Here is a 114,336-nt window from a genome sequence, read left to right as displayed (position 1 = left end):
GCCGGCAAGAAGATCATGGCGGCTGCGTCGGAAACGCTGAAGGAAGTCCGGCTTGAACTGGGCGGCAAGGCGCCGTTCATGGTCATGGAAGACGCCGATCTGGACAAGGCCGCAGATGCTGCGGTGGCGTCGCGTTTCGGCAATGCCGGTCAGGTCTGCACCTGCAACGAGCGCACCTACATCCATGAGGCCGTTTACGACAAATTCGTCCAGAAGGTCCGTGAGAAGATCGACGCTCTGAAGGTCGGCCTGCCGACGGACCTGTCCACGGATATGGGTCCGAAGGTGAGCGAGGACGAACTCAACAAGGTGCATGAGATGGTCGAGCATGCCGTCCGGCAGGGCGCGCGTCTGGCCATCGGTGGCAGGCGTCTGACAGGCGGTGTTTACGACAAGGGCTATTTCTATGCCCCGACGCTCCTGACGGACGTCACGCAGGACATGGACATCGTGCACAACGAGGTGTTCGGTCCGGTCATGTCGCTGATCCGCGTGAAGGATTTCGATCAGGCGATCGCCTGGGCCAATGACTGCCGCTACGGCCTGTCAGCCTATCTCTTCACCAATGATCTGGGCCGGATCCTGCGCATGACCCGCGATCTGGAATTCGGCGAGGTCTATGTGAACCGTCCGGGTGGTGAGGCGCCGCAGGGCTTCCATCACGGCTACAAGGAAAGTGGCCTGGGTGGCGAGGACGGACAGCATGGCATGGAAGCCTACGTCCAGACCAAGACCATCTATCTCAACGCATAACTGTCTGACGGGCGGCGGCCTTTCCGTCGCCCGCCTTCTCTGAAAGGACCGGAACCATGGTAAAAGTCGCTGCACTGGCCACTGACGGCCTCGAAGAAATCGAACTGACGGGTCCGCAGGAAGCGCTGGAAAAAGCCGGTGCGACCGTCACGGTTATTTCCCTCAAGGCAGGGGAATTCCAGGCCGTGAACAAGGACATCTATCCCTCCAACAAGATCCGGGCCGATCTGGCAATTGCCGATGCGAAGGCCGAGGATTATGACGCACTGCTGCTTCCGGGCGGTCTGGCGTCTCCGGATGCGCTGCGGATGAACAAGGATGTCGTGGCGTTCGTCAGGGCCTTCGTGAAGGCGAACAAGCCGATTGCCGCCATCTGCCACGGGGCTCAGACGCTGATCGAAGTGAACGAACTCAAGGGCCGGACCGTGACGTCCTGGCCGGCCATCCGGACGGATCTGGAAAATGCAGGAGCGGCCTGGGTGGATAATGAAGTCGTCGTTGACGGGCCTTATGTTTTTTCCCGCTGCCCGGATGATATCCCGGCCTTCAACAAGGCGATCATCAAGCATTTCAAGCTCGCCTGAGATTTCTGTCAGGTCATGAAAAAGGAGGCTGTCCCGGTTGGGGAAGCCTCCTTTTTTTGTAACTCAACGAAGTTCAGATCGTGCCATCTACGGCCCTGCGTCCCAAGGCGGGATCGTCCGTGAAGAAGCCGTCGATCCCCATGTCCAGATAGCGGCGCAGTTCCGCGACCATACCCTTGGGATTGCGGGCGGCATCCCCGGCGGTATTCCGAAGCTGGGCGGGAAGAAAATGGTTTTCCGGCCGCGCCGTGTAGGAATGAACCAGCAGTCCGGCCTTGTGCGCATCCGTCACAAGGCTGGACGGCTCAAGCCACGCACCCTTGCTGTCCCGGGGGATCAGGTCCGTGTTGGAAGGACCGATTGCGTCGGCATAGCGGCGGATGTCCTTCAGACCGTCAGGCGTCATGAGATCGCCGAAGGTCGTGGTTTTACCCGCTGCCAGAAGATCGGGCGGGACCTCCCTGCGCTCGCCCATGAGCAGCATCAGACGTGCCTGAGGGTTGATGGACAGGACGTCCGCCCGGATACGCCCCAGATTGCCGGTCTCGAAGGACTGGACTTCCAGCGGGGCCTGCCGCGTGTACTCGTGTGCTGCGATGGTCTGGAGAAACGCGGCTTCGGGGTTCAGGCCGAGGCTGTTGAAATAGGTGGAATGCTTGATTTCCGGCACGAGGCCGAAAACCTTGCCCGTCGCAGCCGACTGGGCGGCGACCTGTTCGATGACTTCCTCGAAAGTCGGGATTTCGAAATGGTCGTCATAGCGGGTGTTGTGCGCACGGATCGTGGGGAGACGCTCGCGGGCGCGAAGGGTCTTGAGTTCGGCAAGTGTGAAGTCCGTGGTGAACCAGCCGGTTTCGATCCGTCCGTCGATCTTGAGGGAGCGGTGACGGGACGCGAATTCCGGACGCTCCGAAACATCCGTCGTCCCGACAATGTTGCTTTCGTGGCGGACGACCAGATACCCGTCGCGGGTCATGACGAGATCAGGCTCGATGAAATCCGCGCCATCCATCATGGCGCGGGCATAAGAGGCCAGCGTGTGCTCCGGACGCAGGGCCGAGGCTCCGCGATGGGCGAACACGAGGGGCTTCGGCGCCAGTGAGGGCGCGGCTTTTGCCCGCAGGTGCAGGGCGGGAAGCCCGGCTGCGAGCAGGCCGAGGCTCTGGCGACGTGTCAGCATGGGGCAGTATTCCTTACAGGGCCGCGCTGAGGCTCAGGAAGAACATGCGCGGCGCGATGGGGTAGGCCGAGAACTGACCCGAGGTCTGGGTCGCGTTGATCGTGGACCATCCCTTCGTGTTTGTCAGGTTGGTGATGTTGCCCTGGACCTTCAGGGACGCCAGATGCGGGATGTTGCGGAAGGTGTAGCCCGCGTTGAGGTTGAATTGCGCGTAGGGTGCGGCCCACATGTCGTTGGTGTAGGTCGCATAGCGCTTGCCGATCACATCACCGGTGAACTGGCCGTAGGCATTGCCCCAGTTGGTGGTGAAGACGAACTTCTCTGACCAGTCCGGCATGCCGACGACGTTCTTGCCAGCCGTGTGGATGACGCTCGAACCCGTGCTGTAGTTATCGTTGTACGTGGACTTGTTGTAGGACAGCGCGTTGTACAGCGAGAAATGCGGGCCGAAATGGGTGGTGAAGGAGAAATCCATACCATCCGTCGTAACCGAACCCACGTTCGCAAGCGTAGTTGCCGAGCCGATGATGGACGACAGGGTCTGCGTCGTTGCAACGGCCAGCAGGCGGTTCGAGAAGTGAACGTGATAGTACTCGACCTGACCTTCAATCGCCGTCAGCGGACCAAGGTGGATCTGGCGGTGTTCACGCAGGCCGGTCTCATACGTCCATGAGGTTTCGGGCTTGCCGTTCTTCTTGAACTCTTCGAAAGCGGCCTGACTGGTTGCGCCCCACGGGGTGGCGTTGCCATAGCCCGCATCCTGGAAGGAGCGCATGTTTTCTTGGATGTTGGCGAACCACTGCTCATGCTTCGTGATGTCCCAGACTGCACCGAAAGCGGGGAGGAACGGCCTGGCAGCATCGATCTCGCCACCCGGTGCCGTCACCGCATAGGACGGGGACAGCGAGCCCGGCTTTGCGGCGACCGGCAGGGTGCCGTTCGTGTAGACCAGTTCGGACTTGAAGCCCGCCATCAGCGAGAAATTCTTGGAGATCTGCCAGTTGTCCTGCAGATTCGTGACGAACGTGTTGGTGTAGAAATTGTTGGTGTACTGGTCGATCAGGGCGTTCTGCTGGCGCTCGTAAGGCGTGGTCGGGTTGTTGGCGTCCAGCGGATACCAGCGACGCGCCTGCGTGTTGTTGTTACGCTCATACCAGCCGCCAAGCTCGATCGAGTGCTTGCCTAGGTGGTAGCGCAGGGTGGACATCAGGCCACCGCGGTTGTCCCAGTATTCGGTCGTCCGCGTAGCATAGCCCGATCCACCGAAGACGGTGTTCAGATCCTGACCGGGGAAATAGGCGGCGAACAGCGTCGGCAGGCCGGCTGCCGAGATCGGACCGGCAACGACACCTTCACCCAGATCGTGGTGATAATAGATGCTGTTGTCCCAGTGCAGGTTTTCGCTGAAATCATGCGTCCACTTGGAATAGGCGAGGAAGTCCTCGCGCTGGGCGGCTGAGTAATAGTTGCGATAGTTCAGGCCGACCGCATTGGCGTTGGCCTTGGCATAATTGAAATCAGGATAGGTGAACGGGCGGACATAGATGCCGTAACCCTGTGGCAGCGTGATGCTGTCCTCGTTCGGCTCGACCTTCTGGGACCAGTCAAAGAACGTCGAGAAATGGTCATGTTCGCTGTTGTGCACGAACTTCGCGTTGACCTGATAGCCGCCCTGATGGCCGGCGAAGTCCCAGGCGCGGGCATCCTGACGGGAGAAGGAGACATAGGCAGAGTTGCCGTGGCCGAACTCACCCGTATCGAGGCGGGCGAAGGTGCGGAACGTGGACCAGCTTCCGAAAACCTGTTCGATCTGCGCACCGCGCTTCTTCAGCGGGTCCTGCGTCGTGAACTGGAGCGTTCCGCCGAGGTTGGACGTGGACGCCGTACCCAGCGCACCTGCGCCCGAAGAAACCGATGCCGAACCGATGTTCTCGCTGATAGCCGCGCGCTGCGGGGACAGGCCGTTATAGTTGCCATAAGCCTGATCGCCGAGCGGAATGCCGTCGAGCGTGTAGCCGAGTTGGTTCTGGTTGAAGCCGTGGACGTAGAGCGAGGAGTTCTGCTCGTTGTTGCCCCATGGATCGGCATTGTTGAACACCACGCCCGGCAGCATTTCCAGTGCCTTGACCGGGTTCACGCCCGGAAGAATGCGCTGGATCTGCACATGGCTCAGCCCCTGTTCGGAGCGGGTACGGCGGGCGGTGATGACGAGCTGTTCACTGCCGCCTTCGACCGCCGCTGCCCTGGCCTTGTGTCTGGCATCATGTCTGGGGGCTATGGTTTTTTTCGTCCCTGTCGTTGCCGCATCGGCAGGATGGGGAAGAGCGGCAGCCAGCGCAAATGGCGAGCAGAAAACTGTCAGAAGCAGGCGGGAACGCAGCAGGTGACGCGGCATTGAAAGTCTTTCCGGAACGAGAGGGTATCGAACGCGCGGACCCTAATCTTTCCGTAAAGAACTGCGTGTGAAGCTCCTGTGAACGTGGCGTGACGGAATGATGACAGCCGTCAGGCGGTCTGCCATCCCAGACCGACAATGGCGACGCGGCGTCCCAGCGGCGTGTCCTGAAGGACGATGACTTCCCGCTCTTCCAGATAGTTCAACTGCCGCCGCGCACGTCCAAGAGAGTGGGTGCCATAAGCGCGGGCCAGAGCCTCATCGCCCGGGCAGGTTTCGCCGTCGAGCGCCGTGCGGGCCAGCAGCAGGAAAACGCCCTGTACGTCCTCGGGCAGGGTCGCGGCGATGGCCTGGGCCTGTTTCCAGTCCTCGCTTTCGGAACGCTCCCGGTCCAGCCCGGCGCGGATGGTGGCCAGCATCCGGTGGAAAGGCCCCAGTTCCAGTACATTGCGCGACAGGCCCTGAATCCGGGCCCGGAGCTGAAAGTCCTGATACAGGGTGGCCAGCGGTTTGTAGTCCGAACCTTCCCCCGTCACGACTTCGGTCACCAGTGACCAGAGCTGGTCTGGATCGGCCTCGATGCTGACGGCGGCAGGAGCAGGTTCCTCGGCCTCCCGTTCGGCGCCATAGGCATCAAGCTGCGCCAGAAGATCCGGCGGTGGCGGGCGGGATTCCCGGCGCGCGCGGGGGGTGAATTCGTGGACGGGTTCGAGAATGATGTCCCGAAGGTCTTCAGCCGAGACCGGTTCGAGCGGAACAAGGACCGGTCCGGTGGCATGGCTTGCGGTCGTCACCGGGCCGATCGCAACAAGTTTCGGGCGTCGGCTCAGGGCCGGGCCGAGCGCCATGAACTGGCCGCGCGCCAGATCACGGAAAGCCTCCGCGGCCCGGCGTTCCATGCCCAGAAGATCGGCGGCGCGGGCCATGTCGATATCAAGGAAGGTCCGGCCCATCAGGAAGTTGGAGGCCTCGGCCGCGACGTTCTTGGCCAGTTTGGCGAGGCGCTGCGTGGCGATGACACCGGCCAGACCGCGCTTTCGGCCACGGCACATGAGGTTCGTCATGGCCCCGAGTGACAGGCGCCGGGCTTCATCGGACGTGTCCCCTCCCGCGACAGGAGCGAAAAGCTGGGCTTCGTCCACGACAACCAGAACGGGATACCAGTGCGCGCGGGGGGCCTCGAACATGCCGTTGAGAAATGCGCCAGCCGCCCGAAGCTGCATTTCGGCTTCGACCTGTTCGAGGTTCAGCACGACGGATGCGCGATGGGCGCGCACGCGTTCACCGGCTGCGCGCAGGCTGGCTTCGGACTGGTCTTCAACGTCGATCACCAGATGACCGTAATGGTCAGCCAGAGTGACGAAATCGCCTTCCGGATCGATCATGACCTGCTGGACAAGGGTGGCCGTCTGCTCCAGCAGGCGCCGCAGGAGATGCGATTTTCCCGAGCCGGAATTGCCCTGAACCAGCAGGCGCGTGGCCAGGAGTTCCGGCAGATCAATGCAGGTGTCGGAGCCGTCGCGGCCCTGTCCGAGAACGATGGATGTCATGGCGTCAGGCGATAGCGGAATTGGACGATTCTAGCCACCCAAGGACGCCATTTGCCGCAGCATGGGCCGTGGAAAAACACCCCTGAAGCAGATAGCCGCCTGTGGGCGCCTCCCAGTCCAGCATTTCGCCGGCTACGAAAACGCCGGGGCGGGATTTCAGCATGAACCGCCCGTCTACGGCATCCTGCCGCACGCCGCCCGCTGTGGAGATGGCGCGATCAAGCGCATCCATGCCGATCAGAGGCAGGGGGAGGGCCTTGATGCTCTGGGCAAGCTGGAGCGGGGACGCGTCTTTCGGGGTGGCGAACCGCAGAAGTTCGCGGGACGCAGCATCCAGCGCCAGCGCCTTGCGCAGACGGTTGCTCTGGCTCTCGCGCTCGCGCTGGGCCAGCAGGCGTTTGAGGATATCGTCGGCTGAAAGGGTCGGGCGCAGGTCCAGCATGAGAACAGCCCGCCCGTCGCGCCGGATCGTCTCCCGCAGATCCGCCGAAAGCGCATAAAGCGCCGAGCCCTCCAGCCCGCGCGCCGTGACAGTCAGATCGCCGCGGGCCTGTCGCGTGCCGAAGGACAGACCGACGGAATGAAGCACGCTGCCTTCATGACGTTGCGTGAAACCGGCAGGCCAGTCGGGAAGGAAGCCGCAGTTCGACGGGGCGAAGGGCGCGGTTTCGCTGGTCAGAAGCTGCGCCCACTGGCCGTCTGAGCCCAGACGGGACCAGCTTGCGCCGCCCAACGTCAGCAGGGTCGCATCCGCCTGAAAGGATTTCTGACCCTCGACCGTTTCAAACAGCAGGCTTTCATCATTCCAGCCCACAAAGTTATGGCGGGTGTGGATTTCAACGCCCTGCCCGGCCAGTCGTTGGAGCCAGGCGCGCAGAAGGGGAGAGGCTTTCATGGCCGTGGGGAAAACCCTTCCTGACGAGCCGGAAAAGCAGGCCTGCCCAAGTCCTTCAGCCCACTCCGTCAAGGCAGAGGGTGGAAACGCCCGGAGAGCCGGTTCCAGCCAGTGTCGCGCTGTCCCGTAGCGGGTTACAAACCGGTCCAGTGGTTCGGAATGGGTCAGATTCAGTCCGCTGCGCCCGGCCATGAGGAGTTTGCGCCCCACGCTGGGCATCTGCTCGAAAACCTGCACCCTGCATCCCCGCGCGGACAGGATCTCCGCAGCGAATAGCCCTGCGGGACCGGCTCCGATAATGGCAATGGACGGGGAAGGGGACGCAGCATTCATAAGCGCCTGATTGCCATGTGGAGCAGGCTTTGTCAGTCTCCGCGCCCGCAGTTCTGGCGGGAAAGGGAAGTGACATGCAGGTTTTTGAGACAATCGGGGCATTTCGCGCTGCGCGGACGGCTTATCCGACCCTCGGTTTTGTTCCGACCATGGGGTTTCTGCATGAAGGTCATCTCGGACTGGTCCGGCGTGCAAAGGCCGAAAATGGCGCGGTGGCCGTTAGTATTTTCGTCAATCCCACACAGTTCGGCCCGAACGAGGATTATGCGTCTTACCCGCGCGATCCCGAGCGTGATCTGGCGCTTCTGAAAGAAGCCGGGGCTGATCTCGTGTTTCTGCCGACGCCGGATGTGCTCTATCCGCCCGGCTTTGCCACCCGGATCAATGTGGGCGGGGTTGCGGATGAACTTGAAGGCCAGTCCCGCCCCGGACATTTTTCCGGTGTCGCGACGGTCGTCACCAAACTGTTCAACATCGTCCAGCCGCAGCGCGTCTATTTCGGGCAGAAGGATGCCCAGCAATGCGCGGTGGTGCGGCGCTTTGTGGCGGATCTGAACATCCCGGTTGAAATCGTGGTCTGCGACATTGCGCGGGAAGTGGATGGCCTCGCCCGTTCCAGCCGGAATGTGCGTCTGACGGCGGAAGACCGTCAGAAAGCTCCGGCCCTGTTTCAGGCTTTGCAGGAGGCCGCATGGCTGTTCCGCAATGGCGAGCGCGATGCGGATGTTCTGGAAAACGCCCTGCGGACTGCCCTGACCAACGCAGGGCTTCCGGACATCGACTATGCCACGGTCGTGAACGCGGACACCTTCCGCCGTGAACAGGCCTGTCCGGACCCTGCGCTGGCGCTTCTGGCCGTGCGGGCAGGGGACGTCCGGCTGATCGACAATATGCTGCTTTGAGGTCGCCCCCCTTCGTGCGGTATAAGCATGAACTGCTGACGTACGGAGGATTTCAGACATGCAGGAAACCATCATGCGGCGCGTGGCCCAGGGTCAGGGTCGCGAACCCGCCGATCTGGTCATCCGGAACGTCCGGCTGTTCGATCTGGTCACGGGTGATCTGATCCCGACGGATATCGCCATCTGCGGCGACAGGATCGTCGGGACCTACGGCGAATACGAGGGGCGGCAGACGATTGATGGCGCAGGCCGGATTGCCGTGCCAGGCTTCATCGACACCCATCTTCATGTTGAATCATCGCTGGTCACACCCTTCGAGTTTGATCGTTGCGTCCTGCCGCATGGTGTGACGACGGCCATCTGTGATCCGCATGAAATGGCCAATGTGCTGGGGCGTTCGGCGTTCGATTACTTTCTGTCCGCAGCCGAGCGGACCATCATGGATCTGCGCGTCAATCTCTCAAGCTGCGTGCCGGCTACGTCCATGGAGACATCGGGCGCGGTCCTGAACGTGGACGATCTGCTGGCCTATCGGGACCATCCGAAGGTCATTGGGCTGGCGGAGTTCATGAATATTCCGGGCGTTCTGAACGGTGATCCGGGCTGTGTGGACAAGCTGGCGGCCTTTGCGGACGGTCATATTGACGGTCATGCGCCTCTCATGCGCGGCAAGCCCCTGAACGGCTATCTGGCCGCCGGTATTTCCACCGATCATGAAGCCACGACCGCGAAAGAGGCGCTTGAAAAAGTCCGCAAGGGCATGACGGTCCTGATCCGTGAAGGATCGGTCTGCAAGGATCTCCAGGCACTGGTGCCGCTGCTGACGGTCTCTACGTCCCCGTTCTTCGCGTTCTGTACAGACGACCGCAATCCGCTTGAAATCGCTCACGAAGGCCATCTGGATTTTCTGATCCGTCGGGCCATCGAACTCGGGGTCGAGCCGCTGGCCGCCTACCGGGCCGCGTCCCTGTCCGCCGCGACAGCGTTTGGCCTGAAAGATCGTGGACAGATCGCACCGGGGAAACGCGCCGATATCGTCCTGCTCGATGATCTGGAGCGCTGTGAGGTTTCTGACGTGGTTTCAGCAGGTCGTCTGGTGGATGACGCGCTGTTTGCCAGCCGCGAGATCGTGCAGCCTGTCGGGCTGGAAAGCGTGAAGCTGCCACGCCCTGTCACCGTGCAGGACATGCGTGTTGAAGGCAGTGGCAGCAACCGGCCCGTCATGGGGCTCATTCCGGGCCAGATCATCACGGATTTCCTGCATCTGGATCTGCCTGAAAAAGAGAGCAGCGTTTTGCCTGATCCCGGGCAGGATGTCGCCAAGGTCTGTGTCGTGGCGCGGCATGGTCACAATGACAATATCGGCCGGGGTTTTGTCCGGGGTTTCGGCCTGAAGGCGGGGGCTCTGGCCTCATCCGTCGGACATGACAGTCATAATATCTGTGTTGTCGGAACCAGTGATGCCGACATGGTCTGTGCGGTGAATCATCTGGAAAAAACCGGTGGCGGCTTCGTGGCGGTCCGTGATGGACAGGTTCTGGCCGAACTGCGTCTCCCGGTCGCCGGCCTGATGAGCGATGCCCCTTACGAGGATGTGCGCGATGACCTCATCATCCTGCGCAAGGCGGCGAAGGATATGGGCGTGGTTCTGGAAGAACCGTTCCTGCAACTGGCCTTTCTTCCGCTGCCCGTCATTCCCCATCTCAAGATCACGGATTTCGGGATGATCGACGTTAAAACCATGAGCCTCGTGTAAAAAAATGGCTGCCCTGAGGGCAGCCATTTTCCAAGGAGAAAGGGTTCTGCCCGTTCAGGCGCTCAGGGCTAGCGCTGACGATCTGAATGCAGAGAATACCATTTTCGGTCGGTTCACACCCAGCCTCAGGATCGCAGAGCCATTGGTCCAGCGCAGGGAAGGATGTTCCTGTTGATGCCAGCCCGGCAGATCAGTACTCAGAGGGGTGTCAGTGGCGCGACTTTCCCGCGCATCCCAGAGTTTCACGTGGAGGGATCGAAGAACCTTTGATTGATAGGTATTTCTCCTAATTTCAGGTTTTTGGTGTGTTGATTGATGGTTCCCTGGCCTGATTTTTGCACTGCATCTGTCGCAGAGCGGAAGGCATTGGCCCTAGATTGCTACGCGGCAGCGTTAATCCTCTCCAGAAACAGGAAGCGGCGCATATTATAGACGATATTGGCCAGTCCGATCCTCATGGTGGCTCGGGTAATGCCCACGGTCCGGACGAACAGTCCCGTTTGCGATTTCTGATCGGCAAAGACATGCTCGACACGCGACCGGATAACGGACTTTCCGGCGTTGGACCGCTGGATATGCCGGGGCATGGGTTTGAGATGCGGCTTCTTGCGATGGATTTTTGAGACAAAGCCTTTCTTTTCCATGAAGTCCTCATTGGCTTTTGAACGGTAGGCTGTGTCTGCCCAAACCGTTGAGGCTGTATTGGTTTTATCAAGCAAGCCCTCTCTTAATCGCGCGCCATCACTGGCGGCGGCATCTGTCGTCTTCCATTTGCGGATCAGCCGAAACTTCCGGTCGATGGAGATGTGCGATTTGTAGCCAAAGAACGGGATGGCCAGATCCGAGGAAGGGATCGTCCCGTCCTCCTGCCGTCTGGCCTTGGTGAACTTCAGCGTCCATCGTGCATGCCTGTCCTTGTGGGACAGCTTTGCCGACTTGTCTTTCCAGCCTTCAGGGATGCGTCCCGCCCGGAGATCGGTCTTCTCGGCATTGGTATTGCGCTGTTTTGGAGCCGCCACGAGTGTGGCGTCCAGGATCTGGCCTGACATCGGCAGATAACCGGCGTTCCGCAAGGTCGCGTCAAACCGGTCAAACAGCCCTTCAATCGCACCCGCCTGGGTCAGACGCTCACGAAACAGCCAGACTGTTTTGGCATCGGGCACCCGATCCGATAGTCCCAGACCGAGGAAACGCATGAAGGACAGGCGGTCATTGATCAGATACTCCGTTCGTTCATCGGAGAGATTGTTCAGCGTCTGGATGACCAGAATTTTGAACATCAATACAGGATCAAAGGGCGGGCGACCGCCTTTGCTCCCATCTGAATACGCCAGAGCTTTTTCCAGATCAGGGCGGAACGCGTCAAAATCCACAGTCCGGGAAAACGCTTCGAGTTGATCACCAAGCCCGCTCAGCCGAGCAAGACGCTCTTCAACATCAAAGAAACCAGGCTGCTTCATCTTCCACCATCCCCAATCAACGCAGGAGAGATGGAATCACACAGAAAAGCCCAAAACCAGAGGGTTTTTCGAACCCTCCACCTGTCCCGGAAGGTGTCAAACCTACCGAAAAACTGGCGGAAAATAGCGATTTTTGAGATTGGTGGTGGACCTGACGCGATTCGAACGCGTGACCTTTGCCTTCGGAGGGCAACGCTCTATCCAGCTGAGCTACAGGTCCATGCGCCCTCAGATAACTGCTTCGGCGACAGATTGCCAGCCCTCTTTTCTGAAAATTCAGGCAGTCGCTCTCTGGTCTGCCCAAGGTTACGGAAAAGTCTGCGTCTGGGCCGTGGCCTGCCATGCGGCGGCGGCAATATCACCTCCGGAGGGGAGGAAGCGCTCTGGCTGCATTAGCCAGGAGACCGCATCCTGTGCTGCGCCTCTGCGATCCCGGCTGAGAAGGTGATGAGCGCCGGGCAGTTCGTCGATCCGGGTTTCGGGGGGGAGTTTCCGGAGCAGGCGGGCCGTGAAAGGTGGCAGGACGAACTGGTCCCTCCCGCCGAAAATGATGAGCAGCGGCATTCGGGCTTTCGGAGCGGCTTTGTAGGCGGCCTGCATCAGGAGGGTCAGGCCGTAGAGCGGGTGGATCGTCGAACTGTGAAGCGTCAGGGGATCGAAATACATCCGGCGCAGGGCCCTGAGATTATCGCTTGCCACACGATGGCCCGGCACGGCCGAACCGTCGAGTTTCCATCGGGGCGCGAGAACATCCATGCCGCCCAGAATGCTCTCCCAGGGCTGGCCGATATCCAGTGCGGCCGGGGCGAGAAGAATCGTGCTGCTGATGTCAGGGGTGTCAGAGGCTGCCAGCAGCAGGGCGATGGCGCCTCCCATGCTTTCCCCCATGACGTGAACGGGTATGTCCGGATAATGGGTGTGCAGCCAGAGCAGCTCTTCGCGCGCATCCTGCACTATGCGCGCCGTGGTGCTCCATCCGCCACGATCCGCTGTCTGACCGAAACCGCGGATGTCGGGGGCTGCAAGGGTAAAGCCCGCTGCCGTGAAGGTCGGGGCTGCGAACTCCCAGGCATCCCGGCTGTCACCGTATCCATGCAGGGCGAGGATGATGCCGCGGGGGTGGGGCGTGAGTGCGGGATACAGTCGCAGCGGAATATGGGCGCCGTCCGACATGTCGAGAGTGAGTGTTGGGGGGATGAGAGCTGTTTCGTGGGCTGTTGGGTGGAGGTTCGGCATATGGGGCGCCGTACAGCCTCCAGGCAGAACCAGCAGTCCCATAAGCCAGACCAGTCCAAAGGAAAGACGGGCGAGGCGGTTTGAAACGGAGGGGAATGGGCCTATCATCGCGCGGATTTTAGAACGTCCGCTTCGTCGGGGCGAGAAGGGAGACATTCGTGCCGCCAGAAAAACCTGATCTGGAAAAGCCTGATTCGGGAAAACCGCATCTGGTACTGATCGACGGGTCCGGCTTCATCTTCCGTGCGTTCCATGCCCTGCCGCCGATGAGCAGCCCCGAGGGCGTTCCGGTCAATGCGGTCTATGGCTTTACGAACATGCTGGCGCGTCTGCTGCGGGACCATGTGGGGACGCATCTGGCTGTGATCTTCGACGCGGGGCGCATGACGTTCCGCAACGAGATCTACCCGCAGTACAAGGCCCATCGCCCCGAGCCCCCTGAGGACCTGCGTCCGCAGTTCGGCCTGATCCGTGATGCCACGGCAGCCTTCAACGTGCCGTCGATCGAGCTTGCCGGCTGGGAAGCGGACGATCTTCTTGCGGCCTATGCAAAGGAAGTCGTGGCGGAAGGCGGATGCTGCACCATCATTTCGTCCGACAAGGATCTGATGCAGCTTGTACGTCCCGGCGTCGAACTGATGGACCCGATGAAGCAGAAGCCGATCCGCGAGGCTGAAGTTGAGGCGAAATTCGGTGTCCGCCCCGATCAGGTCGTGGACGTGCAGGCCCTGATGGGAGATTCGACGGACAATGTTCCTGGCGTGCCGGGGATCGGGCCGAAAGGTGCCGCGCAGCTTGTGAACGAGTACGGCACGCTGGAGCAGATCCTCGAAGCCGCACCGGCCATGAAAGCCTCCAAGCGGCGTGACAACCTGATCGAGCACGCCGAGGCCGCGCGCATGTCCCGCAAACTGGTGCTGCTGGACGATAATGCGCCGATGCCGCAGCCGATCAGCGAACTGGGGTGCCGCGAGCCTGTCCGCGAGACATTGCGGGACTGGCTGGAGGAAATGGGCTTTCATTCCATCATCCAGCGCATGGGGCTGGGTCTGGCCGCAAAGCCGCGCCCGTTCACACGCCAGATCGTCCGGCCCGAGGACAAGGCTGCTGCACGGGACGAAGCTGCGCCCGTCACGATCCCCGATGCGCCTTACGGTCCGTATGAGACCGTGACGGATCTGGACGCGCTGGACCGCTGGATTACGGATGCGCGTGCCGCCGGTGCGGTGGCCGTCGATACCGAGACGGACAGTCTCAATGCCCGGCAGGCCAATATGGTCGGGCTGTCGCTGTCGGTTGCGCCGGGGAAGGCCTGTTACGTGCCGTTTCTGCATGAGACCATGCGGGATCTGCTCGAAGAGGCCCCGGCGGACGAGCCTGCCAGCCGTCAGCTCGACCGTACAGCGGCACTGGAGCGTCTGGCTCCGCTGCTTCGGGATGCATCCGTCCTGAAGGTGTTCCAGAACGCGAAATATGATCTGACCGTCTTTCGTGGTGCAGGCGTTCCCGAAATCACGCCGATCGACGATACGATGCTGATTTCCTACGCCCAGTCCGCCGGTGAGCACGGGCAGGGCATGGATGAGCTTTCGGAGCTGCATCTGGGCCATACGCCCGTGCCCTATGATTCCGTGACGGGGACGGGCCGCAAGCGCATCCCGTTCGCGCAAGTCGCGATTGACGCGGCGACCAACTACGCTGCTGAGGATGCGGACGTGACGCTCCGACTGTGGCAGGTGCTTCGCCCGCAGTTGCGGACCCGTCATGCGCTCGCCCTGTATGAGGAAATCGAGCGTCCGCTGATCCAGATCCTGACGGATATGGAAGATGTCGGCATCAAGGTGGATGCCACCGAACTGCGTCGCATGTCCGCCGATTTTGCCGCGCGTATGGCGACGATCGAGCAGGAGATCCACGAACAGGTGGGGCGGAGCTTTAATGTCGGCTCTCCCAAGCAGCTTGGCGAGATCCTGTTTGATGAAATGGGCCTCCCCGGCGGCAAGCGGACGAAAAGTGGAAGCTGGGGGACGGATTCCGGAGTTCTGGAATCGCTGGCCGAGCAGGGGCATGAGCTGCCGCGCAAGATCCTGGACTGGCGGCAACTGGCCAAGCTGAAATCCACCTATGCGGATGCACTGGTCCAGCAGATGGATCAGGACACGCAGCGGGTTCATACCTCCTTCCAGATGGCTATCACCACGACGGGACGGCTGTCCTCGAACGAGCCGAACCTTCAGAATATCCCCATCCGCACTGAAGAAGGCGCGCGCATCCGCAAGGCGTTCGTGGCGGCTCCCGGCTGCGTTCTGCTGTCCGCGGATTACAGTCAGATCGAGTTGCGTCTTCTGGCGCATGTCGCGAAGATCGAGCCGCTGCTTGAGGCGTTCCGTCTGGAGCAGGATATTCATGCCCGCACGGCGTCCGAAGTGTTCGGGATTCCGCTTGAGGGCATGGACCCGCTGACCCGTCGCCGGGCCAAGGCCATCAACTTTGGCATTATTTACGGCATTTCGGCTTTCGGTCTGGGGCAGCAGCTCCAGATTTCACCGGGTGAGGCGCGGTCCTATATCGACGCCTATTTCGCCCGCTATCCAGGCATCCGCGCCTATATGGAGCGGACCAAGGAGGAGGCGAAGAAGCACGGCTATGTCACGACGCCGTTCGGACGTCGCTGCTATGTGCCGGGTATCACCGAGAAGAACGGTGCCCGCCGTGCCTATGCGGAGCGTCAGGCTATCAACGCCCCGCTTCAGGGCGGTGCTGCGGACATCATCAAGCGCGCCATGGTTCATCTGGCGCGACGCCTGCCCGAAACGGGACTGAAGGCGAAAATGGTTCTTCAGGTGCATGACGAACTGCTCTTCGAAGTCGAGGAGCAGGACGCAAAGGCGCTGGCGGATTTCGTCCGTACGGAAATGGAAGGGGCCGCCAAACTTGATGTGGCCCTTGAGGTAGAAACCGGTATCGGCCCGAGCTGGGCTGACGCACATTAAAGACAGGAAGGTCATGCAGACCAATCACGAACGCCGCAAGAAGGTCGGCAACCGCATCATCTGGGGCGTTCTCGCCGTGGCGGCCGTCCTGGGATATGTCGGCTTCCATCTTGCGTCCAATGGTGGTCCGGGCCTTCTGGTCCAGTCCAACGGCAATGAGGTCGGCGGCAGCTTCCGTCTGGACTCGCTGGGCGAAAGCACCGTTACCGAAGGCGATTTCCACAATACCTGGATGCTCGTCTGGTTTTTCGACGCCAACTGCCCGGCGGAAAAGTGCCAGCCCGTGCTGAAGAGTATGGAGCAGGCGCTGGTCACGCTGCGGCCCGAAGGCATCCGCGTCTCGCCTCTCGCCGTATCGCTCAATCCGTTCGACGAGGCTGATCCGCTCAAGGAATATGTTCTTCCCGTCGCGCCCCATGTCATGCCGTTCACGGCCACGCCGAACATGATCAAGGCCATGACGGCCGAGTATCATGCGCCGCTCCAGAAGGAGGGGGATCATTTCGTTCCCGCGCCGCAGATCGTCATCATGGACCCGAATGCCCGCTATGCTGGCACCATTCCGGCCGACGGAAACGCAGACGCCCTGATCGCGCGTCTGCGTGAACTCGCGAAGCGCTGAATGAGGCGCGGGGCTGCGCTTCTCGCGGCGGGGCTGTCTCTGGGGCTGGGTGCTCTTCAGGCGCACGCTCAGGATACGACCCCGCCTGACTGGAATGGCGTCACGCTTGGCAGTCCCCATCGTGGCGGCACGCTGCATCTGACGGCAGATGGTCCCGGCGGGACGCTGGACCCGCAGATCAATTATGGCACGCAGTACATGCAGGTGTTCGTCAATATGTACGATCCCCTGCTGACCTTCCGCCTCGCACGGGGAACAGCGGGACTGGAGGTCGTGCCGGACCTTGCCGATGCCATGCCGGTCATCAGCCCGGATGGGCTGACATGGCGTCTGCATCTGCGCTCAGGCCTGCATTTTTCCGATGGCGCGCCTGTGCGTGTCGAAGACGTGGTGGCGTCTTTCCGGCGGATCTATCGCGCGGGCAGCCCAACCGCCGCCTCGTTTTATGGTGGCATCGCAGGAGCCACGGAATGTCTGGAAACGCCTGATCGCTGCACGCTTCCCGGTGTCGAGGGGCATCCGGAAACTGGCGAGATCGTCTTTCATCTGACGAAACCGGATGGCGAATTTCTTTACAAGCTCGCCTTTCCGCATGCCGTGATCCTGCCTGCGGCAACACCATCCCATGATCTTGGCAGCGCAACGGTTCCCGGAACCGGTCCCTACCGCATTACGCAGTACGATCCGGGGCACGGCATGGTGCTGGAGCGCAATCCGTACTTCCATGTCTGGAATCCGCAGGCCCAGACGGACGGGTTCGTGGACCGGATCGAATATGATTTCGGGCTGTCGGACGAAGCGCAGGTCACGGCGGTCGAGCAGGGGCGCTATGACTGGATGCTGGACGCCAAGCCTGCGGACCGCCTCGGTGAACTGGGCGCAAAATACACATCACAGGTGCATATCGAGCCGCTTCTGGGTCTCTATTATCTGGCGATGAACACACATGAAAAGCCGTTCACGGATGTCCGCGTCCGCCGGGCCGTCAGCATGGCCGTCAACCGCCATGCCATGACGATCCTGTTCGGTGGGAGTGCGATTTCCGAGCCCCTGTGCCAGATGGTGCCGCATGGCATCCCGGGCGCCGATCTGGGGCTGGACTGCCCGCAGGATCTGGAAGGCGCACGGCGTCTGATTCATGAAGCCGGGGCGGATGGTGCGTCCGTGACGCTGGTCGTCCCCAACCGGGCCATGGAACTCGGGATGGGCACCTATCTGCGCAATGTCCTGCAATCCGCGGGCCTGAACGCGCAGCTTCGTCCGATCACGGCCGGGCTTGCGGAATCCTACGAGCAGAACACCGCCAACCACGTCCAGATCGCGCTCTCCTACTGGTTCGCGGACTATCCGTCCGCCTCAACCTTTCTCGACGACCTCTTCGGCTGCGACAACTATCATCCAAACTCGGCCGTCTCCCCGAATTTCACGGGGTTCTGCGACCAGCATGTTCAGTCCCTGTTCGATCAGGCCAAGGCCCAGACGGATCCTGCCAAAGCGGCTCCGATCTGGCAGGAGGCGGGACATGCCATCATGCAGCAGATGCCCGGCGCCCCCATGATCCAGATGAAAACGGTCGATTTTGTCTCTAAACGGCTCGGGAACTATTATGCGACGCTCCTGAGCCACATGCTGTTTTCACATGTCTGGGTACAGTAGAGAAGTGCCGTGTCGATGACGCCTTACGGCGTCGGCGGAGCAATCCATAACGCTTCATGTGGGTAATCGACGGTAATCCTGAACCGCCCATAAACATTTGCACCCGCTGCTCCGACGACCGTCTGGCTCATCCAGAGGCTCATCCGCTGAGGGCCAAAGTTGACGTCGGGTCTTTCGGTAAACCACACGGGACCGACATGAAAGGGGCCCATGGTGACATCCGGGACCTGGATCAGGCGTGTGCCGGGAATGAGATGGTCGCCGTTCAGGACGACGGGCCATTCCGGGTGGCGGGCATGCCATCGGTTGAAAATGCTTGTGACAATATAGGAGGTAACCCCGGCCCCCTTCACGGTTGATATGTGCTGGGCTGCTTCTCCGGATTGTGTGGGAAGCGCGGTTGCTCCTGTATCGAACAGAAGCTTCAGTGGTTCACCGTCAACCGTCAGAACAATACCAGGAAAGTTACTGAGCCACTCCCCGGCGGCGTTGTGGGCAAAGAGCAGCGGAATGCGTGTCGCATGAGCATCCGGATGCCATGAGGGGCTTTCGACGGTGAGACGCTGTGCAGGGTAATCGATCGTCCAGACGAAGTGCGACAGATATGCTGCCCCAAGGATGCCGTCATATCCAAGATCCGGCAGATCTTTCATGACGATCGCGGAAGCTCCGCACGCTCTTGGCCCTGCCGGAACGGGAAGACGCGTCCCGCCGGAGAAGGTGGGCATTCGAGCCCCATCGAAATTGAAGCCAGGCAGGCGGCATGTGATGGTCCGGGCCCCGAGCCGTCGTATGGCTGACGACTTCATGATGTAGAGGTTACCCATCCCTCCGCCGCCTGTGTCGACGAGAAGCCGTATCGTCTGTCCCGTTGAGGTTTCGGGCGTGGCATAAAAATGCCCTGCTTCAAAAGTTGTGGGGATGGCGCGTCTGTCTGTCTCGGCCTGTGCGGCGCTCATGCTGCATAATGCCAGATAAACAAGCAGTTGCCTGTGACGCGTCATGCAGCTTTCCTTTGTTACGTGCTCGATGATCCTGGGCGCGTCACAACCCGATATCGCTCCGGAAGATCTTGTCCTCCCACTGGATCGCGGATGCCCCTTCATAGGCCAGTTTCCGGGCGTCTTCCGGCGTTGCAGCTTTTGCGCAGACCGTCAGGACGCGGCCGCCATCCGCGACCAGAACGCCGTTGACCAGTTTTGTTCCGGCCTGAAAGACCGAGACGCCCGGAACGGCTTCGGCGCGTTCGATCCCGCTGATCCGGCCACCCTTTTTCGGCGTGTCCGGATAGCCGTTCGCTGCCAGCACCAGCGAGATCGAGTGCTCGTCGGAAAACTCTGCCGCCGCGTGTTCGAGACTGCCCTGCGCCAGTGCTGCGAGGATCGGCAGTAGGTCCGATTGCAGGCGGATCAGCAGGGCCTGTGCTTCCGGATCGCCAAAGCGGACATTGTATTCGATCAGCTTGGGCCCTTCGGTGGTCAGCATCAGCCCGGCGAAGATCACGCCCCGGAATGGTGTGCCGCGACGGACCATTTCGGCCAGCATCGGGCGGACCATGATGTCGAGCGCCTTTTCCTGCATTTCGCGCCCGAAAGCCGGGGGTGGCGAAATCGCCCCCATGCCGCCCGTGTTCGGGCCGGTATCGCCGTCTCCGAGCCGCTTGTGATCGCGTGCTGCCCCGATGAGCACGGCCTTGTCGTCAGAGCAGAACGCAAAGAGCGAGACTTCCTCACCTACGAGGCATTCCTCGATCACGAGCGGCATGCCGAGCCTGCGGATGGCGTCTTCAGCTTCTTCGACGCTCTGGGCCACGACGACGCCCTTGCCCCCGGCCAGACCATCCGCCTTGATGACGATCGGCGCGCCCCGACGACGCACGAACTCGATGGCCGGGGCTTCTTCTTCAAAACGCTCCCAGCGCGCCGTCGGAATGCCGGCCGCATCCGCCACGTCCTTCGTGAACGCCTTGCTGCCTTCCAGCAGGGCCGCAGCCTTCGTCGGACCCGCACACGGAATGCCCGCCTCGGCGCAGGCATCCGCCAGCCCAGCCACCAGCGGCGCTTCCGGACCGGGCACGATCAGGTCGATCTTCTGTTCCTGCGCGAACTGCACCAGCCCCCCGACGTCATCGGCTTTCAGCGGAACGAGCGTTGCGACAGACGCCATGCCCGGATTGCCGGGAGCCGCATAAAGGGCGGTCAGTTCCGGCGAACGCGCAAGACATGTAGCCAGGGCATGTTCACGCCCTCCGGACCCGACCAGCAAAACGCGCATTCCGCTTATCCTTTATTATGCAATCGTGGGCTTCGTTTGACGCCGTGCGTAGCATAGACTGACGCCATGATGGAGAGTGATGGCGCATCGATCCGCGGGAATGTTCCGCAATATTCGGTTTCCGAGATTTCCGGGGCGATCAAACGCACGCTGGAGAGCGGATTCGGCCGCGTGCGCGTGCGTGGCGAGGTCACAGAACTCAAGCGCTATCCCTCCGGGCATGTCTATCTGTCGCTCAAAGATGAAGGCGGCAAGATTGCCGGTGTGATCTGGCGTGGGAGTGTCTCGCGGCTCGGTATGGCGCCGGAGAACGGCAATGAGGTCATCGCGACCGGCCGTGTCTCGGCCTATGGCGAACGCTCCAGCTATCAGCTCGTTATCGACCGTATGGAATTCGCAGGCGAGGGGGCTCTGCTCGCCAATATCGAGCGCCTGCGCCGCAAGCTGCTCGAAGAGGGCCTGTTCGAGCCCGAACGCAAAAAGGCCATTCCGTTCCTGCCCTCTCTGGTGGGCGTCATCACGTCGCGCTCCGGGGCAGTGCTGCACGACATCATCACGACGATCAGCCGTCGCTTCCCGCGGGACGTACTGCTCTGGCCGGTTCCGGTTCAGGGGGAAGGCGCGGCCGCGCAGATTGCCGCTGCCATCGAGGGCATGTCCGTCCGCCGTCCCCGCACGCCGGATGTGCTGATCGTTGCACGTGGTGGCGGGTCTCTTGAAGACCTGATGGCGTTCAATGACGAGCGTGTCCTGCGTGCCGTGGCGAACTGCCCCGTGCCGATTATCTCCGCAGTCGGCCATGAAACCGACACGACGCTGATCGATCTCGTTTCGGACCGTCGCGCGCCGACACCGACTGCGGCCGCTGAAATGACCGTGCCTCTGCGCTCGGAAATGGTCGCGGACATGGCGCATCGCAATGCGCGTCTGACGGGGGCGCTCACCCGCATCATCCAGACGGCCCGCGCGCGACTGGATCAGGCCGCTGCCCGTCTGCCCGACCTGCCGGGACTGCTGGATTCGGCCCGGATGCGTCTGGATGATCGGGGCCAGCGCCTCGATCTGGCCCTCCCATCTTTCGTCATGCGTATCCGCAACCGGCTGGATGCGCCGGGGATGCATCTGCCATCGCCGGAGCTCCTGATCGGACGTAGCCGTGCGCGGTTGCAGGCCCTGCGGCTGCCCGCGCCGGAGCTTCTCGTCAGCCGCGCCCGTGGCCGCCTGACGGCACCCACGACCCGTCTGCCCAGCCCCGAACTCCTGATCGAGCGCCGCCGTGCCGCTTTGCGCGCCGTCTCCGGAGAACTGGACACGGCCTGGCAGCGCTCGCTTCAGACATTCCAGCTCCGGACCGAGCGCCAGCGCCTGTCGCCCGATATTCTCAGAAGCGCCATCCGTCTCCAGCAGGCCCGGCTTCAGGGACTGGGCAGCCATCTTGAGGCTGTCTCTCCCCGTGCCATTCTCAGCCGGGGTTATGTCCTCGTGCAGGATGTAAACGGGCAGCCCGTTACGAGTGCGGAGGCCCGTCCTGTCGCGGATCGCGTCGTTCTGTCTTTCGCCGACGGTGATCGTGGGGCAAGACTGGACAGCCTGTCGCCTCAGGGCGATCTTGGACTGTAAATCTTTCATCCACCCGATCTGTGATCCGGAGTCTGCATGCGTTCGTTCTGGTTGAGTCTCGTTGCCCTGCCGCTGCTTGCAGCCTGTGCCCAGCAGCCGACGGGACCGGCGCGGCCTGAGGGCTCTCCCCCGACGCAGGCCAGAATCCCGCCGCAGGATTTCGCGCCGGGTCTGGCGGAGGAGCCGTCCGAAGACGGTAAGAAGAAGCTGTTCAACGATCCTTCGGCCCCGCTGAATACGCCGCCCTGTGGAACGGCGCTTCAGGAACAGGCGCAGGCTGGCGCGGCGATCTACCCGCAGAGTGTGTCCAGTACCAGTTCCTGCCCGCGCAATGCCTGCTTTCAGCCGCTGACCGGCACCTATATCGCGGCAACGGGCGCCCGGAGCGTCTGCCGTTAAGGCATTCGCCGGACTGGCGCCTCCAAATAAAAAGGCCGGTCGGGATTTCCCGGCCGGCCTTTTTCATGCTCGCGGAATGCGCTGACCGATCAGCGCTTCCACCAGCCCACGCGGCGCTTCGGCGGTGCGATCTCGTCGATATTCACCGGCTGAAGGACATTGCCGTCCTCGGTCGGAGCCTCGGCCGGCTTGGCCTTGGTGGTGCGACGGGTCCGGGTCCGCTTCGGCTTGACGGTTTCCTCGGGCGAGACCTCCACCGGAGCAGCAGGGGCTGCTTCAGCGGCGGGTTCAGCAACGGCTGCCTCTGCTTCGTCAGCCTTGGCCTTCGGTGCACGGCGCGTCCGTGTCCGGCGGGGCTTGGGAGCCTCTTCGGCAACAGGCTCTTCAGCGACCGGTGCCGGGGCGGCCTCGGCCACCGGGGCCTCCGCAACCGTCTCGGCCGGAGCCGCTTCTACGGCTTTGGCGCGGGCCGGACGGCGTCCGCGACCCCGGCGGGGCTTGGGAGCCTCTTCAGCCACCGGTTCTTCCACGACCACGGTCGCATCAACGGCCGGTGTGTGCTCGATCACGATTTCCGTAGGCGCGCTGATCCCGGTCTGAAGGGCCTGGGTGGTCCCTTCGAACTCTGCCTGCTCGATCACATCGAAGATATCGAAGCTTCCACCGAACGGATCGGCTGGTGTCGGGCCCGTGTAGCGATGCTGTACGGGACGCTCCTCGCGCTCCTCACGGCGACGCGGGTTACGGCCTGTGGGGGCCGGTGCGTTCGGACGCGCAGCCGGAGCCGGGCGGCGGGGTGCCACGTCGCGTGCCTCGGACACGGGTTCCGCAGCATCCGTCCCGGTCTCTTCGGCGTCTTTGACAACGCGCTTGAAGCGGGTACGGCGACGGCCCGGGATGATGCCGTTTTCGTCAGCATTTTCCGGCGTGGCAGCCTCGCGGCTTTCGTGGGCCGGGGCATCCAGCTCCTGCTGCGTCTCTGCTGCTGAGACATCCCCGTTCTGCTCCCGACGGCCACCGCGACGGCGACGGCGACGGCGACGACGGCCACCGTTGTTGTCCTCGTCGCCTTCGGAGGCCACGACGTCCTCGATGATTTCCGCATCGACAACCGGCGTTTCCGTGCGCAGGGCCACGGGAGCCTGTTCCTCAATGATTTCGATCGTGCGGACGGTCTCCGGAGCGCGTTCGACCTGACGCTCGGGAGCGGCCGTCTGGGCTTTCAGGCGCTCGATGCGCATGTCAGCCGCGGCGAGGTTCTCTTCCGTGCGGAAAATGACCTGCATGCGGTGATGGCGTTCGATGTCTGCCAGCCAGGAGCGCTTGTGGTTCAGGATGTAGAGCGCGATTTCTGAACCGACATAGACTTCGATCTCGGCCGAACGCTGACGCGCACCTTCCTCGTCGATGGCTCGCAGGACATGCAGGGCCGAGCTTTCCGTTCCACGGATGAAGCCGGTGCCCTGACAGTGCGGGCAGGGCGTGAGCACGGATTCCGCAATGGACGGACGCAGGCGCTGGCGGGACATTTCCAGCAGACCGAAATGGGAGATATGCCCGACCTGGATGCGCGCACGGTCGGAGCGCAGGGCTTCCTTGAGGCGTTTTTCCACCTGTGCGTTGTGGCGGCGGCTTTCCATGTCGATGAAGTCGATCACGACCAGACCGGCCAGATCCCGCAGACGCAACTGGCGACCCACTTCCTCGGCGGCTTCGAGGTTCGTGCGCAGGGCCGTTTCCTCAATGTTGCGCTGGGAGGTGGACTTGCCCGAGTTCACGTCGATGGCGACGAGGGCTTCGGTCTGGTTGATGACCAGATAGCCACCCGATGGCAGACGGGCCGTCGGCGAGAACATCGCGTCCAGATGGCCTTCGACATTGTAGCGTGCGAACAGGCTCTGGCCACGGTTCTGCCAGAGCTTCACCTTGTTGGCGTTGCTGGGCATCAGCAGGCGCATGAACTCGCGCGCACTCTTCCAGGCCGCTTCACCATCCACGAGAATGTCTTCGATGTCCTTGGAATACAGGTCACGGATGACGCGCTTGATGAGGCTTGCTTCCTCATAGACCAGAGTCGGTGCGACCGAAGACAGGGCGTGCGAGCGGATGTCGTCCCAGAGCTGGAGCAGATATTCGCAGTCGCGCGTCACTTCCTGCGCCGGGCGGCCGGCACCGGCAGTGCGGACGATCATCGCCATGGACTTCGGCAGGTCCAGTTCCGCGATAATGTCACGCAGGCGGCGACGGTCGGAATCGGATGTGATCTTGCGTGAGACGCCACCGCCACGCAGGGCGTTCGGCATCAGGACACAGTAGCGGCCGGCAAGGGAGATGTAGGTGGTCAGGGCCGCGCCCTTGTTGCCACGCTCTTCCTTGACGACCTGCACCAGCAGCACCTGACGGCGGCGGATGACTTCCTGGATCTTGTAGTTGCGCAGGAAACGGGCCGTGCGACGCGACGACGCGCTTTCCTCGCCCGTGTCGTGCTCGCCACCAACGGTCTCGGGCGCGCGGCGGTCATGGTTGTCGCCGTCTTCGCTCTCGGCGCCGTCTTCGGAAACCGTTTCGGTGTCGCCATCATCGGAGGACTCACCGCGCTCGGCAATTTCCTCTTCCTGGAGCGCGATGAGCTTCTCGCGGTCTGCGACAGGAATCTGGAAATAGTCGGGGTGGATTTCGCTGAAGGCGAGGAAGCCGTGGCGATTGCCGCCATATTCGACAAAAGCGGCCTGAAGGCTCGGCTCTACGCGAATGACCTTGGCAAGATAGATGTTGCCCTTGAGCTGTTTCTTGGTCGATGTCTCGACGTCGTAATCTTCGACGCGGTCACCATCCATGACCACAACACGCGTTTCTTCCGCGTGTGTGGTGTCGATGAGCATACGCTTGGTCATGGAAAACTGAACTCCACGACGCTCCACGGTGGCTGCCTTGGCCGGGGGGAGCATCAGATTGTGTGGGGTGGAGGGAACGGCGCAGTCCGAACGCACAGCGGCGGGACACGTTGGGTCCCGTTCCGGTGAGGTTGCTGGATGCGAGCACGTTGAGTGACATTCGTCCCCTGGACAGACGGCCGGTCCAGAAGCTGGAGCCGGGTGAAAAACCTGATCCGGACGGGCGTCTGGCCTGTGCCGGAGTACATGATCACCAGTTCGGTCCGGTCAGGACAGGATGCGGAGGGCTAGTCACGCATATGTCAAACGACGGGACGTCGTGGCGGAGACAGGGAAGAGCGGGAGCGGCATGGGAAAAGGCTTGGGCCCATGTCCGATCGGACCGCGCTTTACAGGTCCCTGTCGCACAGGATGACCGAAACCGCCCCTTGTGGCAAGCGCGACGTTTTTCATTTGCCCGTGCGCTGTTTTTCCACGCTTCCGTGCCATGTTCCTGACAGGGTTTTGTGCTGTATGCTCGCCTGGTCATTCACCGTCGGACGCTGGGAACAAGGGATGCTGACGCGACGCACGCTGGTAAGTGGTCTCTCAGGGCTGCCGTTGCTCATTCCCGTTGCGGCGTTCGGGCGTCATCCGCTGCATAAGAAACTGCCTGCACCTGCCGTGCATCGCGGTGCGGCACCGCCGAAGCCCCTGGTCATGCTGGACCCCGGACACGGCGGAAAAGACCCGGGTGCCATCGGGATTTCCGGTACCTATGAAAAGCATATTGCCGAAGCCGCGGCCTCCGAACTGAGACGCCAGCTTCTCGCTTCCGGCCAGTATCGCGTTTCCATGACCCGCTCCGAAGACCGGTTCATCCCGCTGGAAGGGCGTGTTGAATTGGCCCAGCGGCATCAGGCACATCTCTTCATTTCCATGCATGCCGATGCCCTGCATGACAGGGATGTGCGGGGTGCGAGCGTCTATACGCTCTCCAGTGGCGCCTCGGATGCGCAGACCGCGTCCCTGGCGCGGACCGAAAACAGCGCGGACCGCTTTGCGGGGCCGGCCTTTCACGGCATGTCGCCTGATGTGCAGCAGATCCTGGCCAGTCTTGTCTCTGAAGAAACACGTCGTGGCTCCGCCCATATGGCGTCGAGCGTCGTCAATTCGTTCCGCAACAGGATCGGACTGCTGACCCATCCGTCGCGTCATGCGGCGTTCGTGGTGCTGAAATCTTCGGAGATTCCTTCGGTGCTGGTGGAAATGGGGTTCATGTCCAACCGGCTGGACGAGGCGGCGCTGCGGCAGGCCGTGCATCGCACGCAGGTCGCCAGCGCCATGAAAGCAGCCATAGACCGCTATTTCGCGTCCCATGCCGGCATCATGACCGGCTGACCTGATATTTCTGCAATGAAGGCTTTACGGTCATGCGGGTTGCGCATGACGCAAGAATCGGTCATTTAACGCAGCCATGACGTTTCTTTCGATCCTCTCGCTTCGACTTATCGGCCCCTGAACGCCTTTCCAAGGCGGACAGCGCTCCGTTGCGTTCAGGGGATAACAGACCGAAAACCATCCTGAACCAGACGAGACGATCACAATCATGACCTTCCAGCATCCGTCCTTCGGCAAGATCGCCGACGACCGCGTCATCATTTTCGACACCACCCTGCGCGACGGCGAACAGTCCCCCGGCTTTTCGATGAACCTCGAAGAGAAGCTCCGCATGGCCCATGCGTTGAGCAATCTGGGCGTGGACGTGATCGAGGCCGGCTTCCCGGTAGCTTCCGAAGGCGATTTCGAGAGCGTGCGTCGCATTGCCGAGGAAGTCCGCGGGTCGGTGATCTGTGGCCTGGCGCGCAGTGGTGGCAAGCGTGACATCGAATCCTGCGGTGAGGCGCTGAAGAAGGCCGAGCGTCCGCGGATTCACAATTTCATTTCCACATCTCCGCTGCACATGAAGTACAAGCTGCGGATGGAGCCGGAGACGGTTCTGGAGATCATCGCGTCCGGCAACCAGAAGGCCCGTCAGTTTACGGACGACGTGGAATGGTCGGCTGAGGATGGCTCCCGTACCGATCCGGACTTCCTGTGCCGCTGCGTGGAAATGGCGATCCGCAATGGTGCCAACACGATCAATATTCCCGATACGGTCGGCTTTGCCACGCCGGAAGAAATGCGCGCCATCTTCACCATGCTGCGCGAGCGCGTACCGGGTGCGGATCAGGTGATTTTCTCCGCGCATAACCATAACGATCTGGGGCTTGGCGTTGCTAACACGCTGGCGTCTGTCGAGGGTGGCGCACGTCAGATCGAATGCACCATCAACGGCATCGGCGAGCGCGCAGGCAATGCGGCGCTTGAAGAAATCGTGATGGCGCTGCGGACCCGTCATGACCAGTACGGCAAGACGACCGGTATCGAGACCACGAAGCTGCTGGGCATGTCCCGCATGCTGGCCACGATTACGGGTTTCGACGTCCAGCCGAACAAGGCGATCGTCGGCCGCAATGCCTTTGCGCACGAAAGCGGCATCCATCAGGATGGTATCCTGAAGAACGCCGCGACCTATGAAATCATGACGCCGGAGAGTGTGGGCTGGAACAAGACCTCGCTGGTCATGGGCAAGCATTCCGGCCGCGCGGCCTTCCGTGACAAGCTGGCCCAGCTCGGCTACCCGCCACTGGAAGACGAGGCCCTGAACGCCGCATTCGCGCGCTTCAAGGATCTGGCCGACAGCAAGAAGGTCGTGTTCGATGACGACATCCGCGCGCTTGTGGATGACGAGAGCCGCGATCACGAGCGGGTTCATCTGATTTCGCTGGAACTGGCGTCCGGCACGAAGCAGAAATCCCACGCCAAGCTCGAAATCAGCGTCGATGGCGCCATCCAGTATGCGGCCGTCAGCGGCAACGGTCCGGTCGATGCGGCTTTCCGCGCCATTGGCGAGGCATTCCCGCATACGGCTGAACTGGCACTGTTCTCTGTGGCCAATGTCACGGAAGGCACGGATGCCCAGGCCCGTACGACGGTGCGTCTGCAGGAAAACGGCAAGCTCGTGGACGGACAGGGTGCCGATGCCGATACGGTGGTCTCAGCCGTTCGCGCCTATATCCATGCGCTGAACAAGCTTCTGACCAAGCGCGAGCGGACGGAGCCTGAAGCGCTGTCCTGATTTTTCAGGGGCAGGGTCTTTCAGGGAACGGGCATGTGGAGACATTCTGCATGCCCGTTTTTTTTTGACACAGGCAGTAATAACGAAAATATATAGTTTATATAAGAAGTAGACAAACATAACACGATCAGTATGGTTCCCTTTCTGACCGAAACAAGGGATCGTCATGCCGTATTCATGGCTCTACACGCTTTCAGGACTGCTGGTAGGATTCCTGGTCGGAATGACCGGTGTCGGTGGGGGGTCCCTGATGACGCCGCTGCTGATCCTGCTGTTTGGGGTAAAACCCCAGTCCGCGGTAGGGACGGACCTGCTCTATGCCGCCATCACCAAGATCTTTGGTACGGCGCTCAATCGCCATCACGGCGTTGTACGGTGGCGGATCGTATTTTTGCAGATGGCCGGTAGTCTTCCCGCCGGTCTGCTGTGTCTGATCTTCCTGCACCATGTCGGTCCGAGTCCGTTCGTCTCGAAGCTGATTACCGAAGTGCTGGGCGTGGCGCTTCTGCTGACGGTACCAGCCATCCTGTTCAAGCCGCGGCTGCAGAAATGGTCCAGCAGTGCCGGAACCCTGCGCCCGCAGACAGTCGATGTGCTGACGGTTCTTCTGGGTGTCGTGCTGGGAACGCTGGTGACACTGTCATCGGTGGGGGCGGGGGCCATTGGCATGGCGGCGCTGACCGTGCTTTTCCCCCGGGTCAGTACGCGGGAACTGGTGGCGACGGATATCGCTCATGCCGTGCCCCTAGCGCTTCTGGCGGGTGGCGGGCACTGGCTTCAGGGCGCAGTCGATTCCGTTGTGCTGGTGGAACTGCTGATGGGGTCCATTCCGGGCATCCTCCTCGGGACGCTGCTGGCCGGACGCCTGCCAGAGGATGCACAGCGATGGTTCCTGGGCATCCTTCTGGCGATCATTGGTCTCAGAATGATCTGAGACCAATGGTTCGGGAGGGTACGGCTCAGTAGCCGTATCCCCCCTGATAGTTCTGGGCCGGCTGCTGCTGATAGCCCCCCTGCTGGGAGTAGCCGCTGTTGGCCGGATAGCCGTTGGGATATTGCGGCTGCTGACAGTTGGTGTTGGGCGGGCACTGGTACTGCGGCTGCATGTACTGGCCCTGCTGCTGCGGATAGGCGCCCTGCCGGTTGTTGTAATAGCCCTGCTGCTGGCCATTGGTATAACCGCTCTGGTAGCCGGGGCGGTTGGGCGTCGTGACGGCACCCGCGCCAGCACCCAGAACACCGCCTGCCAGAGCGCCGATCGCAGCGCCACGGCCACCGCCAGCAAGGGCGCCGATGGCTGCGCCCGTTCCGCCGCCCAGAAGGCCGCCGCCCAGGGCGCGTGAGCCCGGGTCATAGTTCCCCTCGCAACCTCCCAGAGCCAGGACTGTGGCGAATGCTCCGACCAGCGCCGTACAGCGCAGGGCAGAGTGGGAAAAAACGGTCCTCATAGTCCGAATCCTTGATCGTCTCTAACGGAGTGAGCGCTGCTTATAGCTCAATATCCGTTGCGTGGGCGGTTGGGTGTCGTCGCCGCACCTACTGCCGCACCGGTGCCACCTCCGGCAAGGGCTCCGATGAGCGCGCCGTGTCCGCCGCCAGCCAGCGCACCAATCGCGGCGCCACCGCCTGCACCAATCAGGGCACCGGACCCCGCGCGCGCGCCACTGTCATACGGGCTGCCACAGCCAGTGAGGGCAACGCCACAGAGAGCCAGAGCTGCCAGAAAGCGGGGAGTTGTGAAGGTCTTCATGACAAAACATCCTGTTTGACGTTCCGATCCGCAGTCCAATGAGCGGTGCGGGAGAACGGTTTCACAAATCTAGACACACACAACGTGACAGAAGGGTGGCAGGATCGGGGCGCACGATTATTTTTTTCCATGTCCCCGGAGGGGGCTGTACGCTCCGGCCGTACCGCGCGCATTATATTGTGTCTTCGGCCCTTGCTGAACCTGCGTCGTCTGGTTAAGTCCACCCGCGGGGAACCGCCCCGCAATCACGATCCGCCATCTGTCCCCCGCACAGAGCCGCGCCAGGAGTTTTGGATGTTTTCTCGTCTGCTGGGTCTCATGTCTGCCGACATGGCCATCGACCTCGGCACTGCCAACACGCTCGTTTATGTCAAAGGTCGTGGCATTGTCCTCGATGAGCCCTCCGTTGTGGCGATTGCCGAAGTGCGTGGCAAGAAACAGGTTCTTGCAGTGGGTAACGAAGCCAAGCAGATGGTGGGCCGTACGCCGGGAAACATCACGGCCATCCGCCCGCTGCGCGATGGTGTGATCGCGGATTTCGAAGTCGCGGAAGAAATGATCAAGCATTTCATCCGCAAGGTTCACAACCGCCGCGCCTTCGCCAGCCCGCAGATCATTATCTGCGTGCCCTCGGGTGCTACGGCTGTCGAGCGCCGCGCGATCCAGGAAAGTGCCGAGAGCGCGGGTGCCCGCAAGGTGATGCTGATCGAGGAGCCCATGGCGGCAGCCATCGGCGCGGGCCTTCCGGTCACGGAACCGTCGGGCAGTATGATCGTGGATATCGGTGGCGGCACGACGGAAGTGGCCGTCATTTCCCTTGGCGGCATCGTCTATGCGCGCTCGGCGCGCGTGGGTGGAGACAAGATGGACGAAGCCATCATCTCCTATATCCGCAAGACCTATAACCTTCTGGTCGGTGAAAGCTCGGCAGAGCGCATCAAGATCGAACTCGGCTCGGCCATGATGCCGGATGATCCCGCGAACCCTGACGGCCCGCTGACAGAAATCAAGGGGCGGGACCTCATCAACGGCGTGCCGCGTGAAGTGATCGTCAGTCAGGCCCAGATCGCCGAGAGCCTGGCCGAACCCGTCATGCAGATCGTCGATGCCGTGACGACCGCGCTTGAGAACACGCCGCCCGAACTGGCCGCCGACATCGTGGACAAGGGCATCGTCCTGTCCGGTGGTGGCGCGCTGCTTTATCGTCTGGACGAGGTGCTGCGTCTGTATACGGGTCTGCCCGTGACGGTCGCGGAAAACGCCCTGTCCTGTGTGGCGCTCGGAACGGGGCGCGCGCTGGAGGAAATGCGTCGTCTGCGCAGTGTTCTGAGCAGCATGTACTGAGGACTTGGCTGACGCCGGATGCTGTCCATCCATGCCCGGCAGGTGCTTGCAAAGGCCGTCCTGCCCATCCTGATCCTGCTGGCAGTGGGGCTTGTCCTTCTTGGACTGGTCCGTCGTCCGGCCGTTGACGGGGTGCGCCTGATGGCGACGGATTTCATGGCGCCAGCCTATCATGGACTGGTCTGGCCGCAGGAACGGGCCGCGGTCTGGCTGACGGATCTGCGCGGTGCGACGGATCTGGCAAAGGAAAACGCCCGGCTGCGCGAAGAAAACCGGGCCCTGCGACACTGGTATGATGTCGCTGTGGCGCTCGCGGCGGAAAATGGCCGTCTCAAGAAAAGTCTGCACTGGATCCCGGAGACGGTGCCCCAGTATGTGACCGGCCGTGTGACGCGGGACGATGGGGGGCCGTATTCACGCGCGGTCCTGCTGGATGTCGGAAGCGGCCATGAGGTTCGGATCGGGGATGTGGCTCTGGATGCCGCCGGATTGCTGGGACGCGTGACGGAAGTCGGACCGCATACGGTGCGCGTCCTGATGATAAACGACGATGCGAGCCGCATCCCCGTCACACTGGCCACATCGCATGCGGATGCGATCATGGCGGGGGACGACACCACCGCACCCCGCCTGATCTTCTATCCGCAGGATCACCATCCCGTTGAAGGTGAGCGCGTGGAAACCCGCGGCCAGAGCACGATGCCTGCCGGACTGCCGGTCGGTACGGTCCATTACAGCGCGCCTAACCGGCCGGTCGTGGTGCCGGACGCGGATCTGGACCGGCTGGATATCGTCCGGGTCTTCGATTACGGCGATGACGACTCGCAGGCGCCGGATGCACCGGGCCGTGTGCGGGTGAAGAAGCTGCCCCAGAACCCGCTGACCGGACCGCTGCCGTTTTCATGGCTGCCCAACCTCCCGGACATGCCGGGACGGGGAGGGCAGTAAGCGCCATGGTTGCCGAGAACTCCACGCCGCACCTGCATTCCGCCGTCGAGCCGAAACAGACCTTCCGCCGTGCGCTCGACATGGCGGCACGGGCGGCCATGCCGTCCCTGTTTGTCATGTTCTCCGCGATTCTGCTCTCCGCGCCGTTCGGTATTCCAGGACAGGCGCAGCTTCAGTTCGGGATCGCGATGTGCACGGTCTGGTTCTGGGCGTACAGCCGGCCCCGCTCCATGCCGGCGCTGGCCGTGTTCCTGTGTGGGCTGGTGGTGGAAATCTTCAGCTTCGGACCTCCGGGGACCGTCCTGCTGTCGCTGCTGGTGATTTATGGTGTCTCGCATCACTGGCGCTATGGCCTGTCCCGTCTGGGTTTCATCGCGGGATGGCTGATCTTCAGCATTTTTGCCGCGCTGGCCTCCTTTTTTCAGTGGGCTCTCGTGTGCCTGCATGCCGTTGCGCTACTCTCACCCGTGCCTGGCCTCTTTCAGGCAGCGCTGACAGTCGGTATCTATCCCAGCCTGACCGCGCTGTTTGTCTGGGGACGCCGCACATTCGCCAATCCCGATCAGGCCTGACAGCGTCCTCTGCGTCCCGCACGCAACATGCCGCGCGGAGGGCTGCCTTCTTTTCCGGATCCTGAATTTCTGCCCTGATGTTTTCCCGAAACAACCCTTTCCGGTCGCGGACACGCCAGAAGCGTCACGACGAGCCTGTGCGCTCGGGGCGTGGTGTCTTCACGCGCCGCGCGCTGCTGGTCATGGCCGTGCAGGCCGGGGTTCTGGGCGTACTCGGGCGGCGGCTGTACACGCTTCAGGTCGTGGATGGCGGCCATCTGCGCCAGCTCGCCGAGCGCAACCGGACCAGCAAGCGCCTGCTCGCTCCGGCGCGAGGCACGATCCATGACCGTTTCGGTGTGGCGCTGGCGGACAACAAGGTGAGCTGGCGCGCGCTTCTGATGCCGGAAGAGACGACGGACATCCCAGCCGTCATCGAGCGCTTTTCGCAGATCGTTCCGCTGGACGAACACGACCGTGCGCGGATCGAGCGCGATCTGCGGCACGTTCATAAATACGTCCCTGTCACCCTGCATGAATTCCTGTCCTGGGACGACATGGCCCGGATCGAACTCAATGCACCGTCCCTGCCGGGTGTGCTCGTGGACGTGGGATCGACGCGGCTTTATCCGTTCAAGGATCTGACGGCCCATATCGTGGGCTATGTCGCGCCTCCCAACGAAGAGGACGTGGCGAAGGACACGACGCTCTCGCTGCCGGGAATGCGTGTGGGCCGCGCGGGGATCGAGCAGACGCAGGAGGCCTCGCTGCGGGGTGAGCCGGGGTCCGTGGAGATGGAAGTCAACGCGGTCGGACGCGTTATTGGCGAAATCGACCGTGTGGAAGGCCAGCAGGGCGAGGATGTGCGCCTGACACTGGATTCCGTGCTCCAGCAGCAGGTTCTCAATCGCCTTGAGGACCGCGTTGCAAGTGCCGTGGTCATGGATTGCCGCAATGGCGAGGTGATGGCGATGGTGAGCACGCCGTCCTTCGATCCGTCGCTGTTTGATTCCGGCGTCAGCCACGCCCAGTGGAACGAATGGGCGAATGACCCGCGCACCCCGCTGGTGGACAAGGCGGTGTCCGGTCTCTATCCGCCCGGCTCGACCTTCAAGCCCGCCGTGGCCCTGGCCGCTCTGAAATCCGGTTCCGTCACGGCGCATGACCGCTTCAACTGCCCCGGATATTACGATCTGGGCGGCGTGCGCTTCCATTGCTGGAACCGCTGGGGACATGGCCTCATCAACATGCATGAGGGCCTGAAATATTCCTGCGACGTCTACTTCTATGAAGTGGCGCGCCGCTGCGGCATGGACCCGATCCAGGCCGTGGGCAATGCGATGGGGCTGGGCGTCAAACTCGGGATCGAACTGCCGCATGTGCGGTCCGGCGTCATTCCTACGCCGGAATGGCGACAGCGGCACGGGTTTCACTGGAATGGGGGCGATACGGTCAATGCCGGTATCGGACAGGGCTTCGTGCAGGTCACGCCGCTTGCCCTTGCGACCTATGTCTCGCGCATCGCATCGGGGCGGGACGTGCAGCCCCATTTGTTGCGGGCCACCAACGATCAGCTTTCTTCGCTGGCATCACTGGACGGGGTAGCAAAGGTCGATCTGCCGCCCGACTATCTGGACGTCGTGCGCGGTGGGATGTTCGCGGTTGTCAACGAGCCGCATGGCACGGCTCCGAAAGCCCGGCTGGATCTTCCGGGGGTCCAGATGGCTGGTAAGACAGGTTCTGCACAGGTTCGTCGCGTATCCCGGGCGCTGCGTGAGTCCGGGCACTTCAATTCCATGAACCTGCCCTGGGAATACCGTCCGCACGCGCTGTTCATCTGCTTTGCGCCGTACGACAATCCGAAATATGCGGTTTCCGTCGTCGTGGAGCACGGCAATGCCGGAGCGGATGAGGCGGCCCCGCTGGCCAAATTCATCATGACCGATGCCCTGCTGCGCGATCCAGCCAGCGATGTCCGTCCGCCTGCACCCGTGGCGGCTCCGGCCACAGAGCCTGTCGCAGAGGGTGCACAGCCTGCGAACCCGGCATCCACTCCGGCTCCGCAGCCGGCAGGGCAGGGGCAGCCAGATCCGGGAGCTGCGCAATGAGACGCAACGGCCTGAACACCTTCGGCTTCCTTAAATCGGACCGCCGTCTCCTGCGCGCGGAGCCTGATTTCCGGCCCATGGCGCGGCTGCTTCAGGTCAACTGGCTCTACGTCCTGCTGGTCTGTCTGCTGGCGGGTGTGGGCTATATCGCGCTTTATTCGGCCGGTGGCGGATCAGCGAAGCCGTTCGCCGGGCCGCAGATGGTGCGGTTTGGCTTTGGCCTTGTCATGATGATCGCCGTCTCGCTCGTCAGTCCGCGCATTCTGCGTATGGCATCGGTGCCGGTCTATCTGCTGTCGGTGACGCTGCTCGCTCTCGTGCTGCGGATGGGGCATGTAGGCAAGGGTGCAGAACGCTGGATCAATCTGGCGGGTATGCAGTTCCAGCCTTCCGAATTCGCCAAGATCGGCCTCGTGCTGATGCTGGCGACCTGGTTTCACCGCATCGGCAATGAGCGGATGGGCAATCCCCTGCGCCTGATCCCGCCCGCGCTGCTGACCTTGCTGCCTGTCCTGCTGGTGCTCAAGGAGCCGAATCTCGGAACTGCGACCATCATCGGCGTCATCGGTGCGACGATGTTCTTCGCAGCCGGAATGCGGCTGTGGCAGATCCTGCTGCTCGTGGCGCCGCTGCCCTTCATGGGGAAGCTGATCTACAGCCACCTGCACGACTATCAGAAGGCCCGGATCGACACCTTCCTGCACCCCGAACATGATCCGCTGGGCGCGGGCTACAACATCATCCAGTCCAAGATTGCTCTTGGTTCGGGTGGTATGTGGGGCGAGGGATACCTGCATGGCAGTCAGGGACAGCTGAACTTCCTGCCGGAAAAACAGACGGACTTCATCTTCACCATGATCGGAGAAGAATGGGGCTTCGTCGGCGGGATCGCCGTCATTACGCTGCTCGGAACGCTCGTCATGGGCGGGATGCTCATTGCCATCCGCAGTCGCAACCAGTTCGGGCGGCTGCTGGGTCTCGGCATTGCGATGGATTTCTTCCTGTACTGCGCGGTGAACCTGTCGATGGTCATGGGTGCCATCCCGGTGGGCGGCGTGCCGCTGCCGCTCATTTCCTATGGCGGTTCGGCGATGCTGACGATGATGTTCGGCTTCGGCCTGCTCATGTCGGCCTGGGTGCATCGTAACGAACGCGATCCGGGTCAGGAAGACGATGAGGACTGAGCGCCTGCCTGCTTTTTTTATGCCGAAAGACGGCGGCATGTCGGCGTCCCGGCTGGCGTTCTGGGGACTGGTCTTCGCGGTGGCCCTGTTCCTGAGACATCCGGGCGCGCTGCTGATGGCGCAGTTCTGGGGAGAGGATTCATGGGTCTGGTATCCGCAGGCCTATGAACAGGGTGCGGCAAGCCTGCTCAATCCGGAAACCGGATATCTCCAGACTTTTCCGCGCTTGATCGGCCTTCTGGCGCAGGGATTGCCGTTCCATCTGGCCCCGACCCTTTTTGCGGTCGTAGCCTTTCTGGTGCAGCTCGCGCCGCCCCTGTTCCTGCTGACCGGACGGCTCGATCAGGCATGGCCCGACAGGGCGTCGCGCCTGTTGTTCGCGCTGTTCATGGTCGCGTTGCCCAATTCCTACGAAGTGCAGGTCAATCTCACCAACTCCCAGTGGCACCTCGCCATTCTGGCGTTTCTGGTTCTCCAGAGCACGCCGCCACAGGGCTGGGGGCAGCGCCTGTTTGATGGCGCAGTCCTGCTGCTGTCAGGGCTGACAGGGCCGTTCTGCGTCTTCCTGTTTCCGGTCGCTCTGATCCGTTTTGCGGCGGTCCGGGACCGCTCGCACCTGATACGGCTTGCGCTCGTCAGCCTCTGTGTGGGCCTGCAGGCGATCACCTATCTGCACAAAGCGCATCAGCGGGTCGGCACCGAACTCGGGGCGTCGCTTATCACCGGGATGCGCATCATCGCCCTCAATATCGAGATCGGTCTCCTGTTCGGACAGCATGTGGCTGCGGATGTGGCGGGGTCCGCATTGTGGTGGCAGCATCGCAGTCCGGCGGTCGTGCTCTGTCTTCTGGGGAGCGCCGCCCTGACCTATGCCTGCATGCGTGGTCCCGCAATTTTCCGCGAGGCGCTTCTTGCGTCCGGGCTCACCTTTGCGGCCGCGCTGGCGCATCCTCAGGTGTCCATTGATCAGCCCCAGTGGCATATCATGCAGTATTCCGGCTGGAGCGACCGGTATTACATCTTCGCGATGCTGACCCTGCTCGGGTCATTCTTCATCATTGCGAAGGCCCCGCGCCCTGCGGTGAAGGCCGCCGGAGTTTCAGCGCTCCTTCTCGTCACAGCCGCCTGTGTCCGGGACTGGCACTTTCCGTTCTTTCCGATGTCGGATTTCTATATGAAAGCCGCAGAGTTCGAACGCGCGGCCGCCGGAACCGTCATCACTTACGGAATCCAGCCCTCGCCGATGACCGCACAGATCCGCAAGCGCTAAGAACCGACGTTTCCGTTGCGGAAATCATAAGCGGGAGGCTCATTGTGACTCAGGTCTGGAATACGACGAAGATTAACCGCTCAGCAGATCCGCCAGATCGTTCTGCAGGGTAAAGGGTGGGGCGGTAGCAGCGACAGTTTCCAGAAGTGGTACGCCGCATGCCATCAGAAAATCTGCGATCCGGTCCAGTGTTTCGGGATCGCGTGTCGGATCATCTGCACTGCCCTGCGGCACCCAGATCAGGGTCTCGTACCGGGCCCGTGTCAGCAGGACGCGATAGGTGTTCAGTCGCCACAGCGCCGTTTCCGCCGATTTTACATTGGCCCATTTCGTGCCCGAGAAACGACGTGGCTGCCAGCGATCGCCTGAAGGCGCGCGGATCAGGTCTCCGTCCCAGCAAAGCCCCACGAAATCCAGCTCAAGCCCCTGGATTGCAAACTCCGTCGCATAGGTTTCCAGCGCATCGGAAGCCCGGATATCCCTGTCCGGAACCCAGCGGTTCAGAAACCACTGCGAGACGGCCTTGTCGTCCATATGCGGGACTTCACAGCCAAGCCCCTCGGCGCGAAGACGTTTCGCTTTGGAGCTTGCGACCAGTCCGGATCGGTACGTCAGGCGGGAGCGATAACGCAGCCCGGTCCGCAGATCATCCAGACTGCGTGTGAGCCGAAACGGCAGATCCGTCTGCCCGGCCAGACGTCGTGCCGTCTCGACGTCTCCATTCAATACGGCATTGACCCAGCGGGGTGCTTTTTCTTCGCGCAGGGAGCGGATTGCTACCCCGAGATGCAAAAAGGGCTGTCGGGCCGCCGCAAGTGTTGATGGCAGATGGGTCAGGTCCCCGGTCCCGATCACGTCCGGAGCGGCCTCCACCACCCATGCCGGGTGGCTTAAAAGTGCCTCGCCCCAGCAGGCCAGACCGCCTTCGCCATCATTGATTTCCTGCCCATGCCCGATCAGACACAGAATGGCCGCAAACCCTTCATGCCGTCCCATGATGTCCAGCAGATGCGCAGGCTCGGACTCCGTCAGCTTCACATGCCGCGACGCACTTTTGCGTACGGCCTGAGCCCGCGTCCAGCATCGCTGGGCCTCGTCAATAACCATGATCTGCTCAGGCGGACATTCCGCCGGACGCCTGATATAGTGATCGCGGAACTTCGTCAGGGACTGGATGGTGGACTCCATCCGCTGCTCCACGAGGGGACGTTTCTGCCCACGGCTGACCGTATCGCGTGTCAGGGCTTCGCGCAGCACCGAGACAAGGGTGGGGTTTCCGGTCAGGAACGTCGCACCTGTCCCGGCGTCCCCATCCGTAAAGGCCGCTTTCAGGCCGCATAGCGTCTTACCCGCGCCCGGAATACCCGAGACGAAAACGATGACCTTGCGGTCCTGCATCCGGGCCGTGTCCAGAATGCTGGCGATGCACGCTGAGGTCTGTGTCAGGTTTGTCGCATCGGCACGGGCGGTGTGGATGTCGGCAACGCTATGTGTCGCGTAAATCTGCCGGGCCGCCTCCACAATGCTCGGGACCGGATCGTAGGGAGCATGTTCCCATTGTGCGGGGACCAGCGGATGATCGGTATGAGTCGTCTGTGCCGCCAGCGTGGTCAGGAGCGTTTTCAGTCCCGCTGCATTGACGCGCTGAATCTCTGTGACGCCCAAGGGAAGCAGAAGCGGCGTTGTCTGGGCTCGGGATGGCGCATCCGTGGCGATCAGAATGGGAATGAGCGGGTGAGCCCGGCTTGCAGCATGAAAATCCAGCAGGTCGAGCGCATAGCCCTCCGTCTGGGAGAGGGCTGCGGCATCGAAACTGGATGAGCCAATCTTGAATTCCAGCACATAAATCGCGCCGGGTGAGACCAGAACGGTGTCGATCCGTCCACCAAGCCGCGGGATCGGGAACTCGAACAGAACCTGCCAGTCCTGCGCGTTGGGAATTGTCGGAAGAATATCGCGCAGAAGGGCGATCTGGGCGTCCCAGGCGCGAGCCTGCTGCGGCTCGCCCTGAAAACGGTTCTGCACCACCTTGTGGGACAGGGCGGCGCAGAGCTGTTCCGGTGAGGTGTGAAGGAACGTGGTGACGGATCCGGACCACCACGCTCCCATCGTCTTAGCCCTCGATCTGGCCGAAATCGGCGATCAGGGCCGTCGTCGCGCGGAAGCGGGACAGCAGCTTGAGGCGGTTGGCCCGCACCTCCGGTTCCGGCGCATTGACCGTGACGGCTTCAAAGAACCGGTCCAGCGTCGGGCGCAGGGCCGCAATGGCCTGCATCGCATCGGTGAAGCGCTCTTCCTTGAGGGCCGTTTCGATCGCGGGAACGGCCTGATCCAGCCCAGCGGCCAGAGCGCGTTCCTCGTCCTGCGTATAGAGGACCGGATCGGGCGCGCCGGTATGCGGGCCGTCCTTCTTGTCCTCGATGCGCAGGATGTTGGCGGCTCGCTTGGCAGCAGCGAGCAGGTTGCGCCCGTCTTCCGTCTGGATCATCTCCGACAGTGCCGAGGTCCGGGCCAGAAGCCGGACCAGATCGCCATCCAGACCATCGGTCAGCATGGCCGCGAGCACGTCATGCCGCTCGCCTTCGCTGCGAAGCTGCACGCGCAGACGCTCGGCAATGAAGTCCGGCAGCTTGGCCAGTTCGCCGCCCGTCCGGCCATTCGCGGCCTGTGCGAACAGCGTCGTCAGGTCCAGACGCAGCCCGTTGTCACGGATCGTGCGGATGATGCCGAGTGCCGCACGGCGCAGCGCATACGGATCGCCCGAACCGGTCGGCAGTTCGCCAATGGCAAAGAACCCGGCCAGCAGATCCAACCGGTCCGCGAGTGCTACAGCGACCGAAACCGGTGCTTTGGCCGTATCGTCAGACTGACCGCGCGGTAGATAATGTTCGCCCACGGCGCGGGAGACAGCTTCGTCCTCGCCATCATGCGCCGCGTAATAGCCGCCCATGACGCCCTGAAGTTCCGGGAACTCGCCGACCATGCCGGTCGTGAGATCCGCCTTGGCCAGCAGACCCGCGCGCTCGGCCTGCGCAATCTGCGCGCCATCAAGCCCCATGGCCTGTGCCACGGTGCCGGCAAGCTTCGAGATTCGATCGGCGCGTTCGGCCTGTGTGCCGAGCTTGGCATGGAACGTCACCGCCGCCAGAGCCGGAACGCGGTCAGCCAGTTTGGTCTTGCGATCCAGATCCCAGAAATGCCGCGCATCGGCAAACCGGGCGCGGAGCACGCGCTCATTGCCCGCTGTGGTCAGCTTGCCGCCATCCTTGAACGGCAGATTGCCGATGAAGGCGAAATAGGGCGCGGCCTTGCCGTCCGGGTTCCGGAGCGCGAAATAGCGCTGGTTGATCCGCATGGAGACCTGCATCACTTCCGCAGGCAGATCCATGAACGCAGCGTCGATCTTACCCAGAAGCGGGACCGGATATTCGACCAGCCCGCAGACTTCATCGACCAGCCCGTCATCCTGCACGACCGTGATGCCATGCTGGGCCGCCAGACGCGCAACACCGGTGCGCACCATGTCGCGGCGGCTGTCCATGTCCACAATGACCGAGCGGGTTTCAAGCTCGTCCTGCCACTGCTGGCCCGACAGGATCTCGAACGCGCCCGGAGCGAGGAAGCGATGACCTTCGGAGAGGTTGGACGCCTTCAGACCATGCGCGTCATCCCCGTCACGGGCGAGGGCGAACGGCACGACATGCCCGTCCAGCAGACACGCGATCCGGCGTAGCGGGCGCACCCATGTGAAGTTCGAACCCGCACCCCAGCGCATGGATTTTGGCCAGGGGAACTTCCACAGCAGCTCAGGCACGGCCTCGGCGACGCGGCTTTCCGCGCTCACCGGGTCGAGCGACCTGTTCAGAACCCAGAAGCCGTTTTCCAGCGTCAGATCCGCCGGTGTGACGCCATGCTTGCGCGTGAAGCCTTCCAGTGCCTTTTCCGGAGCTCCCTCGCGTGGGCCACGCTCGGACACGCTGCGGGCCGGGATTTCGGCATCGACGGTCAGGATCGCCGCGATGCGACGGGCGCCGAAGAACGTGCGCAGTTCACGCGGGTTCAGGCCATCCAGTGCTTTCGTCAGCAGCGAACCCAGATCATCGGCCGCGCGGGCCTGCATGCCGGAGGGGATTTCCTCGCTGAACAGTTCGATAAAAAGTTCAGCCATGGGACGTCTCCTCCTCACCGGCGAGCCAGGCATCGCAGGCGGCTTTGGCAAGCGCTCGGACGCGCCCGATATAGGATGCGCGCTCGGACACGGAGATCACGCCCCGCGCATCCAGCAGATTGAACAGATGCGAGGCCTTGAGGCACTGGTCATAGGCGGGCTGGGCTACGCCGGCCTCGGCCAGACGCATGGCCTCCCGCTCGGCATCGTTGAAATGGGTCAGCAGCATCTGCGTGTCGGCGAGTTCGAAATTATGGCGCGAATAGTCCCGCTCGGCGCGCAGGAACACGTCGCCATAGGTCAGGCCCTTGCCGTTGAAATCGAGGTCATAGACGTTCTCGACGCCCTGCACATACATCGCCAGACGCTCGAGCCCGTAGGTCAGCTCCGTGGAGGGCATGACGGTCGGAATGCCGCCAACCTGCTGGAAATAGGTGAACTGCGAGACTTCCATCCCGTCACACCACACTTCCCAGCCCAGTCCCCAGGCGCCAATGGTCGGGTTTTCCCAGTCATCCTCGACGAATCGGATATCGTGCAGCTCGGGGTCGATCCCGATGGCGCGATAGCTGTCGAGCAGAAGCTGCTGGCTGTCTTCCGGCGTCGGCTTGAGCAGCACCTGATACTGGTAATAGTGCTGAAGACGGTTCGGGTTTTCGCCGTAACGGCCATCCGACGGACGGCGGCAGGGCTGCACATACGCAGCGGCCCAGGGCTTGGGACCAAGCGCACGGAGCGTGGTGTGAGGGGAGAGCGTGCCTGCTCCGAGTTCGGTATCGTAGGGCTGCAAAATGGCGCAGCCCTTCTCGGACCAGAATTGATGAAGGCGCAGGATCAGGTCCTGAAAGCAGAGCGGCCGGGTCGCAGACAATTCGATAGGCTCCGGTTGGCAGAAATCGGGCGTCACCTTACAGGCACAGGCCCTGAACCGGAAGGGAGCGTCATTTCGCGATCTTGTGGCCGATCTTGTAGACTGCGTGCGAGTGCATCATATGATTAACGCTCTGCAATTTCTTCATCTGGAAGGATGATGACGATGAACAACGAAGAACGCGATCTGATCGCCCGTTTCGTCGCCCGTGTCGGGGGAGGGCCGCAGGTCACGGGGCCTGGACAGCCGCCGGCCGCCCCTCTGCCGCCCATCGACCCTGAAGCGGACCGCTTCATCGCCGACAACTTCCAGAAATATCCGGAAGCCCGCTATCGCGTCACGCAGATGGCCGTGGTGCAGGAAGCCGCTCTGGCACAGGCGCAGAACCGCATCCGCCAGCTCGAATTCCAGCTCCAGCAGGCCCAGCAGCAGCTCGCGCAGGTGCAGCAGTCGGGCGGTTCCAAACCGGGACTGTTCGGTGGGCTGTTCGGTGGTGGCAACCGTCCGCAGCAGTCGGCACCGCCGCCGGGCTGGGGCGCGCAGGCTGCCCCGCCGCCGAACTTCATGCCACAGCAGCAGTATGCCTATCCCCCGGGCTATCAGCCGGGCATGTTCCAGCGCGGCGGTTCGGGCTTTCTAGGCTCGGCACTGACGACCGCCGCAGGTGTCGCTGGCGGCATGATGGCTGCAAACGCGCTTGAAGGCCTGTTCTCCGATCATCATGGCGGCGGTGATGCCGCTGGTGGCTGGGGCGCGGGTGGCGACACCATTATCAACAACTACGGCAGTGACGCCTCGGCCGCCGATCCCTTTGGTGGCGCTGGAACCGATGCCGGCAGCTTCTCGGATTCCGACTTCGGCGGCGGCGGGGACGCTGGTGGTGGCGGAGATTTTGGCGGCGGTGATGGCGGCGGCGGATTCGACGACATGTTCTGACCCTGTCTTCGCCAGACAGATCTTTGTGCAAACCCGTCCGGTCAGCGTGTCCGGGCGGGTTTTTTGATGTTTGCTAACCTGGCGGCTTATGCTGCGTTCGCTTTCATGACTGTTCCCATTCCCCAGCCGGGAGGCCATAGCCGATGTCCCCATCCGTTCCGAACGCCGATTTCCGTGATCTTGCAGCCTTCGATGCGCTCGAAGACGGAAAGATCACGCCGTTCTCCCTGGATGGAACGCCGGTGGTCCTCATCCGGGACGGGGACAGCGTGCATGCCTTCGCCGGAAAATGTCCGCACAAGGAAGCTCCGCTGGAACAGGGCGCATTCTGTCGGACGGCAAAAGGCAGCGTGCTGGTTTGTCCCTGGCACAAGGCCGTTTTCGATGCGACGGATGGCAGTCTCGTCGAACCGCTGGCGCTTGATCCCCTGCCGCAATATCCCGTCGAGATCCTTGATGGCCGGGTGCTGGTCGGATTGAAACCGATGCAGCGTCAGGCGCCCGAAAAATGGCAGGAGAATGAGAGCGTCCTGCTTCTTGGCGCGGGTGCTGCGGCCGTCAGCGCGGCCGTGACGCTCCGGGCGGAGGGATTTGCGGGCACCATCACGATGGTGAGCGAGGAAAAGGATCTCCCCTATGATCGCACCGCCCTGAGCAAGACCGTTCTCGTCAGCGAATCCGAAAAGGCCCATGCACCGCCGGTCCGGGACGAGGCGTTCTATACCGAACGTGGCATCACGCGCGTCAGTGGGCATGTGGCGGCTTTTGACCCACAGACGCGGACGGCAAAACTGCAGGACGGCACCGAACTGACGGCCGATCATGTCCTGATCGCCACGGGAGCCGTCACCCGAAAGCCCGATATTCCGGGGGTGGACATGCAGGGCGTGTACACGCTGCACCGGGAAGCAGACGCCGAACGCATCGCCGCCATTCTGGACCCCACTCTGGCGGTGACGATCGTGGGCGCAGGCTTCATCGGGCTTGAAGCTGCGTCCTCCCTGCGTCAGCGCGGCGTTGGCGTGACGATCATTTCCGACAGCGAAATCCCGATGGAAAAGCAGTTCGGGCGCGAAATCGGCGTCCGCCTGCGTCAGCTTCACGAAGAAAACGGCGTGGCATTTGTCTCGGACGCATGGGTTACGAAAATCTATTCCGACGATGACAGGGACGGAACCGCTTCGGGTGTGGAACTCGATGACGGGACGCGTCTGCCCGCCGCGTTCGTGCTGCTGGGCGTGGGTGTGACCCCGGCCACGGACTACGTTTCGGGGCTGGAGCGCGACAAAAGCGGCGCGATTGTCGTGACCGGTCAGATGCGTGTGACCAGAGGCGGGGAGGCAGGGATCTATTCCGGCGTGTATGCGGCCGGGGATGCGTCCGCCGTTTTCCATGACGGTGCGCCACGGCGAATCGAGCACTGGCGCCATGCCGAAGTGCAGGGGCGGATCGCGGCCCTTGCGATGATGGGACATGACACACCGAACGTGCCGATGCCCTGGTTCTGGACGCAGCAGTTCGGCAAGAAAATCGAGCTTCTGGGATGGGGCGAGAGCTTCGACAATGTGGCGCTGGAAGGCGATATCCGGGGTTTCAGGTTCCTTGCGACCTATCTCAGGGATGGCAAACCCATCGCACTGGCCGGGGCAGGGCATGCCGCCGATATGGCGCGCGCCGCGGTCGATTTCGACGGTTTCGTGAAGGAAAAGGCCTGAACCAGCCCATGAAGTCGCAGAAAACTTGACATGAGAGGGCCGTCCCGGCTTCCTGCGCCCACCTATCCGCACAGGACGTTGAAGAGGCCCGACATGCATCCATACCGCACCCATGACTGTAGCGCCCTGCGCGAACAGGACGCCGGACAGACCGTTCGCCTCTCCGGCTGGGTGCACAGCAAGCGCGATCATGGCGGGCTGCTGTTCATCGACCTGCGCGACCATTACGGCGTAACGCAGATCGTCATCCCATCCGGCACGGACCTGCTGGAAAAGGCCGAGCGCCTGCGCGTCGAGAGCGTCATTACCGTGACCGGCAAGGTCGTGGTGCGTCACGGATCGCAGCGCAATCCGAACCTGCCGACCGGTGATGTGGAAGTTCTGGCTGAGGCTCTGGAAATCCGCTCCAGCGCCGAAGTTCTGCCGTTCCAGGTGGCGGGCAACGAGAACTACCCCGAAGACCTGCGCCTGAAGTACCGCTACATCGACCTGCGCCGCGACAAGATGCACCAGAACATCCTGCTCCGCAGCAAGGTCATCACGAGCCTGCGTCAGCGCATGATCGCGCAGGGCTTCACGGAATTCCAGACGCCGATCCTGACGGCTTCGTCTCCCGAAGGCGCGCGTGACTTCCTCGTCCCCGCCCGTCTGCATCCGGGGAAGTTCTACGCCCTGCCGCAGGCGCCGCAGCAGTTCAAGCAGCTTGCGATGGTTGCGGGTTTCGACCGCTACTTCCAGATCGCACCCTGCTTCCGCGATGAAGCCTCGCGCGCGGACCGCAGCCCGGGCGAGTTCTATCAGCTCGACTTCGAGATGTCCTTCGTCACGCAGGAAGACGTCTTCACGGTGCTCGAACCCGTCCTCGCAGGCGTGTTCAACGAATTCACGCCCGAAGGCTGGAAGATCACGGACGGCGCCTTCCCGCGCATTCCCTATGCCGATGCCATGCGTGATTACGGCTCCGACAAGCCGGATCTGCGCAACCCGCTGATCATCAAGGACGTCACGGAAGCGTTCCGCGATTCCGGTTTCGGCCTGTTCGCCAAGATCGCAGCCTCTGGCGGCCAGATCCGTGCGATCCCGGCTCCGGGTGCGGGTGATCGTCCGCGCGGCTTCTTTGACAAGCTGAACACCTGGGCGCGTGAAAGCGGAGCTGGTGGTCTGGGCTACATCATTTTCGAAGCAGAAGGCGGCAAGGGCCCGATTGCCAAGAACCTCGAAGCCGAGCGCGTGGAAAGCATCCGTGAAGCCTGCGGCCTGAAGGCCGGTGACGCCGTGTTTTTCGCAGCAGGCAAGGGGGACGAAGTTGCCAAGTTCTCTGGCGTCGTCCGCACCAAGGTCGCAACCGAGCTGGACCTGATCGAGAAGAACGCGTTCCGTTTCTGCTGGGTCGTGGACTTCCCGATGTTCGAGCTGAACGAAGAAACCGGGAAGGTCGACTTCTCGCATAACCCGTTCTCCATGCCGCAGGGTGGGCTTGAGGCGCTGAACACGCAGGACCCGCTGACGATCAACGCCTACCAGTACGACATCGTCTGCAACGGCGTGGAGCTGTCTTCTGGCGCGATCCGGAACCATCTGCCGGAAGTCATGCTGCGTGCCTTCGAAATCGCAGGCTACGGCCCCGAGGTCGTGGAAGAGCGTTTCGGCGGCATGCTGAACGCCTTCCGTTACGGTGCCCCGCCGCATGGTGGTGCAGCGCCGGGTGTGGACCGGATCGTGATGCTGCTGGCCGATGAGCCGAACATCCGTGAAGTCATTCTCTTCCCGCTCAACCAGAGCGGCGAGGACCTGATGATGGAAGCACCGGCTCCGGTCGAGCCGGCCCGTCTGAAGGAGCTGCATCTGGCTCTGGACCTGCCGAAGCCCAAGCCGACCGCCAGCAAGTAAGGCTCTTTCATTCCCCTGTCAGACCGGCGTCTTCAATTCTGGAGACGGCGGTTTTTTTTGCCCGGCACTGAAACACTTCGTCATTCCTGCGTTGTGAGGAAAAGCTCTCCAACAAGCAGGCAGACCCATCATGGCCGAAGACAAGAAAAACGCCTTCCTGACAGACGTGCAGACGCTGCGGGAGAACGCAAAGAAGTCTCTGGACGACGGCGCTGTAACCGCCACCTACAAGGGGGACGTCAAGACCGCGATCGACATCCTTCAGGCCGTTGTTGCGACGGAACTGGTCTGCGTCCTGCGCTACACGATGCACGCCATTTCCGTCGAAGGCCTGACCAGCGAGAGCGTCGGCGCAGAGTTCAACGAACACGCAGCCTCAGAGCGCAAGCACATGCTGGCGGCCGCAAACCGCATCGACCAGCTCGGCGGCGTGCCGAACTTCAATCCCGAAGGTCTGGCTACGCGTTCCGCGACCGAATACGGCAATGGCGGCAATCTCGTTGAGATGGTGAAGCAGGACCTGATCGCCGAGCGCGTCGTGATCGAGCATTATCAGGAACTGATCCGCTATTTCGGCGACAACGATCCCACGACCCGCATCATGCTCGAGGGTTTCCTGGCCGACGAGGAAGACCATGCCACGGATCTGCATGACCTGCTGGTAGCCCATGAAGGCAAGCCGTTCCTGTCATAGGCCTAAAACATCTCTGCATGTACTCAGGGCGCCTTTCCGAACGGGGAAGGCGCCTTTGCGCATTTATGAGCTTACCAATGAACCCGTATGCCAGCCGTGATGGCTGCGCTTCCGCCAGCCGCACCCTGAATGGTGTCCCGATGTCCACCAAAGAAACTGGCTGTGAGATCAACGCCCGGAAGTGATTTCAGCGGATAGGAGAAGGTCGTCGTGACCCCCTTTTCTTCCGTCAGCGGAGACTGGGCAGCCCGCTCCACGTCAAATGGGCCGATCTTAGAGAGGTGCGACAGATCCACAGATGCCCATTCCGGTCTGACCGGGAAAGCCTCTCTCTTCTGGGTGAAAGAAAAGCCGCGAGCCGGTACCAGAATTTCCGCGCCTTTCCTGAAGCTGACAGTCGGGCGCCCTCCGGGCGACTGGGGCAGGACATTCCGGTGAGGTGGCATGAAGTAGGGTGCTGCTTCAGCACGAAGCGGAGATGTCCATAAACCACTCAGGACGATCGCAGCGAGCCGCCAGTCAGGACGGGTCAGGGGACGGGCCACGGCAGTAGGCTCTCGGCGTGGCCGGAGCGAGAAGAACGGTACGGCAATCACGGCTGACCCTCCCAACGAAAACAAAGACTGGGAACGTCGGTAGTCGCGGGGTCTCTCGCCAAGCAAGATGCGCGGAAGTCTCTATGGGTGTGTCAAAAGTACAACTGTCAATAAAACGCTAAGCTTCAGAATGGTGGCGCCGAGATATTTATTAATAATAGTTGCAAATACAACACGCATAAACTTCTGTGTCTTTATGTTACAGATGGCAGGGTTCTCCTGAAATCTGCAATACAAAATCATGCACCGCCCGGATTCCGCCACAGATGCGCCGCATCGGCGTCAACAGCGCAATGGCATCATCTTTCCGTGACAAGGCGTCATGAGAAGGAGAGCATTGATGCTGAAACATCTGTCAGGGATCTTGGCTGTTTCCGCCCTGTTTGCAGGTACGATGGCGATTGCGCCGATGTCGGGAACAGCCCATGCCCAGTTCGTGCCCTATAGCGGCCCCTACCGCCAGCCACCACCGCCACCCCATGTTCTGCCTGAACCCGTTCCGCCCCATCATGGCGACATGCGCTGGATTCCAGGGCACTGGCGATGGAGCGGGAACGGCTATCAGTGGCAGCCGGGCCATCTGACGCGACGGTTCAATCTCCGTCACGCCTGATACAAAGCAGGAGTCGGAGCAGTGCCTCCGGCCCCTTTGTGCAGTCAGACCGTGACGAGAACCGGAACGTGATCGGAGGCCTTTTCCGTCGCGCGCTCGTCCCTGTCGATCACGAAGGACTTCAGCCGTTCGGTCAGCCGTGGTGACAGCAGCGCATGATCGATCCGCAGGCCCGAGTTCCGCTGGAACGCTGCCGCCTGATAATCCCAGAACGTGTAGTGCCGACCCGCAGGATGCAGGGCACGCAGAGCATCCGTCAGTCCCATCCATTCCAGCCTGCGGAAAGCCGCCCGTGTCTCGGGGCGCACCAGCGCGTCATCCGGGGAAAGGGCGCCCGGAGCCAGATCTTCGTCCGTCGGGCAGACATTGAAGTCCCCGATGAACGCAAACGGCTTTTCCGCATCAAGCAGAACCCGCGCCCGGGTTGCCAGCGCATCAAAGAAGGCGAGCTTGGTCGCGTAACCGTCCTCACCGCCGGAATTGCCGTTGGGCAGATACAGATTGCCGATCGTGATGCCGTCGAGTTCCGCCTCAATATAACGGGCGGACGGATGATCGAAGCCCGGAAGCGTATGATGCGGCACCGTGAAAGGCCGCCGCCCGATCAGGGCCACGCCGTTATAGGCCTTCTGCCCTGACGTCGCGACATGCAGCCCGGCTTCGGCGAACACGGCCGGAAACTGGCTGTCCTCGCATTTGATTTCCTGAAGGCACAGCAGGTCACATTCCGGATGGCGCTCCAGCCAGTCCTGAACATGATGGGCGCGGGCGCGAATGGAGTTGATGTTCCAGCTTGCGAAGGTGAACGGCGTGGCACTCATCGGATCAGGCCAGCGAGAAGCTGGTGCCACAGCCACAGGATGACGCTGCATTGGGGTTCGTGACCGTGAAATGCGCGCCCATCAGCTTGTCCACGAATTCCAGTTCAGCGTTCTCCAGCAGGTCGAGGCTGGTCGTATCAACGAAAACCTTCGCACCATCACGCTCGATGACGACGTCATCCGCAGCCTGATCCCGCTCCAGCCGGAACTGGTACTGAAACCCGTTGCATCCGCCGGCCAGAACCGCAACGCGCAGCGCAAGCCCTTCCGGCTCGGGCTGGGCGGCGATGATGTCCTTGATGCGGGCGGCGGCGCTGGCGGAAATGCTGAAAGGCACGGTGTCGGACATGGGCGTGTGTTCCCGGACTCTGAAAAGGCGGCTGGACCCCGTGAGGCCCAGCAAGACGGCTGCGGTCCTGATTATATGGTCAGAGACGCCCGAAGGGCAAAGGCTCCGTGGTTGCACGCACGCCGGGCTGGCGTAGAATGAAACTGTGATCCGGCCGGAAACGGCGCTCTACCGGCCATAAGGCTTCGGGGCAGGGTTCACAGCCAGACGGCTCACACACAGGACATGTCTTGATGGTAGCGATCTACGCGGTACAGGACTCCGGCTCCCGGGGACGGCTCTATCCTGAAGTGGAAAGCCCCGTCCGCTCCCCCTGGCAGAGGGACCGTGACCGTGTGCTGCATTCTGCAGGCTTCCGCACCCTGCAATACAAGACGCAGGTCTTCATCAACCACGAAGGCGATTTCTTCCGCACCCGCCTGACACATTCGCTCGAAGTCGCACAGATCGCGCGCTCCATTGCCCGCAGTCTGGACCTGAACGAGGACCTGACGGAAACCGTCTCGCTCGCCCATGATCTTGGCCACACGCCGTTCGGTCATGCCGGTGAGGATGCGCTTTCTCTCGCCATGAAGGACTGGGGCGGTTTCGACCACAACACCCAGTCCCTGCGTCTCGTGACCGCGCTCGAAGCCCGGTACCACGCCTTCGATGGCCTGAACCTGACCTGGGAAGCGCTCGAAGGGCTGGCCAAGCATAACGGCCCGGTCAAACGCCCGACGCCCTATTTCGTGGACTACGACGCAAGGCATCATCTGGACCTGCAAAGCCATGCCTCGGCCGAAGCACAGGTTGCGGCCATGTCGGACGATATCGCCTATCATGGCCACGATCTTGATGACGGCCTGCGCGCCGGGCTACTGTCTTTCGAGGATATCGAAGACCTGCCGCTGGTCGGCGAAGCCCTGCGCCGGTCCCGCGACATGGAGCGGCAGATCGGGCGTGAGGCGTCCGATCAGGCCCAGCGCGTGCGTCACGAAACCATCCGCGTTGTCATCAACCAGCTCGCCACCGACCTGACGGACCAGACGCGCCGGAACCTTGAAGCGCTTAACCCTCAATCGGCCGATGACATCCGCCATGCCGGATATCCGGTCGTGGCGTTCAGTCCGGAAATGCGCGAGGCCAACAAGGCCATTCGCAAGTTCCTCTATGCCCGCATGTACCGGCACTGGCGCGTCAACCGCATGGCGCGGAAGGCTAAGATCGCGGTCCGGGAAATTTTCGACATTCTCTCCGAAGATCCCGGCCTTCTGCCCGATCCGCTGCGCGGGCGTGCCAAAGCCGCCGATGACGTGCAGCGCAGGCGTCTGGTGGCCGATTATATTGCCGGAATGACCGATCGTTTCGCGATGGAAGAACATCGACGGTTGACGGACCTCTCCGTGCTGGGCTGATAGAGCCTCTGATTTGAAGACGCGTTACAGGAATCGAGCTGAAATGGCCGCTGACACCACGACCCTTACGACTGACTGTCTCTTTGCCCGCACCCGGGTCCAGGTGTGCGACGCTCTGCGATCGGTCGTCCCCGGCCTGCCGGAAGAGGTGGTGCAGCGCGTCGATCTGACCCCCACGCGGGACCCGTCCCATGGTGACATGGCCACGAACGCCGCCATGCTGGCCGCCAAGCCCGCGCGCCGCAAACCCGCCGACATTGCGGCTGAACTGGTCGCGAAGCTCTCCGAACTTCCGGAAGTCGCGAAGGCCGAAGCCGCAGGTCCGGGCTTCGTGAATCTGACGCTCAAGCCTGAAGTCCTGCAGGGCGTGGCAGTTTCCGTCCTCAAGGCTGGCGAACGCTATGGCCGCTCCACGATGGGGCAGGGGACGCGCGTGAACGTGGAATACGTCTCCGCCAACCCGACCGGCCCGATGCATGTCGGTCATTGCCGTGGCGCAGTGGTCGGGGACGCGCTGGCCAACCTGCTCGAAGCCGCAGGCAGCCCGGTGACGCGCGAATACTATATCAACGACGCCGGAACACAGGTCGTCGCCCTGACCTGGGCCACATACTGGCGCTATCTTCAGGCCATCGGCACGGAGATTTCCGCGGATGATTTCAGCCCGCTGACCCCGAACGGCCTGCAATATCAGGGCGAATACCTGGTCCCGGTCGCCGAGAGCATCGCTGACAAGCACGGTCGCACACTCGCCAACGCTGACGGTGGCCCGGCCGATCCGTCCGTCTGGTTCGAGACCGTGCGCCGTGAAGCCCTCACGCAGATGATGGCGGCCATTCGCGAGGATCTGGAAGCGCTCGGCATTTCGCATGAAGTCTTCGCCAGCGAAGCCGAAACTCTGGCCAGTGGCCGCGTGGATGCCGCGATCGCAAAGCTCGACAGCAAGGGCCTGCTCTATGAAGGCGTGCTGGAGCCGCCCAAGGGCAAGATGCCGGAAGACTGGGAAGCCCGCCCGCAGACACTCTTCCGCTCTACCGAGTTCGGCGACGATCAGGACCGTGCCCTGCGCAAGTCCGACGGCACCAACACCTATTTCGCCAACGACATCGGCTATCACGCCCAGAAGGCCGAGAATGCCGATGTCCTGATTGACGTCCTCGGCGCCGATCACGGCGGGTACGTCTCCCGCATGCGGGCAGCCATTTCCGCCCTCACGGATGGCAAGACCGGCTTTGAAGTGGTGATGTGCCAGATCGTGCGTGTCGTGAAGAACGGCGAGCCCGTGAAGATGTCCAAGCGCGCCGGCACATTCGTCACCCTGCGTGACCTGCTGGACGAGGTCGGCCGTGACGCCGTGCGCTTCACGATGCTGACCCGCAAGGCCGATGCACAGATGGAGTTCGATCTGGACGCTGTTGTCGCCCAGACGCGCGACAATCCCGTGTTCTACGTCCAGTACGCCCATGCCCGCTGCCGCTCGGTCCTGCGTTCGGCCGAAACGATGTTCGGCGCGGACGCCGTGACGCCGGAAGCCCTGTGCGGTGCTGACCTGACCAACCTGTCTTCGGACGTCGAACTGGCCGTCCTGCGCCGTCTGGCCGCGTTCCCGCGCAGTGTCGAAGCCGCGGCAACGGCCCGTGAGCCGCATCGGATCGCGACCTATTGCATTGATCTGGCCTCCGACTTCCACGCCCTGTGGAACCGGGGCCGCGAAGACACCACCCTGCGCTTCCTGCATGAGAACGACCGCGCAACCAGCCTGGCCAAGCTGGCGCTGGTTTCGGCCATTGCGGGAACGCTGCGCTGTGCCCTCACCATTCTCGGCGTCGTGCCGGTAGAGGAAATGCGATGACCCCGGAAAACGATCAGGACCGCAACCGCCCCGATCCGGGCGATTACGCCCAGGCACCGAAGCAGTCCTCCGGCCCACGCCCGCAGGCCCGTTTCGACCGCGAGCGCCTGAGCAACGATTACGACGACGAGCCTCCGCCACGCCGTCGTCCGGCTGCGACCGGCAATGCCGCAGGGACAGGCCGTCTGGCGTCCCTGCTGGGTAATGATCCTGCCACGCGCAAGCTGGTCGGCGGTGCGGTCGGTATCGGCGTCGTGCTGCTTCTGGCGGTCGGCGGCTGGTCCCTGACCGGCGGCCATCATGGCGGTATTCCCATCATCGGGCCGCCGCCAGGCCCCGTGAAGGACCGCCCGGCCGATCCGGGCGGGATGCAGATCATGGGTGGTGACGACGGCGATACCGACATGACCGGCAACGGCGAGGCGCATCTCGCCCCCGGACCGGAACAGCCCGACACGAAAGCGCTGGCCCGTCAGTACGGCGTCCCTCCCGGGACACCTGCGCCGGAAACGCCTAAAACGGATGCTCCGGCTCAGGGCGCAACACCGGACAACGCTCCGTCAGCCCAGACGCCTGCCATTCCGCCGGAAGCGGCGGCCCCTGCCGATACGGGACAGTTGTCACCGGGCACGGCTCTGCCCGCCACGCTTCCGGAAAAGCCGCAGGATCAGGCCGCGCCGCCCGCAGAAGCTCCGAAGGCCACGCCTCCAAAGGACGTTCCCAGGGAAGCGCCAAAGAAAGAAGAACCGCCCGTTCATCACGCCGTGCGACCGGCCGAAAAGCCGCTTCCCGCGCCCGTGCCGCAGCCCGACACTGTCGGACCGCCAAAAGCCGCTTCTCCCGCCGCGCCTAAGGCAGAAACGTCTGGCAGTGGTGCGCATGAGGTCCAGCTTGGCGCGTTGGACAGTGAGGCCGCCGCCCGCAAGGAATGGGACAGCCTGCGCCATCAGGCACCGGCCCTGTTCGCAGGTCACACGCCGTTGTTCGAAAAAACCACGCGCGGCGACCATACCTTCGTGCGGCTGCGGATCGGTGGCTTTGCGGATCTCAAATCCGCGCGGGCTTACTGTGTGAAGCTGCACGCGCAGTCCGTCGCCTGTACGCCGGCCCAGTTCTGAGAGCTGGCGTTTGAGCGAGACACTCCATCTGACGCTTGACGGGTTTGAGGGGCCGCTGGACCTGCTCCTCGACCTGGCCCGCAGGCAGAAGGTGGATCTGGCGAAAATCTCCATCCTGCAACTGGTGGAGCAGTATCTGGCCGTTGTGGAAAAGGCCCGTGCGGAAGCGCGGAGCCTGCGCCTGGAACTGGCGGCGGACTGGCTGGTCATGGCAGCCTGGCTCGCCTGGCTGAAATCCAAGCTGCTTCTTCCCGCCGAAAACGAAGATCCGGACGCCGAAGATGCGATCGAACTGCTTCAGGAACGCCTGATCGAACTCGAACGGATGCGCGCAGCCGCCCGATGGCTGGCCGAACAGCCCCGTCTGGGCATCGACGTATTCCGGCGCGGGGAGGGGGAAGACCATACCGAAATCGACCGCTCCGGCCTGCGCGTGGATATGCCCGCACTGATTACGGCCTATCTGTCCGCCCGCCGTCGCACGGGGCGCAGACGGGTCTATGCTCCCCGTGCCCGCCGTTACTGGAGCGTGCAGGACGCGCTGTCCCGCCTCAAACGCCTGCTTGGAACCGACAGGGTGGTCGGCTGGCAGACCCTGACCTCCCTTCTGCCGGGCCCGGATGAACTGGACGGGGAGGAGGGGCCGTATGGTCGCAATGCCGCTCTGGCAGGAACGCTTCTTGCAGGGCTCGAAATGGCGAAGGGTGGGGCGCTCGAACTGCGCCAGCCGGAAGCGTTCGGTGAAATCGAATGGCGGGCCGCTGCATCATGACCGACCCTGCCATGCTCGACCGCGCCTGCCTTCTGGTCGAAGCGCTGGTCTTCGCCAGCCCCGAACCCGTCAGGCCTGCTGCCATCGCCGAGCTTCTGAAAGCACAGTCCGTACCGGTCTCGATCGATGACGCGCTCGCAGCCGTGCAGACGCGTTACGCCGATCATGCCGTCGAAATGGTGCTGGTCGCAGGCGGCTGGCAGTTCCGGACCCGCCCGGAATTCGCATCTGCCCTGACGAAGGTTGTGGAAAAGCCCCGCCGCCTGAGTCGGGGGGCGATGGAAACACTCGCCATCATCGCCTATCACCAGCCCTGCACCCGAGCGGAAATCGAGGCCATTCGCGGCGTCTCGCTCGGGCAGGCCATTCTTGACGCCCTGCTGGAAGACAGCCTGATCGCCCCCAAGGGCCGCAAGGAAGTCCCGGGCCGTCCGGTTCTGTGGGGCACCACGGCGAATTTTCTGGAAAGTTTCGGCCTGCCGGATCTCAGAGGGCTGCCCAGAAAGGAGGATTTCCTTCTGGACCGCGCGCCCACCGAGGCTCCTGCCGAAACCCCGGACGACGCAAACGATGCTTCTGCCGTAGGCGGAACGGAGCAGACAGGCTAGGAATGACGCATGTTTGACTTCAGCTTCTCGGAAATCGCGCTGTTCGTGATGGTGGCGATGGTCTTCATCCGCCCGAAGGACCTGCCGGTCGCCATCCGCACCCTGTCGAACGGACTGAAGGCCATGCGGCGCATGGCGGCAGAGTTCCAGTCCCATGTGGACGAGATGGTTCGCGAAGCCGACCTCTCCGAAGCGCGCGACCAGTTCCGGGACCTGAAGAACTTCAATCTGCGCGATCGTGTCACGAAAGCCATCGACGGCGACAATTCCATCCGTCGCAGTCTGGAACTGGACGGCACCGCCAAATCATCCGCCGCCGATCTTCCGAAAGTTCCTCCCGCGCCACCGCTTCCACCGCCGCCCCTGACGGATCTGGAAACGGTGCCTTACAACGCACGACCCCATTTCGAACCGGCCGCGGACCTGCCTGTGGAGCCGGAGCCCGAGCCTAATGAAGACGTCTCGGATGCCCCCGAGATTCTTCCCCCCAGTACGGCAAGACGGCTCCTGCATGAGCGCTCCCGCTGGCGGGCGCCCGACATCCTGCCGCCTGTCCGCGCCATTCATGCCGGCCGGCGCGTGACCATTGCGAGCGGAAAGGACGGCGAATGACCGAGACCGACAGCATCAACGATACGCCGATGCCGCTCCTCGAACATCTCGTGGAACTGCGGCGGAGGTTGATCTGGTCCATCGTGACCTTCGTGATCGCGTTTGCCATCTGCTACCACTATTCGGGCGAGATTTACCGCTTTCTGGCGGCCCCGCTCGGCAACATCATGCGCAAGAACGGCGAGCAGCCGCATCTGATCTACACCGCGCTGTATGAGGCCTTCTTCACCTATATTCGCGTGGCCGTTTTCGGTGCGACCTGCCTGTCCTTTCCCATGATCGCCATACAGGCTTGGATCTTCATCGCCCCGGGCCTGTATCGCAGCGAAAAGCGTGCCTTCGCGCCGTTCCTGATCGCAACACCCATCATGTTCCTGATCGGCGCCGCACTCGCCTATTACGTGGTTTTCCCCTACGCGTGGCAGTTCTTCCTGTCGTTCCAGACACCGCAGAATACCAATGGCGGCATGCAGATCGAGCTTCAGGCGAAGGTCTCAGAATATCTGACGCTGGTCACGAAAATGATCCTGGCCTTCGGGGTCTGTTTCGAGCTGCCCGTCGTGCTGACCCTGCTGGTGCGCGTCGGCCTGCTGAGTGTGGCGCAGCTCAAACGCTTCCGCCGCTATGCCGTCGTCGCCTCCTTCGCCGTGGCCGCCGTGATCGCCCCTCCCGATGCGATTACGATGCTGAGCCTCGCCATTCCCCTCGTCGCCCTGTACGAGGTATCCATCCTCACGGCCCGGTTCGTCGAACCGAAACCCATGGCCGCTGATGAAGACTGATGACCAGACCTGCCGGAGCCCTGAACCATGCATGACCTGAAAGCCCTGCGCGCCGACCCGGCCGCTTTTGACGCTGCTCTCGCACGTCGGGGCCTGTCACCCGTGGGACAGCAGCTTGTCAGTGAAGATGAAGAACGCCGCGCCGCACTTGCCGCGTTGCAGGAGGCGCAGGGTGCGCGCAAGGCGCTGGCCAAGGAAATCGGCCTGCTCAAGCGCCAGAAGCTCGATACCGCCGAGATCGAAGCAAAGGCCGTGGCTCTGCGCGACCAGATCGCGGGTCTGGAAGAGCGTGCCAACACGATCCAGACCCGCATCGACGACGTGCTCAAGGCCCTGCCGAACCGTCTTGATGCATCCGTGCCGGACGGAAAGAGCGAAGACGAGAACGTCGTCGTCCATGTCCGTGGCGAGAAGCGCGAATTTGCGTTCGAGGCAAAGCAGCATTTTGAACTCGGCGAAGCGCTGGGTCTGATGGACTTCCCGACCGCCGCCAAGCTGTCCGGCACGCGTTTCGTCGTCCTGCGTGGTGCGCTCGCGCGTCTGGAACGTGCGCTCGGCCAGTTCATGCTCGACACCCACACGACCAAGTTCGGCTACAGCGAAACCAGCGTGCCGCTTCTGGTCAATGACGAGGCCATGTACGGCACGGACAAGCTGCCAAAATTCGCCGAGGACTCGTTCCGGACCGAAGATGGCCGCTGGCTGATCCCGACCGCCGAAGTCCCGCTGACGGCCTCCGTCATGGGCGACATCCTGCCCGCCGACGCCCTGCCGATCCGCATGACCGCGCTGTCGCAGTGCTTCCGGTCCGAGGCCGGGTCGGCCGGTCGCGACGTGCGCGGCATGCTGCGCCAGCACCAGTTCACCAAATGCGAACTGGTTTCCGTCGTGAAGCCGGAGGACAGCGAGGCCGAGCATGAACGCATGACGCAGGCTGCCGAGACGGTTCTGGAGCGTCTGGGTATCACCTTCCGCCGGATGCTGCTCTGCGCGGGCGATACGGGCTTCGGTGCGGCAAAGACGTTCGATCTGGAAGCCTGGCTTCCGGGCCAGAAGGCCTGGCGCGAGATTTCCTCGTGCTCCAACACACGCGATTTTCAGGCACGCCGCATGAATGCGCGCTATCGTGCAGAGAATGGACCGGCCTTCGTCAACACACTCAACGGGTCCGGTCTTGCTGTCGGCCGCACCATGATCGCTGTTATGGAAACATATCAGAACGAAGACGGCAGCATCGATATCCCCGAGGTTCTGCGTCCCTATATGGGCGGGCTGAACCGCATCGGCTGAGGAATGCCAGGCATGATCACGATCCGCAGTTTCGCCCTTGCCCTGCTGGCCGCAGGGTCCGTTTTTGCCTCAGGCCCCGCGCAGGCGGACAGCATGAGGACACTGCATGGTCAGGCGCTGTACCGCGAGCGTATGGCCGTCCCCCCGGGCGCCGTCCTGAGCGTCTGGATCGAGGATACGGGCGCCACGCATGGCGCGCCCCTCGTCATGGCCGAGCAGCGTGAAGAGATCCATCATGCCGTGCCCATTCCCTATACGCTGACCTATCCGGCCCTCCCGCCGGGAGGACATTACGTTCTGAACGCGGAAATCACCGTTGAGGGACGTCGGCTGTTTGCCACGCCCGACGGAGGTGTACCTCTCGATCATCCCCGGCTTCTGCTGCGTCATGTAGCCGGGACAGCCGTCAAGGCGCCTTACGGGGCATGGCGGATCCAGAGTGTGGGCAGCCTCCATTTTGACAATACCGCCGAAGCACCGGGCCTGACCCTGCAACAGGATGGCACCGTGTACGGCACGGATGGCTGCAACCGTCTGATGGGGCATTTTACGCTTGAGGCCCAGGCCCTCCGCTTCCTCCCCTTTGCCATGACCCGCAAGGCCTGCCTTCCGCCCCTGATGGCGCAGCAACAGCAGATCGGGGCTTTCCTGCCAGCCGTAACCTCATGGTCGCGTGATGGTGAAAATCATCTCGTTCTGCATGCTGGCGGTGCCGCTGGCACGATGGTGCTCGTGCCGCAGGATGCACAATAATCGCAGACCGGTTTTCCAAAAAACTTTCAGTCTTTTACATCTTTTCGAGGATAGGGGGTATCCTGCCTCTTCCCCCCCAATAGACAACGGGACTAACCTGATTCAGCTATCGCTGTATTTCAGAATGCATTGATCAGACAAAACTTCTCCCGTCACATCGGGAGAACTCTGACCGGCAGAGAGTTTTGTCACATGGCATGGCGCGCCAGTGTTATCAGGCCGGAGGCTTATTGATGAAAACGACGATCCAGCTTGGGCTGGGACAGAAATGGACTTCTCCACCACTCGCAGGCGCGGAAGTGGGTGAAGTAAGGGAAATCATTACTCTGGGGGCAGGCAGGGTTGCTTTCAGGGTAGAGGGCCAGTCGCTTGCGCCGACGCATGTTTCCGAGGCGGCGTTCAGGGCATGGATCAGAGAGACGGAGGCGAGATTGACCAAAGACGCCATTCCCCCTGCGCAGCTTTCTCCCGGACTTGAACTTGGGCGCCGCATCCGGCTTCTTCGGGAAATGGCGGGCCTGAGTCAGCAGCAGCTCGCCGAAAAAGTCGGTATCTCGCGTTCGGCCGTGGCGTTCTGGGAAACGGGCCGCTCAGGTCATGTCGGCAAGCATCTGGGCAGTCTTGCGCAGGTTCTGGGCGTCGAACCGGAAGTCCTGCTGACGGGGATGGCCTACAAGGCCATTCAGGAGACCCTGACCCCGGACGAAAACACGATGCTCACCCTCTACAGGCAGCTCGATCCGCTCATCAAACTTCAGGCCCAGAAATGGATCGAACGGCGTGTGCGTCATCACACCACGAGTGAAGCCCAGGGCGAGAAAACACGGGCTCAGTCTAAAATTGCCTGAAATCCGGGCCTGTCTTCTGTCAGGCCCGGAACCCCGTCAGGAGGGGCGCCTCCGGCTGCTCCCCGGACGCTTTCCACCTTTCGCAGGGTAGGACTTGCCTCCGGGCTTTTTCGGTCCTGGAAAGGGCTGTCTGCTTCCGGGCCTGTCCGCGGGGCCGCGACCGGCACGTCCCCCCGGACGCCCCCCGACGCGCTGCTGCTTCTGACTCTCACGCATCCGGCTCTGGGTCCGCAGGACCTGTTCGATCCAGTCATTGAGAATGGACGTGTTGATTTCCGCGTCCTGCCGGGCCGGATAGGCGTCCGGGAAGCGCAGCGCCAGCCACCGCCAGGCCACCAGCCGCTTGTGCCGTTTCTCGGCCCGCTCCAGCTCCTCGCGCCCGGCCTGTTCCGGATGCGGCAGACGCCCCGTACCCGGCGGCGGCACCGGACGTCCGGCAGCATGATCGGCAGCCCACTGGACAAGCCGCTGGATCCCGTTGTCCCGCTCATCAATCGGACACATGGCATAGGTCCAGCGTGTCGAGAGATCGAGGTTTTCCACACCCTCCAGAGCGGCGGCGATTTCCAGCGCCTGCTCCATGTCGGCGAGGCGGTAGTTCGGGTCATCCGCCCGCAGGACGGCGTGTTTGATACGGGTCAGCACACCGTAGAGACTGTCACTGCCGATCTCTTCAGCCACGGCGCGGACGATGTCGGAGTCCGGCTGCACAAGAGGGCGCAGTTCCTTGATCTCTTCGGGAGGCGCGCTCAGCATTTTCCGGACAAAGGTCGGGCTGCCCGCGCCTGCGAGCACGCAGACCAGCCCGCTTTCATGCTTGCCGTAACGTCCCGCGCGGCCGCCGATTTGCTTGATTTCCTGCGAGACCAGATCGCGTGTCTGCCGTCCGTCGAACTTGCGCAGCGCACTGAACACGACACGGCGGATCGACAGGTTCAGCCCCATGCCGATCGCGTCCGTCGCGATGAGGATATCGGCTTCCCCGTTATTGAAGCGAGCGGCCTCGGCACGCCGGACTTCCGGGCTCAGCGCACCATAGACCACGGCGACACGACGCCCGCGCGCCATGAGTTCAGCCCGCAGGTCCAGCACTTCGCGGCGGGAGAAGGCGATGACGGCATCGCTTGGCTTCAGCTCATCGAGATGGAGCGTCTCGCCGGCCTTGAGCGGGCTTTTGCGTTCGAGATGGATCTCGTCCACCGGGTCGTCGCAAAGCTCGGCAATGCGTTTGACCAGCGGGATGCAGTCCGGCGCTCCAAGAATGAAGACATGCCGGGCCGGGACACCCATGATGGCAGCCGTCCAGGCGGCCCCACGGTCCGGATCGGCCAGCATCTGCGCTTCGTCGATGATCGCCACATCCACCGGGTTATGGAACGGGCACATCTCGACCGTCGCCGCCAGATGACGCGCACCCGGCATCTCGATCCGCTCTTCACCGGTGGAGAGCGATGCCGGAACGCCACGTGAGAGCAGGGACTCGCGGAACTCATGGGCCAGCAGCCGTAGCGGCGCGAGCGCGAGACCGCTCTCGGCATTCGCCAGTGCGTTGAGCGCGGTATAGGATTTTCCGGAGTTCGTCGGCCCCGTCACGAGCGTAATGCGCCGCTTAAGCGCCCGTGCCGTGCGGAAATGTGCGGCAAACCGGTCAAGGGCGGCGACACGGGCAATGGCGGCGTTACCGGCCTTGTTGCCCAGATCCAGAACTTCCGGCCGGTCTTTGGTTCCGCTGCGCCATTGCGGCAGGAAGGTCCGGAGCCGCTTGAGTTCCGAGGGATCGAAGAAGAACAGCTCGATTCCGTCCGGCCGGGTTTCACGGCGGGCAATGGGAATCCGGTTTTCGGCAATCCAGCGCAGGGCTTCGCGGCGCGAACAGTGCAGGACATTTGGCAGCTCATCGAAGCTGACCAGTCCTTCTTCCCACTGGCGTAGCCGCTCAAGCTCACGCGCCCTACGTTCTTCCGCACGAGCCTGAATGTCGGCCTGCTCACGGGCACGGCGTTCTTCGGCAATCCGAAGATCATCCTCGAAGCCGAGATCGACGCTGCCGAATGCGGCCGCGATGCTCTGGGAGAGTTTTTCAAGCTGGCCGCTCGACAGGATCACGCCCGTATCGGCGAGATCGGCCCGGACATCTTCCAGCACGGCGCGCGGAGAATCGCCCATCTCCTGCCAGCGCGTCATCAGGACATCATCAAGAGTCCGGCGCAGGGCAGGCATGTCGGCGCGCGGGTCATGGGTACGGGCCGCTGCTTCTTGCGTGTCAGGCTTGCCGATCCAGACCTCGCCAGCCCGGCGGCAGACATTCATGAGCTGGGACGCCCATGTCTTGCGGCGCACGACGCACAGGGCCTCGATCAGCCCGTCATGGGACAGGCTCGCCTCAGGTCCTTCAAGTCTGCGTGCAACCTGACGCAGCAGGGCAGGGCGTTCGCGCGGCGTAATGTCGAGCGAGGTTCCGAATTCGGCCTCGGCCCGCTGAAGGGCGCGTTCGGCCGGAGAGAGCGTGTCGGAAAGAGTGGCGTCCGGCATGGAGTCGTCTGTCATAAGAGTCTTGTGCGTCATTCCGGCATGCGCTTCAACGCGCATGGGTTTCCCGAGCGGCAACGATTGGGCTAAAAGACCCGACCATTATCAGGTCCGTGACCTGTTGTCCGTTCCGAACCGGAGACAGAACCAGACATGTCCACCCCGACTTTTGCCGCCCCGACTCCGACCATCGACGAGCCCCTGACCGGCCTCGTGCCGTTCGAAGGGCATCCGAAGCAGTACCGCCTTGCCGAACCCAGCAAGGAATACGCCCATCTGTATCCGGCGAAGGTGCTGACGGTCCATCACTGGACAGACCGCCTGTTCAGCTTCACCACAACGCGTGATCCCGGCCTGCGTTTCGAGAACGGCCAGTTCGCGATGATCGGCATCGAGGTTGAAGGCAAGCCGCTTCTGCGCGCCTATTCGATCGCCTCCGCCAACTATGAAGACCACATGGAGTTCCTCTCCATCGCGGTTCCCGATGGCCCGCTGACCTCGCGTCTGCGCCATGTGAAGGTGGGCGATACGGTTCTGATCGGCCGCAAGCCGGTTGGCACGCTGCTGCTCGATAACCTCAAGCCGGGCCGCAACCTGTATTTCCTGTCCACGGGAACGGGTCTGGCGCCGTTCATGAGCCTCATCAAGGATCCCGAGGCTTACGAGCGTTATGAGAACGTGATCCTCAGCCACACCGTCCGTATTTCGGGCGAGCTGGCCTATGAGAACCACATCCGTCACGAACTGCCGGAGCACGAGTTCCTGGGAGAGTTCGTGGCCGACAAGCTGCGCTACTACCCGGCCGTGACCCGCGAAGACTATGCCGTGACTGATCGTATCACCAAGCTGATCGAGACGGGCAAGATCTTCGAGGATCTGGGTATCGACAAGCTCGATCCCGAGCATGACCGCGTCATGATCTGCGGTTCGCCGGAAATGCTGGCCGATACCGAAGCCCTGCTGGAGCGTATGGGTTTCGTGGAAGGCAATATGAGCCATCAGGGTTCGTATGTCGTTGAAAAGGCCTTTGCCGAGCGCTGAGGTCTCAAGAGGTACGAAAGGCCGGGATGATGCAGGATTTTGATCTGTTCGTTATTGGTGCCGGTTCGGGTGGGGTGCGCTGTGCGCGCATCGCCGCCCAGAACGGAGCGCGCGTCGCGATTGCGGAGCGCCGTCACTGGGGCGGAACCTGCGTCAATCTCGGCTGTGTGCCCAAGAAACTGATGGTCTATGCGGCCGATTATGGCCGCGAGATCGCCGATGCCCCGTCCTATGGCTGGGACATCACACCGGTTGCACATGACTGGTCCACGCTGATCAGCGCCAAGGACCGCGAGATCGAGCGTCTGAACCGCATCTATGTCTCGATGCTGGAAAAGGCCGGGGTGACGCTGTTTACGGGCGATGCCAGCTTCGTGGACGCCCATACGGTCGAGATCGGCCCGTCCGAACTGGCGCCGGATGCGTCCGTCCAGCGTGTCCGGGCGAAGAACATCGTCATCGCCACGGGCTCCACGCCTACGCGGCTGAACATTCCCGGCGCCGAACATGCGATCGTCTCGGATGATGCCTTCCATCTGGCGGACCGTCCCGAGCGTGTTGCCGTGATCGGCAGCGGCTATATCGGCATTGAATTTGCCGGGATTTTTGCAGGCCTTGGTTCGAAGGTCGATCTGGTTTTCCGCCAGCAGCTTCCCCTGCGCGGCTTTGACAGCGAACTGCGCGCCCATCTGTCCGAACTGCTGCCGCTGAACGGTATCAAGCCTCATCCCGGTCGCTGCCCGGAGCGGATCGAGAAGGTCGGGCAGGGCTATCGTCTGCATCTCGAGGGCGGAGAGGTCATCGAAACGGACTGTGTCTTCATGGCGACGGGCCGTCACCCCAATCTGGCCCCGCTGAAGCTCGACAACGCCGGCGTGGCAACATGGGGCGGCCGGATTCCCGCCACACCCCGGGATGCCAGCACCAATGTTCCGGGCATCTATGCCATCGGTGACGTGACGGATACCTACAACCTGACGCCTACGGCCATTGCCGAGGGCCATCTTCTGGCCGAACGTCTGTTTGGCGAGACAGGCCGCGACTGGTCGTTCGCCACGACCCCCAAGGCCGTGTTCTTCTCCCAGCCTCTCGCCACGGTCGGCCTGAGCGAGGAAGAAGCCGTGCAGAGCCATGACGTGGACATCTACACGTCCAGCTTCACGCCGATGCGCCAGACGCTCTCGGGCCGCAAGGGCAAGACCCTGATGAAGCTGGTTGTCGATGCGCAGAGCAAGATCGTGCTCGGCGCGCATATGATCGGCCCTGATGCGCCGGAAATCATCCAGGGCCTTGCCATCGCGATCACGGCAAAGCTGACCAAGCGGGATTTCGACCGCACGATCGGCCTGCACCCCACCAGTGCGGAGGAGTTCGTGACCATGCGGAGCCTCACACGTCACGTCCCCCGAAAAGCAGGCTGAACCATCATGACGGCGCGTAACGGTCTCACGGAGGCTCCGCAGTCGGGCCGTCACATATTTTCTGAAGGGCAGCACCGGGCATGAAGTTTGGCTGGCTGTTTGCCCCGTCCATCACGTCCGTCATGTTCGCTCTCCGCACCACGATCGCAGCGCTTCTGGCGCTGGCGATTGCGCTGTGGATGGAGCTCGGCGAGCCGCAATGGGCGGCCATGACCGTCTGGATCGTTGCGCAGAATTCGCGCGGCGAGAGTATTTCCAAAGGGCGCTGGCGTCTGGTCGGCACCGTTGTGGGCATGGTGGCTGCCATTGCGCTCATGGCGGCATTTCCGCAGTATCCTTGGCTGTTCCTGCCCGCTCTGGCGATCTGGGTCGGCCTCTGCGCGGGGCTGGCAACCCTGACGCATAACTTCCGTGGCTATGCCCTCGTGCTCGCCGGCTATACCTGCACCATCATCGCGCTGGGTGCGGTCAAGGAACCTGATCACGTCTTCAATGTCGCGATGGCGCGTGGCACCTATATTTTCCTTGGCGTCATCTGCGAGACGGCAATGGGCATGATTGCGCTGCCCAATGTCGCGGGCCGCGCGCGCGAGGAACTGCGCAAACGCCTTCAGGCCATCCTGACCCGCGCCATTCCCGCCCTGACGGCTGTCCTGCGTCAGAAAACGGGCGCGACGGACGACCTGTCCACCCTGCTGGGTTCGCTGCAGGCGTCCAGCGACCAGATCGAGTTCAGCCGCATCGAGATCCGCAGCGAAGGCAATGAGGTCGAGCATGCCTATGTCACGCTCGGTCTGGTCGCGCGCGTGCTGTCGCGCGGGCTGGGTCTACGGACCCGCATGACGGCTGTTTCGCATCAGCCCGAGGCCCTGCGCCCCTTTCTGGAAGACATGGCCTCCGCTCTGGACGGATTGCCGGAGCGGCTGGTGACGGATCGTCGTGGCATTGCGGCTCTGGTCCAGACCGAAGCCCTTCTGGCCGAATGTCGCGGCCGCATGCAGACGATCCTGCCCCGTGATGACGATGATTCCCTGAACGAAGGGATCATCCTGACCGGCGTGGAAGTCATGCTGTCGGATCTGTGCGAGACGCTGCGCTCGTATCGCGCCAGTGTGGATGGAGCTCCAGTGTCTGAACGCCATCGTCTGACCCGCAATCCGGACTGGCGTGCATCGATGCGAAACGGCGTGCGCACGACCGTGGCCCTGCTGTTCGGCGCCTATGTCTGGGAAGTCACGGCCTGGCCTCAGGGCGCCGTCTTCCTGACATTCATTGCAGTGGTCTGCGCCCGGTTCGCGACCTTCGAGAATACCGTCCTGCTGAGTGCGGCCTTTTTCTATGGTGCGGTTTTCGCAGCCTTGGCGAGCGTCATTCCGGTTTTCATCGTCATGCCGGTCACGGCCAATTATCCGTTCTTCTGTCTGGTGGCGGGCTTCTTCATGATGCTGGGTGGTCTGGCATCCCGTAATCCGTCCACGGCCGTCATGGCCGCGTCCTATGGCACGTTCTTTCCCTTCCTGCTGGGAATGGACAATCAGGGGCGTATCAACGAGATCGGCTGGTTTAACACCACGATCGCCCTGTTGCTGGGGCTGGGGGCGGGTGTGATCATCTTCCGCGCCGTCCTGCCGTTTACGCCGGCGCGTGCCGGCGAGGTTCTGCGTTACCAGCTCAAGCGCAGCCTGCGGCGCTTGGCTCTGCCAGGCGTGGTCATGGACGAATATGTCTGGATCAATGAAGGCACGCAGAGCATGGAGCGCGCCGTGCGCTTCGCGGGCTCGCTCTCCAGTGACCGGGCAGAGGCGATGCTGCGCGGTACGCTGTCGGTCCTGACAGTGGGGCGTAACGTGCTGATGCTGCGCAAGCTCGCGCAACATGGAAGCTTGCCCGACACGGCGGTCACGGCGGTGGACGGGCTGGTCCGCAACCTGCTGCGCCGCAAGCTGCCCCTGACCCATACCACAGCCACCATCGATCCCACGCTGGATGAACTCTATGCGCTGGAGCGTCAGTCGCAGGATCCGTCGATCCGCCATGATCTGGTGCTGGCCATCGGCTCCCTGCTGATCGTGCGGACCGAAATGCCGGTCAGCAGGGCGTTTCTCAAGGGCGCGTTCTGACGTCCGTCAGGGTGTTGCGAGGAACCGCAGCAGGTCTTCGTTCACCCGTTCCGCATGGGTCATAAACAGTCCATGCGGTGCGCCGTCATAGGAAATCCAGGTTGATCCCGGGATGGCCGCCGCAGCTTTCTCCCCTGCAATTCCTGCGGGGACGGCGGAGTCGGCCGTGCCGTGGATCACGAGCGTCGGGATGGTGAATGCCTGAAGATCCGGCCGGAAATCCGTCGTTCCCCACGCATCTACGCAGTCCAGCGTCGCCATCGGGCTTGCCATGGTGGCCAGCAGAAACGTCCAGTCCAGCACGCCCTGACTGACCGGATGATGGATCATGCTGACGCCATAGAAATCAGGAATGAAATCCTTCAGGAAACCGAAGCGGTCCTGACGGATCTTCTGCTTGATGCCGTCAAAGACGGAAATGTCCACGCCCTTGGGATTGTCGGATGTCTTGAGCAGGAAAGGAACAACCGAAGACAGCAGCACGGTCTTGGAAATGCGTGAGCGGCCATGACGGCTCAGATAGCGGGCGACTTCACCGCCACCCATGGAGAAGCCGACCAGCGTTGCGTCCCACAGATCGAGCTGTTCGAGGATGACCGCCAGATCGTCGGCCAGCGTATCGTAATCATAGCAGTTGATGGGATGGCCGGACTGGCCGAACCCGCGGCGGTCATAGGTGATGACGCGATAACCCGCCTCGACCAGGGCCAGTGTCTGCTTTTCCCACATGTCCCCGGTCAGGGGCCATCCGTGGATCAGGACGACGGGCTTTCCTGCCCCCATATCCTTGACGTGAAGGCTCGTTCCATCAGTGGCAGTGATATACGGCATGGTTCTGATCCTCGCAGGAGTTCATACGAGAACCAGAACTTGTCGCCGGGAGTTTGGTTGCGTCTTACCAGCCGTTTCCACGCGGTGCGACATAGCCGTTGCCGGTTGCGTCGCCGAGCTGGCCGGACTGCGTGTTGTTGCTGCCCTGATAGGACGATCCGAACTTGGACAGGTTCGCCCCCGTCACAGAATCGCGCTCCACACCGGCTTCATGGTCCGGATCCGGGCCATGCTCGAAGTCGGTGGACGGTGTGTCGGAATAGCCCGGGGGGGGCTTGCGATGGCCACGGGCACGGAAATGCTCACCGCCAGTGGTGGTCTGGGGCTGCGCATCGCTCTGGCCTGGCTGCGTGGGAAGTGTCGTGCCAGCCGAATAGGGCTGACCGAAGGTTGCGGTCTGGGCCTGTGCCGCCCCTCCCAGCAGAGCGGTCGCCAGCAGGGCGTGGCAGAAGAAACGGGAAGAGGACAACATGTGATCCGGTCCTTGGCCGATCATGACAACAAGGCTGCCTTCCGGAGGGAATGTGACGGCAGGATCTGACGTCACCGGCAAGGCGGCATATAAATCTATAATCGGCCTGCTTCCCGCCGGGTTCAAGAGGTCTTTTCCCCTTCAACCCTCGCGCCGTCGCCCCATATCAGGAGACATGCCACTCTCCAGAAGGGTTTTCTCCATTTGGGAGATCAGATGATGGATGATCTTTTCGCGCCCGTCCGCCCGCGGACCGTCCTGGCGGAAGGCGCCATATGGCTGCCCGGTTTCGTGCCATCTGAGGCACAGACGCTTCATCAGGTCATCGCAGACGTGAGCGCGCGGGCTCCTTTCCGCCATTTCCGGACCCGAATGGGGCCGATGTCTGCCGCGATGACATCCTGTGGCGCCTGCGGCTGGATCGCCGATCCCTCAGGGTACCGTTATTCCAGAACCGATCCGCAAACCAGCCAGCCCTGGCCCGCCATGCCGGACGCACTTCGTCACCTTGCCGTCCGGGCCGCTGCCGAAGCGGGCTATGAGGGTTTCGATCCATCCTCGTGCCTCATCAACCGCTATGGGCCCGGTGCGAAAATGGGGCTGCATCAGGACCGGGACGAGGGGAGGCCGGAGGCACCGGTCGTATCGGTTTCCCTCGGCGTACCAGCCCGTTTTTCGTTCGGCGGTTCCCTGCGGAGCGATCCGAAACGCATCATCGACCTGCTGGACGGCGACGTCGTGGTCTGGGGTGGTCCTTCCCGGTTTGCCTGGCACGGGGTCTCGTCCATTCGCGAAACATTCCACCAGCAGACAGGTGCCATGCGATACAATCTGACGTTTCGCGCTATCAACGCCGCGCTTTTTCGGCCATAACCAGCGCCCCGCAACTTCTGCATTCACACTCATCCGGAGGGCATTTGATGCACCCCTCGAGCCAGACCCCGACGTCCACCAACACGATGTCCTGGTCTCCTGCAAGCTGGCGTTCCCGTCCCATCGTCCAGGCTCCATCCTATACGGATGAAGCGGCGCTTGCTGCTGTCGAAGCTCGTCTGCATCGATATCCCCCGCTGGTTTTTGCGGGTGAAGCCCGCCGTCTCAAGACGCGTCTGGCCGCCGCATCGCGTGGCGAGGCCTTCGTCCTTCAGGGCGGTGCCTGTGCCGAGAGCTTCGACGAGTTCACCGCCGACATCGTGCGCGACACGTTCCGCGTCCTGCTCCAGATGGCCGTGGTCCTGACCTTTGCTGCCAAGGTTCCGGTCGTGAAGATCGGGCGTATGGCGGGCCAGTACGCCAAACCGCGCTCGTCCAATACCGAGACGATCGATGGCGTGACGCTGCCCTGCTATCGCGGCGACATCATCAATGGCCCCGAGTTCACTCCCGAAGCCCGCATCCCCGATCCGCGCCGCATGGAGACCGGATATTTCCAGTCCGCCGGCGTGATGAACCTGCTGCGCGCTTTCGCTCATGGCGGTTATGCGAACCTGCATCAGGTCCATAGCTGGAACCTCGGATTCGTCGAGCGTTCCCCGCTCGCCGCGCGCTATCAGGATCTGGCCCACCGCATCGACGAGACGCTCTCCTTCCTGCGGGCCTGCGGTTTCGACGGTTCAGCCTCGCAGATCGACGAGACGGAGTTCTACACGTCTCACGAAGCCCTGCTGCTGCCTTACGAGCAGGCCCTGACCCGCGTGGACAGCACGAGCGGCGATTACTACGACTGCTCGGCGCATTTCCTGTGGATTGGTGACCGTACCCGCCAGCCGGATGGCGCGCATGTCGAGTTCCTGCGTGGCGTGCAGAACCCGATCGGCATCAAGGTCGGTCCGACCACGACGGTCGCGGATCTCGAAAAGCTGCTCGAAATCCTCAATCCGAAGGACGAGGCAGGCCGCATCACGCTGATCTCGCGCATGGGCAAGGACAAGGTGCGCGAGCATCTGCCGCCGCTGCTTGATGCCGTGAACCGCACGGGTCGCACCGTGACCTGGCTGTGTGATCCGATGCATGGCAACACCACGACCACGTCCAGCAAGATCAAGACCCGATCTTTCGACAATATCCTCGGAGAAGTCCTTGGCTTCTTTGATGTCTTCGAGGCCGTCGGTCGTCGTCCGGGCGGGATTCATCTTGAAATGACCGGTCAGGACGTCACGGAATGTATTGGCGGTGCGCAGTGCCTCACGGAGGCCGATCTGGGCGATCGCTATGAAACATTCTGTGATCCGCGCCTTAATGCGGAACAGTCGCTTGAAATGGCCTTCCTTCTTGCTCAGGAATTGACGGGACGAGCAGGAAAGAAAGAATGACCGCTTCCGACCCCCACAATTCCCCACAGGCCGCGCTTTATGGCGCGCTTGGAATACTCGGTCCTCTGGACGAGAAAACCATTGAAGCGCGGACAGACGCCTATTTCGGGCGAACGCGGCATATCGTGGAGCATTTCGGGGATTGCCGCGTCACCTATGCGGTGTTCATCCGCCGTCCGGTGATCGCGGCCTGCGGACTGGTCGTCCAGTGGCTGAAGAACGTGGCCGAGGCCCAAGGCTTCGATCTGGAATGTCGGGAAATGTATGCCGAGGGCAAATGGGTCGGCGCGGGTGAACCGCTGTTGTACCTGACCGGCAGCTTCACCCGTCTGGCCCCGCTGGAGACGCTGGTCCTCCAGCGGATCGGCGCGACCTGCGTTGCGGCCCATAATGCCTATCAGATGGCCATGGCCCTGCCGTCCACCCCGTTCCTGGCGATGGACGCCCGGCACTGCGCGGGTTTCGAAATGCAGGAACAGATGGCCTATGCCGCGGGCGTCGGTTCCCGTGCGGCCCGCAAGGAAGGGGCGCGTGGCTTCATCGGCAACGCCAATGATGCGACAGCCGGTTTTTTCGGGCTTGCTGCCGGTCTGGGCACCATGCCCCATGCCTTGATCGGTTATGCAGGCTCCACGCTGCGTGCGGCGGAGATGTATGACGAGGTCTATCCGAATGACCCGCTGACGGTTCTGGTGGATTACTTCGGGCAGGAAATTACGGACGCGCTCGCCGTCTGCCGCCGCTTCCCCGAGCGTGCTGCGAAGGGCCATCTGAGTGTCCGTCTGGACACGCATGGCGGTCGCTTCCTTGAAGGACTGGACCCCCAGTCCTCATATGGAGTGCTTGAGCGTCACACGCCCGGCACCATCCGCCGCTACCGTTCCGATCAGGAGCTGCGCGATCTGGTGGGGACGGGCGTATCGGCCGCAGCCATCTGGCGCATGCGCGAAGCTCTGGACCATGCCGGTTTCCACCATGTGAAGATCGTCGTGTCCTCCGGCTTCAACGTCGCCAAATGCTCGACGATGCGGGACGCTCATGCCCCGATCGACGTGATCGGCAGCGGGTCCTTCATTCCCGACCGCTGGTCCGAAACCTATGCAACGGCTGACATCGTGGCCTATGACGGGCAGCCCCGCGTCAAGCTCGGACGCGAGTTCCTGCTCCAGAAGGTCCGTGACAGCCACGAGACATCCAAGGACATTTCATGACCGACGACACGATTGACCCTGTAGAAGGCGCCCCCGAAAACGGCGCACAGCCGGGTTCGTGGAGCGTACGCATCATCGACCTGTCAGGCGCGTCGGAAGGCGAGGACGATACGGTCGAGGTCGTGAAAGACTTCATCGACCTGATGCACGCCAATGCCTATGCCCGTGCCTATGTGCGTGACAGCATCGAGCGCTGCCGTACTCCGGGTGCGAGCAGCAAGGAAGTTCTCGAAAACTGGTTCGCCTTTGGTGAGAACGCCGAAGTCGTGGATGCCGGTGAGGATGGCTGGAAGTCCTCCACGGAACTCGAAGACTTCGCGGCCAGCCGCGCCACCCCGATGGAGCGTGACTGGCGCGCCATTGATCCGCGTCGCCTCGTCGATGACGAGGAAATCGCCGGCCCGCCGGATGATGACGACGACGAAGATGACGAAAACCGTCACGAAGTGATCCGTCACTGAACATCTGGCGCAGGGAAGGGGCATGTTCCCTTCCTTTGTATCCTCCGGAGCGACACGGCTCACGCAAACCCGCTCTGGCAACGCGGCGCATCATGCGGCATTAAGGCGTCATGAAACTGCGCTTCGCTCCGTCCCCCACCGGTTACCTGCATGTTGGCAATGCGCGCCTTGCCGTCGCCAACTTCCTTTTCGCGCGCCATAACGGTGCCAAGTTCCTGCTGCGGATCGACGATACCGATACCAGCCGTGGCAAGCCCGAATATGAAGAAGCCATCGGCAAGGACCTGTCATGGCTGGGGCTGAAATGGGACGAGTATGTGCGCCAGTCCGAGCGCCTCGACCGTTATGCCGAAGTCATCGAAAAGCTGAAGGCGTCCGGCCGTCTTTATCCCTGCTTCGAGACGGAATACGAGCTGAACGCCAAGCGTGAAGCCCGCATCCGCGCTGGCAAGGCGCCGATCTATGATCGCGCCATGCTCAAGCTCACCGCCGATCAGCGCGCGCGCGCTGAAGCCAACGGCAAGACGCCGCACTGGCGCTTCCGCCTCAGTGACGGCAGCCGCAAGTGGCAGGATCTCGTCATGGACGAGTGCTCGGTCAAGCTGACGGCCATTTCCGATCCGGTTCTGGTGCGTGGAGATGGTACGATCCTCTACACGCTGGCTTCCGTAATCGACGATCTGGATATGGGCATCACCCATATCGTCCGCGGCGAAGACCATGTGACCAATACCGGCGTGCAGATCGATATCGCCGAGGCGCTTGGCGCAAAGCCCGACCGCTTTACCTTCGCGCATCTGCCGCTTCTGCTGGATTCCGATGGTGGCAAGCTGTCCAAGCGCTTTGACTCGCTGGCGCTGAAATCCCTGCGTCAGGACGGGCTGGAGCCGATGTCGATCGTCTCCTATCTTGCCCGCGTGGGGTCCTCGGACGATCCGCAGGTCATGACGATGGACGAGGCCATTGCGGCCTATGACATCTCGCATGTCTCCAAATCGGCGGCCCGTTTCGACATGACGCAGCTTCTCGCCCTGAACCGGCGCGCCCTGCATAACCTGCCGTTCGAAGCGGCAAAGATCCATCTGCCGCCCGAAGCCGACGAGACGTTCTGGCACGCTGTTCGTGGCAATGTGGATCTGTCCGCCGAAATCCCGCACTGGTGGGACGTGGTGCACGGCACGATCATTCCGCCGTCACAGCCTGAAGACCGCGAATTCCTTCAGCAGGCCCTCGACACCCTCCCGACCGAGCCATGGGGCGAGGAGACGTGGAAGGACTGGACCAACGCTCTGAAGGAACAGTCCGGCCGCAAAGGGCGCAGCCTGTTCATGCCGCTGCGTCTGGCCCTGACGGGTGAGGACGCCGGTCCGGAACTGCACGTCCTGCTCGGCCTGATGGGCCGTGAGCGTACGGTCGCCCGTCTGCGGGACGCCATTCAGGCCTGAGCCTGTTGCCCGTCGCGCGGTTCAACAGCGCGACGGGCCGCTTTCAGATCGCCCTGACGGACCAGAACGCTGTCCAGCTCTCACCCGGTTTCAGATGCAGTAGGCCGGGTTTCTGCGAGAAATCTCCCTTGAAGCCCACTGGTGTCGCGTAGCCGTACCAGGGTTCGATGCACAGAAACTCCGCCCCCGGTTTCGTCCACAGACCTAGTTCGCGGAAGCCGCCCCAGACGAACCGGATGCCATGTCCGTCCGGCCCCACCATGTCCACGGAGCGGCTCTCCGGCTTCTCCATGATGAGCGCGTCTTTTGCAAAAAGTGCATCCGTCAGGGGAAGGATATTGTCCCGGACCGGCGTATGCTGCTTTTCCGGTAGCAGAAGCCCGTCAGCCCCGATCCGGCGCACGGGCAGGGGCTCGTCATATTCGAACACGAGCCTGTAGCTATCCTTGGCCTCGCCGTCTTTCAGGGGCCAGCGGAAGGCAGGATGCGCGCCCAGCGAGGCATGCAGCGTCTCGTCACTGTCCGGGTTGTGCAGATGGTACGAGACCCGCAGCGTGCTGTTCTCGATGAGATAGACCACCCGCAGGCGGAACGCGGCCGGAAAGAGCGCCCGGCTCTGCGCATCGTCCACGAGTTCCAGCGTGCAGCCTTCAGCAGTCCGCGAAATCCAGCGGAAGTCCCGGTCCCGCGCCAGCCCATGCTGTTTCAGATGAACGGGCTTTCCATTGAGCGTGGCGCTGTCATCGGGCAGTTTCCCGATGATCGGGAACAGGATCGGGGAATGTTTCGGCCATGCCGGCCCCGCGTCCCAGAGCAGGTCTTCCGATCCGCTTTGCAGAGCGATCAGTTCGGCGCCATGACGTCTGACCGAAGCCTTCAGCAGGCCGCTTCCGAAATCATGTCTGTCGTCCGTCACGATATCCGTCATGGGATGTCTCCTGTCAGGGGGTAGGATCAGGCGTGTTCGGCGTATCGCCCGGCTCGGTCGTATGGAAGCGACGGAAATCGACTTCCACCCGGCCGTCCGGACGATTCTGGATCATATCCGAAAAACGGTAGCCGTGTTTGACATGTCCTATCTCATAGGCGTGACGGGCAAAGACGGTCTGGGAAGAGATCTCGTCCGTGCCGTCCATCGTGATGATGATTTCCGCGTTCTGTCCGATCAGTGTGTCGGCGCTGAGGCCGTATAGCGGACTGTGCTCGTCGATCAGATGGGTCGCGTTCAGACTGATCCGGAAGATCGGCATGTGGGACTGCACCAGCGTCAGGCGGTCGAACCGCCGCACCAGCCGTCCGCGCTCATCCGGCATCAGCCGTGTCAGGGTCATTTCGATATTGGCCGAGAGGATCAGGGTGCGCCGCTGGTTGGCCAGACGGATCGTCAGAGTGGGGATCACGTCGTCATAGGAGACGACCGCCACATGGCTGAACAGCACGCGCGCCCGGGGCCGTGAGAAGCGGGCAAAGACCAGCCCGGTCGCCAGCGCATTGAGCATCATGCCGGCCAGCACTTCGAAAGAAACAATGGTGTTGGTCAGCCGCCCCACCGGAGCCATGGTTCCGTAGCCGACGGTTGAAATCGTCTGGACGCTGAAAAAGACATCATCCAGGAAGTCCCCGTGGGGCACGCCGCTCACGCTGTGCGGGATGACGTAATACATCAATGCGAAGGCGACATTGATGACCAGATACAGACCCATGGAGGCCCAGAAGAAGGCCAGCCAGCTCATGGTCATCAGGGTATGATAGAGGTCGCCGAAGACCCCGGCATCCAGACCGGTCCGGATGATGTCGCTCCGGCCGTTCTCTTCGAGAACATGCGCCCGGATCTTGTTGACGGTATCGACGACCGTCTCGGGTGTTTCGGGGTGAACTGACGCCCCAGGATCAGGCCGGGCTTCCATCCGTTTCCTGTGGCGCCAGTGAATCATGGGATCAGCTCCTGTTCCTGCGGGCGTTGCTCAGTTCACTGACCACGCCGTGAAGGGTGCGAAGCTCCTGTTCCGTCACTTCGCCTCGGGTGAAGAAATGACGCAGGTTCCGCACCATGCCGGGGCGTTTCTGCTCATTTCGGAGGAAATTCGTCTCGTCCAGATCGCGGATGAGATGGGACATGAAATTGTCCATCTCGCCCTTCGTCGCCACATGCGTTTCATTCGTCATGAGTTCGCGCGGTGGCGTCATGTCCTCGGTCAGGAACCACTCATAGGCCATGATCAGCACGGCCTGCGCGAGGTTCAGCGACATGAATTTCGGGTTGAGCGGATAGCGGACCAGCGTATCGGCGCGGGCCATGTCCTCGTTGTCCAGCCCGGCACGCTCTGGCCCGAACAGGATGCCGGTGCGCAGGCCGCGATTGGCCGTAACGCGCAGTTCCGCGGCAGCACCCCGCGCGGTCATGACCGGCTTGACTACATGGCGCGGACGCGGGCAGGTCGCGAAAATACGGTGCAGGTCCGCAACCGCGTCGTCCACGGTCTCAAACACCTGAGCCGCATCCAGAATCCGGTCCGCGCCAGATGATGCATACCAGGCGCGTTCCTGCGGCCAGCCGTCACGCGGGGCCACGATACGCAGATGAAACAGGCCACCATTCGCCATGGCGCGCGCGGTCGTGCCAATATTCTCGGCAAGCTGCGGGCGCACCAGGATCACGACCGGATCAAATTCTCCCAAGGGACCGATATTCGCCCCGCCGTCACGTCCGGTCATGGTTACGCCTTCCGCCATGTTGTGCCACCAGGGCCGTCTTCAAGGGTGATGCCGTCAGCCGCAAGCTGCGCACGGATGGCATCGGCACGGGCGAAATCGCGGGACTTGCGGGCTGCAAGGCGCTCTTCGATCAGCTTTTCGATGGCGCCAGCATCCACACCGGACTGGAACCATTCGGCAGGCGTGACATTGAACAGGCCCAGCAGCTTTCCTGCGGCCAGTAGGCTGGAGGCCGCGTTCTGATCGCCCTGCATGGCAGCATCCGCCAGCGGGTGAAGGGCCGCAATCGCCAGCGGCGTGTTCAGGTCATCGCACAGCGCATCCATGACCGCCGCCGGAACGTCAGCGCCCGGCAGCGCATTCCCACGTTCCAGCGCCCGGTACAGCCGGTCCAGCACGCGCCGGGCCTCGTCCAGCTTCTCCCAACTGAAATCGAGCGTGGAGCGGTAATGCGCGCCCAGATACAGCAGGCGCAGCGGCTCGGCGGGCGAGCGGTCCAGTACTTCGCGGATCGTGAAGAAATTGCCGAGCGACTTCGACATCTTCTCGCCGTTCGACAGCAGCATCCCGTTATGGACCCAGTGCGTGGCGAACTTGCCGTGCGGATAGCAGCACATGGACTGCGCGCGTTCGTTTTCATGATGCGGGAACAGCAGATCGTCGCCGCCACCATGGATGTCGAAGCTCTCGCCGAGATAACGGTGCGACATGGCCGAACATTCGATATGCCAGCCCGGACGTCCGCGCCCATACGGGCTGTCCCAGCCCGGCAGGTCCGGTTCGGACGGCTTCCACAGGACGAAATCGCCCGGATCGCGCTTGTAGGGTGCGACTTCGACCCGCGCGCCCGCAATCATGTCATCCAGCGAACGGCCGGAAAGCGCACCATAGGACGGGAAGTTGCGTACCGCAAACAGCACATGCCCTTCGGCCACATAAGCATGGCCGTTTTCGACCAGACGCCCGATCATTTCCAGCATGTCATCGATATGATGGGTCGCGCGGGGCTCGATATCGGGCGGCAGAATGAAGAGTGACGCGAGATCTTCATGGAAGGCCTGCGTCGTGCGCTCGGTCAGGGCGGAAATGTCTTCTCCGTTTTCCTTCGCGCGCGCGTTGATCTTGTCATCCACGTCCGTCACGTTGCGGACATAGGTCACGCGCGGATACATCGTCCGCAGCAGGCGGATGAGGATATCCGCGCACATCATGGCCCGCAGATTGCCTAAATGCGCGCGGTCATAGACGGTCGGTCCACAGAAATAGACGCGCACATTCGCGGGATCGAGGGGCGTAAACGGTCGCTTGTCGCGGAGATGGGTATCGTGCAGGCGGAGCACGTTTGCAGCAGGATCGGCCATACGCCGATCAATGCGCCAGCCTTGGTCCGGGTGCAACAGGCTTTGTTACTCTTGTCGGCAGGTTTGACCCCTGCGATAGGGGGCGCATGAGCAGTGCCCTTTCCAGCAATCCGCCGTCCGATCCGACAACCCCGCGCAGTCACGCCCTGGCGCTCGTGCGGGTCGCCCTGCCGCTGGCCCTGTCGCAGCTTTCCGAAATGGCCATGGGCGTGACGGACACAATCCTGCTCGGCGGTCTCGGTGTTACGGAAGTCGCGATCGGCGGTTTGTCGAGCACATTTTTCTTTACGACGATGGTGACCTTCCAGGCCATTCTGGGCGGGGCAGGGGTGCTCCTGTCACATGGTCGCGGCGCGGAAGAACATGGCAGGACGTCCCATGACGGCCGCAGCGTCATGAGTGCGACGCTGATGCTGGCCATCGCGGTCTTCATTCCCTGCGCGTTGCTGCTGGCCTTTTCAAAGGCGATCTTCGGCGCCATTGGCGAACCTGCGGAAGTGGTTGTTCACGGCAGCCGCTTTATCGACATCCTGCTTCTGTCGCTGCTGCCTGATCTGGCCGTCATCGGCGTCCTGCGTGTGGCGCTTCCGGCACTGGGGGCGGAAACGCTGCTGCTCTGGATCATGCCAGCCATGGCGGTCTGCAACGGCCTGACCAACGCGGCCCTGATTCATGGCTGGGCCGGTCTGCCCGCGATGGGGCTTTACGGTTCCGCGACCGCCACGACGCTGACCGGATGGGTCGTCAGTTTCGCGCTCTTCGGGCTGTGTCTGACCCATCCGCGCGTTCGTGCCGTACTGAAGCCCACCACAGTGCAGTGGCCGGTCGTGAAGGAGCTGCTGAAGCTGGGTGCTCCGATGATGATGGGGGCCGCGGCTGAAATTCTGATGTTCCAGATCACCAGCCTGCGCGCTGGCGAACTCGGTACACATAGCCTGGCCGCCCATCAGGTGGCGCTGAATGTCAGTTCGCTACTGTTCATGGTGTGTCTGGCCATCGGACAGGCGACCAATGTCCGCGTGGCCTACTGGCGCGGTGCGGGACGCATGGAGCAGAGCCGACGCGCTGCCCTGACCGGTACGGGCATCGTCCTGATGTGGAGCCTTGCCACATCCTCGCTTCTGCTGATCTGGCCGGAGAAGATCCTGCCGCTTTATTTCTCGAATCGCGCCCCCGATCCCGAGACCACGGCACTCGTCGTTATGCTTCTGAGGATCGCCGGGCTCTACCAGATCGTTGATGGCCTGCAATGCGTGTTCAGTGGCGCGCTGCGTGGCTGCGGAGATGCCGTGACACCCATGCTCATCGCCGTGGCCAGCTACGGTCTGATTGGACTGGTGTTCGGGGGATGGCTGGCCTTCCACCAACATGTGGGTGTGGAAGGCCTGTGGATCGGCATGGCGCTGGCGTTGGCCACGACCTGCGTGGCCTTCGGGATCAGGCTGCTGCGTGTGATGCGGAAGCCCGCGCCTGCCACATCGTGATGAAATAGATCAGCAGACCCAGAGCCGAGAACAGCGCACCGCCCCACCCCACGGAGCCAAGCCCGAAACCGGAACTGACCAGAACGGCGCCCAGCCAGGCGCCAAAGGCATTGGCCAGATTGAAAGCTGAATGGTTCAGCGAGGCCGCCAGCGTCTGTGCATCCCCTGCCACTTCCATCAGCCGTGTCTGAAGAGCCGGGGAGAGCATGATGATTCCGGCCGGGACAAGGAACGTGACCGGCAGCATGGCATAGGGTGACGGCAACAGCAGCCAGAACCCCAGCATGAAGACGATGCTTGCCGTCAGAGAGACGATTACCGTCCGGTCAATGCTGCGATCCGCCATGGTTCCGCCGAGCGCATTGCCCGCAACCATGCCCAGTCCCCACACGATCTGATAGACCGCCACAAGCCAGCCCGGAAGCTGCGTTACCTGCGTCAGGCCGGTCGTCAGGAAGGTATAGATCCCGAACAGGCCGCCAAATCCGACCGCACTGGTCAGCAGCGTCAGAAGAACCTGCGGGCGTCTGAATGCGCCGAGTTCCGCCAATGCGGTTGCACCCGGATGTGGTCTGTCCCGGGGTGCGAAGAACCAGATGCCCACAAAGCACAGTACGCCCAGCGCGGCGATGCTTCCGTAAGCCACGCGCCAGCCCACATGATTGGCGGCATAGGTGGAGAGCGGTGATCCGATGACCGTCGAGATCATGATCCCCGACAGGACCTGCCCGACGGCCCGCCCGCGCCGCGCGCGTTCGACCATTGACGCGCCGATCAGTGCCGAAACGCCGAAGAAGGCGCCATGTGGCAGCCCTGTGATGAAGCGCATGAGTTCGATGCCGGCAAAGCCCGGCATGAGAATGCTGCCGATATTGCCCGCAATGAACAGGCATAGCAGGTACAGCAGGAGCGTCCGGCGGGGTAGGCGTGCGCCAAGGATCGCAATCAGCGGCGCGCCGATGACAACGCCCATCGCATAGGCCGAGATCGCCCAGCTTGCCTGCGAAATGGTGATGTTCAGGGAATGGGAGAATTCAGGCAGCAGCCCCATCATGGCGAATTCGCCGGTGCCGATGGTGAAGGTTGCCAGCATCAGGGACAGCATGGCCGGACCAACCCCGTGGGGTGGCCGCACCCGCTCGATGTCGAGAGATTCGGAAGAATCCATAAAAGAAAGGTCCGGAAATGGAGAGCAGGACCGCCGTGCCATTCCCGGACCCTGAACAGCGGACATGATCCCTTTTCGCAGGAAGGGCCATGCCGGACAGATCAGTCCTCGGTTGGCAGACGGATGGTCTGACCCGGATAAATGTCATCCTTGGATGTGACAAGCGGTTGATTTGCATCAAGGAGCTCATCGCCCGTGACATCCTGGGGCAGCTTGTCGGCAACCTCGTCCAGCGTCCTGCTGGTCTTGATCTCCAGGAACTCCGGATCGGGCGTTCCGGCCGGAACGGCAATTTCGGCCTCGACCGCCGAAACGCCCGCGACATTGCCCGCTGCGAGGATCATCTGGTCACGTTCCTTGGCACTGTCCGCCTTGCCACGCAGATAGATCGTGCGATCATCGATCACCAGATGGGACATGTGCATCTGGGCCAGACCAAACCGTTTGAAGGCGCGCTTGATGACGCTTTCGCCGGGCTTGGGGGGCAGGGGCGCATCAAGGGACTGGACCAGTCCTTCGAGGGAACCTTCGCCGATACGGCCGGCTTTGGGATTGAAGCGATAGATTTTCATGAAGCGAACTCAAAAACGTGTGGCGCCCGCGCATGGGGCGTACCGGACCGTTAGCGCGCCGGACCCGAAAGAGGTTGCGCGTTTTCTGCGTCCCCCCCGTGAGAAAATGACAGGGCTTGCGAACAGGTTTTGATTGACCGCATGCGGGGACTCCTGTAGGCGCGACGGCACAGCCGGAAACGTGGACGTACCGGCCGGACCCTCAGCGCGGGATTCTGCATCCCGCCGGCCCGGCATCTGGGTGCGCGCCCGTCCTTTCCAATCCGGGGAAGGGCCTACCGGCACAACAAAACGGACCGCCATGCAGCATGGGGCGGTTCTGATGAGTACAGGGGTCAACCCATGTCAAAGCGTCTTGAGAGCAAGTACAAGATCAATCGCCGCCTCGGCGTCAACCTGTGGGGCCGTGCCAAGTCCCCGGTCAACCGTCGCGAGTACGGCCCCGGCCAGCACGGTCAGCGTCGCAAGCAGAAGCCGTCCGACTTCTCCATCCAGCTGATGGCCAAGCAGAAGCTCAAGGGCTACTACGGCAACATCAGCGAGAAGCAGTTCCGCAAGTATTATGACGAAGCCGTCCGTCGCAAGGGCGATACGTCCGAGAACCTGATCGGTCTGCTCGAGCGTCGTCTGGACGCCGTCGTGTACCGTCTGAAGTTCGCGATCACGCCGTTCGCTTCGCGTCAGTTCATCAGCCACGGCCACGTCACGGTCAACGGCAAGAAGGTGAACATCCCGTCCTACCTCGTGAAGGAAGGCGACGTCATCGAGGTTCGTGACTCCTCCAAGCAGCTCGCCATCGTGCTCGACGCTGTCCAGACGGGTGAGCGCGACACGCCGGAATACGTCGAAGTCGATCACCGCCAGATGAAGGGCACGTTCCTGCGTACCCCGGTTCTCTCCGATGTGCCCTACCCGGTGCAGATGGAACCGAACCTGGTTGTCGAGTTCTACTCCCGCTGATCCTGTTCCGGGCTTTGCAGCCCGGTGCGGACTGCGACCGGAAAAGCCGGATGGGTTATCCCATCCGGCTTTTTTGTTGGCGATATTTCCGCTTTTCATTATCTTGCCGGCATCAGATCAGAGGCGAAGCGATGCAAAGGGCCGGTTTCTTTCTGCTTTTCGCTGCAATGCTACTCCCGCCTGCCGAGGCGCGGGGGATCAATACCTTTGTCTCTCCGATGCACCATCCTGCGGTTTCCGATCATCTCTACATCCAGACATCGGAATCGACGCTGCCATCAGATGGGCAGTATGTTGAGGCACCGCAGGCAAGGATGATGGCGCCTCCGCCCCTGCGGCTGACCCGTGCAGGAAAGGTCATGGGCTTTCTGCACAATCTTTTCCCGAGCGGAGATGCAAATCCCTCCCTCCACGATCCGGTATCAGGGAGTGCAATCGAAAAATTCGGTGAAGCTTATGCCGGTTCCGGCCCGATGGGCACGGGAATAGCTCCTCACTGAAGTGGCGGGTGGCGCGCCCGGGGCATTTTGTCCGGAAAGTCAGACAGGTTAGAGATGTATCTCTCCATGTCGTAATGATACGTTATGTATCAACGTGACGGGGTGACTCTATTCATGCGCATCGCGCTTCTCGCTGTTCTTCTCTGGGTTGCCATGCTTTCGAATGTTGATGCCAAAGGGGTCAATACCTTCGTAGCCCCCGATATGCATTATCATCCCCCGCCGCCCGGTCCGCTTCCACGACGCTGCCCGGATGGAACGAGGGTTCTTCCTCCCCGCCGCTGTCATATCCGGCCGCCGGTTATGGGCCGCACAGGCGCAGGCAAGGCAGTCGACAGCGTGACAGGGGTCATCAGGCGGCTGACCACGCATGATCTGGGGTTCCGCTGGTAAAGGGGAGGGCCTTTAATCCCTTGACGTTACAGGTCCCGTTCTCCAGATTGCGCCTCCCAACGGAAAAGCATCTTCCCGCTGTCCTCTGTCGCTTTCGGGCGCGGTGTCTGACACGGACATTGTGAAGGCACCAGTCCCGGATTCCTGTTGTCATCGGAGGCATCATGTCAGAGGCGCTGAGCGCTGAAATCACCCGCGAGATCGCTCGCCGGCGTACATTCGCAATCATTTCCCATCCGGATGCCGGTAAGACGACCCTGACCGAACGCATCCTGCGGGCCGGTGGCGCCATTCAGATGGCCGGCAATGTCCGCGCCAAGGGCGAACGCCGCCGCACCAAGTCTGACTGGATGGGGATCGAGCGCGACCGTGGCATTTCCGTCGTGACCTCGGTCATGACTTTCGAATACGGCGACTGCGTCTTCAACCTGCTCGACACTCCGGGCCATGAAGACTTCTCCGAAGACACCTACCGCACACTGACGGCCGTGGACTGTGCGGTCATGGTCATTGACGCCGCCAAGGGTATCGAGGACCGGACCCGCAAGCTGTTCGAGATCTGCCGTCTGCGCGATATTCCCATCGTCACCTTCATCAACAAGATGGACCGTGAAGCGCAGGACTGCTTCGCGCTGCTTGACGAAATCGCCAACACGCTGGCTCTGGATACGTCTCCGGCGACCTGGCCGATCGGACGGGCGGCAAAGTTCATCGGCACCTACGACCTGCGCACGAAGGAAGTGCATACCAAGGAGCCGGTCGGTGAAGACGATCCCCGCATCATTCAGATGCGCGAGGAAGTCGAACTGGCTGAAGCAGCCCTGCCGGAATTCGACCGTGAGTCCTTCGATGCCGGTCATCTGTCCCCGGTCTTCTTCGGCTCTGCCATGAAGGAAATCGGTGTCACGGATCTGCTCGATGCGCTCGTCGCTTACGGCCCGGCCCCCCGTGCCCAGCAGACCGAGACGCGCGAAGTGAAGGCCAGCGAAGATCAGGTCACGGCGCTGGTCTTCAAGATCCAGGCCAACATGGACCCCAACCACCGCGATCGCATGGCCTTCGCCCGCGTCTGCTCCGGCCGTCTGACCCGTGGCATGCGCCTCAAGCATGTCCGGACAGGCAAGCAGTTCGCCCTGCATACCCCGCAGTTCTTCTTCGCCCGTGACCGTCAACTCGCTGAAGAGGCGTTCGGTGGTGACGTCGTCGGAATCCCGAACCACGGTACCTTGCGCATCGGCGATACGCTGAGCGAGAGCGAAGACCTGCGCTTCACGGGCGTGCCGCACTTTGCACCCGAAATCCTGCGCCGTGTCCGTCTTGATGATGCGATGAAGGCCAAGAAGCTGCGTCAGGCTCTGGTCGAGCTTGCAGAAGAGGGCGTTGTCCAGCTCTTCCGTCCGCAGGATGGCCTCTCGCCGATCGTGGGTGTGGTCGGAACGCTTCAGCTCGACGTGCTCCAGTCCCGGCTTCAGGGTGAGTACGGCGTGGCCATCGGCTTCGAAAGCACGCCCTATTCCCTGGCGCGCTGGATCACCGGGGACCGCGCCAAGATCGAAGCGTTTCAGGACCTGAACCGCTCCGCCATGGCCGACGATCTGGATGGAGACCCGGTTTTTCTCGCAACGTCCTCTTTCATGATGCGCCGGACCATCGAGATGAATCCCGATCTCGCGTTCCATGACATCAAACAGATCGGCATGGCCTCAGTCTGAAAAGAAAAAACCCCGCTCTGCAAGGAGCGGGGTTTTTTCTTACAGTCCCATCAGGGAAAGAACGCCGTCGAAGGATCGCTGAGACCCGCCTTCCACAATCAGCGTCCGGCCAATCTGAAGCGCCTTCTGCCGCGCCAGCAGACGCTCCTGTGCCGTGCCGCACAGACCATAATCCGCCACCTGTGCAAACCCGACCGTCCGGCGGATCATCTCCAGCCCGCAGAACCCGGCCATGTCCCGCAGGATGTCCTTCAGGAACGACGCAACCAGATCCTGACGTCCCGCAGGCCCCGAAAGTGCCCACATATCCCCGCCACCATTCTGAAGGGCAGAACGCAGTTCCTCGGAAAAACTCTGCCAGAACGCTACCATTTCCGCCCTGAGCTCTGCCGCCTTGTGCGGAGCCGCACAGAGATGCAGCGCCAGATTGCCCAGATAAAGCCCGCAGTCGAACCCGACCGGTCCCATCGTCGCGAACTCTCCATCAATGACCCGCACATCCGTTCCATGCAGCATGATGGAGCCCGTATGCAGATCCCCATGCAGCAGCGCCTGTCGGACCGTCAGGAAGCGGTCCTGAAGTCGCCCCACGGCCCGGTGCAGGATCTCGTCGGTCTGAAGCGCCTTCACGTCATCCAGGAGGCCCGCTTCGGGTTCAGGATTGCGGTCACAGACACGGTACGGGTCCGTCAGGATCAGATCGACCGTAATGCGGGTGAGGGCGGTATTGCCGGAAAACTGTTCCAGTAACCGCGCTCCCGTCTCGAAGGGCTGGTTTATCCACCCCGTCGCCTGCACGGTCCGGGCCACATACGTCCCGATTACGGCAGAAAACCCCGACGGGGCCCGGCCCGCAATCAGCGCCGAGCGCAGGACTTCATGCTCCGTCAGACATTCCATGACGATCAGGAACAGACCAGTGTCATAAGCGAAAAGCTCCGGCATCAGCCCCGCAACGGCAGGTGCGACGGCCCGCATGTAGCGCGACTCATACAGCGCCCGTTCCAGCGGCATCGGCCAGTCTGGTGCCACGCGGACATGCGGCAGAGCCTGCTTGCAGCATAACGCACCAGCAACACCATCCACCAGAAAGACCGTATTGAGATTGCCGTCGCTCACCTCACGGATGGACCAGTCTGCCGCAGCCCCGCCCAGACGCTGTGACAGTTCCGGCTGCTGTGCCAGCCAGTCCCGCAGGGAGGCGGCATCCAGAATACGATAGGTCATCAGCGTCGCTCCAGCATGGCAGACAGGGTCGGGACGAGAGGTTCGGGTAATGTTGTATCGGGCTGAACCCGCATTAGCGCCTGATATTCCGCATTGCCAAGATGGTGGCAACGGTCCTGCAGGGTCTGGAAATCCAGCGCGGTGGTCAGGTCCATTCCGACATCCACGATATGGGTCTGCGGATGTTCACAGGCCAGAAGACAGCCCCCGACCTGACACTCCGCATCCGTCAGGCCGAGTTCCTCGTGACATTCCGCCATCAACTGAGCCGCAAGATCGATCTGCACCTCACTATTGCGGCTTTCCACATTCCCGGCCGGCGCGCCCTGCCAGTAACCCGGGAGATAGATGGATTTTTCAGAGCGCTGACCGATCACGATCCCATCGGTCGCGCGCAGCAGTCCCACAACCGCCAGCGGACGCAGAATCCCGGCGCCATACAGATCAGGCTCGCGCATCTGCGCCAGCACCCGCCGGTATTCCGACCAGTGTCCTCTGATGACATCCGGCCCGATCACATCCGCACAGAAAACGCGTCCGTTATACAGGGTGGGATGCTTCGCAAGCGCCGCATCCCAGTGCAACGCCACACGGGCTTCGAGATCCGCAGCCAGTATCGGCATGGAGCGCCCAACCTGCACGACGACGTCGGGCTTGAGGGGCGTCACAGGCCATTCTGATCGGGTAGGGGGCATCTGACGCTCCGGACAGGACAGCGGAAAGGGGGGGGATCTTTCATGGACCGGAATATCCGACCCCGCAACGTCCCGTCAGGGCATCTCGAGCTTGACCGAAACCGGACAGTGATCTGACAGCCCGGCAGGTACTTTATCGTTTTTATAGGTCATGACCCGCAGACTGTCCGGCACGAGCCAGTCCCGCGCGGCATTGCCCAGCAGAATGTGATCGATGAAATATTCCCCGCCCCAGCAGGGGCTGGCCCTGCCGGCTGTCGTGAGCGTGACGGGCGTTTCAGCCTCGATCTGCTGCATCAGCGGGTCATGCAGCGTCAGCCGCCGGTTGAAATCTCCCAGCACGGCATAGGCCTCCCCTTCATCCTGTCGCTCCAGCATCCAGTCCTGCAGGATCCGGACCTGCTGATAAAGCGTGGGGCAGGAATGTTTCCGCTGGTTCAGAGGCTGGTCCCAGCATCCGGTCTTGAGATGCACCACCAGCAGCCGGAGGTTGGCCCGCCCATCACTGAGCGTGACATCCAGCCCGCCCCGCAACTGATGGGGCGCATCCGGCGCGGCGACATTGAGGGCGGACAATTCGTCATTGACCGTAACCTGCAGATTGCGGCGCACGGCCACGCCGACCCTCTGCACGACAGGATCAGGCGTCAGAATGATCTGGTAGGTTCTGGAGCTGAAAACACGGGAAGCGGCGGTTGGGCCGTCCACTTCCTCGAACGCCACGACATCCGAATCCAGATGCCGGGCATAAGCCGCGAGTTTTGAAAAATCGCGGTGCTCGCCGCCCGGAACATCGTCCGGCAACGCCCCGTCTCCTGAAGGACGCAACGTCAGCCAGTCCATGTTCCAGGTCGAGAGTTTAAGGGTATGGGCAGAAACGGGCTCCATGCTGCCGGTCAGGAAAAGACCGGCCAGCATGGGGACAGCAGCCTGCCTCAGGCTGCCTGTCCTTCCGTAGCACCCATTTCCTCGAGGACGCTTTCAACCGTACGCGTCTTGCGCGTTCCCTCGTCGAGAATGAGGATCTCGCCCTTGGGAATGTCATAGAACCAGCCCTGAAGCTTCAGGGCACCCTGTGCCAGCGCCCGCACAACCGTCGGATGCGTGCGCAGATGCACGAGCTGGAGCAGCACGTTGTATTCGGCGAGGGAACGGATGTCTTCCGGCCCGGCATCTTCCGCTTTCAGATCGCCCAGAGCAGCCCGGGCAGCCTCGCCATGACGCATCCAGCTCTTGACCGTCGGCAGGCTGTCCAGCTTGGGCGAGTTCAGATCCATCAGCGCGCCCATGGCGCCACAGTTGGAATGACCGCAGATGATGACGTTCTTCACCTTGAGCGCACCAACCGCATACTCGATCGCCGACGACACGCCGCCCAGCATTTCGCCATAAGCCGGCACGATGTTGCCGACATTGCGCACGATGAAGAGTTCGCCCGGTTCCGTCTGGGTTATGAGACTGGGGCTGATCCGGCTGTCGGCGCAGGTAATGAACAGGGTCGACGGAGACTGGCTGGAGGCCAGGCTCTCGAACAGTTCCGCACTCTCGGGATAGACGTCCGTTTCGAATTTGCGGACACCGCCCAGCAGTTTCGCCAGAGTATCACGACCACAGGCCATGGTGTTCTCCTTCATCTTGAACTAGCGGGCAGTTAGAAGGCTTTGTCAGGACAGGTAAAGCATGATTCCATCGGACCCATGCTTTGTCACCACCCTGACATACCATGACGTGTTTCTTACGCAGATGCGAGTGCTGTACGCAGCATGGCAAATACGGCGTCTGAATCTGCATTGGGGCCACCGGCCTGCGCCATATCCGGACGGCCACCACCGCCTTTGCCGCCCATGAGTGCCGAAGCCTCGCGGACCAGCTTCACCGCATCCACACGATCCGTCAGGTCCTTCGTTACGGTAATCACGATGCTGCCGCGACCATCCGCATTGGACATCAGCGCCACGACACCCGAGCCGATCTGCTTTGAGATGCTCTCCGCCAGACCCTTGAGTTCCTTCGGGCTGACATCGCCGAGATCACGCGCGGAGAGCGTGATGCCGTTGATGCTTTCCGTGGCACTGGTGGCTTCGCCGGTTGCCAGCTTGCGCTGAAGGTCGGAGACCTGCGCCGTCAGGGACTTGCGCTCTTCCAGAAGCGCTGCCACGCGGGACGCGGCATCGGCAACCGGAACCTTGAGCAGGTCAGCAATCTGCTTCAGACGGCCCTCGGTTTCCAGCGCCAGTGCTTCCGCAGCAAGACCACAGACAGCCTCGATCCGGCGCACGCCAGCCGAGACGCCGCTCTCAGATACAATCCGGAACGGCCCGATCTCACCAACACGCCCCACATGCGTGCCGCCGCAGAGTTCGATGGAATAGGCCGGACGATCGTCGTCGCCCTTACCCATCGAGACCACGCGGACTTCATCGCCATACTTCTCGCCGAACAGGGCCATGGCCCCTTCCGCCACGGCTTCGTCCTGCGTCATCAGGCGCGTCTCGACCGGTGCGTTCTCCCGGATGCGGGCATTGACCTCAGCTTCGACCGCCGCCAGTTCGATATCCGTCAGCGGACGCGGCTGACTGATATCGAAGCGCAGACGCTCCGGCGCATTCAGACTGCCCTTCTGCGTGACATGCGTGCCGATCTGCCGACGTAGCGCCTCATGCAGCAGATGGGTCGCGGAGTGGTGGCCACGAACGGCCGTGCGGCGGGCATGGTCGATCTCGGCATGAACCGCCATGCCGGGCTTCAGCGTGCCTTCAACGACCTTGCCGTAATGCACGATCAGATCGCCGTTGCGCTTCTGCGTATCCGTGATTTCGACGCGCACACCCGGAGCCGTCAGTGTTCCATGATCGCCAACCTGACCGCCACTTTCGCCATAGAAAGGCGTCTGGTTCAGCAGGATCGCAACCGTCTCGTCGCCAGCAGGGGCTTCGGCCAGTTCGTCATTGCCCCGGAAAATGCCCTGAACTTCCGCATCGGCTTTTTCGGACACATAACCGAGGAACTCGCTCGGACCATGCCTGTCGCGTGCGTCAAACCACACTGTCTCGGCCGCCGCATCGCCCGAACCGACCCAGGCCGCACGCGCACGCTTGCGCTGCTCGGCCATGGCGGTCTCGAAACCGGCCTCATCAACCGTACGGCCCTTTTCACGCAGGGCATCCTGCGTCAGATCCAGCGGGAACCCGAACGTGTCATAGAGCTTGAACGCCACGTCGCCGGGGAGGGCTTCCCTGTCGCCCAGACGGTCCAGTTCGTCGGAAAGCAGCGTCAGGCCACGTTCCAGAAGAGCCGTGAAGCGTTCTTCCTCACCCTTCATCGTCTGCGCGATCAGGGCCTGATGCTGGACGAGTTCCGGATACGCCGCGCCCATCTGCTGGATCAGCGCCGGAAGCAGGCGATAGAACACCGGCTCCTTTGCGCCCATGATGTGCAGGTGACGCATGGCGCGCCGCATGATGCGGCGCAGCACATATCCACGACCTTCCTTGGACGGCAGCACGCCATCCGCAATCAGGAAAGCCGTCGAGCGCAGGTGGTCCGCCACAACGCGATGGCTGGCTTTGAACGGACCATCGGCGTCCTGATGCATGATTTCGGCAGAGGCCTCGATCAGCGCGCGCATCGTGTCGGTGTCGTAGTTGTCGCGCTTGCCTTGCATGATCGCGGCAAAACGTTCCAGCCCCATGCCCGTGTCGATCGATGGTCGGGGCAGAGCATCGCGCGAGCCATCCGGCTGGTCGAGGAACTGCATGAACACGAGGTTCCAGATCTCGACGAAACGGTCGCCGTCCTCATCCGGGCTACCCGGAGGGCCACCGAACACGCTGTCGCCGTGATCATAGAAGATCTCGGAGCAGGGACCACACGGTCCCGTGTCACCCATGCGCCAGAAATTGTCGGAGGTACCGATGCGGATGATCCGGTCGTCGGACAGGCCGGCGATCTTTTTCCAAAGATCGGCCGCGTCCTCGTCTTCCGCATAGACGGTAGCGAGCAGCTTGTCCTTAGGTAGCCCGAAATCGCGCGTCAGCAGCGTCCAGGCGAATTCGATGGCTTCAGGCTTGAAGTAATCCCCGAAGCTGAAATTTCCCATCATCTCGAAGAACGTGTGATGGCGCGCCGTGTACCCGACATTGTCGAGGTCATTGTGCTTGCCACCCGCACGCACGACCTTCTGTGCCGTGGTGGCACGGGAGTAGGGGCGCGTTTCCTGGCCGGTGAAGACGTTCTTGAACGGCACCATGCCAGCATTGGTGAACAGCAGTGTCGGGTCGTTCTGCGGCACCAGGGATGCCGAGGGAACGATGCGGTGGCCCTGCGAACCGAAGTATTCGAGAAAGGCCGATCTGATATCGTTTGTGCTGGTCATGATGAGGGAGTGTCAGTTCCGGGAAGACAGGGAATAATCTGCCTGTCCTAGACTATTGTGGCCGCCTTGGAAATGCAGCCCTCAGTCATTCTCTCCATGCACCCTGCTGCTTCCGTCATGCAATCCGGACAGTTCCGGCTCGGGTTCCGGCGCAGTCAGCCCCGCAGCGGGGATCTCCACTGCCATCTGCACCAGTTCCAATGGCGTTTCGGGCGTCTGTGCCCGGAAAACGAGCCGCCGGGACAGATTGAAATTGGCCACCATTCCACACAACGCACCCGCGGCAAGGGCCAGTCCCGGATGACGCACGGTCAGGGGAAGCGTGGCGTAGAGCAGGAACACCATGCCGCGATTGAGAAGAAATCCGAACGAATTGGCCAGCAGGAATCGTAGCCACTGCAAAAACATGTGCTGGTTTTCCGCCGCGGAGAGCCGGAACGTCCACATCCGATTCAGGCACCAGTTCCCGGTCGCCGCCACGAAATAGGCAATCAGTGTCGCCGCGATTAGCCCTGCGGGAACCCGCAGCAGGGAGACTGTGCCCCAGTCCACCAGAAAACCGAGTGCGCCGACTGTTCCGAACCGCAGGAACTGGTCGATGATTTCCGGTCGGCTGCGCGGATAGAAAAGGCGGCTGCGTCGCAAGGAACATGTCTCCGGGCTGTCGGGATGGGCTGGCTCTAGCGTGTGGGGGAAGTCGTCCGCAAGGAGAGTTTTGCTTTCACCCTGTGTTGGGCCCAAAGAAAAAGGCGCCCCGAAGGACGCCTTTCTCAAAACCGGAAGTCGAAGATTCCGGCGTCAGATCATGTCTGAATTACTTCAGGATGATCTCGACGCGACGGTTCTGCGGCTCGCGGGTGTTCGGGCCAGTCGGAACCAGCGGCTTGGACTCGCCGTAGCCGTGGATGTCGATGGCAGCAGCCGGGACACCGTCACGGATCAGTTCAGCCTTCACGCTGGAAGCGCGACGGTTGGACAGACCCAGGTTGTACTTCTCACCGCGCGGACCCGGGTGAGCAGCGGAGTTATCCGTGTAGCCGTTGACTTCGATGCGCGTCGTCTGGACGTGCGTGGAAGCCTGGGCTGCCTGGGCAACGATCTCACGGGCGCGGCCCGTCAGGTCAGACTTGTCCCAGTCGAAGAACACGAGATACGTGCGGGCCGGGGTCGGAGCCGGCGGAACGATGACCGGAGCCGGCGGCGGCGGCGGCGGAGCCGTGTCGAAGGCATAGCGCAGGCCCAGGATGAACTGGTGCGAGAAGCGCTGGTCGAAGTTCACGTTGCCCTTGTGGACGCCGGAACCATTGTACGCCGTGGAGCGATACGGACCGTTGGCGAATTCCTGACCGACGAAACGGTATTCCGTCGTGACAGCCAGACCCGGAACGTTCGGGATGTCGTAAGCTGCACCGACGATGCCCTGGTACGCGAAGCTGCCCTGCGTGCCGCCCATGCGGTTCACATTGCCGTTGTTGTACTGGGTGGTGGTCGGGTTGTAGTGCTGCCACAGGTAGCCAGCGCCAACACCAACGAACGGCGTGACAGGAACGTTCAGGCCGAAGTTGGCGAGATCGATGTCATACAGGACGTTGACGAGGCCGCCATAAGCCTGATCGGAACCGCGGGTGGAACCGCTCACTGGCGTGTGGGCGCGGTGGTTGAGCTGAGAGTAGTTGTACACACCCTCCACTTCAACGCGCAGACCGTTGCCGAAGCCCCAGCCGAATGCACCGAAGCCGGTGAATCCATCGTGGTGACGGTACTGGGAGCTGGAACCAGCATTGCTGCTCGTGCCATCGGCCTGTGTCGTCGGCGAGAAGTGAGCGTGCTGGTTCTGGACCAGGTTGTAACCACCGCCGATGTTGACATAGGGGCCGGTGATCGTGCTGGCCATGGCAAGCGACGGTGCGGCGACCATCGACGTCATGGCAAGGAGTGCCGTGCGGAGACGCATGTTTTCGTCCTCTTAGTGACTAACGTTCGAGCCGTTGGAAAATGCTTTCACCAACGGACCCAGCGCGATGCATAAGCGCATATAGAGCGCAGAGTTCCCCGCGACAAAGCCAGTCAGGGTCTTCCAGCTCTACTCGGGGTAGGGGAGTGACATAAAAGCCACAGTCCATTTCGCCCGCTTCACGATCTACGCCTCGCGTCTACGTTGCCTTAGCTCATGGTTTCAGCAGAAGCCAGAGCCTAAGGCAGAAAGCAGCTATGCAAAAACAGAGGGAAAACAGGCATTTAGCCGTGATGTGACGTAATTTTAACATTCATCACGGACGGCAGCCCTCGCTGATGAGGAGATTACGCACTGTTTCTGAGGGGATGTCGCGGGTCGTGAAGGCCTTCCCGATCCCGCGGAGCAGCACGAACGCCACCTTCCCGTCCTGCATCTTCTTGTCCCGAGTCATGTGATGCAGCAGTACGTCTGCGGAGAACGATTCCCGGAACCAGTCAAAGCTCACGGGCATGTCCAGACTTCGCAGATGGCGGTCCAGACGCTGCAGATCTTCGACAGGGGCGTAGCCAAGTTCCACGGAAAGGGCCATGGCCAGGTGGATCCCGATCGAGACAGCCTCGCCATGCAGCAGGCGTCCGTCATATCCCAGTTCCGCTTCAAGAGCGTGTCCGAACGTATGCCCCAGATTGAGCAGGGCACGGCCGCCAACAGACGCCTGCTCCTTTTCGTCAGCCGCCACGACCGCCGCCTTGAAGGCGCAGGCCCGGCGCACGGCCTCTGTCAGCGCCGCCGGATCGCCGTCCAATACGTCACGTCCGTGGTTTTCGCACCATGCAAACAGTTCAGGATCGGCAATCAGGCCGGATTTGACGATTTCGGCATATCCGGCAACGCGCTGGCGGCGTGGGAGTGTAGCAAGGGCGGAACTGTCCGCAAGCACCGCGACAGGCTGATGGAACGCGCCGATCAGGTTCTTGCCCGCGGTGGCATTGATCCCCGTCTTGCCGCCGACGCTGCTGTCCACCTGGGAGAGCAGCGTTGTGGGGATCTGCACGAATGGCAGGCCACGCAGGGCCGTGGCCGCGACGAACCCCGACAGATCTCCTACGACACCGCCGCCCAGCGCCACGATGGTTGTCTTGCGCTCGATCCCCGTGGAGAGCAGCCGGTTCATGACGTCTCCGTAGCAGGCAAGGGATTTGCTCTCCTCACCGCCGGGAACCGCAATCACATCCGCACGGATGCCGGTTTCCTCGAACGACGCCAGAAGCCGGGGCAGATGCAGTCCGGCGACCGTCTCGTCCGTGATGACGACCACGCGTTTCTGGGGCAGGTGAGGTGCAAGCCATGCTCCCGCGCGCGAAATGAGGTCCGGTCCGATCAGGACATCATAGCTGTGATGGCTGAGAGAGACATGCACTGCCTCCGGCCTGCGATATTCGCCCAGAACTTCCCGCACCCGCTGCACGCCCTGTTCCACGGTTTCGTCTCCACAATCGATAATGATGTCTGCTTCCGCGTAGACGGGGTAACGCAATCCGACCAGCCGCTCCAGAACCTCGTCCGGCCGTCCCTGAGCCAGCAGTGGCCGCCCCGATCGTCCGGCAACCCGTTTCACCAGAACATGTACCGGGGCCCGCAGCCAGATCGATACGGCGTGCTGCCGGACCAGACGGCGTGTCTGGGCATCCATCCAGGCGCCCCCGCCCGTGGCAAGGATGCAGGGCGGTCCGTCAAGGAGACGCTGGATGACGCGGCGTTCACCGTCCCGGAAAGATGCTTCGCCATGTCGGGCAAAGATTTCGGGAATCGAACAGCCGGCAGCCCGTTCGATCTCGATGTCGGCATCCACGAAGGGCAGGCCGCAGATCTGCGCAAGGCGCCGTCCGATGGTGGTTTTGCCAGCCCCCATCATTCCGACGAGGACAACCGTACGCAACGGCGTGCCATCGGGAGAGAAAAAGGGTTCCGGCTTGGCTGAAAGGGGGAAAGGCAGGCGTGACATGCCCTGCTACGTATCATAGGAGAGGGAACACGTCCTGCCCTCACTTCGAGACCTTTTCCCATGGCCATTACCGATCGTTCGTTTTCCCGCCTGCCGCTGATTGGCGGGGCCGTTGCCGTCCTCCTTGTTCTGGGCGTCGGCGGAGCGTTCCTGCGTCTGGGCATGACCGCCACACCACCGGCACAGACCATGGTTCACAAGGATCTGTCCGGTGCGGCTTTCGCCACTTCTGCCGCACCGCAGGCCGCCCTTCCGGCCATGCCCCCCGTGCCTGCGGCCCAGCCCGCACAGGCTCCAGTCATGGCTCCGGCCCCCGTGGCAACAGTTCCGGCGGCTGCTCCCGCCACTGCGCCGCTGACGCCCTCGACCCCGCTGCCCACGATGCCCGCTCCGCAGGCCGCTCCGGCCCAGCCGATGCCCGCCGCCCCGGTCGCTCCGGCTCCCGCTCACTGATCACCCCGGCATGGAGCATGTCCGTGACGATCGGGGGGACAGCAGGCATGTCGAGGCTTTTCTTGAAATGCTGGCCGCCGAGCGCGGTGCGGCACTGAAAACCCGACAGGCCTACGCCTCTGACCTCGCTGATTTCGCGAGCCACTGCGCGCCCGTCGCTCTTGCCGAGGCGCAGGCTGCGCAGGTCCAGTCCTATCTCGCGGAACTGTCCCGCGCCGGTCTGGCGGCCCGTACGGCAGCGCGGCGACTGTCCTGCCTGCGCCAGTTCTACCGCTTCCTGATGCTCGAGTCGGTGCGTGAGGACGATCCTACCGAGCGTCAGCAGGCCCCCAGAATCGCCTCCTCCCTTCCCAGACCGCTGGACGAAGAGGAAATCCGCTGCCTGCTGGAAACCGGGACGCGCGGGCATGAAAACGAACGCCGGGACATCGTCTCCCGTGCCGCGCTGGAACTGCTCTACACGACCGGTCTGCGCATTTCCGAGCTGCTCGCCCTGCCGGCATCCTGTGTCCATGTCCGTGGTCCCATGCTTCTGGTGCGTGGCAAGGGCGGCCGCGAGCGGCTGGTGCCCCTATCCCAGAGCGCTCGGGACGCTGCGGACCAGCTCGCGCATTTCGATCGCGATCTCGGCAGCCCCTGGCTCTTCCCGGGACGCAACCCGCAAAAACATCTCACGCGACAGGGATTCGACAAGATCCTGCTCGCCTGCGCCCTGAAAGCCGGGCTGGACCCCGACCGTGTCAGCCCGCACGTCCTGCGTCATTCTTTCGCCAGCCATCTTCTTGCGCATGGCGCCGATCTGCGGGCGCTTCAGATGCTGCTGGGTCACGCCGACATCGCCACCACCCAGATCTATACGCAGGTCATGTCCGAACGCCTGCGACAGGCCGTGACGGCGCATCATCCGCTGGCACGGAATGGCGCGGCCCCGGACGAAGCGGACTGAACAGATCATTCCGCATGTCGCAGGGACTGTTTCCGGACGCGCAGGCGTGCTATCGGGCTGGCCATGCGCCAATTCCTAGATTTCGAGAAGTCGGTCGCCGAACTCGAGACCAAGATCGACGAACTCCGCCAGATGGGCAGCCAGGGCAAGGACTCCGGCACCAGCGGCATCAATATCGATGACGAGATTGCCCGTCTGTCCGAGAAGGCCGACAAGCAGCTTCGCACGACCTATGCCAAGCTGACGCCGCTGCAGAAAGTGCAGGTGGCCCGTCACGCCCAGCGCCCGAAGGCTCTGGACTACGTGCAGCAGCTGGTAACGGACTATACGCCGCTGGCCGGGGACCGCGCCTTTGGTGATGACGACGCCATGATCGGTGGTCTCGCCCGTTTCCGGGGAGAGCCGGTCGTTGTTGTCGGAACCGAGCGTGGCCACGACACCGAAACGCGCCTGAAGCACAATTTCGGCATGGCCCGCCCCGAAGGTTACCGCAAGGCGCAGCGCCTGGTCGAAATGGCTGGTCGTTTCGGCCTGCCGATCCTGAGCTTCATCGATACCGCCGGTGCCTGGCCCGGAATCGACGCTGAAGCGCGCGGACAGGCCCAGGCCATCGCAAAGTCGATCGATGTCTGCCTCAAGGCCCCCGTGCCGCTGATCGTGACCGTGATCGGTGAGGGCGGGTCGGGTGGCGCCATTGCCATCGGTGCGGGCGACCGCATCCTGATGCTCGAGCACTCGATCTATTCCGTGATTTCGCCGGAAGCCGCCGCCTCCATCCTGTGGCGCGATCCGAAGCTGGCGCCGGCCGCCGCCGAAGCCCTCAAGCTCACCGCGCAGGACCTTCAGTCCCTTGGCGTGATCGACCGCATCATCCCCGAGCCGGTCGGGGGCGCCCAGCGCGCACCGGACGAGGCCGTCAAGGCCGTCGGCAACGCGATTGCGGAAGAACTGGGTTCGCTCAAGGATCTGACGGGTCCGGCGCTAATCCAGAAGCGCCGGGACAAGTTCCTGTCCATGACCCGCACGCCTCTGCACTGAGACCTTTTCAAAAGCCGCTGCCCCTCCGCAGCGGCTTTTGTTTTTTCAGACTGTCTGTTTGTGTGTCGGCTCGCCTGCGAGTGGTTCACGTCCATGCGCCATGATGAGATCATGCAGCGCCAGCGCGGCCTTCTCGACGGTCTCGCTGTCATATCCCTTGGCCACCAGCGCCACACCGCTTGCCCCGTCCGGAAGATGATAGGGATAAGATCCCAGATCAATCGTCGGAAAGTTTTTCTGCAACGTCGCGAGATCGGCTGCGAAATCCCCTTCCTTCAGCCCGGCCGCATGCCAGCTTGCGGAGACGAGTGGTGCGCCTTTCTCAAGCTGCGGCACCAGCCACGCGACCATCGATGCAAAGATGGAGGGCACCCCGGCCATCACATGCACATTGCCGATGCTGAATCCGGGCGCCACTGACACCGTATTGAGAATCGGCGTGGACCCCTTGGGCAGATAGGCCATGCGCTGGCGGGCTGCATTGAACCGGTCCGCTCCCAAAGCAGCCTCCAGCAGACGGAAGCTCTCCTCATGCCGGACCAGCGGTGCGCCCATGGCCGTTGCGACGCATTCGGCCGTGATGTCGTCATGCGTCGGCCCGATGCCGCCGGACGTGAACACGATGTCGAAGGCCGCGCTGCAGTCGCGAACGGTCCGGATGATGCGCTCTTCGATATCGGGAATGACCCGCACTTCCATGAGCCGGATGCCCTGTTCATTCAGGGCCTGGGCCAGAACCCGCGTATTGGCGTCCTGTGTGCGTCCCGAGAGGATCTCGTTGCCAATGACGAGAAAACAGGCAGTTTTTTGAAGCATGTGTCCGCTCCTGATAGTCTTCGCCACAGAACGTAACGGCTCGCCTCGCGTTGTCGAGGACAAACCCGCTCCGAACTTTCGTTTTCATCAGGAGGAAACATGACCAGCGTCCCGTTCCAACAGCCCGAATGTCTCCTCGATCTGCGCGCGACGCTGGGGGAGGGGCCTGTCTGGATTGCCGCTGAAAAATCCCTCTACTTCGTCGATATTCTGGAAGCAAAGATCCATCGCTTCACGCCCTTCAGCCGCAATCATCAGACATGGTCCGCCCCGGACCGTGTGGCGTTTCTTCTTCCTGTCGCCGATGGCACGTTCCTTGCCGGAATGCCGGACGGCCTGCGTCGCTTTGATCCGCGCGCAGGCAGTTTTTCCGATCACACGATCGTGGAAGCCGAGAAGCCCCGCAACCGCCTCAATGATGGCTGTGTCGATCCGCAGGGCCGCATCTGGTTCGGCACCATGGATGACGGCGAGGAAAATCCGTCCGGCTCGATCTACCGGCTTGTTCACGATCAGGACGGCCTGAACATCACTCATCAGGACGAAGGCTATACCGTTTCCAACGGTCCCGCCGTCTCTCCGTGCGGCAGGGTTCTCTATGTCTGTGACAGCCCGGAGCAGACGATCTACGCCTTTGACATCGAAGCAGATGGCAACCTTGCGAACGAGCGTGTCTTCGCCCGTCTGGACCACGGCTATCCTGACGGGATCGTGACTGACAGCGCAGGGACCGTCTGGTGCGGAACCTGGGGTGGTGGCCGTGTGGCACGGTTCAGGCCGGATGGTACGGAACTGCCATCGATTCCCATGCCTGTCACGAATGTCACGAAAGTCGCCTTCGGCGGCGATGACCTGAAAACGGTCTTCGTGACGACCGCGCGCAAGGGGCTGGATGCCGAAACCCTTGCAAAGGAACCGCAGGCCGGCTCCCTGTTCGCTTTCCGCACGGATGTTGCAGGTGTTCCGCAGCAGGTCTTTCGCCTGAACGGCTGATCTAGCCCAGAAGCTCCTGTAGAAGCGGGATCAGCGGAAGGTCGGGATCAGGCATGGTGTAGCGGCCCAGATCGGCGGCTGCGACCCATTCCAGGGTCTGGCCTTCCCGGGGGGTTGGCACGCCCCTCCAGCGCCGCACCACATAAAGCGGCATCAGCAGATGGAACGGTCCGGCGTTCTCGCTGACGAACGTGAACGGCGCCAGACAGGCCCCGGCCAGATCAAGCCCGAGTTCCTCGCGCATTTCGCGGACCAGCGCCTGTTCCGGCGTCTCGTCCCGCTCGACCTTGCCGCCCGGAAACTCCCACAGTCCCGCGAGACGCTTTCCTTCCGGCCGACGTGCCAGAAGGATCCGTCCCTGCGCATCCAGAAGCGCCGCTGCCACAACCAGAAGTGTCCGGGGCTTCGTCTCCGGAACAACGGGAGCCGCAACGGCTGGAGCAGGGGAGGGCTCCCCATCCGGAATGTCCTGCGTCCCGGCAAGGAACGCGGTCCGTGTCAGCTCATACAGATCAACCGGGCATTCCTGCCCGCGGGATACGAACCGGCGGCTCGATGTTCCCGTTTTCTGAAACCCGAGCTTCCTGAGAACGGCGGCAGAGGCCGGATTGTCCTGCGCCGCCGCGGCGGTGAGTTTTCCCAGCTTCAGGACCGTCAGGCCCCATTCCACCACCCGCTGCCCGGCCAGCGTTGCGATCCCCTGTCCCCAGGCCGAGGGCGCGAGCCAGTATCCCAAAGACCCCGCACGCCGGTTATCGGACAGTACGAGCCCCATGGCACCGAGCAGCGCCCCCTCCCGGGTGATGGCAAAATGATGGGCCTGTCCCTGCGTGCTGTCGCGGCGGGTGGACTCGATCCACTCTGCCGCCAGTTCCCGTGGATAGGGAAAGGGCAGGCTGCTGAGCATCCGCACGACGCTCCAGTCATTGACCAGACGGTGAATGACCGGTGCGTCCTCCGGCTGCAGGGCGCGGAGAACGAGCGTCCCTGCCTTGAGGTCTGGAGTCATGTCAGGGTGTGGAACCCTGCGGCTTTTCAGAAGGGGCCGCCGCTACGCCACATCGTGCCAGCAGACGACGCAGCATGTTGATGACCGGGAAGACCTCCTGATTGTGATCGCCGCCCAGTTCGTTCCACGCGGCCTGTTCCAGTTCCACGATATCCCGGTCTTCCTTGAAGATCCGCTCGGTGAACGCAATCAGGAACGGCCAGGCCACATCCAGAACCAGCTTTGCTTTCGGACGGCGGATCGACAGCAGCCCGAACACGCGGCACGTCTTCTGCTCTGCATCCTGCGGCACGTAGACGATCCACAGATCCATGACCGGCGGCTCGTCACCCGTCGCGATGCGCAGCGTCTGGTACGGATACTCCGTCCGGATCGTCATGACGTCCTTGTGGGCGTATTTCTCGCTGGCATCGCGACGCTCACCAAAGATGAACGTCTCACCCCAGGGCTGCTTGCCCCCGGTCCGCGCAAAACTGTACCGCGCCTCGACCAGTGTGGGCTCGTCCCTGCCGCCGAGGAAGCGCGGCTTCATCTGGCCCATCTGCTTCATGTGCATGAACTGATGGTTCATATCCATCAGGTTCTCATGCATGAAACTGTAATGGCAGGCGACCGTCTCACCGAAACGGCGCGTCTTGTATTCGGGGTTGCCCACCGAGCCAAGCTGCGGAAACGGCGTACTCTCGGCCTTTGCCGGATCGCCGGGGAAAATGAAAATCAGCCCGCCTTCCTCACGGCACGGATAGGTCCGCACTCCGTTCGGCAGCTTGCCCTTGCCCAGATAGGGCACGTCAATGCAGCGTCCCGACCGGCCATAGGCCCAGCCGTGATAGCAGCACTGGACCGCTTCACCACTGACCTTGCCAAGACTGAGCGGCACCTGACGGTGCGCACAGCGATCCTCGAGCGCGAACACAGTGCCATCCATCGGCCGCACGAGTGCGATCGGCTGTCCGGCATAGCGTGTGCCGATGGTCTTGCCGCGCTTGAGTTCGCGCGACCAGGCGACCGGATACCAGTAATCGGGATTGGAGTGGACGCGTCGCAGGTCTGCGGTCTTCCGAACCACGTCTTCTACCGGAGAGAACTCTCCGATATCCGGGTCGATGACATGGTCGGCGCCCTGCGTGGCGTCAGAAGAGGCAGAGACAGTCTGCGACATGAGTATCCTGATCCGTGATGAAACCGCGACATTTTCAAATGCGCAGAGAACCTAACAGGCAAAGCCCCACTTCAGGAAGAGATCATTCGCATCATTGGATCGCGTCTTTCCCGCAACATGCAGCACAAAAACCACCATTTTCGTGTCATTGAAAGATCATCTTGCGGGACTGGTGCTTTTCCGGGCGAGCAGGCCCGTTTAGGAGACCGCTTCCCACAAATCATAAATCCCCCATTCCGGAGTTTCGGCCACGGTGCGAACCAGATCCCTGCTTCTTTCCTCCATCGCACTGTTTGCAGTCCGTCAGTCTGTCCTGGCTGCCGATCCTCATGGCGTTCACCATCATCCGGCAACGAAGGATACGGCGCCGGTTGTGACCGCCACCTCTGCCCCGACCGGGCAGGGCCGGAAGGCGGCCGCTCCGGCCCGCCACCGCACAACAGAACTGGATGCCCGTGCAACGGAAAGCGTCGCCGTCACCGGGCGCCAGTTGACCGGACGTGACGCCGAGCAGGCCGTCTCGAAAGCCATCATGCGCCAGTATGTTCCCGGAACCAGCGCCTACAAGATGCTAGACCGTACTCCGGGCGTCAGCTTCACCTCCACCGATCCATTCGGAATCGACAGTTTCGGCGCCAATCTTTACGTCCGCGGATTCTTCATGAACCAGATGGGCGTCACCGTGGATGGCGTTCCCCTGAACGATCAGACTTACCAGTCCGTCAGCGGCATGAGCCTCGCCTCCGCCATCATTCCCGACGATATCCAGTCCATGCGCATGTCGCAGGGCGCAGGTTCGGTCGAACTTCCCTCGACCAACACGCTGGGTGGTACGATCCAGATTGGTTCCTCGGACCCCGAGGACAGGCGCGGCGGCAAGGTCAGCCAGTCTTTCGGCAGCTACGGCTCGTACCGCACCTATGTTCGTCTGGATTCCGGCAAGCTGAACCCGACCGGCACGAAGTTCTACACGTCCTATGCCCGCACCGATGAAGGCATGTGGATGGGTGGTGGTGACCAGTTCATGCAGCAGGTCGATACCAAGCTCGTCCAGCCGATCAATGAACGCAGCCGCATGTCGGCCTTCTTCAACTGGTCCAGTCTGGCCCAGTGGAACTATCCCGACACGTCCATTGGCATCCTGAAGAACCTCGGCTGGCGCACGCCGCATCTCTATCCGAATTACGGGCTGGCCTACGGGATCGCCAACGGCACGAGCCCGCTGCCGGCCGGTTACGGGAACGTGCCGGGCATCGATGGCTCCAACATCGCCATGTATGACGGCGGCCAGTCCGAAACCAACTACATGGGCGGGCTGCATTTCGACCTCGCCCTGACTGATCATCTGACCTGGAACACCACGATCTACGGTCACAGCCAGACCGGCTATTACAGCTATACGGATTCGGATGATCCCTCGCCGAATGGTGCGCCGTTCTCCGAAGAAGTCTGGCAGAACCGTCAGGAGCGCTACGGTCTCGACACCAGCCTGCGCTATAAATGGGGCCGTCATACTATCGAGGGAGGCGTCTGGTACGAAAACAACAACCAGCAGGCAGGGCTGTTCAATTATCAGCAGCCGCTTCTGGGGCAGGGAGCGCCGCTCAAGGCTGTTGGTCCCTATGACGTTTATGGTCCCGCCTTCCTCGAAGGCTACAATTTCCAATGGACCACGAACGTCATGCAGTTCCACCTGCAGGACAGCATCCAGCTTGCCGAAGGCCTGACGTTGCATGCCGGCTTCAAGTCCATGACTGCCACGACCTCCGGGGGCGCCCAGTACAACAACGCCGACTGGACGGGCGCGGACGCCCTGCCGAACGGCTCCCTGACGGCCTCGCAGGCTTTCCTGCCGCATGTCAATCTGGACTGGCACATCAACCGCCACCATGAGATCTACGTGGACGTGGCCGAGAACATGCGTGCCTATGAAGTCTCGGCCTATGGCGTGGCGAACTCGGTCTATTCCGTGCAGGATCAGGCCACGTTCCAGGCCCAGAAGAAGTCCCTCGAGCCGTCCAAGGCCTGGGTCTATCTCGGCGGCTACCGCTATACGTCAAAATATCTTCAGGCGAACGCGACAGTCTATCACGCCAGCCTGATCCACCCGATCCTGGCGGCTGCCGTGGGCTCCCTGACCAATCCGGTCTCGCAGGTTATCGATTTCGGCCACATCTCCATGACGGGTGCCAATGGCGACATCACCATCACCCCGATCGACGGCCTGAGCATCAGTAACAATCTGAGCTACAATAAGGGCACCTACGACCGGAATGTCGATACGGTCGGCGGATACTATGCGCTCGCGGGCAAGAACATCGTCAACTACCCCGCCTGGATGTACAAGACGTCAGTCGCCTATAGCTGGAAGGGCATGACCGCACATTTCGATGCGAATTACTACAGCCGCCGCTATTACAGCTTCATGAACGACACCTCGATCGGCGGCTACTGGCTGGCCAACGCCGGTGCACAGTACCGTTTCGGCAAGCTGAGTGTCCTCAAGGATGTCACGGCGAGCTTCAATGTCTATAACCTGTTCAACACCAAATACATCTCCATGATGGGCGAGAACGACAACCCTGCCGTGGGCGACTACCAGTCCATGGAACGCGGTGCCGTCCGCGAGTTCTTCGGAACCATCAGCGCGTCATTCTGACCGGCGGAAGAGGCAGGCGGCTTCGGCCGCCTACCTTCATCGTCAGGAGAAAACTGGCAAAACTGCCGGGTCAGGGTCGTCGGCGTTTCGTCCCGTCAGACATGCGCGGGCCTTACTCACAACACGTCTGCCCCGGCTCACAGGGCGTCGGAACAACTGCCGTAGAACGAGAATATTTTTTCCTGCTCCCGACAGCAGCATCGCGAACGCAAGGCTGGATGCCGCTTCGACGAAGGACATAACTTCAAAACTGGTAGCGAAACCAAGAACATCCGGAGCCATCTGTAGGCTTGCAGCAAAACCATCATGGCCCAGTAGCCATGTGGCACAGCCCACAAGCAGAATAGTTCCCAGCGCAAGAATGCCTGCAGTGTAGGGAAACTCTCTCACCCATCTGACGGGACGTGTCACAAGCCGATCACGACAGATTCTGCCGATAGATGTATCTGGAGCCGCATAAGCCAGAAAAAATGCGGCGATTATCATCAGGATGATCATATTGCTACTCTCGTGCGTTCAACGTCTTGTGCGAGCACAAACAGCCGTAAAATTCAGGCATCCTGTTCGGGTGTTATACCCAGTTCGGCACTCAGATCACTGATGAACTGCGAGGCGACACGGCCGGAACGACTGCCCCGCGCCATGGCCCACTGAAGCGCTTTGCGTCGCAGTTCTTCGCGCGGAACCGGCAGATTATAATAAGCCGCATAGGCTTCGACGATCGCCAGATAATCGTCCTGCGTCGCGCCATACAGGCCGATCCAGAGCCCGAAGCGGTCCGAAAGCGAGACCTTTTCCTCGATGGCTTCCGATGGGTTAATCGCACTGCCGGTCTCGTTCTCGATCATGTCCCGCGGCATCAGGTGACGGCGGTTGGAGGTCGCATAAATCAGGACGTTTTCCGGGCGCCCCCCGATCCCGCCATCAAGCACGGATTTGAGGGACTTGTAGTCTGCATCTTGGCTCTCGAATGACAGGTCATCGCAGAACAGGATGCAGCGGCGCTTCGTGGTGCGCAGGACGGCCAGCAGCTTTGGCAGCGAAGACAGTTCGTCACGCTGGATCTCGATCAGCGCGAGTGTCCCGCCGCCCTTGGCCCGCTGCTCTTCGTTCACGGCTGCGACGGACGCCTTTACCAGCGAGGACTTACCCATGCCGCGCGCCCCCCACAGCATCACGTTGTTGGCGCTGAAGCCTTCCGCGAAATGCCGAGTATTGGTCATGACCTGATCCATCTGCCGCTTCACGCCCTGAAGCAGCGACAGCGGAACCCCCGAAACCTTCTCCACTGGTGTCAACACGCCCAGCGCAGCCTGCCACAGAAAGGCGTCGTGCCTGTGCAGGATATCCGCACTCGGCGGAGGCGGACTCATGCGCTCCAGACTGTCGGCAATACGTTCGAGAGCACTGAGCAGGGCATGGTCGGTCATGGAAAACGGTCCCGGAACGAAAGGGGTTGAGATCAAAAGACATCGGCGCCGTGCTTGACGGGCAGCCCCCGGACGATATGGTCCCCGCCAGCTTCACTCAAGACTGGACCCTTACATCCATGAGCAGTCTGTTCATTTCTTCCGCCCAGGCCGCCGATGGTGGTGGTCTCCTGTCCAATCCGCAGGTGCTTCAGTTCGCCCCGATGATTTTCATCTTCGTGGTGTTCTATTTCCTGCTCATCCGTCCCCAGCAGCAGCGCGCCCGCAAGCTGCGCGAAGAGCAGGGTTCCCTGCGTCGCGGCGACCGGATCGTGACGGCTGGCGGTATCGTCGGTGTCGTGCAGGCCACCCGTGATGACAGCGATGAAGTGGACGTCGAGATCGCCCAGGGCGTGCGCGTGAAGATCGTCCGCAGCACGATCACGAACATCACGTCCCGCGAAAAGCCGGCCAACGATTCCTGATCCGGTTGTCAAAAGACCCGTTCACGAAAAACGCCCCGCCCGGAAAACCGGGCGGGGCGTTTTTTTGTCTGACGATCCGGGAAGGGATCAGGCAGACTTCAGTTCAGCTTCCGCGAACTCGTAGTTGGCGAGCTTGTCCAGATAGTTCGTGATGTAGTCCGGACGACGGTTGCGGAAATCGAGGTAATAGGCGTGCTCCCACACGTCGAGGCCCAGCAGTGCCTTGCCCTGACCTTCGGCCAGCGGGTTGGAGCCGTTTGCCGTCTTCGTGACAGCCAGCTTGCCGGACTTGTTCAGAACCAGCCACGCCCAGCCCGAGCCGAACTGCGTCGTGGCAGCCTGCTTGAAGAGCTTCTTGAACTCTTCGACGGAGCCGAAATCTTCAGCGATCTTCTTTTCCAGACCGGTCGGGATCTGGCCGCCCGTCGGGGACAGGTTCTTCCAGAACAGGATGTGGTTCCAGTGCTGGCCCGCATTGTTGAAGACCGGGGCGATCTCGGGCTTGCCGTAGGAGAATGCGATGATCTCCTCAAGCGTCTTGCCAGCCAGTTCCGGCTTGCTTTCGACGAAACCGTTCAGCGCCGTGACATAGGCCTGATGGTGCTTGTCGTGGTGCAGTTCCAGCGTTTCCTGGCACATACCAGCACCGGCGAGGGCGTTTTCTGCGTAAGGCAGGGGGGGAAGTTCAAAAGCCATGATGTCACTCCTTGGCAGAATAAGACGAGGTGACCGCCCTCAGGGGCGGCCGCTCCCGCATATCGTTCTCATTTATGGGGAAGATTGGCAACGCTGTGTTCCATCGCACCGATGAGAGCCGAATAGTCCTCATCCGCATGCAGACGGTTTGAAAGAGCCAGCGCCTGATCGGCCACGGCCATGCCCGGCATGAAGGCGCCGACCTTGCGTCCGGCATCCAGCAGCAGCCCCATGTCCTTGGACATGAGCCGTGTCGGGAACTGGGACGGGAATTCGCGGTTCTGACCCATCTTCAGCTTGCGTTTGTGATGCGGGCTGACGACGGCAACCTGTTGAAGCGTCTCGAACACGACATCACGATCCAGTCCCGCAGCCAGTCCGTAAGAGACGCCTTCCGCGATGACGTTGAGTGTGGCACCCATCACGCCGTTCACAACCAGCTTCAGCCGCGCAGCCGAACCGGCAGGCCCCGCGTGGATCGTCAGCTTGCCGATGACATCCAGAACCGGCTGCGCGCGCTTGACCACAGCTTCGTCGCCACCGACCAGCATGACCAGATCACCGCTCTCGGCTTCAGGCGTGCTGCCGGACATGGGGGCATCAAGCAGGGAAAATCCATGTTCGACAGCAAGCCTGGCAAAGGCGTCGGCCTGATCGGGAGAGACGGTGGAGGTGTCGAGGACAAGCTTGCCGGGTGTCAGGGCAGCGAGCGCCCCGTTCCCGCCATGTAGGGATTCGTTTTCCGCCGCATCGTTCGGCACACAGAAGATGATAATATCCGCAGCTTCCGCAATCGCGCGCGGCGAGGGCAGCATTTCGGTTTCATCCTTGCCGCCCGACGGGGCAAACGCCACGACCGGATAACCGGCCTTTCGGAGATTGGCCCCCATCCGCTGGGCCATGGCGCCGTAACCGATAAAACCGATCTTTGGACTGGACATGGAAACTGGCTCCTTGTGATGCGTTGCAACAGACTCACGCATCATGAGTGCCAGAGTTTCGCAAGGTTCGGAAATTGATTATGGCGCTGTTTCGCTATCCCAGACCCCTGCCATCTGAAATCACGCCACGGGAAATGTATCTCTCCCGACGCGGCCTTATCGGCGGGGCAGCGGCGCTTACGGGCCTGGCAACCGCGGCCCACGCGACAACGCTGCAGACCCGTCCCGGTCCCTATTCCGCCGGTCTGACCCCAACGCCGCACGAAGATGTGACGCACTACAACAATTTCTACGAATTCGGCATGGGCAAGGCGGACCCTTCCGCCAATGCGCAGGGGTTTCATCCCCTGCCATGGACACTGGAAATCACGGGACTCGTTCGCAGGCCTGTCCGGCTGGACGTAGAGCAGCTTCTGCGGTCCCCCGCGATCGAGGAGCGGATCTACCGCATGCGCTGCGTGGAAGCCTGGTCCATGGTCATTCCCTGGGACGGTATCCCCCTCGCAACCCTGCTGAAGGATGCGGATCCCGATCCCCGCGCCACACACGTCGCCTTCGAGAGTGTCCTGCGCCCCTCCGAAATGCCCGGCCAGAACGGGGGGTTTTCAGGCATCCAGTGGCCCTATGTCGAAGGACTGCGGCTGGACGAAGCCATGAATCCGCTGACCCTGCTGGCTCTGGGGATCTATGGCGAGACGCTTCCAAACCAGAATGGGGCGCCCGTCCGTCTGGTCGTTCCGTGGAAATACGGCTTCAAGGGCATCAAGTCGATCCAGCGTATCCGTCTGCTGGATCACGAACCTTCAACAACATGGAACCGTCTCGCGGCGGATGAGTATGGCTTTTATGCCAACGTCAATCCGCAGGTCGATCATCCGCGCTGGAGTCAGGCGACCGAGCGTGTCATTGGCTCGCATTCCCTCTTCGGTGCCACACGGCAGCCGACCCTGATGTTCAACGGATATGGAGAACAGGTTGCGGATCTGTATCGCGGCATGGACCTGCGGAAAGACTTCTGATGCCAGCCACCCGCGTGCAGGCTGCTGCTGATCGGGGCAGTGCTCTGAAACGACACTGGCGCCTGATTCTGTATCCGCTCGGCATGATCCCAGCGGTCTGGCTCGTCTGGCAGGGTCAGCACGGCGCGCTCGGCGCCGATCCTGTCAACACCTTTGAACGATCGCTGGGTCTGTGGGCTTTCCGTTTCCTGCTGGCGTGCCTGGCGCTCGCGCCTCTGAGACGGTTCACGGGCCTCAACCTGCTGCGTTACCGGCGTCTGACTGGCCTGCTGGCCTTTTTCTATGCCGTCCTGCACCTGCTGGCCTATGCCGGGCTGGATCACGGATTTGACTGGCCCGTCCTGTGGAAAGATGTCACGCACCGCTATTTCGTCATTCTGGGGCTGGGCGCGCTTCTCATGCTCACCCCACTCGCCCTGACATCCAATGCGATGTCCATGCGCTTGCTGAAGCGCCGGTGGAAGCTGCTGCACCGGCTGATCTACCCCGCCGCGATTCTGGCGGCGATCCACTTTTTCCTGTCCTTCAAGACACTGAATGGTGTGTCCGCCCCGTACCTTGCCGCGATGGCCCTGATTCTCCTGAGCCGCTTCGTACCGCATTCCAGGACAGGAAGCGGGCTCTAAGTCAGCCGATTTTCAGACAGGATCAGACGGCCGGGCGCAACGCTGCACGGATCTTGGGGGAAAGCTCTGTCAGGGCTGAACGTCGCTGGGCCAGCATGTCAGCCGGAAAAGGCTTGTTTGGGAAGTGACATCCATCTGCCAGAAGCAGCCCGTCCGGCAGGTGGGTGATTTCACCGGGGCGGAAATCAAGCCGCGAGAGCGGAATTCCGCATGCCCCCAGAACGGCAATATGAGCACTGATCCCCAGCGTCAGGACCAGCCTGAGCCTGTGCATGCTCTGGAGTTCGGTACAGAGCGCCGCGCTACAGGTCTCGAGTTCGGAGGGGAGTGCGAGCGGCTGGGAGGAGAGGGGCTGCATCACGCTGGTAATGCGCCCCAGAATGGAGGCCGGTCCGGCAAGGGCGGGATCGAAGACGATGTCATTGGCCTTCAGAAAGCCAGCCAGCGTGTCCACGGCATCTTCCGGATCAAGACAGACGATCAGCAGTTCGGCTGAAAGCGGCCCGGTTCCTGACCGCGATCCTTCCGGAATGACGGGAGGCGGAGGAGGGGCGGGGATCGTTCCGGTGGAAGCCCGAAGTGTCATGAATCGCTGGTCTCGTCACTGTTGATATCGGCCGGATGACGAACGGGCCCCTGTCGCGGAGGATTGCGCGATTCCGTCTGGCGACGCGTGAACGAGGGCGCAATATCCGCCAGTTCCACGAAAAGATCCGCCTGGCGGCGCAGGTCGTCCCCGATCATGGGGGGCGTCGAGCGCATCGAGGAAATGACCGTGACCCGGACCCCGCGCGCCTGAACCGCCTCCACGGCGCGCCGCAGGTCGGAATCACCGCTCACGATCACAGCGTGATCGAGCCGGCCGGCCTGTTCCAGAAGATCCACTGTCAGTTCGACATCCATGTTTCCCTTGATACGCCGTCTTCCTGAATGATCCGTAAACTCGCGCGCATTTTTCAGTACGAGATGATAGCCGTTATAGGCCAGCCAGTCGGTCAGGGGGCGAAGGGGGGAATAGTCGTCCGTTTCGGGCATCGCGGCATAATAGAAAGCGCGCTGGAAAAGACATTCGGCTTCAAACATTTTGCGCAGGCTGCGGAAATCGACTTCAAAACCCAGATTGCGGGCTGCGTGGTGGAGGCTGGCGCCATCAATGAAAAGGGCCGTACGTTCGTTCTGGCGCAGAAGCATGATGGTAATCCTGGTATGTAAAATATGTTTCCCTGTACGACAGGGTGCAGAAACTGCCTTCCAGCTGCGAACGAGCTTGGATGCACTCAGGTTCAATTCCGGAGATGAGGCAGGTGCGGATTGCAATCGCATGAACCGCATGTTATTGCCAGCACTCTCTCTTATTTTATTCCTAGTCTGACCCGAAGGGGGCCTGTCGCATGGCGCGCGTAACCGTCGAAGATTGCATCGAGAAGGTTCCTAACCGTTTCGAACTGGTTCTGCTTGCCGCCCAGCGTGCACGTGGCCTGTCGCGCGGGGAGGAAATCCGTCTGGATCGTGAAAACGACAAGAACACGGTCGTTGCGCTGCGCGAAATCGCCGAAGACAAGGTGAGCCTCCCCGTGCTGCGCGAAGGCATCATCCGCTCCCTGGCCCGCGCGCCGGAGCCGGAGCCTGTTGACGAGGAAGTGCTGGATCTCATCCCGACCGACCAGAACATCTTCGGTCTGCAGGATGTTTCCACCGAGGAAGAACACGCTCATATGGCCGAGAATATGTCCGCTGATGAAGCGGCAGCAATCGAAGCCGAACTGGGTGGTCGGGGTCGCCGCTGATTTCTGCTGAAGTCCAGTGAAGGGAGGATATGCTTCATGCCTGATGCATCTCCTCCGGTTGCGCCGTCGCCCGTAGCCTCGGGTGACTTCAAGCCGTCCATCGCCGGACTGCTTCGGCGGATCGAAAGCTATGATCCGTCTGCCGATCTTGCCCGGATCGAAGACGCCTATGATGTCGCCGCCAATGCCCATAACGGGCAGCGCCGCGACAATGGCGATGCCTACATTACCCATCCCATTGCCGTCGCCAATATTCTTGCCGGTTTTCGCATGGATGCGACCTCCATCATGGTGGGTCTGCTGCACGACACCGTAGAAGATACCGGCGTTTCCTGCGATTCCCTGAAAGCCCGTTTCGGCGAGGATGTCGCAGCCCTCGTTGATGGCGTAACCAAGCTCACACGTCTCGAACTCCAGTCCGATCGCACCAAGCAGGCCGAGAACTTCCGCAAGCTCGTTCTCGCCATGTCGCGGGACATCCGCGTCCTGATCGTCAAATTGGCCGACCGCCTGCACAATATGCGTACGCTTCATTACGTGCAGCGGACTGATCGCCGGCAGCGCATCGCCCGTGAGACGATGGATATCTATGCGCCTCTCGCCGAACGCATCGGCATGGACCGCGTCAAGACGGAGCTGCAGAACCTTTCCTTCGCCCAGCTCGAGCCCGAAGCTGATGCAACGATCCGCGCGCGCCTGAACTTCCTGCGGGGGCAGGGGGCGGATGTCATCGAACAGGTCCGTCAGGAACTGATGGCCCTGTGCGCTGAAACGGGGATCGACAGGGTCGAAGTGACGGGCCGTGAAAAATCGCCCTACTCGATTTGGGAAAAGATGCAGCGCCGGAACGTGGCGTTCGAGCAGCTCTCGGACATCATGGCGTTCCGTCTGCTCGTGCCGACGCGCGACGCCTGTTACATGGCGCTGGGTGCGATCCACGGCGCCTATCCGATGATCGCCGGGCGTTTCAAGGATTACATTTCCACCCCCAAGGCCAACGGCTACCAGAGCCTTCATACCGGGGTCACTCTGCGTCACCCGCGAAACCAGAAGATCGAGGTCCAGATCCGGACCGCGGAAATGCATGATCTCGCCGAAAACGGCGTGGCATCGCACTGGGCCTACAAGGAACATGCGACCCCGAGCGAACGTGAAGCTGCCGCGTTGTCGTCTGCCTTTGGCGCGCCGACCCGCAAGCTGCGATGGGTGCAGGATCTGCTGGAAATCCTGGAAGACAGTCAGGCTCCTGACGAATTCCTCGAAAACACCAAGCTTGAACTCTATCAGGATCAGGTTTTCTGCTTCACGCCCAAGGGGCAACTGATTTCCCTTCCGCGTGGCGCAACGCCCGTCGATTTTGCCTACGCCGTACACAGTCAGGTCGGCGATACCTGTGTGGGCGCGAAGGTCAACGGTCGCCTGATGCCGCTGCGTCACGAACTGCAGAACGGCGATCAGGTCGAGATCATGACGGCCCGCGGTGGTACGCCCTCGCCATCATGGGAGCGCTTCGTCGCAACTGGCAAGGCCCGAGCCCGCATCCGGCGCTTTGTGGCGCAGCAGCAGCGTCAGGTCCATCTCGATAACGGTCGCGCCGCCATTGCCAAGGCCTTCCGTCAGGAGGGTGTGGACGGCTCCGAAAAAGTCCTCGACGGTATCCTCAAGGAACTGCGTCAGGCTTCGGTGGAAGACCTGTACGTCGCGGTTGGAAACGGCCAGCTTGGCCCCAAGGATGTAGTCAACACCGCCTATCCGGAACTCCGCCAAAGCGTTCGTGCGCCCAGAATGGTGCCGGGGCTGTCCCCGCGTTTCGGCCAGTCTCTCATGCTCGGTGCCGGGCATGGGAGTTCCAAAACGCCTGCCACCCATTCCGGCAGTACGATCAAGGGAATCGGTTCGGGTATCGCCATCAGCTTCGCAGGCTGCTGTCGCCCGCTGCCGGGAGATCCGATTGTCGGTATCATCGCCCAGGGCAAGGGTGTTACGATCCATCGCCGCGGCTGCCAGAATCTTTCCGGTTTTGCCGATACGCCCGAGCGTTTTCTGGAAGTGGACTGGGATTACGAAGCCCTCGGCCGCCGTCAGGGGGCCGAACCCTATACGGCACGTCTGTCAGTGGTGGCCGCCAACGAACCCGAGGTTCTCGCAACCCTGACCAATGTTGCCGCCAAGCACAGTGGCAGCGTCAGCAACCTCAAGATCGTAAACCGTCAGCTCGATTTCATGGAAATCCTGGTCGATCTGGAAGTGAAGGATCTGCGCCATCTGTCGTCCCTGATCGCTGCCTTCCGGACGGCCGTGGGTGTCATGCAGGTCGAGCGTGCCAAGGGATGAGCACGTGATCCTCGGCATGGGGACGGACCTGTGCATGATCTCTCGGATTGAACAGAGCGTCGAACGCTTCGGGGACCGCTTTCTGGACCGTGTCTTCACGCCCGCCGAGCGCACCCATGCGGACCGCCTTACGGGCACGGCGCGCATGGGTAGCTACGCCAAGCGCTGGGCTGCGAAGGAAGCCTGCGCGAAGGCTCTGGGAACAGGCTTTGCGGAGGGTGTCCGGCTTCAGGATATCGGGGTCTGCAACAGCCTCAAGGGCGCCCCGGAACTGCGGCTTTCAGGTGGGGCGGAACAGGCCCTGCAGCGCCTGACCCCTCCGGGACATGAGGCGCAGCTTTTCGTCAGCCTGACCGATGATCCCCCCTTTGCTCTCGCGCAGGTCATCATCCAATCCGTCCCTCCGGGATCATCCGCACCGATTGAACTGCTCGCCAACGCCGCCAAGCTGCGTTAAGAGCGTCTCATGACCAAGGAGAACAGGCCCGTGCAGG

Annotated in this window: 100 protein-coding genes and 1 tRNA gene (1 of these 101 only partly in view); 57 read left to right on the top strand and 44 right to left on the bottom strand. The window is 62.1% G+C overall.

Going from position 1 to position 114,336, the window contains the following annotated elements:
* Together aldA and ABF859_RS08710 are read left to right on the top strand one after the other, a co-directional pair.
* Positions 1–753: the 3' portion of an aldehyde dehydrogenase gene (gene aldA, locus ABF859_RS08715; protein ID WP_415527379.1), read on the top strand. It extends 690 nt beyond the left edge of the window; the window shows 753 of its 1,443 coding nt (coding positions 691–1,443); its start codon lies beyond the left edge, outside the window; its stop codon occupies positions 751–753.
* A 56-nt stretch (positions 754–809) separates the two neighbouring features.
* Entirely contained in the window at positions 810–1,337 is a 528-nt protein-coding gene (locus ABF859_RS08710) for a type 1 glutamine amidotransferase domain-containing protein (RefSeq protein WP_415527378.1), read from the top strand.
* Positions 1,338–1,410: 73 nt separating this feature from the next.
* On the opposite strand, the gene ABF859_RS08705 is transcribed toward ABF859_RS08710, so the two are convergent.
* From ABF859_RS08705 to ABF859_RS08690, 4 genes are all read right to left on the bottom strand, one after another.
* Complete coding sequence (locus ABF859_RS08705) at positions 1,411–2,517, bottom strand: glycerophosphodiester phosphodiesterase family protein (RefSeq protein WP_415527377.1); 1,107 nt, start codon at positions 2,515–2,517, stop codon at positions 1,411–1,413.
* A 13-nt stretch (positions 2,518–2,530) separates the two neighbouring features.
* On the bottom strand, positions 2,531–4,912 hold the full coding sequence (locus tag ABF859_RS08700) for a TonB-dependent receptor (RefSeq protein WP_415527376.1): 2,382 nt from the start codon (positions 4,910–4,912) through the stop codon (positions 2,531–2,533).
* A 110-nt stretch (positions 4,913–5,022) separates the two neighbouring features.
* Positions 5,023–6,462: a helicase HerA domain-containing protein gene (locus tag ABF859_RS08695; RefSeq protein ID WP_415527375.1), complete on the bottom strand. Its 1,440-nt coding sequence runs from the start codon at positions 6,460–6,462 to the stop codon at positions 5,023–5,025.
* A gap of 4 nt (positions 6,463–6,466) precedes the next feature.
* Positions 6,467–7,690, bottom strand: a complete 1,224-nt coding sequence (locus tag ABF859_RS08690; RefSeq protein WP_415527374.1) for a TIGR03862 family flavoprotein — start codon at positions 7,688–7,690, stop codon at positions 6,467–6,469.
* Between the two features lie 74 nt (positions 7,691–7,764).
* Here ABF859_RS08690 and panC point away from each other — a divergent pair, with 74 nt between their 5' ends.
* Positions 7,765–8,592 carry a pantoate--beta-alanine ligase gene (gene panC, locus ABF859_RS08685; RefSeq protein WP_415527373.1) on the top strand — a complete coding sequence of 276 codons (828 nt, stop codon included), beginning with the start codon at positions 7,765–7,767 and terminating at the stop codon, positions 8,590–8,592.
* Between the two features lie 58 nt (positions 8,593–8,650).
* On the top strand, positions 8,651–10,348 hold the full coding sequence (ade, locus tag ABF859_RS08680) for an adenine deaminase (protein ID WP_415527372.1): 1,698 nt from the start codon (positions 8,651–8,653) through the stop codon (positions 10,346–10,348).
* A gap of 380 nt (positions 10,349–10,728) precedes the next feature.
* Here ade and ABF859_RS08675 read toward each other — a convergent pair whose 3' ends face one another.
* The 3 genes from ABF859_RS08675 to ABF859_RS08665 form a co-directional block, all read right to left on the bottom strand.
* Positions 10,729–11,808: an IS5 family transposase gene (locus tag ABF859_RS08675; protein ID WP_415527371.1), complete on the bottom strand. Its 1,080-nt coding sequence runs from the start codon at positions 11,806–11,808 to the stop codon at positions 10,729–10,731.
* Between the two features lie 143 nt (positions 11,809–11,951).
* A tRNA-Arg gene (locus ABF859_RS08670) sits at positions 11,952–12,028 on the bottom strand.
* 86 nt (positions 12,029–12,114) lie between these two features.
* Positions 12,115–13,086 (bottom strand): alpha/beta hydrolase, encoded by a 972-nt coding sequence (locus ABF859_RS08665; RefSeq protein WP_415527370.1) that lies wholly within the window; start codon positions 13,084–13,086, stop codon positions 12,115–12,117.
* 116 nt (positions 13,087–13,202) lie between these two features.
* Here ABF859_RS08665 and polA point away from each other — a divergent pair, with 116 nt between their 5' ends.
* From polA to ABF859_RS08650, 3 genes are read left to right on the top strand one after another with little or no spacing between them, the layout of a single operon-like run.
* Entirely contained in the window at positions 13,203–16,037 is a 2,835-nt protein-coding gene (gene polA, locus ABF859_RS08660) for a DNA polymerase I (RefSeq protein WP_415527369.1), read from the top strand.
* A 13-nt stretch (positions 16,038–16,050) separates the two neighbouring features.
* Complete coding sequence (locus ABF859_RS08655; protein ID WP_415527368.1) at positions 16,051–16,659, top strand: SCO family protein; 609 nt, start codon at positions 16,051–16,053, stop codon at positions 16,657–16,659.
* Entirely contained in the window at positions 16,660–18,315 is a 1,656-nt protein-coding gene (locus tag ABF859_RS08650) for an ABC transporter substrate-binding protein (protein WP_415527367.1), read from the top strand. It abuts the gene before it with no gap.
* A gap of 23 nt (positions 18,316–18,338) precedes the next feature.
* Here ABF859_RS08650 and ABF859_RS08645 read toward each other — a convergent pair whose 3' ends face one another.
* Together ABF859_RS08645 and purD are read right to left on the bottom strand one after the other, a co-directional pair.
* Positions 18,339–19,319, bottom strand: coding sequence for a hypothetical protein (locus tag ABF859_RS08645; RefSeq protein ID WP_415527366.1), 981 nt, complete (start codon positions 19,317–19,319; stop codon positions 18,339–18,341).
* Positions 19,320–19,359: 40 nt separating this feature from the next.
* Positions 19,360–20,589 (bottom strand): phosphoribosylamine--glycine ligase, encoded by a 1,230-nt coding sequence (gene purD, locus ABF859_RS08640; protein ID WP_415527365.1) that lies wholly within the window; start codon positions 20,587–20,589, stop codon positions 19,360–19,362.
* Between the two features lie 66 nt (positions 20,590–20,655).
* Here purD and xseA point away from each other — a divergent pair, with 66 nt between their 5' ends.
* Together xseA and ABF859_RS08630 are read left to right on the top strand one after the other, a co-directional pair.
* On the top strand, positions 20,656–22,209 hold the full coding sequence (gene xseA, locus ABF859_RS08635) for an exodeoxyribonuclease VII large subunit (RefSeq protein ID WP_415527364.1): 1,554 nt from the start codon (positions 20,656–20,658) through the stop codon (positions 22,207–22,209).
* Positions 22,210–22,245: 36 nt separating this feature from the next.
* A complete protein-coding gene (locus ABF859_RS08630) occupies positions 22,246–22,608 on the top strand; it encodes a hypothetical protein (protein WP_415527363.1) in 363 nt (120 codons plus the stop codon).
* 89 nt (positions 22,609–22,697) lie between these two features.
* Here the strand turns inward: ABF859_RS08630 and ABF859_RS08625 are convergent, their stop codons facing one another.
* Complete coding sequence (locus ABF859_RS08625; protein WP_415527362.1) at positions 22,698–25,502, bottom strand: Rne/Rng family ribonuclease; 2,805 nt, start codon at positions 25,500–25,502, stop codon at positions 22,698–22,700.
* Between the two features lie 555 nt (positions 25,503–26,057).
* Here ABF859_RS08625 and ABF859_RS08620 point away from each other — a divergent pair.
* The 3 genes from ABF859_RS08620 to ABF859_RS08610 all read left to right on the top strand — a co-directional run bounded on the left by ABF859_RS08620 (position 26,058) and on the right by ABF859_RS08610 (position 29,596).
* Positions 26,058–26,882, top strand: coding sequence for an N-acetylmuramoyl-L-alanine amidase family protein (locus tag ABF859_RS08620; protein ID WP_415527361.1), 825 nt, complete (start codon positions 26,058–26,060; stop codon positions 26,880–26,882).
* Positions 26,883–27,090: 208 nt separating this feature from the next.
* Positions 27,091–28,662 carry a 2-isopropylmalate synthase gene (locus tag ABF859_RS08615; protein WP_415527360.1) on the top strand — a complete coding sequence of 524 codons (1,572 nt, stop codon included), beginning with the start codon at positions 27,091–27,093 and terminating at the stop codon, positions 28,660–28,662.
* A 166-nt stretch (positions 28,663–28,828) separates the two neighbouring features.
* The gene (locus tag ABF859_RS08610) at positions 28,829–29,596 is read left to right on the top strand and encodes a sulfite exporter TauE/SafE family protein (RefSeq protein WP_415527359.1); all 768 of its coding nucleotides are present in this window, start codon (positions 28,829–28,831) and stop codon (positions 29,594–29,596) included.
* A 25-nt stretch (positions 29,597–29,621) separates the two neighbouring features.
* On the opposite strand, the gene ABF859_RS08605 is transcribed toward ABF859_RS08610, so the two are convergent.
* Together ABF859_RS08605 and ABF859_RS08600 are read right to left on the bottom strand one after the other, a co-directional pair.
* Positions 29,622–30,110, bottom strand: coding sequence for a hypothetical protein (locus ABF859_RS08605; protein WP_415527358.1), 489 nt, complete (start codon positions 30,108–30,110; stop codon positions 29,622–29,624).
* A gap of 47 nt (positions 30,111–30,157) precedes the next feature.
* The gene (locus ABF859_RS08600) at positions 30,158–30,412 is read right to left on the bottom strand and encodes a YMGG-like glycine zipper-containing protein (RefSeq protein ID WP_415527357.1); all 255 of its coding nucleotides are present in this window, start codon (positions 30,410–30,412) and stop codon (positions 30,158–30,160) included.
* A gap of 294 nt (positions 30,413–30,706) precedes the next feature.
* Between ABF859_RS08600 and ABF859_RS08595 the strand changes: the two genes are divergently transcribed.
* The 6 genes from ABF859_RS08595 (at position 30,707) to ABF859_RS08570 (ending at position 37,817) form a co-directional block, all read left to right on the top strand.
* The gene (locus ABF859_RS08595; protein ID WP_011253257.1) at positions 30,707–31,756 is read left to right on the top strand and encodes a rod shape-determining protein; all 1,050 of its coding nucleotides are present in this window, start codon (positions 30,707–30,709) and stop codon (positions 31,754–31,756) included.
* A gap of 18 nt (positions 31,757–31,774) precedes the next feature.
* A complete protein-coding gene (mreC, locus tag ABF859_RS08590) occupies positions 31,775–32,704 on the top strand; it encodes a rod shape-determining protein MreC (RefSeq protein WP_415527356.1) in 930 nt (309 codons plus the stop codon).
* 5 nt (positions 32,705–32,709) lie between these two features.
* Complete coding sequence (locus ABF859_RS08585; RefSeq protein WP_415527355.1) at positions 32,710–33,276, top strand: hypothetical protein; 567 nt, start codon at positions 32,710–32,712, stop codon at positions 33,274–33,276.
* A 77-nt stretch (positions 33,277–33,353) separates the two neighbouring features.
* On the top strand, positions 33,354–35,363 hold the full coding sequence (mrdA, locus tag ABF859_RS08580) for a penicillin-binding protein 2 (protein ID WP_415527354.1): 2,010 nt from the start codon (positions 33,354–33,356) through the stop codon (positions 35,361–35,363).
* Complete coding sequence (rodA, locus tag ABF859_RS08575) at positions 35,360–36,547, top strand: rod shape-determining protein RodA (protein WP_415527353.1); 1,188 nt, start codon at positions 35,360–35,362, stop codon at positions 36,545–36,547. The genes mrdA and rodA overlap by 4 nt, the downstream gene beginning before the upstream one ends.
* Before the next feature lie 37 nt (positions 36,548–36,584).
* A complete protein-coding gene (locus ABF859_RS08570) occupies positions 36,585–37,817 on the top strand; it encodes a hypothetical protein (RefSeq protein ID WP_415527352.1) in 1,233 nt (410 codons plus the stop codon).
* 72 nt (positions 37,818–37,889) lie between these two features.
* Here ABF859_RS08570 and ABF859_RS08565 read toward each other — a convergent pair whose 3' ends face one another.
* From ABF859_RS08565 to ABF859_RS08555, 3 genes are read right to left on the bottom strand one after another with little or no spacing between them, the layout of a single operon-like run.
* Entirely contained in the window at positions 37,890–39,926 is a 2,037-nt protein-coding gene (locus ABF859_RS08565; RefSeq protein WP_415527351.1) for a DUF2075 domain-containing protein, read from the bottom strand.
* 4 nt (positions 39,927–39,930) lie between these two features.
* Positions 39,931–41,985, bottom strand: coding sequence for a glycine--tRNA ligase subunit beta (gene glyS / locus ABF859_RS08560; RefSeq protein WP_415527350.1), 2,055 nt, complete (start codon positions 41,983–41,985; stop codon positions 39,931–39,933).
* On the bottom strand, positions 41,978–42,856 hold the full coding sequence (locus tag ABF859_RS08555) for a glycine--tRNA ligase subunit alpha (protein WP_415527349.1): 879 nt from the start codon (positions 42,854–42,856) through the stop codon (positions 41,978–41,980). The genes glyS and ABF859_RS08555 overlap by 8 nt, the downstream gene beginning before the upstream one ends.
* Positions 42,857–43,021: 165 nt before the next feature.
* Between ABF859_RS08555 and ABF859_RS08550 the strand changes: the two genes are divergently transcribed.
* The 4 genes from ABF859_RS08550 (at position 43,022) to ABF859_RS08535 (ending at position 48,091) form a co-directional block, all read left to right on the top strand.
* Positions 43,022–43,792, top strand: a complete 771-nt coding sequence (locus tag ABF859_RS08550; protein WP_415527348.1) for a DUF2076 domain-containing protein — start codon at positions 43,022–43,024, stop codon at positions 43,790–43,792.
* A 143-nt stretch (positions 43,793–43,935) separates the two neighbouring features.
* Positions 43,936–45,507, top strand: a complete 1,572-nt coding sequence (locus tag ABF859_RS08545; RefSeq protein WP_415527347.1) for an FAD-dependent oxidoreductase — start codon at positions 43,936–43,938, stop codon at positions 45,505–45,507.
* 93 nt (positions 45,508–45,600) lie between these two features.
* Positions 45,601–47,397 carry an aspartate--tRNA ligase gene (aspS, locus tag ABF859_RS08540; RefSeq protein WP_415527346.1) on the top strand — a complete coding sequence of 599 codons (1,797 nt, stop codon included), beginning with the start codon at positions 45,601–45,603 and terminating at the stop codon, positions 47,395–47,397.
* A 130-nt stretch (positions 47,398–47,527) separates the two neighbouring features.
* Positions 47,528–48,091, top strand: a complete 564-nt coding sequence (locus tag ABF859_RS08535) for a ferritin-like domain-containing protein (RefSeq protein ID WP_415527345.1) — start codon at positions 47,528–47,530, stop codon at positions 48,089–48,091.
* Between the two features lie 71 nt (positions 48,092–48,162).
* Here ABF859_RS08535 and ABF859_RS08530 read toward each other — a convergent pair whose 3' ends face one another.
* On the bottom strand, positions 48,163–48,636 hold the full coding sequence (locus tag ABF859_RS08530) for a hypothetical protein (protein ID WP_415527344.1): 474 nt from the start codon (positions 48,634–48,636) through the stop codon (positions 48,163–48,165).
* Between the two features lie 391 nt (positions 48,637–49,027).
* Between ABF859_RS08530 and ABF859_RS08525 the strand changes: the two genes are divergently transcribed.
* Entirely contained in the window at positions 49,028–49,300 is a 273-nt protein-coding gene (locus ABF859_RS08525; protein ID WP_415527343.1) for a YXWGXW repeat-containing protein, read from the top strand.
* Between the two features lie 44 nt (positions 49,301–49,344).
* On the opposite strand, the gene xth is transcribed toward ABF859_RS08525, so the two are convergent.
* Complete coding sequence (gene xth, locus ABF859_RS08520; protein WP_415527463.1) at positions 49,345–50,121, bottom strand: exodeoxyribonuclease III; 777 nt, start codon at positions 50,119–50,121, stop codon at positions 49,345–49,347.
* 4 nt (positions 50,122–50,125) lie between these two features.
* The gene (locus tag ABF859_RS08515; RefSeq protein ID WP_062495941.1) at positions 50,126–50,470 is read right to left on the bottom strand and encodes a HesB/IscA family protein; all 345 of its coding nucleotides are present in this window, start codon (positions 50,468–50,470) and stop codon (positions 50,126–50,128) included.
* Between the two features lie 233 nt (positions 50,471–50,703).
* On the opposite strand from ABF859_RS08515, the gene ABF859_RS08510 reads away from it, so the two are divergent.
* The 10 genes from ABF859_RS08510 (at position 50,704) to ABF859_RS08465 (ending at position 60,502) form a co-directional block, all read left to right on the top strand.
* A complete protein-coding gene (locus ABF859_RS08510) occupies positions 50,704–51,867 on the top strand; it encodes a deoxyguanosinetriphosphate triphosphohydrolase (protein ID WP_415527342.1) in 1,164 nt (387 codons plus the stop codon).
* A gap of 43 nt (positions 51,868–51,910) precedes the next feature.
* Positions 51,911–53,719 (top strand): arginine--tRNA ligase, encoded by a 1,809-nt coding sequence (gene argS / locus ABF859_RS08505; protein ID WP_415527341.1) that lies wholly within the window; start codon positions 51,911–51,913, stop codon positions 53,717–53,719.
* Positions 53,716–54,837, top strand: coding sequence for an SPOR domain-containing protein (locus tag ABF859_RS08500; RefSeq protein ID WP_415527340.1), 1,122 nt, complete (start codon positions 53,716–53,718; stop codon positions 54,835–54,837). The genes argS and ABF859_RS08500 overlap by 4 nt, the downstream gene beginning before the upstream one ends.
* 10 nt (positions 54,838–54,847) lie before the next feature.
* Complete coding sequence (locus tag ABF859_RS08495) at positions 54,848–55,609, top strand: segregation and condensation protein A (protein WP_415527339.1); 762 nt, start codon at positions 54,848–54,850, stop codon at positions 55,607–55,609.
* Positions 55,606–56,217: an SMC-Scp complex subunit ScpB gene (gene scpB / locus ABF859_RS08490; RefSeq protein WP_415527338.1), complete on the top strand. Its 612-nt coding sequence runs from the start codon at positions 55,606–55,608 to the stop codon at positions 56,215–56,217. Before ABF859_RS08495 ends, scpB begins: the two co-directional genes overlap by 4 nt.
* Before the next feature lie 9 nt (positions 56,218–56,226).
* On the top strand, positions 56,227–56,829 hold the full coding sequence (locus ABF859_RS08485) for a twin-arginine translocase TatA/TatE family subunit (RefSeq protein ID WP_415527337.1): 603 nt from the start codon (positions 56,227–56,229) through the stop codon (positions 56,827–56,829).
* The gene (gene tatC, locus ABF859_RS08480; protein WP_415527336.1) at positions 56,826–57,611 is read left to right on the top strand and encodes a twin-arginine translocase subunit TatC; all 786 of its coding nucleotides are present in this window, start codon (positions 56,826–56,828) and stop codon (positions 57,609–57,611) included. Before ABF859_RS08485 ends, tatC begins: the two co-directional genes overlap by 4 nt.
* A gap of 27 nt (positions 57,612–57,638) precedes the next feature.
* Entirely contained in the window at positions 57,639–58,901 is a 1,263-nt protein-coding gene (gene serS / locus ABF859_RS08475; protein WP_415527335.1) for a serine--tRNA ligase, read from the top strand.
* 12 nt (positions 58,902–58,913) lie between these two features.
* On the top strand, positions 58,914–59,654 hold the full coding sequence (locus tag ABF859_RS08470) for an META domain-containing protein (RefSeq protein ID WP_415527334.1): 741 nt from the start codon (positions 58,914–58,916) through the stop codon (positions 59,652–59,654).
* Positions 59,655–59,887: 233 nt separating this feature from the next.
* A complete protein-coding gene (locus ABF859_RS08465) occupies positions 59,888–60,502 on the top strand; it encodes a helix-turn-helix domain-containing protein (protein WP_415527333.1) in 615 nt (204 codons plus the stop codon).
* A 36-nt stretch (positions 60,503–60,538) separates the two neighbouring features.
* Here the strand turns inward: ABF859_RS08465 and ABF859_RS08460 are convergent, their stop codons facing one another.
* On the bottom strand, positions 60,539–63,049 hold the full coding sequence (locus tag ABF859_RS08460; RefSeq protein WP_415527461.1) for a helicase-related protein: 2,511 nt from the start codon (positions 63,047–63,049) through the stop codon (positions 60,539–60,541).
* Between the two features lie 135 nt (positions 63,050–63,184).
* Here ABF859_RS08460 and ABF859_RS08455 point away from each other — a divergent pair, with 135 nt between their 5' ends.
* The 3 genes from ABF859_RS08455 (at position 63,185) to ABF859_RS08445 (ending at position 67,613) form a co-directional block, all read left to right on the top strand.
* The gene (locus tag ABF859_RS08455) at positions 63,185–64,072 is read left to right on the top strand and encodes a ferredoxin--NADP reductase (RefSeq protein WP_415527332.1); all 888 of its coding nucleotides are present in this window, start codon (positions 63,185–63,187) and stop codon (positions 64,070–64,072) included.
* A gap of 26 nt (positions 64,073–64,098) precedes the next feature.
* Complete coding sequence (gene gorA, locus ABF859_RS08450; protein WP_415527331.1) at positions 64,099–65,493, top strand: glutathione-disulfide reductase; 1,395 nt, start codon at positions 64,099–64,101, stop codon at positions 65,491–65,493.
* A gap of 80 nt (positions 65,494–65,573) precedes the next feature.
* Positions 65,574–67,613 (top strand): FUSC family protein, encoded by a 2,040-nt coding sequence (locus ABF859_RS08445; protein WP_415527330.1) that lies wholly within the window; start codon positions 65,574–65,576, stop codon positions 67,611–67,613.
* Between the two features lie 6 nt (positions 67,614–67,619).
* Here the strand turns inward: ABF859_RS08445 and ABF859_RS08440 are convergent, their stop codons facing one another.
* Positions 67,620–68,444 (bottom strand): alpha/beta fold hydrolase, encoded by an 825-nt coding sequence (locus ABF859_RS08440; protein WP_415527329.1) that lies wholly within the window; start codon positions 68,442–68,444, stop codon positions 67,620–67,622.
* Between the two features lie 64 nt (positions 68,445–68,508).
* A complete protein-coding gene (locus ABF859_RS08435; protein WP_415527328.1) occupies positions 68,509–68,916 on the bottom strand; it encodes a hypothetical protein in 408 nt (135 codons plus the stop codon).
* A 219-nt stretch (positions 68,917–69,135) separates the two neighbouring features.
* On the opposite strand from ABF859_RS08435, the gene alkB reads away from it, so the two are divergent.
* The 5 genes from alkB to gltX all read left to right on the top strand — a co-directional run bounded on the left by alkB (position 69,136) and on the right by gltX (position 74,345).
* Positions 69,136–69,789: a DNA oxidative demethylase AlkB gene (alkB, locus tag ABF859_RS08430; RefSeq protein ID WP_415527459.1), complete on the top strand. Its 654-nt coding sequence runs from the start codon at positions 69,136–69,138 to the stop codon at positions 69,787–69,789.
* Between the two features lie 47 nt (positions 69,790–69,836).
* A complete protein-coding gene (locus ABF859_RS08425; protein WP_415527457.1) occupies positions 69,837–71,228 on the top strand; it encodes a class II 3-deoxy-7-phosphoheptulonate synthase in 1,392 nt (463 codons plus the stop codon).
* On the top strand, positions 71,225–72,439 hold the full coding sequence (locus tag ABF859_RS08420) for a nicotinate phosphoribosyltransferase (RefSeq protein WP_415527327.1): 1,215 nt from the start codon (positions 71,225–71,227) through the stop codon (positions 72,437–72,439). Before ABF859_RS08425 ends, ABF859_RS08420 begins: the two co-directional genes overlap by 4 nt.
* Positions 72,436–72,900, top strand: coding sequence for a hypothetical protein (locus ABF859_RS08415; RefSeq protein ID WP_415527326.1), 465 nt, complete (start codon positions 72,436–72,438; stop codon positions 72,898–72,900). Before ABF859_RS08420 ends, ABF859_RS08415 begins: the two co-directional genes overlap by 4 nt.
* A 110-nt stretch (positions 72,901–73,010) precedes the next feature.
* Positions 73,011–74,345 (top strand): glutamate--tRNA ligase, encoded by a 1,335-nt coding sequence (gltX, locus tag ABF859_RS08410; protein WP_415527325.1) that lies wholly within the window; start codon positions 73,011–73,013, stop codon positions 74,343–74,345.
* A 43-nt stretch (positions 74,346–74,388) separates the two neighbouring features.
* On the opposite strand, the gene ABF859_RS08405 is transcribed toward gltX, so the two are convergent.
* Genes ABF859_RS08405 through cysS form a run of 4 tightly spaced genes read right to left on the bottom strand, consistent with a single transcriptional unit; the run spans position 74,389 to position 78,421 of the window.
* Positions 74,389–75,273, bottom strand: a complete 885-nt coding sequence (locus ABF859_RS08405) for an aldose 1-epimerase family protein (protein WP_415527324.1) — start codon at positions 75,271–75,273, stop codon at positions 74,389–74,391.
* Between the two features lie 13 nt (positions 75,274–75,286).
* Positions 75,287–76,279, bottom strand: a complete 993-nt coding sequence (locus ABF859_RS08400) for an ion channel (protein WP_415527323.1) — start codon at positions 76,277–76,279, stop codon at positions 75,287–75,289.
* 4 nt (positions 76,280–76,283) lie between these two features.
* The gene (locus ABF859_RS08395; protein WP_415527322.1) at positions 76,284–77,060 is read right to left on the bottom strand and encodes an RNA methyltransferase; all 777 of its coding nucleotides are present in this window, start codon (positions 77,058–77,060) and stop codon (positions 76,284–76,286) included.
* A 2-nt stretch (positions 77,061–77,062) separates the two neighbouring features.
* Complete coding sequence (gene cysS, locus ABF859_RS08390; protein ID WP_415527321.1) at positions 77,063–78,421, bottom strand: cysteine--tRNA ligase; 1,359 nt, start codon at positions 78,419–78,421, stop codon at positions 77,063–77,065.
* Positions 78,422–78,507: 86 nt separating this feature from the next.
* Here cysS and ABF859_RS08385 point away from each other — a divergent pair, with 86 nt between their 5' ends.
* Positions 78,508–79,905: an MATE family efflux transporter gene (locus ABF859_RS08385; RefSeq protein ID WP_415527320.1), complete on the top strand. Its 1,398-nt coding sequence runs from the start codon at positions 78,508–78,510 to the stop codon at positions 79,903–79,905.
* Here the strand turns inward: ABF859_RS08385 and ABF859_RS08380 are convergent.
* A complete protein-coding gene (locus ABF859_RS08380; RefSeq protein ID WP_415527319.1) occupies positions 79,859–81,073 on the bottom strand; it encodes an MFS transporter in 1,215 nt (404 codons plus the stop codon). The two genes, ABF859_RS08385 and ABF859_RS08380, sit on opposite strands and share 47 nt — an antisense overlap.
* Before the next feature lie 101 nt (positions 81,074–81,174).
* Positions 81,175–81,645, bottom strand: a complete 471-nt coding sequence (locus ABF859_RS08375; protein ID WP_415527318.1) for a BON domain-containing protein — start codon at positions 81,643–81,645, stop codon at positions 81,175–81,177.
* 342 nt (positions 81,646–81,987) lie between these two features.
* Here ABF859_RS08375 and rpsD point away from each other — a divergent pair, with 342 nt between their 5' ends.
* The 4 genes from rpsD (at position 81,988) to ABF859_RS08355 (ending at position 85,210) form a co-directional block, all read left to right on the top strand.
* Positions 81,988–82,605 carry a 30S ribosomal protein S4 gene (rpsD, locus tag ABF859_RS08370; protein WP_011253300.1) on the top strand — a complete coding sequence of 206 codons (618 nt, stop codon included), beginning with the start codon at positions 81,988–81,990 and terminating at the stop codon, positions 82,603–82,605.
* 50 nt (positions 82,606–82,655) lie between these two features.
* A complete protein-coding gene (locus ABF859_RS08365; RefSeq protein WP_415527317.1) occupies positions 82,656–83,105 on the top strand; it encodes a hypothetical protein in 450 nt (149 codons plus the stop codon).
* A 114-nt stretch (positions 83,106–83,219) separates the two neighbouring features.
* Complete coding sequence (locus ABF859_RS08360; protein WP_415527316.1) at positions 83,220–83,498, top strand: hypothetical protein; 279 nt, start codon at positions 83,220–83,222, stop codon at positions 83,496–83,498.
* A gap of 164 nt (positions 83,499–83,662) precedes the next feature.
* Complete coding sequence (locus ABF859_RS08355; protein ID WP_415527315.1) at positions 83,663–85,210, top strand: peptide chain release factor 3; 1,548 nt, start codon at positions 83,663–83,665, stop codon at positions 85,208–85,210.
* A 39-nt stretch (positions 85,211–85,249) separates the two neighbouring features.
* Here the strand turns inward: ABF859_RS08355 and mtnK are convergent, their stop codons facing one another.
* The 8 genes from mtnK to aroB form a co-directional block, all read right to left on the bottom strand.
* Complete coding sequence (gene mtnK / locus ABF859_RS08350) at positions 85,250–86,437, bottom strand: S-methyl-5-thioribose kinase (protein WP_415527314.1); 1,188 nt, start codon at positions 86,435–86,437, stop codon at positions 85,250–85,252.
* Positions 86,437–87,132: a hypothetical protein gene (locus ABF859_RS08345; RefSeq protein ID WP_415527313.1), complete on the bottom strand. Its 696-nt coding sequence runs from the start codon at positions 87,130–87,132 to the stop codon at positions 86,437–86,439. The genes mtnK and ABF859_RS08345 overlap by 1 nt, the downstream gene beginning before the upstream one ends.
* Before the next feature lie 75 nt (positions 87,133–87,207).
* Positions 87,208–88,050 (bottom strand): endonuclease/exonuclease/phosphatase family protein, encoded by an 843-nt coding sequence (locus tag ABF859_RS08340; RefSeq protein WP_415527312.1) that lies wholly within the window; start codon positions 88,048–88,050, stop codon positions 87,208–87,210.
* A gap of 17 nt (positions 88,051–88,067) precedes the next feature.
* The gene (locus tag ABF859_RS08335; protein ID WP_415527311.1) at positions 88,068–88,751 is read right to left on the bottom strand and encodes a carbonic anhydrase; all 684 of its coding nucleotides are present in this window, start codon (positions 88,749–88,751) and stop codon (positions 88,068–88,070) included.
* Positions 88,752–88,867: 116 nt separating this feature from the next.
* A complete protein-coding gene (gene alaS / locus ABF859_RS08330) occupies positions 88,868–91,507 on the bottom strand; it encodes an alanine--tRNA ligase (RefSeq protein ID WP_415527310.1) in 2,640 nt (879 codons plus the stop codon).
* An 81-nt stretch (positions 91,508–91,588) separates the two neighbouring features.
* Positions 91,589–92,152, bottom strand: a complete 564-nt coding sequence (locus ABF859_RS08325) for a GtrA family protein (RefSeq protein ID WP_415527309.1) — start codon at positions 92,150–92,152, stop codon at positions 91,589–91,591.
* A 169-nt stretch (positions 92,153–92,321) separates the two neighbouring features.
* Positions 92,322–93,461, bottom strand: a complete 1,140-nt coding sequence (locus tag ABF859_RS08320) for an OmpA family protein (RefSeq protein ID WP_415527308.1) — start codon at positions 93,459–93,461, stop codon at positions 92,322–92,324.
* Positions 93,462–93,777: 316 nt separating this feature from the next.
* Positions 93,778–95,469: a 3-dehydroquinate synthase gene (gene aroB, locus ABF859_RS08315; RefSeq protein ID WP_415527307.1), complete on the bottom strand. Its 1,692-nt coding sequence runs from the start codon at positions 95,467–95,469 to the stop codon at positions 93,778–93,780.
* Between the two features lie 60 nt (positions 95,470–95,529).
* Here aroB and ABF859_RS08310 point away from each other — a divergent pair, with 60 nt between their 5' ends.
* The 3 genes from ABF859_RS08310 to ABF859_RS08300 all read left to right on the top strand — a co-directional run bounded on the left by ABF859_RS08310 (position 95,530) and on the right by ABF859_RS08300 (position 97,906).
* Positions 95,530–95,922: a hypothetical protein gene (locus ABF859_RS08310; RefSeq protein WP_415527306.1), complete on the top strand. Its 393-nt coding sequence runs from the start codon at positions 95,530–95,532 to the stop codon at positions 95,920–95,922.
* Between the two features lie 10 nt (positions 95,923–95,932).
* Positions 95,933–96,868: a tyrosine recombinase gene (locus ABF859_RS08305; protein WP_415527305.1), complete on the top strand. Its 936-nt coding sequence runs from the start codon at positions 95,933–95,935 to the stop codon at positions 96,866–96,868.
* Positions 96,869–96,931: 63 nt separating this feature from the next.
* The gene (locus tag ABF859_RS08300) at positions 96,932–97,906 is read left to right on the top strand and encodes an acetyl-CoA carboxylase carboxyltransferase subunit alpha (protein ID WP_415527304.1); all 975 of its coding nucleotides are present in this window, start codon (positions 96,932–96,934) and stop codon (positions 97,904–97,906) included.
* A 45-nt stretch (positions 97,907–97,951) separates the two neighbouring features.
* On the opposite strand, the gene ABF859_RS08295 is transcribed toward ABF859_RS08300, so the two are convergent.
* Positions 97,952–98,722: a competence/damage-inducible protein A gene (locus ABF859_RS08295; RefSeq protein WP_415527303.1), complete on the bottom strand. Its 771-nt coding sequence runs from the start codon at positions 98,720–98,722 to the stop codon at positions 97,952–97,954.
* Positions 98,723–98,821: 99 nt separating this feature from the next.
* Here ABF859_RS08295 and ABF859_RS08290 point away from each other — a divergent pair, with 99 nt between their 5' ends.
* On the top strand, positions 98,822–99,715 hold the full coding sequence (locus ABF859_RS08290) for an SMP-30/gluconolactonase/LRE family protein (protein ID WP_415527302.1): 894 nt from the start codon (positions 98,822–98,824) through the stop codon (positions 99,713–99,715).
* A 1-nt stretch (position 99,716) separates the two neighbouring features.
* On the opposite strand, the gene ABF859_RS08285 is transcribed toward ABF859_RS08290, so the two are convergent.
* Entirely contained in the window at positions 99,717–100,724 is a 1,008-nt protein-coding gene (locus tag ABF859_RS08285; protein ID WP_415527301.1) for a bifunctional GNAT family N-acetyltransferase/(deoxy)nucleoside triphosphate pyrophosphohydrolase, read from the bottom strand.
* Position 100,725: 1 nt separating this feature from the next.
* A complete protein-coding gene (locus tag ABF859_RS08280; protein ID WP_415527300.1) occupies positions 100,726–101,886 on the bottom strand; it encodes a Rieske 2Fe-2S domain-containing protein in 1,161 nt (386 codons plus the stop codon).
* Between the two features lie 373 nt (positions 101,887–102,259).
* Here ABF859_RS08280 and ABF859_RS08275 point away from each other — a divergent pair, with 373 nt between their 5' ends.
* Entirely contained in the window at positions 102,260–104,545 is a 2,286-nt protein-coding gene (locus ABF859_RS08275; RefSeq protein WP_415527456.1) for a TonB-dependent receptor, read from the top strand.
* Between the two features lie 42 nt (positions 104,546–104,587).
* Here ABF859_RS08275 and ABF859_RS08270 read toward each other — a convergent pair whose 3' ends face one another.
* Together ABF859_RS08270 and ABF859_RS08265 are read right to left on the bottom strand one after the other, a co-directional pair.
* Positions 104,588–105,043: a hypothetical protein gene (locus tag ABF859_RS08270; RefSeq protein WP_415527299.1), complete on the bottom strand. Its 456-nt coding sequence runs from the start codon at positions 105,041–105,043 to the stop codon at positions 104,588–104,590.
* Positions 105,044–105,096: 53 nt separating this feature from the next.
* The gene (locus tag ABF859_RS08265) at positions 105,097–105,975 is read right to left on the bottom strand and encodes an ATP-binding protein (protein WP_415527298.1); all 879 of its coding nucleotides are present in this window, start codon (positions 105,973–105,975) and stop codon (positions 105,097–105,099) included.
* 119 nt (positions 105,976–106,094) lie between these two features.
* On the opposite strand from ABF859_RS08265, the gene yajC reads away from it, so the two are divergent.
* Positions 106,095–106,439: a preprotein translocase subunit YajC gene (gene yajC / locus ABF859_RS08260; RefSeq protein WP_215746720.1), complete on the top strand. Its 345-nt coding sequence runs from the start codon at positions 106,095–106,097 to the stop codon at positions 106,437–106,439.
* Positions 106,440–106,526: 87 nt separating this feature from the next.
* Here yajC and ABF859_RS08255 read toward each other — a convergent pair whose 3' ends face one another.
* Together ABF859_RS08255 and ABF859_RS08250 are read right to left on the bottom strand one after the other, a co-directional pair.
* Positions 106,527–107,135 (bottom strand): superoxide dismutase, encoded by a 609-nt coding sequence (locus ABF859_RS08255; protein WP_415527297.1) that lies wholly within the window; start codon positions 107,133–107,135, stop codon positions 106,527–106,529.
* Positions 107,136–107,203: 68 nt separating this feature from the next.
* Positions 107,204–108,076: an NAD(P)-dependent oxidoreductase gene (locus tag ABF859_RS08250; protein WP_415527296.1), complete on the bottom strand. Its 873-nt coding sequence runs from the start codon at positions 108,074–108,076 to the stop codon at positions 107,204–107,206.
* Between the two features lie 80 nt (positions 108,077–108,156).
* Here ABF859_RS08250 and msrP point away from each other — a divergent pair, with 80 nt between their 5' ends.
* Both msrP and msrQ read left to right on the top strand, forming a co-directional pair.
* Positions 108,157–109,095 (top strand): protein-methionine-sulfoxide reductase catalytic subunit MsrP, encoded by a 939-nt coding sequence (gene msrP, locus ABF859_RS08245; protein ID WP_415527295.1) that lies wholly within the window; start codon positions 108,157–108,159, stop codon positions 109,093–109,095.
* Positions 109,095–109,721 (top strand): protein-methionine-sulfoxide reductase heme-binding subunit MsrQ, encoded by a 627-nt coding sequence (gene msrQ, locus ABF859_RS08240; protein ID WP_415527294.1) that lies wholly within the window; start codon positions 109,095–109,097, stop codon positions 109,719–109,721. The genes msrP and msrQ overlap by 1 nt, the downstream gene beginning before the upstream one ends.
* A gap of 22 nt (positions 109,722–109,743) precedes the next feature.
* Here msrQ and ABF859_RS08235 read toward each other — a convergent pair whose 3' ends face one another.
* Positions 109,744–110,307 carry a hypothetical protein gene (locus tag ABF859_RS08235; protein ID WP_415527293.1) on the bottom strand — a complete coding sequence of 188 codons (564 nt, stop codon included), beginning with the start codon at positions 110,305–110,307 and terminating at the stop codon, positions 109,744–109,746.
* On the bottom strand, positions 110,304–110,912 hold the full coding sequence (locus ABF859_RS08230) for an NYN domain-containing protein (protein ID WP_415527292.1): 609 nt from the start codon (positions 110,910–110,912) through the stop codon (positions 110,304–110,306). The genes ABF859_RS08235 and ABF859_RS08230 overlap by 4 nt, the downstream gene beginning before the upstream one ends.
* Positions 110,913–111,112: 200 nt before the next feature.
* Between ABF859_RS08230 and rpoZ the strand changes: the two genes are divergently transcribed.
* From rpoZ to acpS, 3 genes are read left to right on the top strand one after another with little or no spacing between them, the layout of a single operon-like run.
* A complete protein-coding gene (gene rpoZ, locus ABF859_RS08225) occupies positions 111,113–111,508 on the top strand; it encodes a DNA-directed RNA polymerase subunit omega (protein ID WP_024716831.1) in 396 nt (131 codons plus the stop codon).
* Between the two features lie 36 nt (positions 111,509–111,544).
* Entirely contained in the window at positions 111,545–113,842 is a 2,298-nt protein-coding gene (locus ABF859_RS08220; protein WP_415527291.1) for a RelA/SpoT family protein, read from the top strand.
* A gap of 4 nt (positions 113,843–113,846) precedes the next feature.
* A complete protein-coding gene (gene acpS / locus ABF859_RS08215; RefSeq protein ID WP_415527290.1) occupies positions 113,847–114,299 on the top strand; it encodes a holo-ACP synthase in 453 nt (150 codons plus the stop codon).
* The last annotated feature ends 37 nt before the right edge of the window (positions 114,300–114,336 follow it).

Origin of the sequence: Gluconobacter sp. (assembly GCF_047722525.1) — a bacterium.
GTDB lineage: Bacteria > Pseudomonadota > Alphaproteobacteria > Acetobacterales > Acetobacteraceae > Gluconobacter.
Note: the sequence above shows the minus strand (reverse complement) of the source record. Positions and strands in the feature narration are given on the sequence as shown.

Bases quoted from the DNA above. Each gene is read 5' to 3' on its own strand.
- ABF859_RS08585 (WP_415527355.1), top strand. From the start codon at position 32,710: ATGGTTGCCGAGAACTCCACGCCGCACCTGCATTCCGCCGTCGAGCCG.
- xth (WP_415527463.1), bottom strand. From the start codon at position 50,121: ATGAGTGCCACGCCGTTCACCTTCGCAAGCTGGAACATCAACTCCATT.
- ABF859_RS08705 (WP_415527377.1), bottom strand. From the start codon at position 2,517: ATGCTGACACGTCGCCAGAGCCTCGGCCTGCTCGCAGCCGGGCTTCCC.
- ABF859_RS08295 (WP_415527303.1), bottom strand. From the start codon at position 98,722: ATGCTTCAAAAAACTGCCTGTTTTCTCGTCATTGGCAACGAGATCCTC.
- ABF859_RS08345 (WP_415527313.1), bottom strand. From the start codon at position 87,132: ATGCCCCCTACCCGATCAGAATGGCCTGTGACGCCCCTCAAGCCCGAC.
- ABF859_RS08220 (WP_415527291.1), top strand. From the start codon at position 111,545: ATGCCTGATGCATCTCCTCCGGTTGCGCCGTCGCCCGTAGCCTCGGGT.
- ABF859_RS08425 (WP_415527457.1), top strand. From the start codon at position 69,837: ATGCACCCCTCGAGCCAGACCCCGACGTCCACCAACACGATGTCCTGG.
- ABF859_RS08280 (WP_415527300.1), bottom strand. From the start codon at position 101,886: ATGTCGCAGACTGTCTCTGCCTCTTCTGACGCCACGCAGGGCGCCGAC.
- ABF859_RS08485 (WP_415527337.1), top strand. From the start codon at position 56,227: ATGTTTGACTTCAGCTTCTCGGAAATCGCGCTGTTCGTGATGGTGGCG.
- ABF859_RS08415 (WP_415527326.1), top strand. From the start codon at position 72,436: ATGACCGACGACACGATTGACCCTGTAGAAGGCGCCCCCGAAAACGGC.
- rpoZ (WP_024716831.1), top strand. From the start codon at position 111,113: ATGGCGCGCGTAACCGTCGAAGATTGCATCGAGAAGGTTCCTAACCGT.
- purD (WP_415527365.1), bottom strand. From the start codon at position 20,589: ATGCGCGTTTTGCTGGTCGGGTCCGGAGGGCGTGAACATGCCCTGGCT.
- ABF859_RS08570 (WP_415527352.1), top strand. From the start codon at position 36,585: ATGTCGGCGTCCCGGCTGGCGTTCTGGGGACTGGTCTTCGCGGTGGCC.
- ABF859_RS08265 (WP_415527298.1), bottom strand. From the start codon at position 105,975: ATGACCGACCATGCCCTGCTCAGTGCTCTCGAACGTATTGCCGACAGT.
- gltX (WP_415527325.1), top strand. From the start codon at position 73,011: ATGAAACTGCGCTTCGCTCCGTCCCCCACCGGTTACCTGCATGTTGGC.
- ABF859_RS08695 (WP_415527375.1), bottom strand. From the start codon at position 6,462: ATGACATCCATCGTTCTCGGACAGGGCCGCGACGGCTCCGACACCTGC.
- ABF859_RS08595 (WP_011253257.1), top strand. From the start codon at position 30,707: ATGTTTTCTCGTCTGCTGGGTCTCATGTCTGCCGACATGGCCATCGAC.
- glyS (WP_415527350.1), bottom strand. From the start codon at position 41,985: ATGGCTGAACTTTTTATCGAACTGTTCAGCGAGGAAATCCCCTCCGGC.
- ABF859_RS08600 (WP_415527357.1), bottom strand. From the start codon at position 30,412: ATGAAGACCTTCACAACTCCCCGCTTTCTGGCAGCTCTGGCTCTCTGT.
- mrdA (WP_415527354.1), top strand. From the start codon at position 33,354: ATGTTTTCCCGAAACAACCCTTTCCGGTCGCGGACACGCCAGAAGCGT.
- mreC (WP_415527356.1), top strand. From the start codon at position 31,775: ATGCTGTCCATCCATGCCCGGCAGGTGCTTGCAAAGGCCGTCCTGCCC.
- msrP (WP_415527295.1), top strand. From the start codon at position 108,157: ATGGCGCTGTTTCGCTATCCCAGACCCCTGCCATCTGAAATCACGCCA.
- ABF859_RS08625 (WP_415527362.1), bottom strand. From the start codon at position 25,502: ATGACCAAGCGTATGCTCATCGACACCACACACGCGGAAGAAACGCGT.
- aroB (WP_415527307.1), bottom strand. From the start codon at position 95,469: ATGTCACGCCTGCCTTTCCCCCTTTCAGCCAAGCCGGAACCCTTTTTC.
- serS (WP_415527335.1), top strand. From the start codon at position 57,639: ATGCATGACCTGAAAGCCCTGCGCGCCGACCCGGCCGCTTTTGACGCT.
- ABF859_RS08435 (WP_415527328.1), bottom strand. From the start codon at position 68,916: ATGTTGTCCTCTTCCCGTTTCTTCTGCCACGCCCTGCTGGCGACCGCT.
- ABF859_RS08605 (WP_415527358.1), bottom strand. From the start codon at position 30,110: ATGAGGACCGTTTTTTCCCACTCTGCCCTGCGCTGTACGGCGCTGGTC.
- rpsD (WP_011253300.1), top strand. From the start codon at position 81,988: ATGTCAAAGCGTCTTGAGAGCAAGTACAAGATCAATCGCCGCCTCGGC.
- ABF859_RS08270 (WP_415527299.1), bottom strand. From the start codon at position 105,043: ATGATCATCCTGATGATAATCGCCGCATTTTTTCTGGCTTATGCGGCT.
- ABF859_RS08665 (WP_415527370.1), bottom strand. From the start codon at position 13,086: ATGGGACTGCTGGTTCTGCCTGGAGGCTGTACGGCGCCCCATATGCCG.
- ABF859_RS08235 (WP_415527293.1), bottom strand. From the start codon at position 110,307: ATGACACTTCGGGCTTCCACCGGAACGATCCCCGCCCCTCCTCCGCCT.
- ABF859_RS08380 (WP_415527319.1), bottom strand. From the start codon at position 81,073: ATGGATTCTTCCGAATCTCTCGACATCGAGCGGGTGCGGCCACCCCAC.
- mtnK (WP_415527314.1), bottom strand. From the start codon at position 86,437: ATGACCTATCGTATTCTGGATGCCGCCTCCCTGCGGGACTGGCTGGCA.
- ABF859_RS08710 (WP_415527378.1), top strand. From the start codon at position 810: ATGGTAAAAGTCGCTGCACTGGCCACTGACGGCCTCGAAGAAATCGAA.
- gorA (WP_415527331.1), top strand. From the start codon at position 64,099: ATGATGCAGGATTTTGATCTGTTCGTTATTGGTGCCGGTTCGGGTGGG.
- ABF859_RS08470 (WP_415527334.1), top strand. From the start codon at position 58,914: ATGATCACGATCCGCAGTTTCGCCCTTGCCCTGCTGGCCGCAGGGTCC.
- ABF859_RS08355 (WP_415527315.1), top strand. From the start codon at position 83,663: ATGTCAGAGGCGCTGAGCGCTGAAATCACCCGCGAGATCGCTCGCCGG.
- ABF859_RS08420 (WP_415527327.1), top strand. From the start codon at position 71,225: ATGACCGCTTCCGACCCCCACAATTCCCCACAGGCCGCGCTTTATGGC.
- ABF859_RS08645 (WP_415527366.1), bottom strand. From the start codon at position 19,319: ATGACGCGTCACAGGCAACTGCTTGTTTATCTGGCATTATGCAGCATG.
- ade (WP_415527372.1), top strand. From the start codon at position 8,651: ATGCAGGAAACCATCATGCGGCGCGTGGCCCAGGGTCAGGGTCGCGAA.
- ABF859_RS08445 (WP_415527330.1), top strand. From the start codon at position 65,574: ATGAAGTTTGGCTGGCTGTTTGCCCCGTCCATCACGTCCGTCATGTTC.
- ABF859_RS08385 (WP_415527320.1), top strand. From the start codon at position 78,508: ATGAGCAGTGCCCTTTCCAGCAATCCGCCGTCCGATCCGACAACCCCG.
- ABF859_RS08675 (WP_415527371.1), bottom strand. From the start codon at position 11,808: ATGAAGCAGCCTGGTTTCTTTGATGTTGAAGAGCGTCTTGCTCGGCTG.
- ABF859_RS08375 (WP_415527318.1), bottom strand. From the start codon at position 81,645: ATGAAAATCTATCGCTTCAATCCCAAAGCCGGCCGTATCGGCGAAGGT.
- panC (WP_415527373.1), top strand. From the start codon at position 7,765: ATGCAGGTTTTTGAGACAATCGGGGCATTTCGCGCTGCGCGGACGGCT.
- ABF859_RS08545 (WP_415527347.1), top strand. From the start codon at position 43,936: ATGTCCCCATCCGTTCCGAACGCCGATTTCCGTGATCTTGCAGCCTTC.
- ABF859_RS08700 (WP_415527376.1), bottom strand. From the start codon at position 4,912: ATGCCGCGTCACCTGCTGCGTTCCCGCCTGCTTCTGACAGTTTTCTGC.
- ABF859_RS08565 (WP_415527351.1), bottom strand. From the start codon at position 39,926: ATGGGAGCGTGGTGGTCCGGATCCGTCACCACGTTCCTTCACACCTCA.
- ABF859_RS08510 (WP_415527342.1), top strand. From the start codon at position 50,704: ATGGTAGCGATCTACGCGGTACAGGACTCCGGCTCCCGGGGACGGCTC.
- ABF859_RS08460 (WP_415527461.1), bottom strand. From the start codon at position 63,049: ATGACAGACGACTCCATGCCGGACGCCACTCTTTCCGACACGCTCTCT.
- ABF859_RS08620 (WP_415527361.1), top strand. From the start codon at position 26,058: ATGCTGACGCGACGCACGCTGGTAAGTGGTCTCTCAGGGCTGCCGTTG.
- cysS (WP_415527321.1), bottom strand. From the start codon at position 78,421: ATGGCCGATCCTGCTGCAAACGTGCTCCGCCTGCACGATACCCATCTC.
- ABF859_RS08365 (WP_415527317.1), top strand. From the start codon at position 82,656: ATGGGTTATCCCATCCGGCTTTTTTGTTGGCGATATTTCCGCTTTTCA.
- aspS (WP_415527346.1), top strand. From the start codon at position 45,601: ATGCATCCATACCGCACCCATGACTGTAGCGCCCTGCGCGAACAGGAC.
- ABF859_RS08335 (WP_415527311.1), bottom strand. From the start codon at position 88,751: ATGGCCTGTGGTCGTGATACTCTGGCGAAACTGCTGGGCGGTGTCCGC.
- ABF859_RS08310 (WP_415527306.1), top strand. From the start codon at position 95,530: ATGGCCATTACCGATCGTTCGTTTTCCCGCCTGCCGCTGATTGGCGGG.
- ABF859_RS08690 (WP_415527374.1), bottom strand. From the start codon at position 7,690: ATGAATGCTGCGTCCCCTTCCCCGTCCATTGCCATTATCGGAGCCGGT.
- tatC (WP_415527336.1), top strand. From the start codon at position 56,826: ATGACCGAGACCGACAGCATCAACGATACGCCGATGCCGCTCCTCGAA.
- ABF859_RS08395 (WP_415527322.1), bottom strand. From the start codon at position 77,060: ATGACCGGACGTGACGGCGGGGCGAATATCGGTCCCTTGGGAGAATTT.
- ABF859_RS08360 (WP_415527316.1), top strand. From the start codon at position 83,220: ATGCGCATCGCGCTTCTCGCTGTTCTTCTCTGGGTTGCCATGCTTTCG.
- ABF859_RS08320 (WP_415527308.1), bottom strand. From the start codon at position 93,461: ATGCGTCTCCGCACGGCACTCCTTGCCATGACGTCGATGGTCGCCGCA.
- xseA (WP_415527364.1), top strand. From the start codon at position 20,656: ATGATGGAGAGTGATGGCGCATCGATCCGCGGGAATGTTCCGCAATAT.
- ABF859_RS08615 (WP_415527360.1), top strand. From the start codon at position 27,091: ATGACCTTCCAGCATCCGTCCTTCGGCAAGATCGCCGACGACCGCGTC.
- ABF859_RS08250 (WP_415527296.1), bottom strand. From the start codon at position 108,076: ATGTCCAGTCCAAAGATCGGTTTTATCGGTTACGGCGCCATGGCCCAG.
- ABF859_RS08630 (WP_415527363.1), top strand. From the start codon at position 22,246: ATGCGTTCGTTCTGGTTGAGTCTCGTTGCCCTGCCGCTGCTTGCAGCC.
- msrQ (WP_415527294.1), top strand. From the start codon at position 109,095: ATGCCAGCCACCCGCGTGCAGGCTGCTGCTGATCGGGGCAGTGCTCTG.
- ABF859_RS08500 (WP_415527340.1), top strand. From the start codon at position 53,716: ATGACCCCGGAAAACGATCAGGACCGCAACCGCCCCGATCCGGGCGAT.
- ABF859_RS08535 (WP_415527345.1), top strand. From the start codon at position 47,528: ATGGCCGAAGACAAGAAAAACGCCTTCCTGACAGACGTGCAGACGCTG.
- argS (WP_415527341.1), top strand. From the start codon at position 51,911: ATGGCCGCTGACACCACGACCCTTACGACTGACTGTCTCTTTGCCCGC.
- ABF859_RS08290 (WP_415527302.1), top strand. From the start codon at position 98,822: ATGACCAGCGTCCCGTTCCAACAGCCCGAATGTCTCCTCGATCTGCGC.
- rodA (WP_415527353.1), top strand. From the start codon at position 35,360: ATGAGACGCAACGGCCTGAACACCTTCGGCTTCCTTAAATCGGACCGC.
- ABF859_RS08400 (WP_415527323.1), bottom strand. From the start codon at position 76,279: ATGATTCACTGGCGCCACAGGAAACGGATGGAAGCCCGGCCTGATCCT.
- ABF859_RS08465 (WP_415527333.1), top strand. From the start codon at position 59,888: ATGAAAACGACGATCCAGCTTGGGCTGGGACAGAAATGGACTTCTCCA.
- ABF859_RS08610 (WP_415527359.1), top strand. From the start codon at position 28,829: ATGCCGTATTCATGGCTCTACACGCTTTCAGGACTGCTGGTAGGATTC.
- ABF859_RS08255 (WP_415527297.1), bottom strand. From the start codon at position 107,135: ATGGCTTTTGAACTTCCCCCCCTGCCTTACGCAGAAAACGCCCTCGCC.
- ABF859_RS08655 (WP_415527368.1), top strand. From the start codon at position 16,051: ATGCAGACCAATCACGAACGCCGCAAGAAGGTCGGCAACCGCATCATC.
- alkB (WP_415527459.1), top strand. From the start codon at position 69,136: ATGGATGATCTTTTCGCGCCCGTCCGCCCGCGGACCGTCCTGGCGGAA.
- ABF859_RS08340 (WP_415527312.1), bottom strand. From the start codon at position 88,050: ATGCTGGCCGGTCTTTTCCTGACCGGCAGCATGGAGCCCGTTTCTGCC.
- alaS (WP_415527310.1), bottom strand. From the start codon at position 91,507: ATGACCAGCACAAACGATATCAGATCGGCCTTTCTCGAATACTTCGGT.
- ABF859_RS08515 (WP_062495941.1), bottom strand. From the start codon at position 50,470: ATGTCCGACACCGTGCCTTTCAGCATTTCCGCCAGCGCCGCCGCCCGC.
- ABF859_RS08455 (WP_415527332.1), top strand. From the start codon at position 63,185: ATGTCCACCCCGACTTTTGCCGCCCCGACTCCGACCATCGACGAGCCC.
- ABF859_RS08285 (WP_415527301.1), bottom strand. From the start codon at position 100,724: ATGACTCCAGACCTCAAGGCAGGGACGCTCGTTCTCCGCGCCCTGCAG.
- ABF859_RS08440 (WP_415527329.1), bottom strand. From the start codon at position 68,444: ATGCCGTATATCACTGCCACTGATGGAACGAGCCTTCACGTCAAGGAT.
- ABF859_RS08550 (WP_415527348.1), top strand. From the start codon at position 43,022: ATGAACAACGAAGAACGCGATCTGATCGCCCGTTTCGTCGCCCGTGTC.
- ABF859_RS08305 (WP_415527305.1), top strand. From the start codon at position 95,933: ATGGAGCATGTCCGTGACGATCGGGGGGACAGCAGGCATGTCGAGGCT.
- ABF859_RS08405 (WP_415527324.1), bottom strand. From the start codon at position 75,273: ATGACGGATATCGTGACGGACGACAGACATGATTTCGGAAGCGGCCTG.
- ABF859_RS08650 (WP_415527367.1), top strand. From the start codon at position 16,660: ATGAGGCGCGGGGCTGCGCTTCTCGCGGCGGGGCTGTCTCTGGGGCTG.
- ABF859_RS08300 (WP_415527304.1), top strand. From the start codon at position 96,932: ATGCGCCAATTCCTAGATTTCGAGAAGTCGGTCGCCGAACTCGAGACC.
- yajC (WP_215746720.1), top strand. From the start codon at position 106,095: ATGAGCAGTCTGTTCATTTCTTCCGCCCAGGCCGCCGATGGTGGTGGT.
- ABF859_RS08230 (WP_415527292.1), bottom strand. From the start codon at position 110,912: ATGCTTCTGCGCCAGAACGAACGTACGGCCCTTTTCATTGATGGCGCC.
- scpB (WP_415527338.1), top strand. From the start codon at position 55,606: ATGACCGACCCTGCCATGCTCGACCGCGCCTGCCTTCTGGTCGAAGCG.
- ABF859_RS08525 (WP_415527343.1), top strand. From the start codon at position 49,028: ATGCTGAAACATCTGTCAGGGATCTTGGCTGTTTCCGCCCTGTTTGCA.